The following is a 115343-nucleotide window of genomic DNA, read 5'->3' on the forward strand; positions in this document are numbered from 1 at the left end:
CAGAACGCATTGTAGGTCAAAAACCACATATCGACTATAATTTAATCCCTGGTGTTGTTTACACTTGGCCTGAAGTTGCCTCAGTTGGTAAAACTGAAGAGCAATTAAAGGAAGCGGGTGTTAAATACAAAACTGGTTCATTCTCATTTAAAGCTTCTGGTCGTGCCAAAGCTTCAATGGATACAGATGGTTTTGTAAAAATATTAGCCGATGCCGAAACTGATGAAGTTATTGGAGTACATATGATTGGTCCAAGAGCTGCAGACATGATAGCAGAAGCAGTAGTCGCTATGGAATACCGTGCATCAGCAGAAGATATAGGCCGCATATGCCACGCACATCCGACCTACACTGAAGCAATAAAAGAAGCTGCTTTAGCGGCAACCGCAAATAGAGCAATTCACGCTTAAAAAATATAAAAGGGGGAAATTAACATTTTCCTCTTTTTTAAGTTCTTACATCGCTTAAAAAAACACATGAACTTCTATACAAGAAAATGGGTAAAACCAGAAGATTTAAATCCTAATGGTTCGCTATTTGGAGGAACACTGCTGAGATGGATCGACGAAGAAGCTGTTATTTATGCTATCGTACAACTTTCAAATTCATATGTAGTCACAAAATACATCTCTGAAATCAATTTTGTAAGCTCCGCACAACAAGGTGATATCATAGAACTAGGAATAGAAGCAATTAATTTTGGAACAACATCGATCACTATGCGTTGTGAGGTCCGAAATAAAATTACACGAAAAACGATACTCTCCATTGACAAATTAGTATTCGTCAATCTCAATAAGGAGGGAGTACCGACCCCACACGGACGGACAGAAATTACTTATGCTTACGTAGGTATTGATAAAATAAAAAAGGATGACAGTTAAATCATCCTTTTTTTATGATTTATTTCTTTTGACCTGTTATTATCTTTTTTACATCCAGCTCCACCCAAAAACCTACTATGGGGATCAGGGAAGCTAATAAATAAACCAATGGACGTCTCCAATTCCATTTATACTCCACGGTACACATAATCAACATAATGACAAAAATAACCACAAAAAATCCATGAATTGAACCAGCGATCTTTACCGCTTCAGGAGTTTCAAAAAAGTATTTCAGTGGCATAGCCAAAAAAAACAAACAAATAGTTGAAATCGCTTCCCAAAGTGCAATTTGTCTAAAAATACGGAGCATAAAAACTTGATTTAAAAATGTCTAATCTCAAAAATAGAATTATTTAATGAGATGAATATTTTATAATTAATGGTTTGACCCTCCTTTGACATAATTAAAATTTTTATCGCATTTGTTTATTAGAATCTGCCAATTTAATGTCGATGTAATTTATAACATTCAGAAAAAATGCGTACTTTTGAAACAAGCTTTGCTATTTTGAATATCTTGAAATTCAAAATAGATTGAGCATTCAACTACACAATAATTATTTTATGAATTACGACATCATTGTAATTGGTAGTGGTCCTGGTGGATATGTTGCTGCCATTAGAGCCTCACAATTAGGTTTCAAAACTGCTATCATCGAGCGCGAATCTTTAGGAGGTATTTGTCTAAATTGGGGCTGTATACCAACTAAAGCTCTATTAAAAAGTGCACAAGTTTTTGAATATTTAAATCATGCTGCTGAATATGGTATCAATGTACAAGGCGGTGAGCCTGACTTTGATGCAATTATTAAAAGAAGTCGTGGCGTAGCTGATGGAATGAGCAAAGGTATTCAATTCTTAATGAAGAAGAATAAAATTGACGTCATCAATGGTACTGCAAAGATCAAAAAAGGTGGTAAAATCGATGTAAAAGCTGCAGATGGTTCATCAAAAGAATACACAGCCAAACACACGATTTTAGCGACTGGAGCACGTTCACGTGAATTACCTAACCTGCCTCAGGATGGTAAAAAAATTATCGGATATAGACAAGCACTAGTTCTTCCAAAACAACCAAAATCTCTTGTTATCGTTGGCTCTGGAGCTATCGGAATCGAATTTGCATATTTCTATAATGCCATTGGCACGAAAGTAACAGTTGTAGAATTCATGGACAGAATTGTTCCAGTTGAAGATGAAGAAATATCAAAGCAATTAGAAAAAAGCTTAAAGAAACAAGGCATTAACATTTTAACTTCATCCGAAGTACAGTCTGTTGATACATCAGGTACTTTAAGCAAAGTAAATATCAAGTCTGCAAAAGGTATGGAAGTGATCGAAGCTGAAGTAGTCCTATCAGCAGTAGGTATCATGCCAAATATTGAAAATTTAGGTCTTGAAGAAGTTGGAGTAAATACAGATCGTGGTCGCGTTGTGGTTGACGATTATTATAAAACAAACATTGATGGTGTCTATGCTATCGGTGATATTGTAAAAGGACAAGCGTTGGCGCACGTAGCATCAGCAGAAGGAATTTTATGTATAGAAGCGATCAAAGGTCTTCATGTAGAACCAATCGATTATAACAACATCCCAGGATGTACTTACTGTTCTCCTGAAATTGCCTCTGTAGGCTATACAGAGAAAGCAGCAAAAGAAGCTGGTTACGATATTAAAGTTGGTAAATTCCCTTTCTCAGCCTCTGGCAAAGCGTCAGCTTCTGGAGCGAAAGATGGTTTTGTAAAAGTTATATTTGATGCAAAATACGGTGAATTCTTAGGAGCCCATATGATTGGTGCAAATGTTACTGAAATGATTGCCGAAATTGTGGTAGCAAGAAAATTAGAAACAACTGGTCATGAAATGATTAAAGCGATCCATCCTCACCCTACAATGAGTGAAGCGATCATGGAAGCTTGTGCTGATGCTTATGATGAAGTGATTCATTTATAACATCAACACGATTAATATAAAATAGAAAGAGCTTATCATGTGATAAGCTCTTTCTATTTTATATTAAAAAAGAAGGATTACATAATCAATCTTGATTTGAAAACAATCTGTTGTGGAGCCAAGCCTGCATTATTTATTTTCTCAAATAAAATCTCTGCAGCCTTTTTGGCTTGATTTCCTGGAAATTGTTCGATACAACCCATTGGAGGATTTTCCATATATTTCCATAAAGGATAATTAGCATAGCTAATAAAATGAATATCATGATTTAAAACCAGTCCCCTGTTTCGAGCTGCCTTCATAACATCCAAGGTCACAAAATCATTGAAAGAAACAACAGCAGTTGGCCTTTCCGGTAGAGCATACAGTTTTTCCATAGCTGCCTCATTCCCTTCAGTAGTCAGATCTGTATTTACAATATATTTTTCATCATAATCCAAACCATTACGCTTTAATGCAGACAAGAAAGAATTTTTGCGCTCTTCACTTGCAGGAAGCAATTGGGGGCCATTGATAAGTGCTATTTTAACATGACCTCGAGCAACAAAAGCATCAATTGCCTCATTCATACCAGTTGCAAGATCACTCTCCACTTTATTGATTTTAGGAATATCAGGAACGCAGTCAAAAAATACAATAGGAGTTCCAGAGTTTTCTAATTTCTCTAGAAACTCTAAGTTTGTTGTATTCTTTCCTACTGACATCAAAACCCCGTCAACACGATGACTCTTAAATGTTTTCAATATCCTTTCTTCCCTTTCAGCATCATCCAATGATTGGCCCATGATTACGGTATACTTACGATCATTAGACACATTTTCAATTTCACTAATTGCAGAAGAAAAGAATGGTTCAGAAAGGCTTGGTAATAAAACACCGATCGTAAACGTTTTTCGTTGCTTAAAAAATATAGCCGTTTGATTTGGCTCGTAATTCAATTCCTCAGCCACTTTTTTCACACGCATGGTCGTCACTAACCCAATACTTGGATGATCATTCAATGCTCGAGATACAGTAGATGGCGAAATTTTTAGCTTCTTAGCTATTTCTTTGATTGTGGTTGGTTTATCCCCTTGCATACTCATAGTCGAATCTCACTAAATTTACATTCCGATAAATATAACATTTTTTAGCATATTTTTAGAATAAGAGTTTTATTTAAGAAAAGACAGATTTAAATGCAAATTATAAACAATTGACTATCAATAGCTAAATCGAAAAACTACCGATCAATATGTACAAATTCACTTTTAGCTATTTGAAGTTCTTCAGCGATAAAATCCAAGGGTTCCAGATTACGAAACTGCAACTCATCGACAAAATATACCCTTAATTTAGAAGCCAATGCACCCCATTCAATATGCTTTATTTTATTCAATTGCATTAACGGATTACCTTTTGTCAAAATACAAATCTGTTTACCATCAGTAACAATAGCGTTCAACAATTCTATGATACCATCCTTCATCAATAATTTAACTGGTAGTACCGCGTTGACAAATAGTCGCTCAAAATGCTCTTTATACTTCAGATCAAAATGAAAATTATCTGCCGCATGCTCAAAAATTAGCTCTTCACCCTGATGCTCCAAATGATCTTTAAAGAAAGAAACCAAATCAGCTTGAGGCGGAAAAGTCTCCGTAAACTCCAAAAAGTTAGCAAAGAGATAATACACCTGTAATACATAATCTCGCTTTGGATAAATAACGTCATCCAATTCAAAAATAAAAACTTTTTTATCTGAAGGAAAGTCCTGATATTTTAACATAAAAATTAATCTTTTGCCACAGCACACAGAGCGAAATCATCGCCCGAGTCAGAAATTATAAACAAACCGTCCATGGATGAATCAACCGTTTCAAAATCATTAAGTAAAGATTTACCAGCAATTAATAAAACCAAAGCCAATTCTTTGCTCGGATTCTCAATTACAAAGTAGTCTTGCAATACATCATGCGAGGGTACAATTACTTTAATATCATATTCTTCAAATAAAACTTTAGCCTCAGATAAAGGTTCAAATTCATAACTCCCCAAAGGCAAAACGTAATCAATATGTTGGTCTAAACTTATTTTTAGTACTTCATGCGCATATGTCGGCATTAGCCCAGCTGGAATTTTAAAATATTTTCCAGAATTTAATAACAGCGATGGAATTTCTTCCGAACTCGCAAAAAAAACATCAAATTCATGCTCTAATAGCTTAGCAATACGCTGTCCTAACCCTCTAGTACCAAAGGTTATCAGTATTCTTTTCTTCATCAGAATAATTATTTAATTAATGAGTGTTAGCTATGTAGATATTATTGAGCCCGTTTCACTCGATTTTAAAAACGTTGAAGCTATCATAAACACGAGATACCACGTAAAAGTATGCCAACAGTATTCATGATGTTCAACATATATTATAATGCAATCACATTCCCGTCGCGCATATGAATGGTGCGATCAGAGATACGAGCCAACTCCTCATTATGAGTAACGATAACAAAAGTTTGTTGAAATTTATCTCTAAGATCAAAAAACAATTGATGTAGTGCCGTAGCATTCTCCGAATCCAAATTACCAGAAGGTTCATCAGCAAGGATAATAAATGGATTATTAATCAGCGCACGCGCAACCGACACCCGCTGTTGTTCTCCTCCGGACATATGTGTAGGTTTATGGCTGGCACGATGTGCTACACCAAGCAAATCCAATATCTCCATGGCACGAATCTCTGCCTCTTTACGTCCTACACCTTTGATAAAAGCAGGTATACATACATTCTCTAATGCCGTAAATTCAGGTAGTAAATGATGAAACTGAAACACAAAACCGATGTGTTCATTGCGAAATGCACTGAGTTTTTTTGCGCTCAAACCACTAATATTAGTCCCATTAATATACAATTCACCTTTATCAGCCAAATCCAAAGTCCCGATAATGTGAAGAAGCGTACTTTTTCCAGCCCCAGAGGCGCCAACAATACTCACGATTTCACCTTTTGCAACTTCGATATCCACACCTTTTAAAATAGGCAAAGGACCATATGATTTGAAAATACTTTTGGCTTGTAACATCATATGACAAAGTTAAATATTTTTTACGAACAAACCCTTTGAATAAATCAAGACCTTTTAACTCCATATCCGCCAATTAGTATATAATAAAAGTCAATTTAAGCTAAATTTATGCTCCAGAACTTGACCATTCACTTAAAAAATAATACTTTTACAACACAAACATTTTTGCAATGAACATTCACGAATATCAAGGAAAAGAAATACTTAAAAGTTTTGGCGTAAGAGTACAAGAAGGTATTGTTGCTGAAACTCCAGAGCAAGCTGTAGAAGCTGCTAAAAAATTGAAAGAAGAATACAATTCGGACTGGGTTGTAATCAAGGCTCAAATTCATGCTGGTGGTCGCGGTAAAGGTGGTGGCGTTAAATTAGCTAAAAACCTAGAAGAAGTATCACAACGTGCTACAGATATCATCGGTATGCAATTAGTAACTCCTCAAACTGGTGCTGAAGGTAAAAAAGTAAATAAAGTATTAGTTGCTCAAGATGTTTACTATCCTGGTGAAAGTGAAACTAAAGAATTTTATGTATCTGTGTTATTAGACCGTACAAAAGGTCGTAATATCATTATGTATTCTACAGAAGGTGGAATGGATATTGAAGAAGTAGCAGAGAAAACTCCAAACTTAATCTTCAAAGAAGAAATCGACCCTAAAGTTGGTTTACAAGGTTTCCAAGCACGTAAAATTGCTTTCAACTTAGGTTTAACAGGTGCTGCACACAAAGAAATGGTGAAGTTCGTTGCTGCTTTATACAAAGCATACGATTCAACAGATTCTTCGATGTTCGAAATCAACCCTGTATTAAAAACATCTGACGATAAAATTTTAGCTGTAGATGCGAAAGTAGATTTAGATGAAAACGCATTATACCGTCACCCAGATTATGCAGCATTACGCGATGTAACTGAAGAAGATCCTACAGAAGTCGAAGCTGGTAAATCTAACTTAAACTACGTAAAACTTGATGGTAACGTAGGTTGTATGGTAAATGGTGCCGGTCTTGCAATGGCAACCATGGACATCATCAAAATTGCTGGTGGTGAGCCTGCAAACTTCTTAGATGTAGGTGGTACTGCAAATGCTGAAACTGTAAAAGCTGGTTTTAATATTATTTTATCAGATCCAAATGTAAAAGCAATCTTAATTAACATTTTCGGTGGTATCGTTCGTTGTGACCGTGTAGCACAAGGTGTAATTGATGCTTACAATGAAATCGGTAATATCCCTGTACCAATTATCGTACGTCTTCAAGGTACTAATGCTGCTGAAGCAAAAAAACTAATTGATGATTCAGGCTTACAAGTTTATTCTGCAATTCAATTACATGAAGCTGCTGAATTAGTAACAAAAGTATTAAAAGGTTAATTTCCCTTTAAAAACAATATCAAAAGCCTCTGGAAATTTTCAGAGGCTTTTTTAATTGAATAAATATATACAATTTCTAAATAAATCACTGATTTTTATAAATTATACGCTATTTTTGAATCTCGTATAAAAAAATAAGATCCTGATCTGATATTTAGACCTTATTTGAAATGCTACAATAAAAATGGAACATACTCGTATAAAAGAATTATTAAATGCCACTGATTTTGGGCATGAAGTTATTGTTAAAGGTTGGGTTAAAACTTTCCGTAACAATCAATTTATAGCAATTAATGATGGATCTTCCGTTCACAATATCCAAGCAGTAGTTGATTTTGAAAACACACCAGAAGCTTTGTTAAAAAGAATCACAACTGGTGCTGCATTACGTGTAAAGGGAAATTTAGTTGAATCACAAGGTAAAGGTCAAAAAGTTGAGATCAAAGTAAACGAATTGACGATTTTAGGTGATTCAGATGCTGAAAAATATCCTTTACAACCCAAAAAGCACAGTTTAGAGTTTTTACGTGAAATCGCTCATTTACGTTTTCGCACAACAACTTTTAATGCCGTATTTAAAGTTCGTAACGCCCTGGCATTTGCAGTACACAAGTTTTTCAATGATAAAGATTTTGTATATATGCATACTCCAATTATCACAGGATCTGATGCCGAAGGTGCAGGAGAAATGTTCCGTGTGACAGCACTAGATCTCAATAATCTTCCACGTACAGAAAGTGGTGACATTGACTTTAAAGAAGATTTTTTCGGCAAATCAACAAACTTAACAGTTTCTGGACAATTAGAAGGTGAACTAGCTGCAATGGCATTTGGCAACATCTATACATTTGGACCAACATTTCGTGCTGAAAATTCAAATACGACACGTCACTTAGCAGAATTCTGGATGATTGAACCAGAGATGGCGTTTTACGAATTAGAAGATAACATGGATCTTGCAGAAGATTTGCTCAAATATGTGATCAAATATGCACTGGATACATGCCCCGAAGAAATTGAATTCTTAAAAACACGTTTATTAGAAGAAGAAAAAAATAAACCTGCTGCAGAAAGAGCAGAGCTAAATCTAATCGACAAATTAACATTTGTACTCAACAATGATTTCGAACGTGTAACCTATACAGAAGCCATTGATATATTAAAACGTAGCAAACCAAATCAAAAGAAGCAATTCAAATACTTAATTGACGAATGGGGAGCTGATTTACAATCCGAGCACGAACGTTATTTAGTTGAGAAACACTATAAAAAACCAGTCATACTCATTGATTATCCAGCGGAGATCAAATCATTTTATATGAAGCAAAATGATATTGATGCCAACGGGCACAAAACAGTACGTGCTATGGATATACTTTTCCCTGGTATCGGTGAGATGGTAGGCGGATCCCAACGCGAAGAAAATCTGGACAAGTTATTAACCAGAATGGCTGAAGTTAATATCCCAGCAGAAGAAATGGAATGGTTTTTAGATACACGTCGTTATGGTTCGGCACCTCACTCAGGATTTGGATTAGGATTTGAGCGTTTAGTATTATTCGTAACAGGTATGACCAATATTAGAGATGTCATCCCATTTCCGCGCACGCCAAACAACGCAGAATTTTAATCAATAGCAAACACATAAAAAGCGGTCAAAACCCATTCAGTTTTGGCCGCTTTTCTTTTATATACAAATAATTTGTAATTTAGCAATATATCAAAGTCTTATGTTAGTCCGAATATACGATAATAATCCAAATGAGAAATCAATACAACAAGTAGTTGATATTCTAAAAAAAGGTGGAGTTATCATCTACCCCACCGATACGGTTTACGGTATCGGATGCGACATTACGAATCAGAAAGCTATTGAAAAAGTTTGTGAAATTCGAGGGTTAAAAGCCGACAAGGCCAATCTATCCTTTATTTGCTATGACCTGACAGATATATCACTATATACCAAACCTTTCGATACAACAGTCTTTAGGGTATTAAAAAAAGCTCTACCTGGACCATTCACTTTTATATTCAATGCCAGTAGCCAAGTTCCAAAATTATTAAGTTCAAAAAAGAAAACTGTAGGTATTCGGGTTCCTGATAATAATATCGTACGTGAAATAGTTCGTGTACTGGGCAACCCCATTGTCACAGCCTCCATTCGTGATGAAGACGACATTTTAGAATATTCGACAGATCCTGAACTCATTCACGAAAAATATGAAAACTTGGTCGATTTAGTTATTGATGGCGGTTACGGTGATAATGTTGCCTCAACAGTTGTAGATCTGACAGAAGGTGAATTTGAAATCATCAGAGCTGGTAAAGGAAATTTAGAGGAATATCTATAAGATATTCCTATTCTCCACCTGTTCTTTTAAAGCCACATTAAAAGACTTAAAATCATTGTAGGTTACACCATAGATCATCTTTCGAAAAAAATAAATCAACACTCCCGAAAAGTATTCTCCTTGAGTCAAAACTGTTTCATGATCAGATTTTTTCTCGAGTATAAAATAATGTTCACCATCAAACAATCCTGGTACAATAAGACTACCCTTCCAACGAAGTTCCTTCAAAGGAGTAATGTTTAGAAACAGAGGATTCATATTCATACTGGGCCCCTTAGACTGTTCTAATCTAACCTTAGATCTTTGTCCAACACTTGGAATAGAAAAAAACTGCTTTATTGTAGGACTCCAGTCCGGATATTTATTAAAATCAGACAATACGATCCAAACCGATTCGATTGAAGCTTTAATAGTGATTGAATTTTCGATATGTGCTTTCATATACCAAAACTAGTATATTCAAACAACCATGCCCTTGACTTTTATCAAGAATTTATCTTCGCTCTAATACGGCTCAAAGTTTCAGGAGACATACCCAATACAGAAGCTATATATTGAAGAGGAACACGATTAAACAGCGCTTTATTCTGTTCAAAATACAAATGGTAACGTTCCTCAGCCGTATGAGCTATAAAATTATAAATACGATCTTCTAATTGTAAAAAACACTTGGCAATAAATCGCTTCTCTAAACGATTCCAGTCAGGTATATGTGTTTCAAATTGAAGATAATCCTTTTTAGAAATGGAAAGCAATTTAGTATCTGTCAACATCTGGATGCTCCAACGCGCAGGTTGATCAAAAAGAAATGAAGATAGATCCGTAACAAAGTACCCCTCCTGTCCTATCCATTGTGTAACCTCGCCTGAGGCCGTTTCTTTAAAAACCCTTACGATCCCAGATTGAATAAAACTCAATCGCTCACAACGATTATACTGTTCTAAAAAATAGGTGCCTTTTGACAGATTTTCTTCCAAGAAAGAAGATAATATAGGTGTTAGGTTCTTTGGAGAAATATCAAAAAGTTGAATGATTTGGGATTCAAAAAATGTATTCATCTATTGAAGATAATCATTTCAAATTAAATTATAGGACCACTAGCTCCTCGACAATAACACGGCCCACATGCTCATTGACACGCCCGAGTATCTGTTTACGCATTAAAACCAGTTCATTTTTAATAACTGCAGATTCGACTTTCACAAATAGCTTTTTATCTTTGATATAAATTTGCTTTGTACGGTTAGCAATAGCTTTACCAATCAATGTCGGCCACACTGCCAAAATAGAAGTTTCCTCAAATTTACGTTTTAATTTGTATGCATCAAGAAGACGTTCAATAGCTTCCTTTATGGTGATATCATCACTAGAACGAATATATTCCAATGCACCTTTATACTTCTTATCATACATAAACTTCACCTCCTGCTATGTCAAAGATACGTACTGGACTAGCAATCGCATCAAAAATTCGCTTAATTCTTTTTGCATCTGTATCTGTCAGAAAAATTTGACCAAATTCATCATCCGAAACCATCTGCATCAACTTGTGGGTACGCTTATCATCCAATTTATCAAAGATATCATCCAAAAGCAAAAGAGGTTTAAACCCTTTCTTTTGTTGAAAGAAAGAATATTGGGCTAGTTTTAATGCGATTAAAAAAGATTTTTGTTGTCCCTGAGACCCAAATTTTTTCAAAGGCATGCCTCCGTGAATCGTAAAAATCAAATCATCTTTATGGATACCAACCGAAGTTCTCTCCAACGCGCGATCCCGATCAAGATTTTTCTCTAAAATATTCAAAAACGAATCCTCCATTAAAGGAGACTCATAGACAAGCTGAACAGTCTCAGCATTCTCAGTAAGATATAGATAATGACGATCAAACTCCGGCTGAAATTCAGTCATAAAAGCAACACGTTTACCATATATTACTGTACCAACTTCTTCAAGTTGCATATTTAAAACCTCAACAAGCCCCAAATCCAATACACCACTTTGCTTAGCCTGCTTCAACAGCATATTACGTTGGGCAATGATCTTATTATAAATGATAAGTGTATCCAGGTATTTATTATCAGTCTGAGAAATGACATTATCAATAAATTTACGGCGTTCTTCACTACCATCCGTAATAATCATACTGTCATTAGGAGAAATCATCACTAAAGGAAATTGACCGATATGATCAGCCAATCTAGGATAATCTTTTTTATTCTTCTTGAACTGTTTCTTTTGATTACGTTTGATGCTACAGGATATCACATCATGAAGCTGATCCTTTTCAAAAGACCCCTGCAACATAAACCAATCTTGGCCCTGTTTGATATGTTGCGAGTCAATGGGATTAAAATAACTTTTACACAAAGAAAGATAGTGGATAGCATCCAACAGATTTGTCTTACCAACACCATTATCCCCGGCAAAAGCATTTACCTCTGGCAAGAATTCTAAAGAAGATTCTGAATAATTTTTAAAATTTAAAACTGAAAGCTGACGCAACCACATAGCACAAAGATACGCTATTTTGAACAGGAAGTCATTTATTTTATTTCCTCAAAATCTACAAATTCACCAGCATCGTCAGCCACTTTTCTTTTATGTTCCTGTTTAGGTGGAACATAATCTACCGAAATACGTCCATCGTTTTTTGGTGCCGATTGTGAGCGGTTATCACCTTGACCAAATGTCTCATAATGGAAAGAACCCCCTCCATTGGTATAAGTAGAGCCACCTTGCTGCTGCGCTTTTTTCATAAGCTTTTCCGCAGCCTTACGCATCGCAAATGGTAATAATAATCGTATTAAGAATTTAACTAAATACCATACAGCGAAAGCAATCAATAAAAATTTTAATAATCCTGCCATAACTTTATATTCGTTGTCATTTTATCAAAAATAATGAAACTCTTTTAAATCACTTGTCTTACAAATGTCAGTATATTTTGATTTAACAATTTTTAAGTATTTCTAAGTACAAGACTTTGCTTGTTCAATAGCGCGAAATAGTTCATCTTGACGTTGTGTACCGATCACATATACCAGACCATCCTTGTCCGTAAGCCAAACAGCATCTTTACCACCTGCATAAAATTTGATCTTCCCATTGATATGAAGATTATATACCGGATTATTAAAGAAAAATTTACTAAATGGCTTCTTTTCAATCTTGACAATCGAACTTAATTCGATTTTAACCAAGCGAGTTGTCCATAATCCGCTTAACATGACCTTACCCTCAAATACCTCAATACGGTACAATAAAAGATACATCATAACCACAGATGTAATGATGATCGCGATACCAACAAGCATAAATAATTGGCTAGAAAGTAATTGATCAATATTTAGATACACTGCTGTAAAACAAAACAAAGCAAGAACCAAACGCACACTTATCCACACGCGGTCTCGTCCCAAATATTGGTTCTCAGTATATAGAAGTCCCTCTTTCATCATACTATTTACAAATTAAAACAAACACTTTTTTAGTATTTCCACTTATTTTATATCGATTATCGAGTTGATAAGTCGCTACCCAGATGATGTCCCCGTTACCATTTACTAAAATCGGAATATTTTCCTTCTCAAAAACATTCACCTTATAATTTGTAAAAAGATCACTCAACTTCTTTCTTCCCGTCATTCCCAAAGGATAGAAAAAATCACCAGTTTTCCAAGCACGCAACGTCAATGGAAAAACCAACAATTCGGCATCTATTTTTGCCATCTGCTTATCTGGTACTATAGACAAATCAAAACTATAATCACATGTGACATTATAATTCCTCCAAGATACAGATTTAGTTTCTGAAGTAATAACAGTTTCATTATCCTGCTTATACTCCTTTTCACGAATGATCAAAAAATCGCGATCTAATAATAAATCATAGCACTCCGACTGAAAAAGTCGACCAGATTCTTTATCAAAACAAGTTTGAAGATCTGCCAATACATTTTTACTAAAACAAAATGGGGAAAACAGTTCATATAGCAGAGGCAAATCCGTTATATGTTTGCGAAGCACTTCTTTTTCGATAATCCACTCATCATGCTCTTTAGAAAAAATAGAATCCCGAAGAGGAGCAATAAACTGCTGCAGTAACGTATAGCTTTCCTTAAAATGAGCGATGTTCTGCTCAAATACCCGCTCAAAATCAGGCTGTATTTTCTTAAATTGAGGAATAATATCGATACGTACTTTGTTACGAGCATATTTCGTTGAAAAATTTGATTGATCATCACGATATGGGATTTGGTATTCCTGAACATAATGCAATACCTCCTCAGCTTTAAGAAACAGTAAAGGACGAATCAACCGGTCACGTTTTGCCTGAATTCCCTGCAGACCTTGAAGACCTGTTCCACGGGAGAGGTTTAGGAGTACTGTTTCTATATGATCATTCAAGTGCTGTGCAACAGCTATCTTGTCAAAACTTAAAGCTTCTCTTAATTCCTCAAACCAAGAATAACGCAGTTCACGGGCAGCCATCTGTATAGAGATTCCTCTCTTTGAAGCCACCTGTTCTGTATCGAAATGCTTAACATAAAAAGGAATACCATGTGCTTCAGCAAAATCCCGAACCAGGCACTCATCCAGATCAGATTCTGCACCACGTAATCCAAAATTACAATGAGCAATAGCTATCTGATAACCGGCCTTTGCCAATAAAAAGGTCAAAAGCATCGAATCGCGTCCACCGCTCACTGTTAACAAGATCTTATCATGAGCCTCAAAAAGACTGTTATCCTTGATAAAAAATGTTAATCTTTCCAGCAAATTCATATATCAAAGATAATGTATATTTATTGAGCATATATTTGTTTAAATGAAAAATTACCATTAATCAACAAGTTCAATTAAAATACATATTTTTGTCTCTGTGAAACAATACTTTCTGTCCTTTATATTTATGGCCCTCGGCCTCATGCTAGCATCTGCACAACAGCAAGATGAACTCCGTTTATTGTCGTCCTCAAACATGATCACTGGTATGTCTAATAATGCAATGTTTTATCGACCAGTATTTGAGCATAAAGGATCGACACTCTCAGCCGATAGTGGATACTTACATAAAGACGAAATTGGTAGACAATTTTTTGAAGCCTATAGCAATGTCATCATAACACAACCAACCGGAACGCAAATATTTGCCGATAAACTTCACTATGATGCAGCATCACAAAATGCAACACTAACGCAAAACGTCCGTATGGTCAGTCGATCTTCCATCTTGACTACCAATCATTTGCAGTATAATATGAGGAGTAGTGTGGGTAATTATTACGGAGGCGGACGTATTACAAGCGGTACCGATACCATCACAAGTACCAATGCCACTTATTTCGAAAATACGCAAGATGCCTTTTTTAATAAAAAAGTGGTGGTGCGAACACCCAATGTCAAAATATATACCGATTCCATGAAGTATAATTCGCCTAGCAGTATGACTTACTTCTATACCCCGACCAATATCAAAGGGAATAAAGGCGAAAATCTATACACAGAAAAAGGAGATTATAATACAAACACCGGTGTTGCCAATTTCACCAAGAAAAACCTATATACCGAAGGTAGTAAAATGCTTAAAGGTGATACTTTACACTATGACAGACGTACAGGGGAAGGACAAGCGATTCGCAACGTTGTTTTTATTGATACCACAGACAAATTTTACGCATACGGGAACAAAGGATTATACCGCCAATCCGACGAATCCATTACCATGACCGACAAACCTTTGATCATCTCTGTCGTAAAAAAAGATAGTACTCAGCGAGATTCAACAGATAGACCTACATCCAAAAACACATCTAACAAAGAAATCAAGAAAAAAGATAAAAACGAGAAAAAAGAAGAAGTTGTTGCCAAAGAAGAAAATCAATCAAATGGCAATAAACCTATTAAAATAGACGCAGTAACATTGCCAAAAGACTCTGTTCAGATGGATTCTATTTTTATGACCGCAGATACACTCTTCTCGAAAATGATTCTACGTAGCGCATACATACCAAAAAATTTCAAACTAAGTCGTGATGGAGGAGAGTTAGATGTAGAAGTCGATGAAGACTATGGTGACGATGAAGATAGCACAAGTACCAATTTTACAGAAGGTCTAGATTCACTTCAGTTGAAAGGTGATACCTTAGCAAAAAAAGAAGTAAAATTACAGGTAAACCCCAAAAATACAAAAGACAAATCCACCATTCTGAAAGAATCGACGAAACAAAATACTAAAAAAGAAAATTCAACATCCAGTAAGGCACCTGCAAAACCTGTTATTAAAGATTTAAATCGATTTGAGTTAGAAAAAAACAGCAAAGCAGATAGTCTACTAAGAAAAAATGCAGTCGTCCCAAAAGCAGATTTTAGTGATCAAATCTTTAATAAAGCCCTACGATCTGCAAAAAATAATACGGGGCAGTCCGCAAGTCCACCCGACACGGCAAAAACCCGTATTGTAAAAGCATATCATAATGTACGGATGTTTAAATCAGATTTTCAAGCTGTTGCGGATTCAGTTTATTATGGCATGGCAGATTCCATGTTCAGATTAATGGGAAAACCAATGATTTGGGCCGAAAAATCACAAATATCCGGAGATACAATTTTTTTACAATTTGTCAATCAAAAATTGGACAACACCTTGATTGTAGGCAATGCCTTCATGGTAAATGCTACATTAGATTCTGTCAAATATAACCAATTAAAAGGACGTAAAATAACAGGATTCTTTGATAAAAATAGTTTAGAGCGCATGTTTGTTGATGGAAATGCCGAAAATATCATCTATGTCGTTAATGAAGAAACCAATGTCGCCACAGAGTTATTCCACGACAGAAGTAGTCGTATTAAGATTTACATGGAAAATAATAAATTAAAAGAATATGTTTCCATACGAAAGGTAGATGGCAAAGTTTACCCAATTGCCCAGTTGACACAAGAAAAAGAATTCCTTCCAGGATTTATTTGGAAACCAGAAGACAGACCAAAGTCAAAACAAGACTTACTCAATCGAAAACGATCAGTTGCCAAAGAAGAAATAAAAGCACCGCAAGCTGAAAGCAAAGAAGGAAAACCGAAAGAAAAAATATTAAAAAATATAGACAAAGAGATTGAAGATAACGTTCCAGAAACGATGAAAAAACAAATTGAAGTAAAGGAACAAATCAAACAAGTTGAACCGAGACCCGTCTCCCCAACTCAGACACCGATCAAAAGATAATTAAAATCTGATTTAAACAGAATTTACAAAATTCATCTCCTGATTGAAGTTATTACATAAAAAAGGTCTGATTACTCTTATCAGACCTTTTTTATGTAATAGGAATAGTCTTCCTCATCAGTAAGTAAACACCACACCAGCTCCCAAACCCATATCACTATCATAGTGAGCTCCCAATGAAATGTATTTTGTCCATACATAACGAGAACCAACAGTATATTCTTTATCCGTATTAACCATCCAATTCATTCGTAGACGTGGAGTTAACGGAATATCTTCCCTTCCCAATTGAAAACGTAGTTTACCATTAGTATCCACGCGCATATCAGCTATCACCAACCAAGGTAAAGTATAAGCAACACCGAATACAGGAACTTTACGATTACTTTTGTTCGCCTTCTGACCAAACATATTACGTTCAGGATCCCCAAACAAGTTTTTTTCATGACCAGTTAGTTTTTTATAATGATAATCAAAACCAACATAAGGCATCACATACTGCATTTTATCAATGAACCGTCCCACCGTTGTTTCGCTCTCGTATCCCTGGGAAGCTTTATAACCCACATTCCACATTTGAGAAATCTGCCAACGTGTGTTTGAATAAGTAACCAATCCCTCAGTACCATTACTCTGTACACTAGCTTCACCAGATAAAGTAAACATACGATCATCCATTTGCACCATCTTATAGGCTTTTACTGGATCATGAATTTCTGGATTTGGTTCAGAATTTTCATACGTAAATATCCTCCCCATACCACTCATCATATGGTAAAGAATGTGGCAATGAAAAAACCAATCTCCGTCCTCAGTTGCTGCAAACTCCAGTGTCAATGTTTCCATAGGCATAATATCCACCACATTTTTAAGAGGCGAACGCTCACCATATTGATTGACCAATCGAAAATCATGTCCATGGAGATGCATAGGGTGTCGCATCATAGAATTATTATAGAGTTTAATTCGAACATTTTCTCCACGTTTGATCAAAATTTTATCTGATTCCGAAACCGTCTTATTATTCAAAGTCCATACGTAACGGTTCATATTACCAGTCAACTCAAAACTTAGATCTTTCCAGGGTCCATTAGGAAGCGTTGTGACCTCTACCGATTGCAACATGTTATAGTTTAAGGTTAGTAAATCGCCCTTCCCTGTATGATTGTGGTCATGCTCTAATTGTTTTCCCTCAATGCCTTTCGTCAACTCCAGATCCATTCCACATTTGGGACAGGTACCTGGCTTATCAGAAACAACATCAGGATGCATGGGACATACATACACTTTTTTGTTAGTTGAATGATCAGCAACATTTGAACTCGACTTCTTCAACTCAGGATACATAACAGCATTCATATCGACCTGCTGTAAACTCATTTCATGCCCCATGGGTTTCATATCACCGTTCATCTTCATCATACCATTCATCATCTTCATTCCCGCAAAATAATCCAGTTTAGGCAATTTATCAGCAGGCATATCCATACCCGACCCAAGCCATAATGAAGCATGGTTAGTACGATCTTCAGCAGTAGCTAAAAATTCATACTTCATATTCTCAGGAATAGTAACCACCACATCATAAGTTTCTGAAGGAGCGATGAGCATACGATCCACCTCTACAGGCCTTACATCATTAGCATCATTGGCGATAACTTTGAGTTTACCACCAGCAAAACTAAGCCAAAAATAAGTAGATGCACTACCATTAACAATTCTTAATCGAACTTGATCACCCGCCTTGAATTGTGATAAATGTTGTGTTGGAGCACCATTCAATAAAAATTTTTCATAGTACACATCACTCACATCCATCGCGGTCATTCGCTTCCATTCATTAGTCAATTTAACGCCCAATCGCCCCGCTTTAATAGCTTCACTATAACTTTGTGTTGTTTTCTTTTTAATAGCGAACCAATCATTACCCGCGTGCAACCGTCGATTGATTTCGTGCGGATTCATATCACTCCAATCACTTAACACAACTGGTATTGTAGGGATATCAGGTTCAGTCCTTTTGTTAAAAATCAACGCACCATACAGCCCGATTTGTTCTTGAAGAGAAAAATGACTATGATACCAAAAAGTGCCATCTTGCAGCACCGGAAATTTATAGACATAAGTCTTGTGAGGAGGTATAGGATGTTGTGTCAAATGTGCTACACCATCCATGCGATTAGGTAAAAATATACCATGCCAATGCACACTAGTCGGTTCATCACTTTGATTGTGTACATAAATAAGTGCCGTATCACCAACTGTAAAAACTAAGGTAGGAGCAGGAAGACTGCCATTTACAGCAATAGCTTGACGCTTTTTACCAGTAAAATTCACAATTGAATCAGTAACGAATAAATCATAACGAATAGTTTTAACATCAGCAGATCCTTGAGGTAGGTGCAAACCTGCACGAGCCCCCGAGATGGCTTTCGTTTCAATATCTTTTTCAAGATTCGATATAGTGAATCCAGGGATTTTAGATGGATCTGTAGTAGGATGTGCTATTGGAACAGCAAAATTTTTAAAAGGGGTGTAACGATCATTAGTTCCCAAATATGGATTAACAGCAACAGCATGATGAGGATTCGAATCTTGCTGGTCGATATTCTTTTTGACTAGTTCCATTCCACATTTTGGACATTTTCCCGCTTTCGAAGAGGTCACTTCAGGGTGCATCGGACATACATACGAAACAGTCGATTTACTAACTTGTTCGTGATGATGTTGAGCATAAGAATGAGAAAAGAAAACAAATAAACCAACGAAGAGAGTTATGTATTTTAAAATCATAGCGCATTTTTTAATGATAAGTTCAACATATCTGAAAAATTGCTAGACTTCAAAAAGAGAAGCAATTGATTAAATCTGCATGACAAAAATAACACTTTATTGACACCTTAGAATTATAACATTTCAGGTTAAATTTACACAATTTAAGCAGAATATCAACGACTTACAGATAGCATGATTCTTCTTGCACTATCTGCTACAAAGATAAGTCCAGAACCTAACATAATAATATCCTTAATAACCAATCGTCCAGATGCTGATAAATAAGGAAACCCGAAATAAGGTGTTGGAAAATCACCACCTAGATTTGACACAAATGTTTCTGGGGTGGTTATCAAAAATGATAACGTCACCAAGGACATCCCAAATGTCAAAATACCACTAAGCAATCCTATTTTCGGGAACCATATACCCAATAAAACACAAAGTCCAATACCTACAATAACAGCTCCTAAACCATAGGAAAATAAATAAGTGCCATTTACATGGTGCCAATCTACATTTGTTTGAATTGTTTTGCCTTCCGGATTTTTATACTGTTGATATTCTGGCGCCTTCTTGCTGTAAAAAAAAGACATAACCGGACTATTGGCTACAAAAGGAACAATACCATCAGCTTCGTACTGAAATGCCTTTAAACCTCCTATCCAAACCATCACAAGAAAGACGGTAAAACGCAAAAAATTAATAAACTGATTTTGTAATCCTGCTAAAAAAGAAATAAGTCGGTACATAGTTGTCTATATTTGATATATGTACAAATTTCCAATTAATAAAGCAGCTATAGCATGGACAAATCCGTAAATTTAATAGATTATTTAGCCACAATGGAGATACCCACACGCTCTCGAAATGAAGAAGGAGAAATCCCGACATTCTTCTTGAAATATCGACTAAAATAAAACTCATCTTCAAACCCAAGTTTTGCAGCAATCTCTTTAATCGATAAATAGGTTAAGTGCAGCAGTTTTTTTGCTTCTAACACCACACGGTCTTGAATAAATTGCGAAGGAGATTTTCCCAACTCTCTCTTAATTTTTTTACTAAATGAATCCAATCCCAAAGCAAGTTCATGAGCATAAAATTGTACGGATCGCTCTATCAAAAAAAATGCTTCCAGCAATTTTTGAAATTTTAACCCAACCGTTAATTCATCCTGATAAACATGCGTATTAATCAATTGTGGAGACTTCACTTTACTGCACAAAGCCAATATCAATTGTAAGTATGACTTGAGTACAGATTCAGAAAAAGGACTAACATCGGCCTTTTCGATGCATATTTTACAAAAAATTGATTCTATTTCCTCAAATAAAGCAGGCGTAACTGTCACAAAAGGGGACAAATAAATATTATTAAATAATAGACCGTTACAGGCAACCTCTTTCTTGTGATATTCTATACAATAAAAATCACCATGAAACTCTAGCTTCTTGATCAATCTTGAATCTAGATCGTACAAGTCAAAATGTTGATAAGGCGACAAAAAAACTAAAGAATAATGCGGACAAATATAATTTGTAAAATCAACAGCAAAATTACGCTGCTCTTTAAGCATAATAATTTGGTAAAAAGGAGATTGAAAATCGTCCTCAAAAGCACTAGAATTAAGATATTGAATATCAATTAACATGGAGCAATGGTTTTGATCACCTATTAAATATCGCTAAAACTAATTCCCTAATAATACGATCGCTTTGAGCAACATCGAAAACTAGAATAGTAATTAAAGTAAAGATCGTTGACCAGTCTGCTCAAAAAACTTATCAAGGACCATGATAGAAATTAGATCTTCCCTGTGTTTATTTTTAAACTGTTGAACAAATTTCTGTGCAGACACAATAATTTCCTCAGCTTTTTCAGGATGCGAAATATAATAATTTAGTTTTTCCTCCAAATCGCTATAGTCATCCCTAATATGTATGTAATGTACATCAGGTAGTAATAAACCTTCCATAAACCAAGTTTCAAATTTTGGCGTCGGCATCACTGCGATTGAATTAGAAGACATGATCCATTTTAAATTTGTCGCAACATCATTACCCTCCAATGCCAATATAAATTTATAATGCAAATGCTCAGATATCGACATCGTTGGCTTAAACCAGCGCATATCCCTATTCCTTTTGGCGACATCTCCAAGATCACACATAGGGTGATCAAAATAAAGATTAAAAAAAGCTTTTCTATGCTCCTGATAAACTGTAGCACGTCCGAGTAACATATTCTTTTTATCCCGAAATGCAATTTCATCGTTGATAAAATTAAAATGCCTCACTTTATCCAAATTCAGAAGAACAGCATTGTTATTACCGCTTCTAATAGGTCTACTCTTAACAATTGCAGGAGTTTCAGGCACATGAACAACATCTCCTGGAATCACATCAATCATCAGGTCACCTTTAAAATACCTTAGATATTGCTTCAAATCAAAGTAATAAACAGAACCACGATCTGGGCGTTTCAGATCTTTCAGTCTACACCCAGCAGATCCTATTATTTGTTCATGATCCAATTGATTATAATAATTTAAACGAGCACAAAAATTTTGATCAGATAATATCAAATCACGGTTGAGCACTTTTCTTTTATACCGGTACCAGGGTAGAAAAGAAAATTCACGAAAAAATGCTCTTAAATAATACCCGAATTTAAAGTTCTTATTTTTAAAAAATACACGCTTGGTATTCATCATTATTTGCTCAAAAATTCAACCATTTTTTCAATAGCAATAGCACGATGACTAATTTTATTTTTCTCATCCGCTGTCATTTCAGCAAATGTATGAGCATAACCATGAGGTACAAAAATAGGATCGTAACCAAATCCATCAATACCTTTGCGTTTATCGATAATATGACCTTCAACGCTACCCTCAAAAAAGTATTGCTCTCCATTTAAATATAAAGAAATCACTGTTTTAAAACGAGCATTACGGTCATCCGCGTCTTGTAATTTTTCCAGCACCAAATTGATGTTTTGCTCCATATCCCGTGTACCCGAATAACGTGCAGAATACACTCCAGGTTCACCATCTAAAGCATCAATCTCTAAACCAGAATCATCTCCAAAGCAATTTAGTTTATATTTATTGACCAGATAGTCCGTTTTTTGTTTCGCATTTTCATAAAAAGTAACTCCAGTCTCTGGAATATCGTCATGACAATTGATATCAGCCAAAGACTTAAGTAAAAATTGCTCTCCCACCATAGCTTGCACCTCTTCCAATTTGTGGGCATTATTAGTAGCAAAAATAAGTTCAATCATTTGAATAGGATTTTATTTAAATGTAGAAATATAAAAGGAAAATAGCTAATGATAGACGAGAAAGACTATCCTTGATGCTGAATTAAAGATTTAAACTCCACCCAAAAAGACTTTTTCTTAACCATATCAGCAAACATCTCTTCAAAACTATAAGTATTAAATACAGTAGCTATGCGCCCATGCATATAAGAATTATGTGCGATTTCAGGCAATTTCAAAGATTTAGGATCAACACCCAATAGAATAATCTTTTTAGGCGCGAAAAAAGTCATGATTCTTTTAAAGTCATTTGGATTATGAGTATTAGCCAAATTCACAACAGCAACATCATCAGATGTCAATTTTAAGGCTCCAATTGTTTTGATAAAAGCATCCTCAGCCTCAGGTGAAAAATAAGGAAAACTTGGATATCTTAAAATAAACAAGATTCCTTTCGTTTTAGAACCTTGATAGATAAATTCCTCCACAGCTTCCTGATGAGCAGGAACCTGCGAAGGAATTAAAGAAGAAGATACAGACTCCGTTTCTACCGAAAGATTACCGATAGCATCAGCTGTCGCGAAAATAGTCTCGGACATAAATGCCTGTAAAGCAATCGGATCTGAAGTCAATAAATTCGACATATTTTATTATTTACCCAAAATGTAAGAAAAAATCAGGGGAGCAACAATAGTCGCATCGGATTCAACCACAAATTTTGGAGTATCAATATCTAATTTACCCCAAGTGATCTTTTCATTCGGAACAGCGCCCGAGTAAGAACCATAAGAAGTTGTTGAATCAGAGATTTGACAGAAGTAAGACCAAAAAGGAACATCTTCCCACTCTAAATCTTGATACATCATCGGAACAACACAAATTGGGAAGTCACCAGAGATACCACCACCTATTTGGAAGAAACCAACACCCTTACCAGAAGAGTTAGCACGGTACCACTCTGTCAAGTAAATCATATATTCAATACCTGATTTCACAGTATGAACATTCAATTTACCTTTGATTACATTAGAAGTAAAGATATTACCAGTTGTTGAATCCTCCCATCCTGGGCAAACAATAGGTAAATTCTTCTCTGCTGCTGCAACAATCCAAGAGTTTTTAGGATCAATCTCATAATATTGCTCCAATACACCAGAGTTTACAACTTGATATAAAAATTCATGTGGCAAATAACGCTCGCCCTTTGCCTCAGCAGCATGCCATACATCTTCCAAGTGTTTTTGCAGACGGCGGAAAGCTTCTTCTTCAGGAATACAAGTATCTGTAACACGATTATAATGTTGATCTAATAATTCTCTTTCTTGCTCTGGAGTCAAGTCACGATAGTTAGGTACACGTTTATAATGTGAGTGTGCCACTAAATTCATCACATCCTCTTCCAGGTTAGCACCCGTACATGAAATGATATGTACTTTATCTTGACGGATCATTTCAGCCAAAGAAATTCCCAATTCAGCAGTACTCATTGCACCACCCAAAGAAATTAACATTTTACCACCTTCCAATAGATGAGCCTCATAACCTTTAGCTGCATCCACCAATGCCGCAGCATTGAAGTGAAGGTAATTTTCCTCAATAAACTGAGAAATAGGACCTTTTTGTGTACTCATAATATTTCGCTACTTTTAATACAATAATAAGTGCTACAAAGGTACTGAATATTATTTATTTTAAGCCCAGAGGACTGGCAAACAGCAAACTCTTCCATCATTTTTTAACAAATGTTAAAAATTTAAGATCATCAAATCACCCAACGTTCACAACGATCTAAAAATTCTTGTTTAATATCCGCACCAATCCCTATATGATCAGAAATATGGATATGATAACCGTTGTATTGAATCCCACCACTAACAGGATCTTCCAAATGTCCGACCATAAAAGTGTCCAAATCATAAAACTTCACATTCGGCGCTGCATAAGCAAAATGAACTTTCGCGGCTAAAGCCAATCGACTTTCAAGCATCCCCCCTATCATACAGGGAATATTAAACTCAGCAGCCACCGCAGCAATTTTTAATGCCTCATGAATACCACCAGATTTTGAAAATTTGATGTTGATATAATCACAAGCGTCAGCACGGCAAAGGCGCTCAGCATCATGATGGCTATAAACAGATTCATCAGCCATAATTAAAACAGTAGTTTCAGTACGAAGTGCAGGTAGCAAATGATCCAGATAAGTGCGCATGGGCTGTTCACAAAACTGAATCTTAAATGGTTCAAGCCCTTGCAGAGCCTCCAACGCTCCCTCGTAAGACCATCCCTGATTGGCATCAATCCGAATAGGAATATCAAAACCAACAGCTTTACGTATTTCTCGAATACGTGCGACATCCGTTTTAGGATCCTTTCCTAATTTTATTTTTAACATAGCAGCCCCAGCATTGTAAAGTTCTTTTGCCTTAGCTGCCATTTCTTCTGGACTCGCAATACCTAACGTAATATCAGTTACGATTTCCCTTGGACTTCCTTTCAGAAATTGATAAAGAGGAACGCCAGCATTTTTAGAAGCAATATCATACAATGCCATGTCAAAAGCCGATTTAATGGTTGTATTATTGGCGATATACAAATTTAACTCAGCAAGACGAGCTTCAAGCTCCAAAGGATCTTTCCCCTTCCAGATTTTAGCAAAATCACGAGCTATGACTAAACAAGTATCTTGTGTTTCGCCAACAATCATTGGAAAAGCAGAACATTCTCCAACACCAAATATCCCAGTATCAGTATGAACACGAATAAAAGTATTCTGGGCAAAATCCATTGTACCCGTTGCAATGACAAAAGGTTCCATAGGAATACTTAATCTATAAATTTCTATTTCAGTGATCTTCATGGCTAAAAATATCTTATATGATCACCTCACAAGGTGATCATAATAAAGCTAAGATAGATAAAGTATATCAAAAAATAGAGACACTAAAAACTAGATTAAGGCTAACTCCACATACAAATACAAAGAGTAACCCTGACAGGTGACCCAAAAAACGAACTACAGCGTATCAAAAACTTGAATACAAATCACATAAAAATGCAATATCAGCAACAAAAACAGTTAAATTTATAAATAACATAATCTATTTTAAAATAATTTATAAATTCTATAAAATTTTAATGATTTTGTTCATATATTAGCAAAGTAATAATTGAATAAGGAAGATGATTGAAAGTAACACAAATCAGCAAGGGCTATACGACCCGAGTTTTGAGCACGATGCATGTGGGGTTGGTTTTGTCGCACACATAAAAGGAATAAAATCACATGCACAGGTAAGAGATGCCTTGACCATGTTAGAAAATATGGAGCATCGTGGTGCTTGTGGCTGTGATCCAGAGAGTGGAGATGGCGCAGGTATCATGATTCAATTACCACATGAGTTTCTTTGGGAAGAATGTATCAACCTCGGTATACAACTTAAAGAACCAGGATATTATGGAGTAGGAATGGTTTTCCTTCCCAAAGAACCTGAAATGAACAAAATTTGCAGAACAGTTATACAAGAAGCAGCAACCGAAAGGGATATGAAATTCCTTGGATTTCGGGATGTGCCAGTAAGTAGAGCAGGTATAGGCCCGACAGCATTAAGCGCTGAACCAGAAATAGTTCAATTCTTTATCGACAGACCCGAGACAGTACATAACACGGAAGAATTTGAACGCAAATTATTTGTCCTAAGACGTTTGATTATCCAAAAAATCAAACAGTATCAAGAATACCCACTACCGCTTTACTTCGCTTCCCTATCTTGCAAAACAATTATTTATAAAGGTCAGCTCACCACCTACCAAGTTGGCACATATTTCAAAGACCTACGCGATCCAAGAGTTGTTTCTGCATTTGGATTAGTACACTCACGATTTTCAACCAATACCTTCCCTTCCTGGTCATTAGCACAGCCCTTCCGTATGTTAGCGCATAATGGTGAGATCAACACATTAACAGGAAATCTCAACTGGTTTTACGCAGGCATGCGTGCCCTTTCCTCTCCTTATTTTACAGAAGAAGAGATGGAGATACTCCTACCTGTTGTCGATCGTGGTCAATCTGACTCAGCATGTTTAGACAATGTAGCAGAACTTTTATTACACAGTGGCCGTAGCCTTTCCCATGTCATGCTCATGCTAGTACCCGAGGCTTGGGATGGCAACACACAAATGGACCCATTAAAGCGAGCATTTTACGAATACCACGCCACATTAATGGAACCTTGGGATGGTCCAGCAGCACTTTGTTTTACCGATGGAAAATCTATAGGAGCCACCTTAGACCGTAACGGGTTACGTCCATTACGATATGCAATTACTTCAGATCATCGTGTTATCGTTGCTTCAGAGGCAGGAGCACTTCCAATCGATGAATCAACAATTATCAAAAAAGGAAGACAGCAAGCTGGTAAAATTTTCTTAGTCGATATGGAACAGGGTAAAATTTTATCCGACGAAGAAGTAAAAGGCGACCTAGTACGTCAACAACCTTATGGCGATTGGTTAGACAGTTATAAAATCAAATTAACAGAATTAGCTGAGCCACGTGTTACATACACATATCTATCCAAAGAATCAGTCTTTAAGTATCAACAAACTTTCGGATATTCGAGAGAAGACTTAGAAACAATCTTAACGCCAATGGCGCTGACCGGCTATGAGCCAACAGGATCAATGGGCTCTGATGTACCATTAGCTATACTGTCCGATCAGCCACAACATCTATCCAGTTACTTTAAGCAGTTTTTTGCGCAAGTAACCAACCCTCCTATTGATCCAATAAGAGAGCGCCTAGTCATGAGTCTGGCAACATTCATTGGAAATGCAGGCAACATACTTATTGAAGACAAAAAATTCTGTCACTGCGTAACCCTAGAACATCCCATCTTAACATCAAAAGAATTAGAAAAACTAAGATCAATAGACACAGGTGTATTTCAGGCAAAAACCCTACAATCATATTTCAGAGCAGATGGACAAAGTGGATCCCTTGAAGCCGGATTAGAACGTCTTTGTCGCTATGCAGATGATGCTGTCCGTGATGGATTCGAGGTATTAATACTTTCAGATCGCGCTATTGACTCACAACATGCACCTATTCCATCCATACTAGCTGTATCCGCAGTACATCACCATTTAATCAAAACAGGAAACCGAGGCGCAGTTGGTCTTGTTGTAGAAGCTGGAGATGCTTGGGAAGTTCATCATTTTGCCTGTTTACTTGCATTCGGAGCAACAGCCATTAATCCATATATGGCCTTAGCAAGTATCCGGACGATGAAAGAACAAAGTAAAATCGAAACCGAATTAACTTGGCCCGAACTTTCTAAAAACTATGTAAAAGCAGTAAATGCAGGATTATTAAAGATATTTTCAAAAATGGGAATATCGACACTACAGTCCTACCATGGTGCACAGATCTTTGAAGTATTGGGTTTAGACAAAACTGTCGTAGACAAATATTTTTGCGGTGCTGTATCCCGTATCGGCGGCTTAAATCTTGACGATATAGCACAAGAAGTACTGACAAAGCACTGGGTGAATTTCAAAGAAAGCCGTACTCCACAAACGTTACTTCCAGAAGGTGGTCTATACCAATGGAAACGAAGAGGAGAAGGACACCTTTGGAACCCAGATACCGTACATCTTCTACAACAAGCTTGTCGAAATGACGATTATGCAACTTATAAAAGATATGCAGAAAAAATAAACAACCAAAAAGAACAGATGTTCACCTTACGTGGTTTATTAGATTTTGCAAGACACAGAACCGCAATCCCTTTAGAAGAAGTAGAACCAGCTAGTGATATTTTAAAACGCTTTGCCACAGGTGCGATGTCATTTGGTTCCATTTCACATGAAGCACACAGCACATTAGCAATTGCAATGAACCGCATCGGTGCAAAATCAAATACAGGCGAAGGAGGTGAAGATGAACTTCGTTATCTACCCCTTCCAAATGGTGATTCCATGCGTTCCGCAATTAAGCAAGTTGCATCAGCACGTTTTGGTGTAACATCCAACTATCTAACACAGGCAGATGAAATACAAATCAAAATGGCTCAAGGTGCCAAACCTGGAGAAGGCGGTCAGCTTCCAGGATCTAAGGTTAATGAGTGGATCGCCAAAACAAGACATTCAACACCAGGTGTAGGCCTAATTTCGCCCCCTCCACATCATGACATCTATTCCATTGAAGATTTGGCACAATTGATCTTTGATCTAAAAAATGCAAACCGCGCTGCACGTATCAATGTAAAACTAGTCTCAAAAGCCGGTGTAGGAACCATTGCTGCCGGTGTTGCAAAAGCACATGCAGACGTTATTCTTATTGCAGGATTTGACGGAGGAACAGGAGCTTCACCAATCAGTTCTACAAAGCATGCTGGTCTACCTTGGGAATTGGGATTAGCAGAAGCACACCAAACTTTAGTAAAAAACAAACTGAGAAGCCGTATTGTACTACAAGCAGATGGTCAGGTAAAAACTGGACGCGACATAGTCGTAGCAACCTTATTAGGAGCTGAAGAATGGGGCGTATCAACAGCTGCACTTATTGCTGGCGGATGTATTATGATGCGGAAGTGTCACTTGAATACCTGTCCGGTAGGTGTAGCTACGCAAGATCCAGAATTAAGAAAGCTATTCACAGGCAAACCTGAAGATATTGTTAACCTATTCCGCTTCATGGCCGAAGAAATCAGAGAGACCATGGCAGAATTAGGCTTCCGTACCATCAATGAAATGGTAGGAAAAGCACAGTTCCTTAAAAAACGTGAGAACATAGATCATTGGAAAGCTTCTAAAATTGATTTCTCAGGTATATTATATGTGGAGCCCAACGACCCTGATCAGTCACTTTACAATACCGAAGAGCAAGATCACGGCATGGGTATGATCTTAGACTGGGGATTATTAAAGCAAGCAAAACAGGCTCTAGAAAACAAAACTCCTGTATTTGGAACCTTTATTGTCAAAAATACAGATCGAACTATCGGAACTTTACTATCCAATGAAATCTCTAAACTCTATGGATCCGAAGGCTTACCTGACAATACCATCAATTACAAATTTGAAGGTTCAGCAGGACAAAGCTTTGGTGCATTCTCAACAAAAGGACTATCATTTGAATTAGAAGGTGAAGCAAATGATTATGTTGGTAAAGGTTTATCTGGCGCACAATTAGCGATCTATCCAAAAGCAGAAAGTAAATTGATTCCACATGAAAATATCATCATCGGTAATGTTGCCCTATTTGGTGCCACATCGGGGCATCTCTTTATCAATGGACAAGCTGGCGAACGTTTTGCAGTTCGTAACTCAGGCGCAACAGCAGTAGTAGAAGGCCTTGGTGACCACGGATGTGAATACATGACCGGGGGGCGTGCGCTTATCTTAGGACCTACAGGAAGAAATTTCGGAGCAGGTATGAGCGGTGGTATTGCCTGGATTTACGATAAACAAGGAACATTTAGAGACAATTGCAATACCGAAATGGTGGATCTTGATCCATTGGAGCAAGAAGATGAAACAGCAATTATTGCATTGCTAAAAAGACATATTTTACTCACAAACAGCAAAATTGCACAACATATCCTCGAAAACTGGACTGCTGAGAAAAACAGCTTTATCAAAGTATTCCCTAAAGAATACAAACAGGTATTACGTACAAAATTAGTTGAGGCATAATCAGGAGGAAAAATCATGGGAAAAATAACAGGATTTAAAGAATACGATCGTGAGCTTCCGCAAAAAGAACCGGTAGCTTACAGAATACAGAATTTTCAGGAATTCAATAAAGGATACACAGATAGTCAACTCAATACACAGGCAGCACGTTGTATGGACTGCGGTATTCCATTTTGTCACTCAGGATGTCCTCTGGGCAATGTAATACCTGAATTTAATGATGCCGTTTACGATGGAAAATGGGAAGATGCATACAACATATTGACCTCAACCAACAACTTTCCAGAATTTACAGGAAGAATTTGTCCGGCACCATGTGAATCAGCATGCGTACTAGGCATACACAGTTCTCCTATTACCATAGAAGAAATTGAAAAACATATTATTGAAATTGCTTTCAATAAAGGCTACGTAAAACCTAACAAAAGTTATATCAAAACAGATAAACGAATTGCTATTGTTGGATCAGGACCTGCGGGTTTAGCTGCAGCCGCACAACTCAATAAAGCTGGACATGAAGTTGTCGTTTTTGAACGTGATGATCAACTTGGAGGTTTACTCCGTTATGGCATACCAGATTTTAAATTAGATAAAAAAATAATTGATCGTCGTATTGCCATTATGCAAGAATCTGGCATCAAATTCAACGTAAATGCAGAAGTCGGAAAAAATATTTCAACCCATGAGCTATTAGCTTTTGACGCAGTTATACTTGCAACAGGATCAACAGTACCATGGTATCTCGACATTCCTGGGAAAGACCTAAAAGGTGTTCATTACGCTATGGACTTTTTAAAACAACAGAACAAAAAAGTAAGTGGCATAGATTATACAGATGAACCTATCATAGCACAAGGCAAACATGTTGTTATTATAGGAGATGGCGATACAGGATCCGATTGTATCGGAACTTCCAATCGTCAGCTAGCACAAAGCATCACACAAATCGCACGCAAACCAATTCCAGCCAAACAAAGATTAAAAAATAATCCGTGGCCACTGGATCAAGTTACATTTAGCACGTCATCTTCTCAAGAAGAAGGATGTGAGCGCCTTTGGGCAACCGAAACCAAAGCATTCCTCAGTGATGAGCACGGGAATGTCAAAGCTGTTCAAATCATAGAAGTCGAGTATCAAGTCGATGATTATGGAAGAAGAACACAATTGGGCCAATCAGAACCAAAAGAGATTCCCGCAGACCTCGTATTACTTGCAGTCGGTTATCAACATACAGAACAGCAGTTGCCACAACAATTAGGCGTCAAAGTCGATGCCAGAGGCAATATAGTAGCGACTGAAAAAGATTATCAAACTTCCGTCGATCATATCTTCACTGCTGGAGATTGCAGAAAAGGACAGTCCTTAGTTGTGTGGGCAATATCAGAAGGTCGAGAATGCGCCAGAAAAGTAGACGAGTTCCTAATGGGACAGTCAGAACTTGAAAACAAGGAAGCTATTCATACTTACGCTTAATACCAATCCTAAATAGAAAAGAATGAGCCCTGTAAATTTATTTACGGGGTTTATTCTTTCATCATATTTCTACACATCACGTCCCTAAATGCGATTATTTAAGCAGAGTCTCTCAAAAAAATAATGATCAAAAAACAAGATTGATAAGCACAGATGATCACGTTAGTATAACTATCCATCAAGTATAGCTGGACACAAAAATCACTATCGCATGATGACAAGAAATTCCTATTAATAAATCTTTCTGATCACCAGATCCTGCTTCCGTTTCTCGATCTTTGTTTTTAAGTAAGGATAAAAGAAGACTGCACCTAAAACAATAGCAGCACCTCCATAAAAACCTAAACTCATCGTCTCTTTTTGACCAAAAATCAGCATGGCCAATAAAATACCATATACAGGCTCCAGATTAGTCGTCAATGCTACTGTAAACGCACTCAATTCTTTCATCACGGCGACACCAAGTACATAAGCAACAGCAGTACAGAGCACACCTAAAATCAATAAATAAATCAGATCAGATTGATTCAATACCATATGCTCATTGAAATCCCCACTAAAAGCCATAAAAATCGAAACCCAAAAGAAAGCCCCCAACATTTCATAAAAAGTGATTAATGTAGCACTCGATTTTTTTACCATTCTTGCATTTGCAATAGAAAAAATACTCGCACAAAATGCACAAGCCAAACCCGCAACAATACCCTCAATATAATTAGATTCAAATTGAAATATCATATATATACCCATGATAATCACTACTCCAACGATCATATCCATCATGGCTATCTTTTTCCTATTGATCAGAGGCTCCAAAATAGAAGTATACAATGTCAAAGAAGATAAAGTAACCAAAGCAACCGACACTGTAGACACCTTAATAGCATAAAAAAACAGAACCCAGTGTAATCCCACTATACCTCCCACCATCATGAAAGAAATAAAATCTTTTCGCGATACAAGAATCTGTTGCTTACTAACGATAAGATAGATAAACAAAGAAATAGCAGCGATGAGAACGCGATACCACACAAGATGTATCGCAGAAATAGAGATCAAATTTCCTAGAATACCAGTAAAACCCCATATTAGGATCGTTAAATGCAGAATGAGAACATTCTGATTAATTTTTATTTTAGACATATAGGGACTTGTTTATTTTGGCGCTCTTATGGCCAGATAGATTGCAATAATTAAAAACGTTACATTGGGGATCAATACCGCAATCAATGGTGGAAGCCCACCTTTTAACGAGAACATATTGGCAAATTGAATAAATACAATATAAGTAAAACTCAATCCGATACCCACACCCAGACTCAATCCAATACCTCCTCTTACTTTCTTTGACGACAGGGCAACACCCATTAAGGTCAATACAAATGCTGAAAATGGATATACATAACGCTTATACTTTTCCAGTTTAAGATCCGTCATCATACCAGTCCCCCTAATTTCTTCTTTATAGATACGCTCATTAAGCTCCTTGGTATCCATAGCAGTGAAAATATTGTCATAAAGTTCAAAATCACTAGGTTTCATATCCAAGGTCGTATCTTTGACCGTACCTTTATCCATGCGTTCATGCAGACCATTAATGATACGATTCGAATAATCATGTATTTTCCATTTCGTCGTCACCGAATCCCATGTAATACGTTCAGCAATTAACTTTTCCAATAAAGTATCACCCTTAAATTTCTCTAAGACAAATTTATAGCCAACCTTAGCATTATTATCAAAGTTATCGATATAAACATAACTGTTTTTATCAATTTGCATATGAGTCGATACCTTTGTATTATCCTTCAAGGGCTTGACATACACATTTTCAAACCCGATCTTGATCTTATTCGTTCGAGGAATAATATATAAGTTGAATATAAATGAGACAGCAAATATCAGCGTAGCAGAAAAAGCATAAGGTCTTAAAAGGCGGTTGAAACTATATCCAGCACTTAATATTGGGACAATTTCTGTTTGATCTGCCATCTTTGAAGTAAAAAAGATGACAGCAATAAAGTTGATCAAAGGACATAAGAAATTCAAATAAAACGGAATAAATCCAGCATAATATTCAAATATAATTTTGTCCATAGGAGCATTATATTTCAAGAAATCATCCAACCGCTCAGAAATATCAAAAATAACCATGACGACCGTAAAGATAGCCATCGTGAACACAAAGGTGCTCAGGTACTTTTTAATAATATAACGATCGATTATAGAAAACATAATACTACTAAGATGCAAAAATTACAAACGTTGACCCAATACTTTAACCATTTTATTTTTCCAATCGTAGAATGTACCGTCTACAATTTTCTCACGAGCCTCATTGACCAACCATAAATAAAAGTGTAAGTTATGTAGAGAAGCAATCTGTGCACCTAAAAGTTCTTGTGAACGGATCAAATGACGTAAATATGCTTTTGTATATACTTGATCGGAGTACAGATCACTATCAGGATCAATTGGCGAAAAATCGTCCTTCCATTTTTCATTCTTGATATTGATCGTTCCGTGACGTGTAAAAAGCATACCATTACGTGCATTACGCGTTGGCATGACACAGTCAAACATATCAATACCCAAAGCGATATTTTCAAGTAGATTGATTGGCGTACCCACACCCATCAAGTAACGAGGTTTATCTTCGGGAAGAATATGACACACAACTTCGGTCATAGCATACATTTCCTCAGCAGGTTCTCCTACCGATAAACCTCCGATTGCATTTCCTTCACGATTGAAAGAAGCAATTTTCTCAGCAGACCTTTCGCGTAAGTCTTTATACACAGATCCTTGAACAATTGGGAACAAAGTCTGGTCATATCCATATAAGGGTTCTGTACTGTCAAAACGATCACAACATCTTTTTAACCAACGGTGAGTCATTTCAATAGAACGACGCGCATAGCCATAGTCGCAAGGATAAGGTGTACACTCATCAAAAGCCATAATAATATCTGCACCGATCACCCGCTGCGTATCCATTACATTTTCCGGAGTGAATAAATGCTTTGAACCATCAATATGTGACCGGAACGTTACACCTTCTTCTCGTATCTTACGGTTGTCTGACAAAGAGTAAACTTGATAACCTCCAGAATCTGTTAAAATTGGGCGATCCCAACCATTAAATTTATGAAGACCACCAGCCTTATTCAAAACATCCAGTCCCGGTCGTAAATATAAATGATAAGTATTTCCCAAAATGATTTGAGCTTTAATATCATTTCTCAGCTCATGCTGATGAACACCTTTGACCGTACCTGCTGTACCAACAGGCATGAAAATAGGAGTTTGAATTTTTCCGTGAGCTGTCTCAACAACACCTGCACGCGCTTTAGAAAATTTATCTTGTACTTGAAGGGTGAATTTCATTAATATTTAATTTTTGGGGACTCTAATTTGATGATTTTTACTATTTCAGAAAACAAATTCCCCAGCTTGTTTTTTTAAAAATCTTTGCAAAAATACTATAAAAACCAATGCAATGACTGTCCTTTTACAAGATTTTAACATTTACACTAGAAAAAACATTATTAAAGCAAATATCCTTCTAACATACTATCTTTGCAAACTATGTCCATCATACAACAATACGCCATCTATTACCCCTATATCGCCTTTGGCGTCATCTGTTTATTACTGCTCATCCAGCTGTACTATATTATATTTGTGTACGGAAAACTAAGTCTTCATAAAGTGCGCTCTTATCAAGAACAAGATCAATTTGATCCCATCTCTGTTATCATCTGTGCACATAACGAACAGAAAAACCTCCAACAATTTTTAACATCCATTTTAGAGCAAGACTATCCTCAATTTGAAGTCATTGTTGTCAATGATTATTCGACTGATGAAACCAAATGGGTTTTAAAAGATTTTCAAGAAAAATATGAAAACCTTAAAATTGTTGATATAAAAGAACATATTCGTCTTAAACACGGAAAGAAATTCGCTGTTACACTCGGTATCAAATCAGCCATTTACGAAAAACTGGTCTTCACCGATGCCGATTGTAGTCCAAACTCCAACAATTGGTTAAAAGAAACAGCAGGAGCGCTAAGCCAGCCCAACAAAGAAATTGTCATCGGGTATTCGCCATATTTCAAATATAAAGGCTTCTTAAATAAACTCATCCGCTTTGAGACAACCCATACAGCAATGAGTTATCTATCCTATGCCTTAAAGAAAGACGCATACATGGCCGTTGGTAGAAATATGGGATACACAAAAAAACTATTTTTCAGTAAAAAAGGATTTGCTTCCCACATGCATATCAAATCTGGAGATGATGATCTTTTCGTCAATGAAAATGCAACCAAAAAAAATGTAGCCCTATCCATACATCCTGATGCCATAGTGTATTCTGAACCTAAAACAACTTGGAAAACCTATTACAAACAAAAAGCGAGGCACTCAGGAGCATCCGTCATTTACAAAAAAAGACATCAGCGCATGTTGGGCACGCAGCTCATCACGTCCTTTTTATTCTACTGTGCACTAATTCTTACGGCAATTATTTTTCCACACTATTGGTATATACCACTAGCCGCATACCTCATCAGATTAATAACACAGATTTTAGTTTTCAGATCAATATATCGAAAATTAGCAGTTTTTGATCTCATTTGGTGGTTGCCATTATTAGACATCATCTACTATTTCTATATTTGCATCAACGGTTTATTCAACCGAAAAAAGAAATCCATCAGCTGGAAATAATATTCATTTTTAAAACAATCACATTGAATCCTACAGTAGACATTATATATCAGTATTTTCCAAACTTAACAGAAGTTCAGAAAACACAATTTGCACAACTAGCAGAACTTTACCCGTTTTGGAATAATCAGATCAACGTTATTTCACGTAAAGATGTTGAAAGCCTTTACTTACACCACGTGTTACATTCCTTAGGTATCGCAAAATACGCCATGACCTTTGCACCAGGCACACGTATCCTTGATGTAGGCACTGGTGGAGGTTTCCCAGGAATACCATTAGCTATATTATTCCCCGAAGTAAAATTTCACTTAGTAGACTCTATCGGCAAAAAAATTAAAGTAGTTCGCGAAGTAGCAGCAGCACTAGGACTTCAAAATGTAGAAGCAGATCATATTCGTGCCGAGCAATTGGATGACAAATACGATTTTATTGTGTCACGAGCGGTAACACGATTAGCAGATTTTGCTCCTTGGATTCGCAATAAGTTCTTGAAACAAGATAAAAATGGAATTCCAAACGGTATTTTATACCTTAAAGGTGGAGATTTAGCAGAAGAAATTAAAGAATCTCGCTTAAAGGCCGAGCTGCACCCACTATCTAATTATTTCAAAGAAGATTTTTTTGAAACAAAATTTGTGGTTTACGTACCGATGTAATTTAGGGATTTAAAATCTCTAATTTAGGGAGACTCAGACGTTGATGAATAATTTCGACAGAATCAAGGTAGTTCTTTAAACTGTGTTGCACATAAGCAATCTGGTCGTAATGATCTGCCTTGCGCAACCATCTAGAGGAAGGTTCATAATAAGCACGAAACTTAACCAAAGAGTCTCCCGTTAGAGCAGTGTATGCTTGAGTTAAAGCAGCCCATTTTGCTAAGACCTTGTCCTGTTCAAACTCACGTTCAAACTGCTTCTGAAGCCGTCGAGAAGCACGACCTTGCCTGCTCAAAAGATTATAAAACTTATTGAGATTAACTGCCAAACCACCCTGATGGGGTAAGGTCACCATGTTTTTCGTATCTCCCCAAAAGTATATCGACCTATACGTAACCAGCTTTTCGGCCATTTTCTCTTCCGCTGATGATTTTTCCCCGACTATTTGTGCAGTATCCAATATGGTGGTATCCTGCTTAATTATTTTTGTACTCCGAACACTGGTATCTTGAAAGGAAAAGACAAAACAAGCAGATGAAGGCAACGCACCGCTAACAGATAAAAGTAGACAGATAGACAGCAAAAAAAATAAGCGACCTGTATTCATTTCTTTATAATGAGTTATTTAAAAATAATAACAAAAGAAAGATAATTGGCGATTTTAACTTTGTTTAACTGTCTATCAATCTTTAATGACTAACCCAATTCCTCAATAATTTTCTTACCGATCGCATTGATCTCTTCGTCCATACCAAACATCGGTAAGCCCGTCTCAGGATTAGTTTTCAACCACACATTCTCTGTATCTTTAATAATCTGCACATACTCTACCCCCTCTTTAAAAATAACATAAGTATCTTCTTCTTCCGGGAATACCGAGTAAACAACATTTTCAATTTCTATATCAAAAGGCTCTTTCATTTCCATATTGCAAAAATTTAATGGACAAAGTTATTGGTTTTCTTGAGTAATTCAATACCTCTCTCCATTTCCTCTTTCAGAGGACCATGTTCAGCCATAATATAATCAAGTAGTACAATAAATCAATAATGCCATCAGCTGAAATATACTAGAATATATCAATTTTTAGTTTTAAATCACAGAACTAAAGCCTATCTTTAAAATACCAACTATGAACTTTTACCATCAAATAGCACTTACCAAAATTAAGGGGGTAGGACCTAAAACTGCGCGCATTTTACTCGCTCACTGTGGTTCTGTGCAAGAGATTTTGGAGACTAAAGCAAGCACATTAGCAAAAATCCCGGGAGTAAGCAGTAGAACAGCAAACGAAATAGCAGCAAAAAACTATCAAGAAGCAACCGAAAAAGAACTTGCATTTGTTGAAAAACATCATATACAAGTGCTGTGGATCGACAATTCAGATTATCCACAGAAATTAAAAAACTGCGAAGATGCACCTCTTGTTCTATATTACAAAGGCAATACTCATCTCAATAAACAACGGATCGTTAGTATCGTTGGTACAAGAAACGCTACAAATTATGGTCGTAAAATTTGTGACAAGCTTATTGAACAAATGCAACCATTGAATACAACAATTGTCAGCGGGCTCGCCTATGGCATTGATATCATGGCCCATCGAGCTGCACTTCATCATCAGATACCTACAATAGCCGTATTAGGTCATGGGCTAGACCGCATATATCCTGCTAGTCATAGAGAAACGGCAACAGCCATGCTGCAGCACGGAGGTCTACTGACCGAATTCCCTTCCGACAGCAATCTCGACCGCCAAAACTTTCCTATGCGTAATCGTATTATTGCAGGAATGTCCGACGTAACAATCGTGATCGAAGCCGCTATAAAAGGAGGTGCCCTCATCACTGCTGAAATAGCCAATAGCTACAACCGAGATGTATGCGCCTTTCCAGGTGCTATAGATCAAGCCTACTCAGCTGGATGCAATTATTTGATCAAGACAAACCGTGCTCATCTAATTCGAGATGCCAAAGACCTCTGTTATCTCATGAATTGGGAACCTCAGCAAGAACAAATCGGTGTACAATTACCACTGATACCCACCGATTTAAACCGTGATCAACTTTATCTCTATACTTTCTTACAAGATAAACAGCAAGCTGGAATTGATGAGATCACGCATTACTGCAATTGGCCTCAAAGTAAGCTCGCGATGATCCTACTCGAAATGGAGATGAATGGTCATATCACCTCTTTACCTGGCAAAATATATAAAATTTAAACCTAAACAACCTTATAAAACTAAATGAAAGAAAATACAAACACCAAAACAATTTGGAAGGTAATTGGAGCCTCTTCCATGGGAACCCTCATCGAATGGTATGACTTCTTTATTTTCGGAAGTCTCTCCATCGTTATTTCAACCAAATTTTTTCCAGCAGACAATCCCACTGCTGCATTCCTTTCCACCCTAGCCACATTTGCAGCAGGCTTTGTCGTACGACCATTTGGCGCACTCTTTTTCGGCCGATTAGGAGACCTGATTGGGAGAAAATACACATTTATGGTTACATTATTATTAATGGGAGGTGCGACATTCCTCATCGGCTGCATCCCAAGTTATGAAAGCATAGGTTTTTTCGCACCCTTATTAGTACTGATTTTACGTTTATTACAAGGGCTTGCGCTTGGAGGTGAATATGGTGGAGCAGCAACATATGTTGCCGAGCATGCACCAGAAGGCCAACGTGGCTACTGGACATCCTGGATACAAACAACAGCAACTTTCGGTTTATTTATCTCTTTAGTTGTTATACTGGTAACAAAATACATCTTAACCGAACAACAATTTGACGCATGGGGATGGCGTGTTCCATTTATTCTATCCATACTCATGGTCTATGTATCTTATCTCATCCGTAAAAACATGAGCGAATCACCCGAGTTCGCCAAAGCCAAACAAGAAGGTACAACCAGTAAAAATCCCTTAAAAGAAAGCTTCGGTAATCGTTACAATCTTAAATTTGTACTACTAGCTTTATTTGGCGCCGCAATGGGACAGGGAGTAGTATGGTACACCGGGCAATTCTACTCCATGAGTTACATGAAAACCGTTATGCATCTCAATTCTGACGAAGCAGATATGATCTTAGGAACAGCATTGCTGGTCGGAACACCATTTTTCATCCTTTTTGGTTGGTTAAGTGATAAAGTCGGAAGAAAGTGGATTATGCTTTTAGGGATGCTATTCGCACTTTGTACCTACCGACCTATTTACAAAGCGATGTACCAACTAGCAGATACCACAACAAAAGAAATAAGTTTCAGTAAAATCCAAAAATTAAATAATAATCAACAACTTACCATAAAGGAATACACAGATGGAACTCAAATGCAAGAAACAAGTGAACTAACAAACACAAAACAAACCATTATCAAGAAGAATATCACAGTACATGGCCAAAACCGCATATGGTTAACCGCATTAATATTCATCCAGATTATTTACATAACCATGGTCTATGGTCCAATTGCAGCTTTTTTAGTCGAAATGTTTCCAGTCAAGATACGTTACACATCGATGTCACTTCCCTACCATGTCGGAAATGGTATTTTCGGAGGCCTATTACCCGCGATTTCGACTTACCTGACCACCAATGCACAAGTCGCACAAGATCCTGAATTTTATCTAGCAGGACTATGGTATCCCATCATTATTGCAGCCGTATGCTTCATAATCGGATCACTATATATAAAAAATAAACCTAATCATCTCAACAATGGATAATCTAAAAAAAATATTAGGCATTCTATGGATTGCCCTAGCCCTTTTCACCGCATACTTTTGCCTTTTTGAGCTCGCAATTCCCAAAATAAAGATCGGTCACCAAGAAGATTTAGTATTCGGAATCATCATTATGTTTATTTTGACCCCGATTATATCACTAGGATTAGGGCTTTTTGGCTATTATTCCCTTTGTGGAGAGTATGCAAAAGACAAAACTTAAAATTATTGTAGCTGACTATCAATACAGTAAGCACAAATAGCAAAAAATCTTTCTTTAGAAGGATTTTTTTTCTACTTTTGTGACGGGTAAGTCTTTTACGACCAGCTCCCATTGACTCCCCCAGGTTGGGAACAAAGCAAGGGTATTTGGTTGAGCGGTGCGATAAAAGGAGCTTACCCATTTTTTATGCCCAAAATTTCGGGTAGCTTCCTTTCACAAATCGTAAATACACAGCAATTTTAAGGAATACTTCTACTAAACAAAATAATTTTGTTTATTTGTAACTGAATTAGAACTATCGTATGAGTTGGTTTAAAAGAGATAAAGCCGGAATAAACACGGCAACAGAAAATAAAAAAGAGGCGCCAGACGGATTGTGGAACAAATGTCCTTCATGTAAAAAACCGTTGTTGAACCTTGAACAAATCGAAAACAATTACGTTTGTCAATACTGTGGATACCACCTTAGAATTGGTTCTGCAGCTTATTTTTCAATCATTTTTGATAATAATGAGTTTACTGAATTATTCCCTACACTAAGCTCAGGAGATCCAATAAATTTCTTCGATTCAAAGCCCTACACAGAACGTTTAAAAGAAAGCCAAGCAAAAACTGGTTTGGTAGATGCTATTCGATCTGGTCATGGTAAGATTGATGGTCAAGAATTAGTGATTGCCTGTATGGACTTTACCTTCATCGGAGGATCAATGGGATCTGTAGTAGGTGAAAAGATTGCACGCTCCATAGATTATTGTATCGAACATAAACTTCCTTTTATGTTGATCTCAAAATCAGGTGGTGCACGTATGATGGAAGCTGCATTTTCATTGATGCAGATGGCAAAAACTGCCGCAAAATTAGCATTGTTAGCTAAAGCAGGCTTACCATATGTATGTTTACTTACAGATCCAACAACAGGAGGAGTAACTGCTTCTTACGCAATGTTAGGTGATATTAATATCGCTGAACCTGGAGCTCTAATTGGCTTCGCAGGACCTCGCGTGATCAAAGAAACGATTAAAAAAGATCTTCCAAAAGGATTCCAAACATCAGAATTTATTCTAGAACATGGTTTCTTGGATTTTATCGTGGATAGAAGACAATTGAAAGATAAAGTATCGACCTATTTAAGATTGGTAAAGTAATCCAAATCTATTCAATAAAAAATATACCTGGCAGACATGCTAGCTTTAAAATAAGAGCGCTATCGGTAGCGCTCTTATTTTTTGTAATATTGTCCAAAAGCCCAAAACTTTCGCTGCGACAAGTAATCAAAATTAGCCTCATTAGCATAAGCTTCACGCTCGTAAGAAATATTTAAATAAGCAGTATGAAAATCACGGTATTGTACATATCGAAATAAAAATTCAAGTAGATAGCTCATATAAAAAAATATAATCAACAACTCAGCAGCCTGCCTGATATGAATCCGCTCATGATTGATCAATTGTTTATTCTCTTTAAACATACGCTTTTTCAGAAAAATAAAAGGATAAATAGTAATGGCATCAGCCTTCCCAAATGAAAATATTTTTGTCCAAAAACGACTAACCAAAATCATAACTCTTCAAATTTAAAAATTCAATTTTACTAAAATGCGATAGATCAATATCGCCCCCCACTAAGACAGATCTGCAACAAACAGTTCAACAGAGAGTATAAAAATAACAAAGCATGACATAAAAAATATGAATAGATATGAAAACGAATAAATTTGTCTTAGATACACAATACAATTGCTTATCTAAGTAAATTTATCTAAGTTTGTTATATAAAACTTAGTAAATCAGTATGCCTTACAAAGAGCGCGAAATTAATAAATTGTATTATACGATGGGTGAAGTGACAGCAATGTTTAATGTCAATGCATCCCAAATTCGTTTTTATGAGCGTGAATTTGATATTATTCAACCCAAAAAGAATAAAAAAGGAAATCGTCTGTTTACACAAGATGATATTGCTAATTTGAAAATTATTTTCAACTTAGTCAAAGATAAAGGATATACACTCCAAGGTGCTCGAGAGTATCTACGCACCAATAAATCAGAAGCAAAAGAAAATCAACGAGTTGTTGATTCCTTAGAAAAATTAAAAAGCTTTTTATTGGAAGTGCGCGATAGCTTATAAATTTTAGCCTTATCTTCCAGCGAGCTCAATAATTTCTAAATGCTCGATTTTACTCCCATTAATTTCAAATCGCATCAGTGTTCTCACCTTATGCCATCCCTGTTTACCAGCAGCACCAGGATTCAGATGTAGACATTTTAATTTCTGATCATACATCACCTTCAAAATATGTGAATGACCTGTAATAAATAATTGAGGCGGATCTTCGGATATCTTTTTCTTAATTCTCGGAGCATATTTACCAGGGTACCCTCCAATATGCGTCAACCACACATCAACCCCCTCACAGGAAAATCTCAAATCTTCAGGAAACCGAAGCCGTAACGCTTGATCGTCGATATTACCGTAGACACCACGCAGAGGTTTAAAGCCCTCCAGCTGATCAGCAACATTGCTATTACCAAAATCACCAATATGCCATATCTCATCACAATGCTCGAAATGTTTAAATACAGCTTCATCTAAATAAGAATGCGTGTCAGAAATCAATCCAATCTTTGTCATACTAAAAAGCTAAAAAATAAGGTTTCAAAGCAGTTTTATACATATCCGAATAAACACCCTTTGCTTGATAAATAATAAAATCAGAGACTACAGCCTCACCACAATAACCCTTCTGATAAATAACAATTTTACGAATGACCACATCATTTTCAAAAGATCGGATCAAGATCTCCCGTTCTAATCTCAAATCCAATTTTTCGGCTATTACTTTCAAGTCATCCGCCAATAACGTAGGTAAGATCAAAGCCAAGCACCCATTTGGAGATAGAGATTGAGCCGAAAATTGCAATAATTCATTAAAAAATTCTAAATTGGTATGTCTAGCCAATTTCTTTCTTGCATCTGGATTATGCAAAGAATCCGTGTAAAAAGGTGGATTAGAAATAATAAAATCAAACGGCTTAGTATCATCCAAATCTTGAAATGAACAAGCATGCACCACCATACGATCACTAAAGATAGAATTTCTAAAATTTAATACCGCCCGGTGAGCGGCCTCTGGATCAATCTCTACAGCGACCACCTCACTTTTAACATAGCGCTGTGCCAACATCAAAGCGATTACCCCGGTTCCTGTACCAATATCCAATATACGGGATGAAGAATCAATCTGAACCAATGCAGCCAGTAATACACCATCTGTATTAATTTTCATCGCACAATCCGACTGATCCACCGCAAACTCTTTAAATTGAAATATAGAAGCCATCCCCACAAAGATAATTGTTTTAGAGCCGTTGTGTTGGTCAGATCAATATAAAAATTAAATAAATTTTCGTTACTTTATACGATCAACTAAAGTCCATATGAATCGTTATATATTTGTCATACTCTTCAGTATCATTTCATTAATCAGTAATTTCACATACTGTGCAGCACAAGAAACATGTGAATCTACCATAAAAAATTCTCTTGAGGCAATAACCAAATTATTAAATACAAATCAATATGCTCAATTAACACCAATAGTGGCACAAATCGAGCAAAGCTGTGGTCCCACCGAATTAGGCCAACGGATCAAAATTATAAATTTAATTATAGCACAGCAGCAAAGTAGCAATTCGATAGAAAAATATATAGAAAATGGTTTTGATGAACAATTAATCATTCGATTTCGGGATGCCGAAAGAGAAGATTACATTTACCAATATGAGTCCAATAAACAGCAATATAATTATTTCCCATTAAGGCACCCCATTGACCTATTGATCAAAACACGGTCAAAAGCATTATTGCAATCACAATCCTATGTCCTGTCAGAAGCCGAAGTCGATATCTTAAACCTTTTTTCTAACAACGAATTATTAAAAAACCAACAAGGAGCAATCCAGGATACTGGGCAAAACAATAGCCAGACAATCATAAAAGATCATACCGAAAACACGATCAAAGAAGAACAAGAAGACCCAATAGCCATAGCAGATTACTACAACAAGTCAAGAATCGGTTTTCTACCTTATATAGGAGTATATGGACCACTAGGAGGTTCAAATACAACATTTGGTCCAAACATGTCACTCGGATTTTCCATCATGAGTTCTTTAGCCAAATCATTTATTTTTGAAGGAGGATTTAAAGTGCGGATCAATAGCAATGATAAAAATTTTGATTACAATTATTACGGTACGACAGAATCTGTAAATGCTGACTTTGGTCTTTTTTTCGGAGGTGCTCTTGGATATAAAATCTACGATAACACCAAATTTATTGTCATCCCGAAACTTAATTTAGGAATAGACATGGTAGATACTGGAATATCCGAAGACATTTATACCGATGGATACTACGATTCTTTTGGGGATTATATATACGGAGGAAATTCAAAAAAATTGTACACCGTTAATACCATGCATCTTGGACTAAGTATAGCCGGCATGCGACAATTAAAAGGAAAAAATTATATTGGATTAGAAGCTGGATATCACTATACACCATACCAATGGGATAGTAAACTCATGAGCAACATCTATAATCACTACGGAAGCGTAGAATTATTTTTTCGCTTTTAATTCTTTAGTAGACGTTGGATCTCGTCCAACTTCATAAGAGCCTCGACAGGAGTCAACGTATTTACATCCAAATTATTCAGCATATCACGGATTTTCTCAAGCACTGGATCATCAATTGAGAACATCTGCAATTGATAAGCCTGCTTTTGAATTTTCCGCATACTATCCTTGATCTGTTCCCCACCTGTTCGCTCCTGTTCCAATCGTTTCAATATTTCATTGGCCCGAGAAAGCAATTTCGGAGGCATACCAGCCAATTTAGCAACATGAATACCAAAACTATGCTCTGACCCGCCAGGAACTAACTTACGCAAGAATATCACCTTATTATTGACCTCCTTAACCGTCACATTATAATTTTTAATACGCGGCATAGAATTCGTCAATTCGTTTAATTCATGATAGTGAGTCGCAAATAAAGTTTTGGCTTTAGCAGTAGGATGATTATGTAAAAACTCAGCAATAGCCCAAGCAATAGAAATACCATCATAAGTACTTGTACCACGACCGATCTCATCCAGTAAAATTAAACTACGGTCCGAAAGGTTGTTCATGATACTCGCAGTCTCATTCATCTCAACCATAAAAGTCGATTCACCAGAAGACAAATTATCCGAAGCACCTACACGCGTAAAAATCTTATCAACAAGACCAATTTTAGCTTCCTTTACAGGTACAAAAGAACCAATCTGAGCCATCAGCACAATCAGAGCAGTCTGACGTAAAAGCGCAGACTTACCCGCCATATTCGGCCCTGTAATGATGATAACCTGTTGCGTGTCGTTATCCAAATAGACATCATTCGTGATATAATCCTCACCAATAGCCATTTTCTTTTCAATAACTGGGTGTCGCCCCCCTTTAATATCCAAGACCTTACTTTCAGAAATCTCCGGTTGAACATAATAATTCTTTTCTGCAATAACAGAAAAGTTCAAGAGTACATCCAATTTTGCAAGCAGTTGGGCATTCAACTGAATTGGTTTGATATAAGCAGCAATAGCGACCAGCAATTCAGCATAAAGACGATTTTCGATAACCTGAATCTTTTCTTCCGCTCCTAAGATTTGATCCTCATATTCCTTAAGCTCCTCCGTAATATAACGTTCAGCATTGACAAGCGTCTGTTTACGAATCCATGCAGAAGGCACCTTATCGCGATGCGTATTGGTCACCTCCAAATAATACCCAAATACATTATTAAAAGCGATCTTTAGGGAAGGAATACCAGTAGCCTCCGCTTCTCTTTTTTGGATTTCAATTAAATAATCTTTACCACCAAAAGCTATTTTACGCAGACGATCCAATTCATCATCAACCCCATCAGCAATGACATTACCCTTATTGAGAGCCACCGGAGGTTCAGCAAAAACTTCTTTCTCGATCTTATCACGGATGATCCCACATACATTCAACTGTTCAGCAATGACGCGCAATGCCTCCGAATTTTCCTGATTGGTCAACTCCTTTAATTTCTCAATAGCATACAAAGCACGTTTCAACTGCACAATCTCTCTAGGCGAAGCTTTCTGAAGACCAATTTTAGAAATTAACCTTTCCAGATCGCCCACATATTTGATCTCTTGAATCAAAGCATCACGCAATTCTTTATGCTCCGTGAAATACGCAACAACATCCAACCTTTCCTGAATAGACTTACGATCTTTCAACGGCATCACAATCCATCTTTTCAATAAACGAGCACCCATCGGAGAAGCCGTTTGATCCAATACATCTGACAACGTCGTTGCATTTTCGTTAGCAGACCCGATCAATTCCAAATTTCGCACCGTAAAACGGTCTAACCACATATGGCGATCTTCTTCGATACGTGCAATATTTGAAATATGCTGTAAGTTGCGATGTTCAGTTTCATTTAGATAATGCAAGGCAACACCAGCAGCAACAATTCCAACAGGCATCCGATCAATACCAAAGCCTTTCATCGAATTAACTTCGAAGTGCTTCAATAAACTCTCCGATGCGTAATCACCAGTATATGGCCATTCATCAAGTGTATAAGTATAATATTGGTTACCAAAAAGATCTAAAAACTCTTTAGACTGCTTGCGTGACATAATAACTTCAGTAGGTTTAAAACCCTGCAAAAGCTTATCAATATAAGATTGAGTACCTTGCGCCACCAAAAATTCTCCTGTAGAAATATCCAAGAAAGAAATTCCAATTTGCGTTTTATCAATAAAAATCGATGCCAGATAATTATTCGATTTCTGCTGAACAATATTATCATTATAAGACACACCAGGTGTCACCAATTCCGTTACGCCACGTTTAACAATAGTTTTAGTTTGCTTAGGATCCTCCAATTGATCACAGATTGCCACACGTTGACCCGCACGAACAAGTTTTGGAAGATAAGTTTCCAAAGAATGATGCGGAAAACCTGCCAATGCAGTTTCAGATTCCGTTCCATTTCCCCTTTTGGTTTGTACAATACCTAATATACTGGCGGCCTTAATAGCATCTTCACCAAATGTTTCATAAAAATCACCTACACGGAACAACAACAAAGCACCAGGATATTTAACCTTGATTGCATTATATTGTTGCATTAATGGAGTTACCTTTTTTTCTGCCTTTGCCAATTGGATTTCGTTTATGATAATAAGCCGTAAAAATAACATAATCTACCTGATTAGACAAACGATCAAAGAGAATATGAAAACTTAATCCACTTTTTTAATTTCTAACACATCTTTCATCGCTCCTATCCTCAACTAAACGATCATACCATACACCTAAGCCTAGACGAAAAAACATGTTATTGAAAAAAAGCAGCGTACAAACCAGATCTACCAAAACAATTAGACAAAATATTTCGTTCCTTTGCATAGTTTTTCAAAAGATATGGCAATTAAGAGAACGAATCAGGTTAAGAAAAAAAAGATTCAAACAAGCTGGAAAAAAAAGTTAAAAATTTGGTCATTACGTATCATTGGAGGTTTTTTTGCAATAACAATATTTTGGGTATTGGCACTTAAATTTATCAATCCACCCATCACGTGGCTCATGATTCAACGAGGTTTTGAGCTTCAGGTCGCAGACAAAGGATTTAAGCTAGAGAAAGACTGGTTAAATTACGAAAAGCTTTCAGACAACTTAAAACATGCTGCAATAGCTGGAGAAGATGCACACTTTATGACGCATTGGGGATTTGATACCGATGCCATTCAAAAAGCAATAGAAAAGAACAAAGATGGAAAAAACCTCCGTGGAGGAAGTACCATCAGTCAGCAGGTCGCAAAAAATGTGTTCCTATGGCCAAAAAGATCATGGCTTAGAAAAGGTTTAGAAACCTATTTTACAGTTTTGATCGAAACATTCTGGAGTAAAAAACGAATTTTGGAAGTCTATCTCAATGTCATCGAAATGGGACAGGGAGTATATGGAGCAGAGGCAGCATCTCAATACTATTACAAAAAATCAGGATCAACATTATCAAAAAAGCAAGCTGCGCTGATCATTGCCATTTTGCCTAATCCAAGACAGTGGGATGCCCGAAATCCATCTACATATGTCAACCGTAGAGCAAATAGCATAGTTCGGTATATGGATCATTATCAAATACCCGAGTAATCCAAACAGCCACTTAATCTAAGGAAATGATCATAATGAGATAAAAAAAGCGATGATCAATTCATCGCTTTTTTTATCTCATTATCCAAATACACGCTTATGCCAACTTTGACCAAAAGGTATTTCCCATTTATCATCAAGAGAAGCCAAAGAAGTAATGGTATTATCATATACCACCGTATCATCATTAATATGCCCCATCTTAACTAACTCCTCAAATTCACTTCTAGAAGCAGCATAAAGTTGATCACCGACTTTGTAAGCAACACGCATACGATCAAATAACTGAATATTAAAATCCTGTTCCAAAGTTTTTAAAAAACGTACAGAACTATCGATCGAACAACCAGAAGCGGCAGCAATTTGCTCATCAACCGAAAGAACAATAAATAAGTTAGACTTAACCTCGGCCTGAGCTGACAAAGGTTCGCCATGAACTTTCCATCCCGCAGCAAAATCAGCCAATCTTTTTTGAATCAAGATCGCTTCTTCATCTGTAAAAAAACGATTAGATTGATACACCCATGCACTAGTCATACTCATAAAATTAATTAGTGAACATAATAAGGTGAAATCATCAAATAAACGATCACACCCGTTACCGCTACATACAACCACATTGGATAGGTAATACGCGCAATTTTTTTATGCCTTTCATACGATCCAGCAATACCTCTTACATAAGTAATCAATACAAAAGGGATAATAATCACAGACAAAACAATATGGGTTATTAAAATAAAAAAGTAAATAGGACGTAAAATACCTTCCCCACCATAAGATGTCGAGTTAGAAGTCATATGATAAGCAACGTACATGCCTAGAAAAGCTACAGAGCAACAAACACAAACTTTGATTAATCGCTCGTGCAATTTTTTATTTCCCTTTTTTATCGCAGCCACAGCCCAAAATAACAAAATAGCAGTGATACCATTTATAGTCGCATAAATTGGAGGTAAAAACCCTAACGGTTCAACATCATAGCCCAATTTACGCAAATTAACACCAAACAAAGCGGCCACCAAAAGTGGGATAACTACCGATAAAACGATAATCCACTTGTTATATTTTTTTTCTTCTGCAGTCTGTCCCATTTTATTTCGTTTCAATCTTAGGTGGATTATTTCTGATCTCCTCCACCGCCAACAATTTAATCTCATCACTCAGGCGTTCCACTTCCTTCTTCATCGTGATATCGTAGAATCCCCTTATTCTTCTTTTTGAATCAATTAAGATATAAGAAGAACCAATTACAAAAGGTTTATTCGGATCACCCGTAGCCAAAGCATCCTGCAACAAACCAGTTTGAGCAAATTTAAAAATATCCGAAGAAGGATGAGTCACAAAGTACCAACTTTTATCAGACGGATCGATATTCTTAATGTAATTTTTTAAAACCTCTGGAGTATCATATAGTGTATCCACAGTAATAGAATAAAACTTAATTCTTCTATTATTTCTAAAATCACCAGAAACTTTATTTAGGCTATTAATAAGAGTTGTTGAAAATGACTTATCTTTCGAATAGAAAAGATGTACAATAGATATTGCACTGTCATTTTCAAAAAGGTGGACCGGTTTACCATCGTAGTTCTTAAAAGAAATTTTTGGTACTTCATGATATAACGTATCCATGATATCCCTTCCCCACTTACGATGTGTCGTACCCGGCACTACTTTATCGCCAAAGATAGGTAGCGTAGCGTACGAATTGGCCATACCACTTTTATTTAGTACTACATACAAAAAACCTGGCAATAATAAAATTATTGCCAGGATCATGATCGTTTGAATACCTTTATTTTTTCCAGTATTTTTGCTCATTTATGTTATTTATTTTCCCACAATTGGTGAGGGTGCAAGTCATTCAACAAGAAGTTACCTTCTGTAAGCATTAAAATGATAAAATAAATAATGAAAATAAATACAATACTTACAGTAACGATGAAACTAGATTTCTCAAATTTCAAGTGCATGAAGTAAGCAACGATATAATAAGCTTTTACTAATGTTAATACAATATAGATTGTATTAACCAAAGCACCTTTTGCTAAGATTTGCCAGTGATGAACAAATCCCAATGCGATTAAGAACTCTAGAGCAGTTAATGCTAAAAGGACGAAGAAAATTCTCCAGATACCTTTTTTATCCATTCCTTCTGCGTGTCCATGCTCATCGTGAGCAATATTATCGTGATGTTGTGACATAGCTTTTCTAAAATTAAAAACTTATAATTATACTAAATAGAAGAATGTAAATACAAACACCCAAACTAAATCCACAAAGTGCCAGTATAAACCTACTTTTTCAATCATTAAATACGATCCACGATTCTGGAAAGTATTATTTAAAGTCATGCACAATACAATAATATTTAAGATAATACCTACTGTAACGTGAAAACCGTGGAAACCCGTGATTGTAAAGAACAAATTAGCAAATTGTAGTGCTGACGTATACGAGATATCATGTGTAAAGTAAGGCTGTAAAGCATCCTTTATGGCATCACCTTCTAAGCCAGTACCTGGATTCTGACCAAACCAAAAACCAGCGTGGTGTAAGTGAGTCCATTCGATAGCTTGACATCCTACGAAACAGATACCACCCAATATAGTCCAAAGCATCCACTTAACAACTTCATTTTTTGAATTACGATGACCTGCCTCTACAGCTAATACCATAGTAACAGAAGACATAATTAAAATAAAAGTCATGATACCCACGAAAACTAAAGGTTGTCCGTGTTCAGCAATACCTGGTATAGATTGGAAGATCTTATCCGCATCTGGCCATGTACTATGTGCAAATCGTTGCGTTCCGTAATAAACCAAAAACGCAGAAAATGTAAAGGCATCCCCAACCAAGAAAAACCACATCATGATTTTTCCGTATTCCAAATTCCAAGGTGACTTTCCACCATTCCATGGACCGGTTTTTACCTTATCCAATTGTGATACAGTTGTACTCATTGTTTACTATTATTGATTCAAAAGTAAGAAAACATATATATAAATCCATAAAAGATCGAGAAAATGCCAAAAAATACTGGCTAGATTCATGCGGAATTGATTGCCGTCTGCAGGAAGTGGTTTATACACTCCTACCAAAGCGGTAATCAATACGATCACTCCCGCAATAATGTGCGCTAGGTGCATTCCAGTAAAGATATAGACAAACGACTGCGATGCATTATTATTTACAAAATAAACACCTCGTCCGGCCAATACTTCCCACGAATGAACTTGAAGCACGAAAAATAAAATACCCAAAATTAGGGTTACAAAAAGTAAAACTTTCTGTCTTGATAAATTACCCACTTGCGCCGCTTTATAAGCCAAATGGATAGTAATACTACTCAAGACAATAACTAGCGTACTATAGATAAAAGTATCGGGTAGCAATGTTTTGAGCCCCTTATCAACGCCACTCGCCGTATAGACGATAAAGCCACTTGACAGTGCAGCAAACATCATAAACATACCCAACATCCCTAACCACAAGCTAAATTTTTGAGCTTTACGTGATACTAACTTCTCGTCAGTCGGTTGTTCTCCTTGATTTAACATTATTTCAAAGGTATAAAGTCAAATAATAAAATCAGTTGTGTAATTGGCAGATAAAAAAATGAAGTAAACATCACCTTTCTAGCAGATGGTATGTCCTGATTCTTAAAAAGCATAAAGCCATAATAAGCAAACACAATACCTCCAATTACGGAAACAGTTGTAAAGATCCACCCTCCAAAACCATAATACATCGGCAGAAATGCTGCAGGTATCATCAGCAATGCTGAAAAGAAAACCATAAATGCAGAAATCTTATCACGCTTTGTCGTTGGCAGTAATCTAAAACCAGCCTGTTTATAATCATCATCAATCACCCAGGCCAAAGACCAAAAATGTGGAAATTGCCACAAAAACTGAATACCAAATAAGATAAATGGAATCATCACGATTGCACTCTCATTTGTTTGGCTATAGATGGCTAAATCATCCTGGCTAAACGCTGCAAAATAACCAATTAATGGCGGTAATGCACCAGGGAAAGCTCCTACAAATACAGCTATTGGTGATTTTCTTTTTAATGGTGTATACAGAAAAGCGTATAACAAAATGGAAAATACTGATAATAACCCAGCCACAAAATTCAAACGTACTAGTACCAAAGTACCTAAGATTCCCATAAATAAACTGAGAATCAAGGCCTGACCTGTCGTCATCCTTCCAGAAGGTAGGGGACGGTCGGCAGTACGGGTCATTAATTTGTCCAAATCCTTTTCAATAATCTCATTGAATCCATTTGCTGCACCAGTCACCAAGAATCCTCCCAATGTCAGTAACAACCAATTCATCCATAGAATATCTCCACCAAGCTGCTTAGCACCAATCAAAAAAGAGATAGATGCCGAAAAAACAACCGTTAATGTCAGTCTTAACTTAACTAATTTCTTGAAATCAGAAATAAATTCTTTCATAGCGACAAATGTCCTCTTTTTATTTGAGTGTACAAAGTAAAACTACCTTACCAGTACATTCATTTCATTCATTCAATTAACGTTGTGATTTTCCTAGTAACAACATCAGATAATATTGACATCCAAATAAGAGGCTACCAATAACTAAGTGAGTTGTCTGTGCGAAAGCCGGAAGAGCAAATCGTGCCAAAATAATTCCTGACAACATTTGAATACCAACTAAAATAAAAAGTATAGTAGCATATTTTGCTTGGACTGTACTCCCACTAAATTTTGTACGCACTAAAAAGAACAATACAATTACTAAAATCAAAGAACTATATGCAAGCCAACGATGTATTTCAAAATGTTGGCCAATACGTTGTATAAAATCTTCTCGAGCAACACCCGAAGCTGTCAATGAATCAACAATTTCACGTACTTCCGTTCCGAAGACAACTTGCACCACCATTAAAACTAAAGAAATGGCTGCAAGCAATTTTAATCCCTTAGAATCACGATTTATTAATATACCCTTATCGCGTAATGTCGTCGCCTTAAAATAAGTATAGATGGAAATAGCCACAATGACCAATGCTAAAAGCATATGCACAGTGATTACCCAAGGAGTTAAATTAGTCGAAACGACAATAGAACCCAACCAAGCCTGAACAACAACAACAAATACGTTAATCACAGACCAAATAAAAATTGATCGCTTAGATTTAATATAAGTAAAAGAATAAACGGCAGTAAACAGTAAACAAAAACCAGCAACAACACCTACCAAACGATTGATGTACTCTGTCCAAGTCTTTGCTACATTAAATTCCTCATGTTCAAGGATACTTTTGTCATGACGAATTTTATTTGCTAAATCACGATAACCGAAAAAATCGATCATATTAGCAAATCGCTCATTTTTCTTAGCTCTACCTGTGATGTAATGCTCTTCATAACCAACCGGTAACTGCGCAATATCTGTAGGAGGTATAATTCGATTAAAACACTTTGGCCAATCGGGACATCCCATTCCAGAACCAGTACTACGCACCACACCTCCAGCAACGATCACTAAAAACAAAACAATAATGGTAATGAAATTAGATCTAATATAACGCTTTTCAGCAGCTGGAAACATATTTTTACCGTTTTATGTTACAAATAATATTTGGAATAAATCATTTCGCACAACTTACTCCAAATACCATATTTAATTATTTTTTATTTTGAGCATCCCATTCTGTCTGGATACGCTCAGCTTCTTCATTACCTTCAAAATCATGAAGGAAGTTAGAATTCATAGTTTCAGAGAAAGGAACATTCTGAGGAATAAAATCTTCATGATGTCCTGGCTTACTGTAGTCATATGGCCAACGGTGTACTGTTGGGATCTCTCCTGGCCAGTTACCGTGGATATGTTCCACAGGAGTAGTCCACTCTAAAGTATTTGAATTCCATGGGTTTTGCGGTGCTCTTTCTCCAAAGAAAATCGAATAGAAGAAGTTGAATAAGAAAGCCACTTGACCCAAACCAGCTACGATAGCAGCCCAAGTAATCAACATGTTTACAGAAACCCATTTCTCCATGAAAGCAAATTCTGTAAAAGCATAATAACGACGAGGAACACCATCTATACCCATAAAGTGCATTGGAAAGAATACCAAATAAGCACCAATGAAAGTCATCCAGAAATGTAAGTAACCTAATTTCGTGTTCATCATACGACCAAACATTTTCGGATACCAGTGATAAACACCACATAACATACCGAAAATAGAAGCAGATCCCATTACCAAGTGGAAGTGGGCTACAACAAAGTACGTATCATGTAAGTTGATATCTAAAGCAGCATTACCTAAAAACAATCCGGTAAGACCACCAGAGATGAAGAATGACACTAAACCAATCGCAAACATCATAGCTGGAGTGAAACGAATATTACCTCTCCATAATGTCGCCATATAGTTAAATGCTTTTACCGCAGAAGGGACTGCGATAATCAATGTTGTGATCATAAATACTCCACCTAAGAAAGGATTCATACCTGTCACAAACATATGGTGACCCCAAACGATAAATGATAAAACTGTAATACCAATTAGCGAGTAAACCATCGCATGGTAACCAAAGATTGGTTTACGAGAGTTTGTTGAGATAACCTCCGAAGTAAGACCTAACGCAGGCATAACAACGATATATACCTCAGGGTGACCTAAGAACCAGAATAAGTGTTGGAACAAGATTGGAGAACCACCTTCATTCGGTAAGATCTGACCTTGAACAACTAAATCTGACAAATAAAATGACGTACCGAATGAACGGTCAAAAATCAATAGAACAACAGCAGATACTAAAACTGGGAAGGATAACATACCTACGATAGCAGTTAAGAAGAATGCCCAGATTGTTAAAGGCATTTTCCAAAGATCCATACCTTTAGTACGCATATTCAAAATTGTACTCACGTAGTTGATACCACCGATTAATTGCGACGCTACAAATAACACCATACTGACCAACCACAAAGTCATACCTGTAGCCGAACCAGCAATCGCCGTTGGCACTGCAGATAATGGAGGATAGATCGTCCATCCGGCAGAAGCAGGTCCACTTTCAACAAAGAAAGAAGCAATCATAATAACTGAAGCTACAAAGAACATCCAGTATGACAACATATTCATGAAAGGAGACGCCATATCGCGTGCACCAATTTGATAAGGAATCAATAGATTACTAAAAGTACCCGATAGACCCGCTGTTAAAACGAAGAATACCATGATGGTACCGTGAATGGTGACCAAAGAAAGGAAAAATTCAGGAGCAATACGACCACCTGCAGCCCATTTACCTAAGAATACTTCCAAAATTGGAAATTCTTTATCCGGCCAAGCAAGTTGGATACGGAATAAGATGGATAAGATCATAGCAAATACCGCCATGAAAATACCTGTGATCAAAAATTGCTTAGCAATCATCTTGTGGTCACCACTGAAGATATACTTCGAGATGAATGACTCTTGATGATGATGTCCGTGCGAATCGTGATGCTCAGCGCTATGAGAAATAACTGTACTTGACATATTCGTTTTTAAAATTCAATTATTCTAATTAATTTAATGAAGCCGTAACGTTTACGCTATCTTTTAACTGCGGAGTTTTAGCATCTTTAGCGGCAAACTCTTTCTGTAAATCCTCAGTAAAATATTTGTTTTGCGTTGCTAACCACTCTTTATATTCAGCTTCAGTAACAACGACAACCTTTTTCTGCATATTATAGTGACCTGAACCACAGATTTTGTTACATAACATAACATAATCATATTTGTAGTCATTCATACGCTCACGCATTTCTTCTGTAGTTACCGTAGGAGTAAATTGGAAGTAATTTGTCATTCCCGGTACAGCATTGATTTGAACGCGGAAGTCAGGAATATAGAACGAGTGAATAATATCCTTTGAAACGATATGAAAACGAACAGACTTATTAACTGGAATTACAATGTCCGAACCTTGAATATCATCCCAAGAGTTTTTATCATTGAAATCAATACCATAAGGATTAGTCGGAGTTGTCATTTTATAATTACGTTTACCGATCACACCATCAGCTCCTGGATAACGTACACTCCAAGCAAATTGCTCACCTAATACTTCAATCTGAAGAGCAGATTTCTGTAAATCTTCCGGAACATTGGTAATTGATCTCCAAGTAAAGAAACCGAATAATACCAATACAGTCAAAACAACAGCAGGAACGATCGTCCAGATTTTTTCAATAGTATTGTTATGCGGCAAATAGTATGCTTTACCATTTTTCTTCATTCTATAGATGAACGTGAACGTCAATAATAAAATGTGAGTAATCACCAATACAAAAGTTGTGATAACAGTAGTAATGATAAACATGGTATCAATTTTAGCCCCATGCTCAGTCACAGCATCCCTCCACGCCATGCCACCATGGTGCGAGTAAGAATAATAAACACCTCCTAAGAAAACAAATAAGAAGATGAATAATAACGATGCTTGAAACGTATTTGAAGCTAAAGGATTATGTCTTTTATTCATCTTATTTGTTAACTCATAGATCGAGATAACTTTACCAATAACAGCAACTACTGTACAGATAACTAAAAATAATAAAACATAATAAATGAAGTTTTTATAAACCTGAGGGTCTATTTTTTTCTCTTCCTTAGCAGCGTCAACCTTTGTTGTAGACGCATCTGCGGACGCAGCTACTTCTGTCTTCGCAGTCGTTGCCGAATCAACAACATTTGCTCCAGTAGCTGTTGCATCAACTGCAACAGCTTCCGTAGCTTTAGTCGTATCTACCACTACAGTATCTTGACTTGCGAATGATGGGACTGCAAAGAACAATCCGATTGCAAGTACAAAACCCGAGATGGATTTGAATCTATTATTTAATTTAAAGCTCATTTCTTTATAACGATTTTACGTAATATCCCTTTAAAAGCGAAACTATATTTGGTGATGTAAACTCTCATCCAAGAAAGGATGATTTTTAGCAACTAAACCTTGTTTACTCAATTTATTCATTACTAAGAATGTAAACAAACCAACAAAGCCAAGAGCTGTACCAATTTCTACAATACCAAATCCGCGGTGTGATTCAACTGTACCAGGCATGATCATGATATAATAATCCAACCAGTGACCCGCCAATAATAAGATGGCAACAAACAACATAGCATTTTGCTTACGTTTGGCATCACGATCTACCAATAATAATAAAGGAGCAAGGAAATTGATGATAATATTTAACCAAAACCATGGTTTATATTCTGGCTCCCAACGTTTATAGAAATATACAGTCTCCTCAGGCATGTTAGCATACCAGATTAAGATAAACTGTGCAAACCAAACATATGTCCAGAAGATAGAGAAACCAAAGATCAATTTACCTAAATCATGTAAATGATTTTCGTTTACCCAACTCATATAACCAGCTTTCTTTAATACAATTAAGATGATTGTAATAACACAAAGACCACTTACCCACATTGCTGCGAAGTTGTACCAACCAAACATAGTCGAGAACCAGTGTGCCTCTAATGACATGATGGTATCAAATGACCAAATTGGAGTTGTAAAACCAAATATAACTAAAAATATAGCCGACAATTTGAAACTCTTTTTATAAGAATTCAAACCACCCTCTAAATCTTCTTTGTATGATAATTTTGCCAAGATAATAGCAAAAATACTATAAAGTCCCATGAAAATTACTTGGCGACTTAAAAAACCTGAAAAATTCAAATACCAAGACTTACCAGCGATGATACTATCATAATTAGGACTATTAGGATCTGTAAGACCCTCTGCATACCAATGATGGTATAAATTGTGAGTGCTTAATCCTAATCCAACAATCACTAGTAAAATGATTGATGCAATAGGCAAAATACCTGCCATTGCCTGTGGTATACGAACGAGACCAGCTGACCAAGCAGATTGTGTTACATATTGTAAGGCTACGAAAAAAGCTCCGGCAGCACATACACATGTAAAATAATAACCCATCAATAATAAGTTAGCATAAGTACGCTCTACTAGAATATGATCGCCCATAAGCATTCCGTAGGCTACTGCAGCTATACCAACAACGATTGCGATAATACTGAATGTTTTTGCTTTACCAGCAAACTCGTATCGCTCGTTGAAATTATAATCGTGATGATGATTGTGAGTTCCCATTTATTTGTCTGATGTTAGATTATTTCTTTTGTAATTCATGAACGTACATAACGACTTCCCAACGTTCTTCAGGAGACAACTGCGATGCATGCGATCCCATTGAGTTGTGACCGTAATAAATCGTATGGTAAATCTTACCATCTGTCAAATCAGCCATCATACCACCACGTGAAGAGCTCGCGCCATCAGTTTTGTGATAAGATGGTGGATTAGGAAAATTCTCCAGCTTACGAGTGCCTTTAGAATCTGTAATTTCACGGTCTTTCGTAATAGAACCATCACCTTTACCTTCAGGACCGTGACAAACAGCACAGTAAGTAGTAAATAAAGCTTGACCTTTTTCAAGTCTTGCTTGTGATAACTCTAACGGATTAGTAAACTCACGACCCGCACGTTCATAATCTTCTAAAGTATTGGCATATTCAAATCTGGTAAAACCAATTGGATCTGTACCCTTTGGTGGTGTTTGCGCAGTTTGTTTATTTTTAAAATTCTCGTTTGGTTGATCAGGATTGTACGCAATCGGATCATACATGTTGCGAGAAAACTCCCAACCTGTACTACGAGTAGTCTTGTCACCACAAGAAGAAACGACTGCTGTCAACGACAGAGCTGCACATACTGTAACTAGTAAATTCTTCTTATTCATAACTAACATATTTTCTATCATTGTACTTAACTTCTACAGCACCTGTTTCCTTCAATATAGTATCGATCAAAGCATGGTCTGTGTTTTCACGAGCATCTATAGCGATGATAAAACGATCATCAGTAGCTCTTAAATCCATAACACGAGGAGTACGTCCCGGGAATAAGTGATTGCGATAAAAGAAAGTCGCCACCATACCCAAGGCACAAATTAAAATAGTAACCTCAAATGTCACAGGAACAAAGTTCGGAATTGCGAATGAAGGTTTACCACCAATATTCATTGGCCAGTCATGTACCATTGTATAATACAATAAACTAAATCCCAATAAGGTTCCTAACGCTCCAAAGCAAAATGCTGCAATTGGCAAACGCGAAGGTTTAACGCCCAATTTAGCTTCAATACCGTGAATTGGCATTGGAGTAAAGCAATCATAGATGCTTACATTATTTTTCTGCAATTTGTCGATCCCATGCATCATATCATCTGGATCAGCAAAACTACCTAATATATATTTTGTATTGCCCATTGCTATTATTTTAACTCTTTAATTTCTTGTTCTGTTACCGAATCATATTTACCTAAAGAATCTCTAAAGTATTCCACTTGTTCTGCTGGGAATGCACCTTCTTTAACCAATTTAGTTTTATGTTGTAAACTTGAGCTTTTCAACAATAACTTCACTTCCGCGATTGCGATACCCGGTAAGAAGCGTAAGAACAATAAGAACAACGTAAAGAATAAACCGATAGATCCAACGAAGATACCAACGTCTGTCCATGTTGGGTAAAACATCGCCCAAGATGATGGTAAATAATCACGGTGTAATGAAGTCACGATAATTACGAAACGCTCGAACCACATACCAATATTTACCACAATAGATAATATCCAGGAAATGGGAATACTTGTACGAATTTTCTTAAACCAGAATAACTGTGGTGAGATTACGTTACACGTCATCATCGACCAGTAAGCCCAAGCATAAGGACCAAACATACGGTTTTCAAAAGCGTACATCTCGTATTCAGATTGAGAGTACATCGCAATGAACAACTCCGTTAAGTAAGCAATACCAACGATAGAACCTGTCGTCATGATAATTTTGTTCATGGCTTCAATATGGAACATCGTGATGTAGTTCTCAAAATTCATGACTTTACGTAAGATCAACAATAAAGTTTGCACCATCGCAAAACCAGAGAAGATCGCACCAGCAACGAAATATGGAGGGAAGATTGTTGTATGCCATCCTGGGATAACAGAAGTTGCAAAGTCAAAAGATACAATCGTGTGTACCGAAAGTACCAATGGCGTAGAGATACCTGCCAAAATTAATGACACAATCTCAAAACGTTGCCAAGTCTTTACAGATCCATTCCATCCAAAAGATAGCACAGAGTAAATTTTTTGTCTAAGGCCAGTAGCACGGTCACGGATAGTCGCGATATCAGGTAATAAACCACAGTACCAGAATACCAAGGATACCGTGAAATAAGTAGAGATCGCAAATGCATCCCATACTAATGGCGAGTTAAAGTTAACCCATAGAGATCCAAATTGATTTGGCAATGGAAAAATCCAATAAGCCAACCAAGGACGACCCATGTGGGCAACGACATATGTTGCAGCACAGATAACGGCGAAGATCGTCATGGCCTCTGCTGAACGGTTAATGGAGTTACGCCAGTTTTGACGGAAAATTAATAATACGGCCGAAATTAAAGTACCAGCGTGACCGATACCAACCCACCATACAAAGTCGGTGATATCCCAAGCCCAGCCTACAGTTTTATTTAGACCCCAAGCGCCGATACCTGTCCAGAAGGTATAACTAACGCTGACTACCCATAATAAAGCACCTAATACGGCTACAGTGAAACCGATCCACCATGCTTTATTCGGTTTATTTTCAACCGGTAGTAAGATATCATCCGTAATTTTAGCATACGTAATGTCCTTACCGGTCATTAATGGTTCTCTTAATATTGATTCGTTATGCGATGACATAGTATTTTTATTTCAAATAATGAACAAGATTACGCCTCAAAAGTGTTTCTAACTTTTGTCATATAACCGATACCCGGTTGTACATTGATTTCCTCAAGTACGTAATAAACACGCTCATTGCGTAATGCTTTAGATACTTCCGATTCTGGATCATTAGCATCACCAAAGATAATTGCATTTGCAGAACATGCTTGTTGACATGCCATTTGGATATCACCGTCTTTTACTTTACGGTTCTCCATTTTCGCATGTAACTTACCAGCTTGAATACGTTGGATACACATTGAACATTTTTCCATAACCCCACGTGAACGTGTTGTTACATCTGGGTTCAATACCAATTGCGTAAACTCATTATTCAAGTAGTTATCAAAACGTGAATCATTCCAATAGTTGAACCAGTTAAAACGACGTACTTTATATGGACAGTTATTCGCACAGTAACGTGTTCCGAAACATCTGTTGTAAGCCATATGGTTTAGACCCTCTGATGAGTGTACAGTAGCTAATACTGGACATACAGTCTCACAAGGTGCATGAGCACAATGTTGACATAACATCGGTTGGTGAACAACAGTTACATTTTCGAAATCATTGATATGTTGAATTTCTTTTTCCTTAGTATACTCTTTACCATCCTCTTCAATAGTGTAGTAACGGTCAATACGTAACCAGTGCATCTCACGACGACGACGAACCTCATCACGACCTACAACAGGAATATTATTCTCTACGTTACAAGCAACAATACAAGAGCCACAACCAGTACAAGCATTCAAATCGATTGCCATTACCCATTTATGACCTGGTTGCTCATACTTGTTCCACAAATCGTATGTTTTGTGTTTATCCGTAAAGCGACCTGACTCAGAGTTAGGATCTTTTAAATATTTAGCGAAAGTAGTTTCACGCACAATGTTACGACCTTCAATAGTATGATGCGTCTGAGTTTGTGCTAATTGGTATATCGTATTCGATTTTGCAAGAGTTGCTTTCGCTACAAATTGAATAGTACCATTTACTAAGCTTGCAAAAGGGTAAGCATTTTTACCTACATGATTACCAGCCTTACCAACTTTAGTACGTCCGTAACCAACAGCTACTGAAACAGTACCCAAAGCTTGTCCCGGTTGTTGAACAACTGGTAACTCAACTTTGTAACCATTTGCTTCAACAGTAATTGTTGCATCTTCACCCAATCCCAATTTCTCAGCATCTTTAGGATTTAAAGCAGCATAGTTATCCCAAGTTACTTTAGAAACTGGATCTGGAACCTCTTGTAAGTAAGCATTGTTTGCATATCGACCATCACGCAAAGCACTTGGTTCATATAATTTCAATTCGAAATCACCGACTACTGTTTTTGCAGCAGCGATAGCAGCACTAGCGGCAGCCTCTACATTACCAGAGAATGAATAAGCAGCTGCTGTTTTAGCACCCTTATATTCAAAACCAGTTTGTAAAACGCTATTCCAGTTCTTCGTACTACCAACTAAAATTGTAGAAGTCCAAAGATTTTTAACAAATGTATAGATATCAGTCGTATCACCAGCCCAAACCAATAAAGATTGATCTGCCTGACGAGTGTTGAATACCGGATTGATTGCTGGCTGAACTATAGAGAATAGACCTTCTTTTGGAGAAGCATCACCCCATGACTCTAGGAATGTATTCGTTGGAGCGATAGCCGTCAATTCCGAAGCTGTTTCATCAGCACGTTGAGAGAAAGATAATGTAAAATCAACTTTCTTCAATGCAGCTTTCACATCTTCAGATTTGAAATAATCATAAACAGGGTTACTGTTTAAGAACATCGCAACACCAACTTGACCAGCCTTAGCGTTTGTCAGGAATTGTGCAAATGCCGCATCAGAACCTTGATGTTGTTTAGAGAAATTATCTAAATCAATTGTAGATCCATATGAAGCCAAAGCACTGTTAATTGCATTTGCTAAAGTTTGAATGTTAATATCATTCGAACCAGCCACTACAACTGCAGCACCTTTATTATTTAACAATTCTTTTGCTGCTAGCGTAACAGCAGTTTGTGCTCTTTTAGCAGTAATACCACCAGCTAAAGAAGAACCTGTAACCGCATTATATAAAGAGATTAATACAGCAGCTTCTTCCGAAGGTTTAATGGCAATACGCACATCCGCATTTGAACCCGTCATACTAAGACCAGACTCAAATTGAATATGACGTGACATCTTACCATTTTTCAATGATTTATAGTCACGATTTTTAACATATTGTTGTGTATGTTCTTCTCCCGCTAACCAAGTTCCTAAGAAATCAGCAGCTACAGAGACAACAACATTTGCTTTATCAAAATTATAAGAAGGAACGACCGCTTTACCAAAAGCATTTTTGTTCGCTTCAATAATTGCGCTGTAAGAAACAGCATCTACTTGAACTAAATTAGTTGTAGGATACTTAGCCGTTAATTTGGCAATAGCAGCTAACGTAGTAGGACTATTTACTGTACTAGAAACAATAGTAATTTGTTTACCAGCAGTAGCAGCTGCGTTTAATGCAGCGATAACAGTGCTATCCAATTTAGACCATTCAACATCCTGCCCTTTTAATTGAGCAGTTTTTAATTTAGACTCATCATATAAATCTAAAACTGATGCTGCAGTTCCTGAATCTGTACCTTGATTTAAACCAATTGCATTCGGGTTAGCCTCTACATTAATAGGACGACCTTCACGTGTTCTCACTAAGATACTCTGACCATTAAAAGTCGAAGTATAAAAGTTAGGAATACCAGGAGTAATCTCCTCAGGTTTAATTAAATAAGGAACTGCTTTATGCACAGGTGTGCTGTTACATGCTGCCAAAGTAACAGCCCCAACACCAAAACCTAATGCTTTTAAGAAGTCACGGCGTGGAGTTTTTGTACTCAACCCTGCTTCATTTAAGACATCTTCTACAGGAATAGATTCGGCAAACTCACCCTTACTCTTTTCAACAAAAGCAGGTGTTTGTTTCAATTCTTCCAAACCTTTCCAATATTTTTTATTGCTATCCATTTAAGCTGTATATAAGATTGCGTATTTCTGAATAATTATTAATAGTGACATTTACCACACTCAAGACCACCGATCATCGCCGCTGTCATTTTTTCACCTTTTTTGATGCTTTCATGCGCCTTGATCAAGTCTTCGTAGTATTTGTTATCTGATTTCACATCTGTTGCCTTATGACAATCCACACACCATTTCATCGTCAAAGGAGAGTATTGGTATACTTCTTCCATGGTTTCAATTGGACCGTGACAAGTCTGACACTCCACTCCTGCCACTGTAACGTGCTGTGAGTGATTAAAGTAAGCAAAATCTGGCAAGTTATGAATGCGAACCCACTGAATCGGCTTAGGGTTGTTACCATAAGTACGAGTCTCTGGATTCCAATCCAATGCACGATAGATTTTAGCAATCTCTGGCGAAGTCTCACCATCATAATGCTCAGAACCTGTGATCGTATTGTGACAGTTCATACAAACATTCGCTGAAGGAATAGATGCATTTTTAGATTTAAAAGCACCACCATGACAATACTGACATTCAATCTTGTTGACACCAGCGTGCAATTGGTGAGAGAATTTAATCGGTTGAACGGGCTGATAACCTGTATGAACACCAACATTCCACATGGTTTTCCAACCACCAACAGCCAACAACGCAACCAACATCAACACAGCAAATCCGACCAATTTCTTGTTCTTAACAAAACCCTGTGCAAATGCCAAGAATTTCTTGTTAGTCTTAGGCTCTTCCTCCGCTTCAACAGCAGCCTGATTAGTTGCGATCACCCTTTCCAGAGTACGGATTACACGGTTTAAAACAACGATAACAACAATGGCCAAAACAACTATACCTAATAACCCGAAGATCATAAATAAATTAGCATTGTCATCTTTCGCAGTTTCACCAGGACTAGTCGCATCTTTAGGTTTCTCAGCAGATTCAGCTTTAATGTAAGCCAATACAGACTTAATCTGATCATCAGATAAATCTGTAAAAGAAGTCATCACGGATTTATTATACTCCTCAAAAATGGCAATTGCATCTTTATCACCAGAAGCAATTAGCGCTTGAGAGTTTTTGATCCATTTAATCAACCACTCCTCAGACTTTGTCTCAGTAATACCCTTTAGGGCAGGACCGACGACCTTTCTATCAACTTTGTGACAGCTCGTACATTTAGCTTTGAAGATTTTTTCACCTTCCTTGACATCTTGCGCATGCAGCGTCGCAACGGCAAACAACAGCACCAAACTCATTGATACTACCCTCGCAAGTTTTCCCAAAACGGATGAGATATTTCTCATATTTAACACTTTATACTATTTATTTGTGAATATAAAAATTTAAACACCATTCTAGACAAAGCACACTCTGCCTAGTAATGCCACAAAAGTATAACTTATTAATAAATCCCTGACAATTTTGTGACGTTATTTATCAATTTATAATCGTTCTAAATTATTTCAAAACGACTATTTAAGGCAGATTTAAACCACCTCTTGTACTTCGAGGCGGAAATCGATAAACTTCAAATATAAGACTTCAATATGACATAAAAAAAGCTCCACTACTTTAAATTTATTGGGATCCAAATTCTTCCTAACAGTACATTGACAAAGAATTGATTAGAGAATTGTAACTTTACAGATAGGAATATAAGATGAGAAAATCCTTAATTTTATATAGCATAATGGTTTTGATGACCTCATGCAACAAACACCAAACTCCAGCTCAAAAACAAACAGCAATTTTTAAAATAATGGAAGAGTCAGCAAAATATAACCAGTTAAGTCCCGAAGAAGAATATGTCATTCTTCATAAAGGCACAGAACGTCCCTATACGGGCACCTTATTAGATAATAAGGCAATGGGGACATACATTTGTAAAAGATGCGAAGCCCCCTTATATCGATCCGAAGACAAATTCGATTCGCATTGTGGATGGCCAAGCTTTGACGATGAGATTTCAGGCGCCGTTCGTAAAGAAACAGACGCCGACGGAAGAAGAACTGAAATTCTATGCAATGCTTGCGGAGCACACTTAGGACATGTTTTTATCGGAGAAAGATTAACCGATAAAAACATACGCCACTGTGTTAATTCAATTTCTATGAAATTTGTCGCAGATACTACGCCTTTAAAATAGAAGATTCGCGCACTTTTAGCTCGCAGGGTAATGTCAAGTGTTTAATCGCTTTGGCCTTACCCTGCAATTTTAGCAGTAAAATATTAATAATATGATCCGCGATTTCTTCGATAGGTTGCGAAACTACCGTGATAGCAGGTTCATGCAATTTAAAGACAGTATGGTCATCAAACGCAATCAATGCAGGAAGTTTGTAATTATGCTTCTTACCAGATTTAAGGCCCGTAATCGCTAGATAATTGGTCGCAAACAAAACAGCATCCAATCTATTGTCAACAACAAACTCATGCAATTCATCTATCGCCTCTGATTCTGATGCATCCAATTGTATTTTTTTAATATAAGCCTGCTTTTTAAACTGATCCATTGCTTTCATATAACCTCCCAAACGATCACGCATCTGTGTTTGATCGGAATAAAGAGAAACTAGACCGATCCGCTTATACCCCTGCTCATTGAAATGGACAGTCGCATCAAAAGCCCCTTGAAAATTATCAGCAATAACATAATCCGTCTCCACATCAGGCAGGTATCGATCAAACAAAACAACAGGTACATTTGATTGGATCAAATTAGAAATCGTATCCTCAATTCCCTCTGAAGGCGTAATGATAAAGCCGTCCACCTGTCGATCGTTAAACATCCCGATTAATTCCTTAGTCTTTTCACTATCATTGTTCGTACTACAGTAAATAATACGATACCCCTGTTCATAGACTTTTGTTTCAATAAGGCGTGCAATATTTCCAAAAAAAGGATTTGAGATATCTTCGATAATCAAACCTATAATTTTGGTTTTACCAGTACGTAAACTCTTAGCAAGTTCATTAGGCTTATAGCCTACCTTTTTCACATAATCAAGAACACGCTTGGTCAACGACTCACTGATGCGCTTTTCTTTGGCTTTGTCATTCAATATAAAAGATACTGTAGTAACCGAAACCCCTAAAGCTTTTGCGATGTCACTGATCAAAATTCTCTTCTTCATTAAGTCGTATATGTTTATAAATTTGAGTTACTAATCTAAAAAAAAATAAAGTAATAAAGCTATTTATTGTAAAAATATTTAAGCTAAAAGGATTTATTAAGCAAAAAAAATACTATATTTCGCCCCTAAATAAGACCAAACTAATTACTTATGATTCGATTGAATTACAATAAAATTTTACTAAGTATTCTTGCATTCACACCATTAGGTTTAGCAGCACAACAAAATTTGACATCATTTGTCAATCCTTTCATCGGTTCCGAAGATCATGGACATGTCTTTGTAGGCGCTAATGTACCGCTAGGAGCAGTACAATTAGGTCCCTCGCAAATAGCACAGACATGGGATCAATTTAATGGCTGGGACTGGTGCAGTGGTTATAATTACAAAAGCAAAGAAATATTAGGCTTTACCCATACCCACCTTAGCGGAACTGGAATTGGAGATCTCAATGACATTATGATTGTACCCGCTACAGGCAAGGTACAATTGCAGCAAGCCGAATTCAACAAAATGAATACAGGCTACGGTTCGAGCTTCAAAAAAGAAAATGAAATTGCGCAACCTGGATTTTACAGTGTGCTATTAGACGATTACCAAGTACAAGCAAATTTGACAGCTACAGAGCGTGTAGGTTATCATCAATACGTATACAATAAATCGGACAATGCCCACTTATTCATTGATCTTTCTTTTAGGATGAACTGGGACAAAACAACCGATTCTTATATCAAGCAGATCAATGATAGTACGTTTGTTGGTTATCGATTTTCTTCAGGATGGGCAAGTGATCAAAAAGTTTATTTTGCTTTAAAAACATCTGTACCTATTCAAAAAGTACAATTTTACGACGATAAAGATCAAAAATTTGGTACTTCAACAGTAAAAGGTCAAGCAATAAAAGCTGCCCTATTTTTTGATGCAATCAAAAATAAAACCATTGAAATTAAAGTTGGTATCTCAGCTGTCAGTACGACAAACGCTTTAGAAAACATACAGGTTGAAACCCCAACATGGGATTTCGCCCAAGTAAAAAAACAAGCAAACGACAAATGGAACAGCACTCTGAATAAAATTCAATTTGAAGGAGATGCGGACACAAAGACCATTTTTTATACCGCCTTGTACCATACTTATTTTGCACCAACAATCTTTAACGACGTCAATGGTGATTATTTAGGGACAGACAAACAAGTTTACGAAAAACAAGACTTTACCAACCATACCGTATTTTCATTATGGGATACCTACCGTGCATTACATCCATTGATGAACTTGCTAGAAGACCGTAAAATCAATCAAGATTTTATCAAAACGATGCTTGCCATCTATCAGCAACAAGGGAAATTACCGGTTTGGCATTTACAAGGTAATGAAACAAACACCATGGTAGGTCTACCAGCGATACCAGTAGTAGCAGATGCAGTCATAAAAGGTATCTTGGATGAAAAAGACTATGAATTGGCTTGGGAAGCAGTAAAAACAACAGCCATGGGCTATGAAAATGGCTTAAAGTATGTACGCGATCTCAAATACATTCCCATCGACAGCATGGATCATGAGTCAGTAGCTTGGGCATTAGAATATGCAATTGCAGATTATAGTGCATTCAAAATGGCAGAAAAATTAGGAAAAAAAGAAGATGCCATTTACTTTGAGAAAAGATATAAACTTTATGAACAATACTTCGATAAAGAAGTCGGACACTTTGTAGGTAGAAAAGTAAACGGTGAATTTAGACGACCATTCAATCCATTAATGGCAAAGCATCGTGAAAATGACTACTGTGAAGGAAATGCATGGCAATATACTTGGTTGGTACCGCAAGATGTTAAAGGATTGATCAATCTTTTTGGAGGAGATAAAAACTTTTTAAAGAAATTAGACGAATTTACAACGATGTCATCTGAGTTAGGTGAAGAAGCATCCAATGATATTACAGGTTTGATTGGTCAATATGCACAAGGTAACGAACCGAATCACCATGTACCATATCTATATGCATATGCAGGAGAAGCATGGAAAGGCTCAGCACTTGTGCGCAAAGCAATGATGGAGTTCTACACAAGCAAACCGAATGGTTTATGTGGAAATGACGACGCCGGACAGATGAGTGCATGGTATGTATTTTCAGCAATGGGAATGTATCCTTTAAATCCGATCAGTGGAGTTTATGTGTTCGGTTCTCCAATGATGGAAAAAGCGACCATTACACTTCCTAATGCAAAACAATTAACCATAAAAGTTAAAAATCAAGCCAAGAAAAATAGCTATATCAAAAGTATCAAACGTGATGGGGTAGCATACTCAAAATCGTTTATTACATATGATGAAATATTAAAAGGCGGAAACATTGAAATTGAAATGAGTAGTACTCCAAATAAAAATTGGGGAAAAGCACCACAAGATAGACCCATTGCCGTAGACAATTAGACTGCAAGTCTGTCAGGCAACTATTTATGGAATAGCTTTTGATAATAATCAACAAAAGGAGATTAAAAATGTCAGAATTAAACAACAACATCAATATCCAAGATATTGAAGACGGAAATAATCAGCAAGATTTCTATACAAATTTCAAAGAAAAATTGATTGCTGTAGAACAGTTTCCATCCTTGTACAAATTCAAATTCATTGTTAAAGCCGATTTGGAGAAAATAGAGCAGGTAAAACAGGTATTTACACATGCGAGCACCAAATACGCTGAAAAAGAATCATCAGGTGGTAAATATAAATCCATCACTGTAGAGACTTTTGTGAATAATGCCGATGAAGTAATTGATTATTACAAAGAAGTATCAAAAATAGAATCCGTTATCATGTTATAACAAAACGAAAACAGGCTGTCAATTAGACAGCCTGTTTTTGTTAAAAACAAAAAAGCTCACTGAAAAGTGAGCTTTTGTATATGATTAAGTTTTCTTAAAAACTTATGCTTGTGGTGCATCAGTTTTTGGTGCATCTGTAGCAGGTTTATCTTCACGAGGAGGACGAGGCAACAAAGCTTTACGAGAAAGTTTCAATTTACCTTGTTTGTCGATATCCAACAATTTAACCGTTACTTGATCACCTTCTTTGAATATACCATCCATGGTCTCAAAACGTTTCCAATCAATCTCAGAGATGTGTAATAAACCATCTTTTCCTGGCATGATTTCAACGAAAGCACCAAAAGGCATAATAGACTTCACCTTACCTTCGTAAGTAGCACCAACTTCAGGTTTAGCCGCAATATTCTTAATACGTGTACTTGCATCATCAATCGCAGCTTTATTATCCGCAAAAATCTGCACGATACCTTTACCATCCACCTCTTCTATGGAAATAGTCGCACCAGTTTCACGTTGCATTTCTTGGATAATTTTACCTCCAGGGCCGATGATAGCACCAATAAATTCTTTATCAATGATAATCTGAACGATACGAGGAGCATGAGGTTTGTAATCTTCACGAGGTTCAGCAATCGTTTTCTTCATCTCACCTAAGATATGAAGACGAGCCTCTTTCGCTTGATCCAAAGCCTGCGTTAACACTTCCCATTTCAAACCGTTGATCTTTAAGTCCATTTGACAAGCCACGATACCTTTTTCAGTACCTGTTACCTTAAAGTCCATATCTCCTAAGTGATCTTCATCACCTAAAATATCCGAAAGAATAGCATACTTACCTGTTTTCTCATCCGAGATTAATCCCATAGCAATACCAGAAACCGGTGCTTTCAATTTAACACCTGCGTCTAACAAAGCCAAAGTACCAGCACAAACAGTTGCCATAGAAGAAGAACCATTAGATTCTAAGATATCAGAAACAACGCGGATCGTATAAGGGTTTTCAGCTACGGGAGGCAGTACCTGTCTCAATGAACGTAATGCTAAATTACCGTGACCTACTTCACGACGACCAGGACCTCTATTAGGTCTAGCCTCACCTGTAGAGAATGCCGGGAAATTGTAGTGAAGGATAAATTTGTTATAACCGTTGATGAATGCACCATCGATCATTTGCTCTGCATCTTTAGCACCTAAAGTAACAGAAGTCAATGATTGCGTTTCACCACGTGTAAATACAGCAGAACCGTGAGCTGCAGGTAAATAATTTACTTCTGACCAGATAGGACGTACAGTACGTACATCCCGACCATCAAGACGTTTTCCTTCATCCAATACTAAATTACGAACAGCATCGTATTGTACATCGTGAAAATATTTTTTGAATAAAAATTTCGTATCCTCATCCAATTCTTCAGGAAGTGTCGCTCTAAATTCTTCAGCAATCTTTGCGAAAGCTTCAGTACGATCATGTTTAGCAGATGCCGAAGCAGCAACAGCATAAACCTTATCGTAAGTAGCACTGAAAATTTCAGCTCTCAATGTTTCATTTGTCGGTTCGTGGTTGTACTCACGTTTTACATGCTTACCGACCAAGTTTGCTAATTCAACTTGAGCAGCAACTTGTTTTTTTATTGCCTCATGAGCAAAAGCAATAGCTTCTACCATTTCAGCCTCAGAGATTTCACTACATTCACCTTCAACCATACCAATATCTTGAGCAGAACCAGCAACGATAAATTCTAAAGTTGCTCTTTCTAATTCAGACATTTTTGGATTGATCACCAATTGACCATCGATTTTCGCAACGCGAACTTCAGAAATAGGACCATTGAAAGGAATATCAGAAACTGCAATCGCAGCAGAGGCAGCTAAACCAGCCAATGCATCTGGCATAATATCTTTATCAGCAGAGATCAAAGAGATCATTACTTGCGTATCTGCGTGATAGTTTTCAGGGAATAATGGACGCAAAGCTCTGTCGACTAAACGAGAGATTAAGATCTCGTAATCTGACAAACGTGCCTCACGACGTAAAAAGCCACCAGGAATACGACCTGTAGCCGCGTATTTCTCTTGGTAGTCAACAGATAAAGGCAAAAAGTCAACCCCAGATTTCGCTTCCTTAGCAGAAACTACTGTCGCAAGAAGCATCGTGTCACCTTGTTTTAATACTACTGCACCATCAGCCTGTTTAGCCAATTTACCAGTAGAAAGCTCGATCTGGGAGCCATTGCCCATATCAATTACTGTTTTGATTTCGTTATAACTCATTCGTTGTTATTTGCGATACGCTTTTCATCTTTTGGCAGCGTACCTAATATATAAAAATATTTAATTTCTCCGCAAAGATAAGGTAAAATATTCATAATCAAACTCAGATCAGTTGCTTTTCTATGCAATTATAATTGATCAATAACAGCAAAGATCTCCTGTTATCCTAGTGTAGAAAATCTACATTAAAAAAACAAATATATCAAAAATCGGAATTTAGAAAAAAAAGAGCAAAAAAAAGCCGTCTCCAAAGAAGACGGCTTTTCTAAAGTTTTATACTAAAAGCTTATTTGATGATATCACGTAGACCTAGACCTTTGATGATCGCACGGTAACGGTTGATGTCAGTTTTGTACAGGTAAGCTAATAATGAACGACGTTTACCTACTAACATTTGTAGTGCACGTTGTGTGTTAAAATCTTTTCTGTTTTTTTTCAAATGCTCAGTTAGGTGAGCAATTCTCTTAGTGAATAAAGCTACTTGTCCTTCTGTAGAACCTGTGTTCGTTGCCGAACCTGCAAATTCTGCGAAGATATCTGCTTTGTACTCTTTACTTAAATACATCTCTGAAATAATATTAAAGCGTTAAAAATTTTTGTTAATTGACTGCAAAGGTAGTACTTAAACTTTACTTTGCAAATTAAATGCAGATTAAAAATCAAGTAGCCCTTCAGAATAGATGACGCAGATTTGCTAAATTTAGCTCAAAGTATCCTTAAATCCTATGATTCAAAGGCAATCATAAACCGCAGTATAACCATTAAACCTTAACGTATATTTTCTTTTTGTCCAAATAGTAACAGATCACCCACATAAAAGCAAGAAAACATAAAGAATAAAAAAATGACCCCACTTCAGGAGGTCCTGGAAATGGTTTACAAATATGAGTATAAAACCATGTAAAACCACTCGTATATACCTGCGTTCCATCCTCACCAACGCCATTTGGAATGCGGATGAGTCCAACCAAACGAGGTAGCACACCACTCAAAACAAATATGAAGAGTGGATTTTTACCAAAAACATCAAAAAACTTGGTTAAACCATTTTTCACTCCTTGCACCTCAATAAACCAAATCATCCCTCCGATCGTCATGATACCTAGCCCTGTAGTATATAGTACATACGAGCTTGTCCATATTTTTTTATTGATCGGAAATCCTAATGACCAGATCCACGCCAAGACAACCAATATAAAACCAGTAACAAATAAACCCGAAAGCAATTTAAAATGAGGCTCATTACTCGTAGGAACTTTAGACCATAACCAATCCACCTGTCCCTGCTTTTTAATAAATGTACCAGCCAAATAACCAAATACCACTTGCACAATCGCTGGCAAAGTACTCATCAGACCCTCCGGATCAAAAGGCACACCCTCCCCTTTATAGATATGTGCGATTCCCAATAATTTGATATCAATAGAAGTTCCAAACCAGCCCGCTAAACTATAAGGATCACCAGGCTGTCCTGCAAAAGCACAGATAGCCCAATAAGCCAATAAGATAATTGTTGAAATCCAGATCAACGCTTTCTCTTTAAAATAATAAGCTAATATAGAAGCAAAACAATACGCCAAAGCAATGCGTTGCAAAACCCCAAAAATTCGAATTCCTTTTTCTGGATTCTCCGGATTGACCCAATGCTTAAACCCCAGTGTATCCCCACTCCATTGAATAAAAGGAGCCCAGTTCAAAAATAAACCAATGGCAAATATTAAAATAGTTCTTTTGATTACCTTTTTCCAAAACATAGCATCACCAGCCTCCTGAAGACGAGGGATGACAAAAGACATCGCATTACCGACAGCAAATAAGAAAAAAGGAAAAACCAAATCAGTAGGTGTACAACCGTGCCAGCTGGCATGTTGTAAAGGAGCGAACATATGTGCCCATGTTCCGGGATTGTTGACCATAATCATCAGAGCAACTGTCGCTCCTCGAAATACATCAAGTGAATAATAACGTTGTTTCATAATCTAGATTGTTTAAGCCAAAGATATTCTTTTTAGAACAGAAAAAAAGCCTCGTTTTCGTTTGGCAACGCCAAAAAAGCAACAATCTGCAAAACAAAAAACCATATAGTTAGCAAAACACTTAAAAAATAACATTAAATATTTTTTTTAAGCATGCTATATTCAGTATAAAACTTTTGAAAATTATAAAGTATAAACATCAAAAATATTGGTAAAAAATAAATAAGAGTGCCATACTTATTAAAAAACATTATAAAGTTCTTGTAATTATAAAAGAATTTACATTTCTTTACCCCCTATAAAGCGATAACCTGAGTATAATCAATATAATGAATATCCAAATTTTAAAAGCACTATACTTTCAAGAATCACAATCAATTGCACAGTTAAGTAAAACTTTTAACAAAAGCATCCCCATTGTTACAAAAGCAATAAATTCTTTATTAGAACAAAAGCTTATTGAGGAAAGCGGATTTGCTGTTTCAACTGGAGGACGCCGGGCTATTCAATTTAAAGTAAACAACAATCTTTCACACCATATGCTTGTGATCGTACTTGACCAATTTTATACATCTATCCATATATTTAATATTGAAAATAAAGTTATTGCACAAATTACAGATCAATACAATCCTCTTGCATGCAGCTCCAGTGCATTAAAAAACATCATTCATTATACCGAACAATTAGTCGTTCAATCTCAAATTCCATTAGCAAATTTTATGGCCGTCGGTATCAGTATGCCTGGATTTGTAGATAATGAGAAAGGAGTCAATGATTCATATGATAAAAATTGTAATCTTCATCATATAAAAAGACATATTGAAGATCATTTTAAAATTCCTACCATCATTGAAAATGATTCCACCTGCATTGCTTTTGCTGAACAAAAATTTGGTCTTGCCATAAATACCAATAGCGCATTGGTGGTTAATTTAAATTGGGGAGTAGGTTTAGGTATGATCGTGAATGGCCAGATATTTAAAGGATCAAGCGGTTATGCGGGAGAGTTCAGTCATATTCCATTGAGCACGAGCAATCTACTATGTTCATGTGGGAAAAATGGTTGTTTAGAAGTTGAAGCATCCTTAAGCGCTGCTGTAAAAAATGTAGAGCTCGCCTTAAGCTCAGGAGAAAAATCAAGTTTAGAATCCGAGAAATATCAAGATTTATTAGCACAAGGTGATGCATTATTGGAAAATGCGCTCCAAGGTGATCAATTGGCAATAGCCAGTCTTGGAAAGATTGGTTACATGCTAGGTAAAGGAATTGCCACCTTGATTCATATCCTAAATCCAGAAGTCATTATTATCAGCGGAAGAGGTGCTAAAGCAGGCACCGTCTTAATGCCCCAGATTCAAACGGCTGTCAATGAATTTTGCATACCGAGATTGGCAAGTGCCACGCAATTAAAAATATCAGAAATGAACAAACATGCGCAGAGCCTTGGAACTGCAGCCTTTATTATAGAAAACACATTGCAAAACCTTATAAAAACAGACTAAATTAAAATTTTCAACCAATTCGTATGAGTTATTTTTACAAAAAAAGTGCGGGATTAGCATTATGCACTTTATTTAGTGCATCGTCCTTATTCGCACAGCAATCTATTACAGGAAAGGTAGTAGATGCCAAAGGACCTGTATCAGGTGTAACCGTTTCTGTAAAAGGAACATCGCGCGCTGCACAGACAAGTGCAAACGGCACCTTTACTATTCAAGCCGCACAAGGTGAAACGCTACGCTTCACGAACGTAGGGTACAAATCTTCCGAAATTATTGTTGGATCAACTAAAACGATTAATGTAACCCTTAATGAAGATGCTTCAGCTTTAGAAGAAGTTGTAGTGACAGCCATGGGCATTAAACGTGACGCCAAAGCATTGGGATACGCGGTAAGCAATATCAAGTCAGAAGAAATTACAAAAGCTGGAAATACAAACTTTGGATCTGCTTTATATGGAAAAGCACCTGGCGTAAAGATTACCACTGCCCCTGGAGGATCTGCTAGTGCTGTGAATGTACAAATACGTGGAATCAATTCGTTGAATTACCAACGTCAACCATTATATGTTGTCGACGGAATCATCATTCGTAATGATCAACAGAATGGTGCTGGTGGTGCGAATAATAACAATTTCAACAATGACCAGCGGATCCGAGGAAATGGCATGTTAGATATCAACCCATCAGACATCGATAATATATCCATCTTAAAAGGTGCAGCTGCAAGTGCACTATATGGTTCTGACGCAGCAAGTGGCGTTATTGTTATTACAACAAAAAAAGGAACAAAAGGTCGAGGTCTTGGTGTAGATTTCAATTACAATGGCTCATTAGAGAGAGCTGCTTTTCTTCCAAAATTTCAAAACGAGTACGGCCCAGGTTATGACGCGACCATCAACACAACAAATGGTGCAACTGCCGAAGGTTGGATTGCAGATCCCAAATCTCCATCAGGAAGAAGACCTTATTTCAGATCGTATGGTAGTTTTGGACCTAAATTTACCGGAGAAGATGTTTTATGGTGGGATGGTCAAGTGAGACCTTATGTCGCTCGTGAAAACAACTATTATGACGTATTTGACAAAGGTTACAATTCAACAGCAAATGTTGGGATATCCAATCAAACTGAAAAACTAAATTACCGCTTAAGCGCAACCCGTATGGACTATAAAAGTACAAGTCCAGGTAGCAAGCAAAATAAAAACACATTTAATTTAAATAGCTCCCTTAAGCTGAGCGATAAAATATCAACAGATATCGTTGCCAACTACATCAATACCAACACACATAACCGTACTTATTTACTCGGAAATGTGTTGGGAAGTTTTGATGGATTTTTCAGTAGAACAGAAGATATGGCAGCAATGAAAAATGCCTATCAAACCTCAGATGGATATAAATATTCAAAGTACGGAACAGGACGTCCAGAAGACTTTATTTATACTATGAGAGCATCAAATCTTTTAGATTATTTTTGGAATCAATACAAAAATAGTTACGATGAGATTGAAAACCGTCTCTTGACTAGTGCTACATTAAATTGGGATATTGTCAATCATTTAAAATTTCGTGGAAGAATTGGTAATGACTTTACATCAGCAACTAGCACTAACAAGCAGTATAATGAGAATGCCACCATCTATAATGCCTCAGACAGAAGTACAGGTGGATATGCTACAACAAAAGGTGCTTATTCTATATTGTATGGAGATTTAATGATGACTTATAGCAACAAAATCAATCAGGATTTTGACTATTCAGCAAGTGTTGGTTTCCAGTCACGTTCAGAAAATTATGACGATCAATATTCCAGTACAGAAGCCGGTTTAGTTACAGAAAACTGGTTTAGTATCAGTAACAGTTTAGCACAACCATTAACAACAAACAATCGCAAGGAAATGCTTAAATATGCGTACTTTGGATCACTAAATGTGGGATATAAAGGTTATGCTTATCTTGATGGTACTTATCGCTCAGAATATTCTTCTACGCTTCCTTCACAAAACAATAATTATCAATATGGTTCCGTTAGCGGAAGTTTTATCTTCAGTGACGCATTCAACTTAAAATCAGATAAATTCTCCTACGGTAAGCTACGCGCTTCATACGGTATTGTTGGAAATGATGCCGCAATTTATGAAGCCAACATCGCTTATACACAAGCACCTTTATTAACGGTAAATGGAGCCATACCGTCATTAACATATAAAAACAGATATGGTAATTTAGACCTTAAACCAGAGCGAAAATATGAGATGGAATTTGGGTTAGAATTAAAATTCTTAAAGAACAGATTAGGACTAGATGTAAGTTATTATAATAATTACATCGAAAATCAAATCCTAGGCTTAACAACTCCATCATCTACCGGAGCGACTTCCCAAATCCTAAACATTGGAAAAATAGCTAATAATGGGTTAGAATTATCTTTAAATGGTACACCAATCCAAAATGATAATTTTACATGGACTTCAAGACTAAACTATTCATTCAATAATTCTCGGGTAAAAGAATTAATGGCTGGTGTTAACGAACTTGTTTTTTATAGTGCCGATGCCAATTCATTAAAAATAACGGCAAAAGCTGGTGAAAAACTAGGTAATATCTATGTTTATGACATTGCAAAAGATAATAATGGCAATAATTTAATTTCAGATGAAGGCTATTATGTAATAGACAAAACCAAATACAAAATGGTCGGTAACATTATGCCTAAAGCGATTGGCGGATGGACAAATACATTCACCTACAAAAATTTCATGTTAGACTTTACCGCTGATTACCGATTTGGAGGTAAGATGGTTTCTGAAAATTTAAAATATGGAATGGCTTCTGGTCTATATGAAAACACGCTTCCATATAGAGAAACGGGAGTAACATTGCCCGGAGTTAATGCCAATACAGGTAAAACAAATGATGTGCATTTAAGCGGTGCAGAATATTATTTCAATACATTTAACTGGGGAGATGATTCGTGGTCTGAGAAGGGTGCCGTTTACGACAATGACTTTATTAAATTGAGAGAATTATCCATTGGTTACCGTATTCCAGATAGCTTTACAAAGAAAATAAAAATGAACAATCTAAGATTTTCATTAATTGGTAGAAACCTTTTTTACATCTATAGAACTTTAGAAAATCTAGATCCAGAGGCACCAGTTGGAAACGCGTGGTGGTCACAAGGAGTGGATGTTGGTTCATCAGCCGCGACAAGAAGTTTTGGTTTTTCATTAAATGCAAACTTTTAATCATTAATCTAAGGAAATCATGAAAAAAATATTCATTGCTATAATTACATTAGTTACAGTCTTTTCGACATTGGTCAGCTGTAAAAAACAATTGGAAGACAAGTTCCAAAATCCCGATGCGACAGAAAAGGCTAGTGTATCGGCCTTCTTCGCAGAGCTTCTCAATAACGATCGTGTAAGACCATCATACTGGCATTACCGTACATTTATATTGTCCAATCAAGCAATTTATACACAGACGGCATCTTTTACACCGTCAAACTCCATGTATCAGCCAAGCGATAGTTATTCCTATCAATATTGGACTGATTTTTATGCCCCTGGTGTGTTGGGCATATATCGCTCTATGGAAAAAGCTTATGACGCGCTTCCAGAAGCACAACAATCTAGTGCTAAAGTAATCCTTCAGGCAGCCAAAGTTGTCATGTACGATGAAGCATCCAAATTAATTGACAATTTTGGAGATATACCATTTAGTGAAGCTGGGAGTTTACCCGCTACAAATGAGATTAAATTACCAAAATTTGATGAACAAAAGGAATTGTACTATCAGTTTATAGCAGATTTAAAAGAAATCAATACGTATTTTACAACGGCACAATCTTCCGCTGAATTTAGTAAATATGATATCCTTAATAAGGGAAATATTACTAAATGGAGAAAATATACAAACTCATTGAGACTACGATTATTAATGAGAATTTCCAACGTTGATGAAGCAAAAGCAAGAACTGAAATTTTGGAAATATTAAACAATCCTGGTCAATACCCACTTACAGACGGTGATAATGATGCTAATTACAAACCCGATCAATCCGATATCTTATTAGCCCCTTTGACTAACAACACCTCAACATTAAGACAAGCTTTGATTGAAGGCACCAATCATTACGCAACAGACTATATGTTAAATAAAGTGATGTTACCTTCAAAAGATCCGCGTATTCCAGTATTTTACGATAAATTTGGAAAAACAGTTGATGGAAAATTTGTGGCAAACAAAGAATATAAAGCGATGCCAATTACTTTTACTTCAGTTGAAGTAGAGCAAAACTTTGCACTTTATTCGATTTTAGATTCTACCACTTTTGCTGATAACAAGAGATTACCGGGGATCGTTTTTTCTGCAAGTGAAACAAATTTTATAAAAGCAGAAGCACAATTGAGATGGGGTTCAGCAGCTTTGGCAAAAGAAGCTTACAACACGGCAGTAAAACAATCAATATCATTTTATTATTATTTAAATAGTATAAATGATGTAGAACTGAAAAAGGAAACCAAACCTACTGAAAGTATGATTGCCGATTTTGTTGATAACTCATCAATCAAATTTACTGGAAATACAAATAAAGATCTAGAATTGATCTTAACTCAAAAATGGTTACACTACGGATTTCTTCAGGCTCAACAAGCTTGGGCCGAATTGAGAAGAACAGGATATCCTGTATTAACATTCCCGGTTGCTGGATTAGTCAATTTTGCAAATCCACCGATGCGCTTAAACTATCCTTCTGAAGAAACTGCGAACAATAGTAAAAATTATGAAGCAGTAAAAGCAAAAGATACCAGAACAACAAAAATATTCTGGGACGTCAATTAATTTTTAATACCTTTAAATACCAGAAAGCCACTCGCGTGGCTTTCTTTTTATAATCATACATTATAACCATATGAAATTAAAAAATATACTTACTATTGTATCCCTTATCTGTATGGGACAGTATAGCTTTGGTCAAGCGCACAATGTATCTTCAGGTTATCAAAAGCCAACCGATCCCATGGTCGTCGAAAATCTGGAACAATGGCAAGACATGAAATTCGGCCTTTTCATGCATTGGGGCACATATAGTCAATGGGGTATTGTCGAAAGCTGGAGCTTATGTCCCGAAGACGAAGGCTGGACACAGCGCAAACCTGAACATGGAAAAAACTATTTCGATTATGTGAAGAATTACGAAAATCTACAAAAAACATTTAATCCAACAGATTTCAATCCTCAAAAATGGGCCGATGCAGCCAAAGCAGCAGGAATGAAATATGTAGTATTCACGACTAAACATCACGATGGATTTGCCATGTTCGATACAAAAGAATCTGATTACAAAGTCACATCTCCCAATACACCATTTTCAACAAATCCAAAAGCAAATATCACCAAAGAAATATTCAGCACATTCAGAAATGATGGTTTTAAAATAGGGGCTTATTTTTCCAAACCAGATTGGCATACCGATTTTTATTGGTGGAATTATTTCCCGCCTAAAGATCGTAACGTAAATTACGACCCCGCAAAACACCCAGAAAGATGGGAGAAATTTAAAAACTATACATACAATCAACTTAATGAACTTACTTCAGAATACGGAAAAGTAGATATCCTATGGTTAGATGGCGGATGGGTACGACCATTTAAAACCATTGACCCATCTGTCGAATGGCAGCGTACCATTAAAGTGGAGCAGGATATTGATATGGATCGCATAGGTACTATGGCTCGTAAAAATCAACCTGGTATTATTGTCGTTGATCGCACTGTACCCGGCAAATGGGAAAATTATGTTACGCCAGAGCAGGCAATACCTGAACACACCTTAGATATACCTTGGGAAAGTTGTATCACCATGGGAGATTCTTTTAGCTATGTCCCCAATGATCAATATAAACCCACCAAAAAAATTGTGGAAACGTTGATCAAAATTATTGCAAGAGGAGGTAACTATCTTCTGAACATTGCTCCAGGACCAAATGGTGATTATGATCAAGCAGCTTATGATCGATTAAAAGAATTAGCGGCATGGATACAGATTAATCAAGGAGCCGTATATGCTACCCGTCCTGTTGCTCCTTTCCATGAAGGAGATTATTACTATACCAGAAGTAAAGACAGTAAAACACTTAATATATTTCATATTGTAGAAGGTGAAAGCTACCAGCAACCCACACAATATGTCTTTAATCTGCCCGATCAATTCAAAATTAAAGATCTATCCATACTTGGTCATAAAGGAAAATTAAAATGGTCACAAAAAAACAATCAAGTGACCGTTACAAATCCAAATACAAAATTAAATTATGCAACAGTAATTCAAATCAAGAGTAAATAAAATATATTTTTCCAAATCATTTTCAAAGCCTACTGTGATGCATCACAGTAGGCTTTTTATATATACTGCCCTAGTATACTATTTTTTATAACGTATTTCTAAAAAAATAACATCAAAATAATATTTTGAAAAAGCCGGTTCAGACCTCTCTTCGTGCATAAAATAAAGACAAATCTTAAGTTAAATATTCCAAAAATATTTAAATCATATTAATTCCCATGTATAAGAAAATTAACTTCTTAAAAAAAAGTAAAAAGTTCTTGTATCTTTTAATAATATTGTTGTAACTTTACTATTACGGAAAACCAATCCAAATTATGAATGATCAAATTATAAAAGCCATTTACTTTCAAAAGCTGCAATCGATTGCACAGCTTAGTAAAGCTTTTAACAAAAGTATACCTCTTATTACCAAGTCCGTAAACTCATTATTAGAGATGAATTTAATTGAGGGCAATGATCTTGCAGCTTCTACTGGGGGCAGAAGAGCTATTCAATTTAAGATCAATAATAATTTATTAAAGTATACTTTAGTTATAGCCTTAGATCAATATTACACGTCCATTTACATCTTTGATTTAGAGAACAATATCATAGCAGAAAACGTCGACATTTACAACCCTCTAAAAAATAAAGACAAAGCCCTAGATATCATTATCGGTCTAACAGAAGAATTGATCACTTTGTCTAACATACCTACAGCAAACTTCTTAGGCATCGGCATTAGTATGCCCGGTTTTGTAGATACGGAAAAGGGAATCAATGATTCTTTTGATAAACAATCAAAATTACACCACATTAAGAAACATATCAGCGAGCATTTCAATATGCCGACCATTATTGAAAACGACTCTACATGTATCGCTTTTGCAGAACAAAAATTTGGCGCAGCGAAAAATGTAAAAAGTTCATTAGTCATCAATCTAAATTGGGGTGTTGGACTGGGCATGATCGTAAATGGACAAATATTCAAAGGGTCAAGCGGTTACGCTGGTGAATTTAGTCATATACCACTTAGTGATAGTAACGAATTATGTTCCTGTGGAAAAAAAGGTTGTTTAGAGGTCGAAGCATCATTAACTGCAGCTGTAAAAAATGTGCAGGCAGCAATAAATGCCGGAGAAAAATCCAGTCTAGAATCCGAACAACAAAACAATCTTTTGGCGCAGGGAGACGCATTATTAGAAAGTGCCATCAATGGGGATCAACTTGCTGTTGCCAACTTAGGTAAAATTGGTTATATGCTGGGAAAAGGAATAGCTACATTAATCCATATTCTCAATCCAGAAGTTATTATCATTAGCGGAAGAGGCGCCAAAGCAGGAACCATTCTGATGCCTCAGATTCAAACAGCGATCAATGAATTTTGCATACCACGATTGGCACAAGCAACGCAAATCAGAATATCGGAGACGAATAAACAAGCTCAAAGCGTAGGAACAGCAGCCTTTATTATCGAAAACTTAATACAAACACTAATAAAAACCAACTAATTAAATTATTCAACCAATTCGTATGAGTTATTTTTACACAAAAAGTGCGGGATTAGCATTATGCACCTTATTTAGTGCCTCTACCCTATTCGCACAGCAATCTGTTACAGGAAAGGTAACAGATGCTACAGGACCTGTTTCCGGCGTAACGGTTTCCGTAAAAGGGACTTCACGCGGAACACAAACAGCAGCAGATGGTAGTTTTACCATTCAGGCTGCGCAAGGAGAAACACTACGTTTTTCTAACATTGGATACAAAGCAACAGAAATTATTGTTGGCTCAACTAAAACGATTAACGTTACTTTGACAGACGATGCATCAGCATTAGATGAGGTAGTCGTAACAGCGATGGGGATTAAAAGAGCTCCAAAAGAATTAGGGTATGCAATGAGTACCGTAGGCGCAGAAGAACTAACCAAAACAGGTAGCCCTAACTTTGCTGGTGCATTATACGGTAAAGCACCAGGGGTAAGGATTTCAGCAGCTCCGGGAGGAGCAACTTCGGGTATCAATATCAATATCCGTGGTACAAATTCCATTACAGGAAACTCACAACCTCTGGTCATTATTGATGGAGTTCCTATGCGTCAAACAACATTTAACAACTCTGATTATTGGGGTGATCAAAGAGCTAGAGGTAATGGTTTAGAAGATTTAAATCCGGAGGATATTGAAAATATTACGATTCTGAAAGGGGCTTCTGCTGCTGCGCTTTATGGATCCGAGGCCATGAATGGTGTCGTATTGGTTACTACAAAATCTGGAAAAGGGAGTAAAGGATTCTCAGTCGATTTCAATGCAACTTACACACATGATCAAATCGCCTATTTACCAAGATTTCAAGATGTTAGAGGCCCCGGATACTCATTAGCCTACGCCAATGGTGGACAAGCAGAAGACAAATTCTTCTATTATAGTCAAGACAGGGCAATAAACGGTGTGACAAGAGGAGTTTTACCAGCAACTATTAATTTTGGACCAAAATTCGATGGACAGCCTACAATTGCATGGGACGGAACAGTTAGACCATATGAGGCACAAAATTCTTACAATAAATTCTTTAATAATCCGAATAATACAACATTCAATTTAGCTTTAGGGCATACAACAGAAAATTCAAACACCCGTTTTTCAATTACGCGTCAAGATAATCAAATGACATCTCTTGACTCTTATAATAAGAAAAACATTGCCAACTTAAATTCTTCTTTCAAACTGTGGAACAATTTCACAACTGATGTTGTCGTAAATTATATCAATCAACATACGCACAATAGACCATTCTTGACCGATCGTTTAATAAACAATTTTACAGGAATGATTTCAACTTGGGATAATCCAGAATGGTATTTAGATCGTTATAAAACAAGTCAAGGTTACAAATTCGTAACTGGAACAAATCCGAGTCTGACACCAGAAGAAAATTTAACATACAATGGTTATAAAACAGATGTATTAGATTATATCTGGAATACAAAAGCAAGACAGTATGATGAAAATTCAAATCGCCTAATTGGGTCATTAACAAACACGTGGCAAATTACTAAAGATTTTTCTGTCAGAGGACGTTTTTCAGCGGATATGACGAATAATAAAATCGATGATAAACAACCAAATGAAAGACCAATTTCATTAGAAAACACAGGTTACTATTCACTACAAAATCAGTCAGCTAATATTTATTATACTGATTTATTGGCTTCTTATAGTAAAAGTGTTACTCCTGACATCAAGTTGGGAGCTATGGCAGGCTATACAGCAACGAAATCGCAAACAACAAATATGAACAGCTATACCGATGGTGGTTTAAGTGTACGTGATTGGTTTGATATAAACGCTTCTGTAAATCAAGCTAGAACTACGAATCAAAAACTAAATTCATTAAGAGATGCCGTTTTTGGAACATTAAACTTTAACTTCAAGGATTACTGGTTTGTTGAAGGAACATTAAGACGCGAGCGTATTTCTCAAATGCATCCCGATAATAATGTTCTTTATTATCCATCTGTAAACTCGAGCTTAATTCTTTCTGAAGCTTTTGATTTACCATCAGCATTTAACTATGCAAAACTAAGAGGATCATGGGGTATCGTTGGTAATTATCCTACAATTTATCAAAGTGCTTTAAGTTATACTCAGGCGACCTTAGGTAATCAAGGTTCTGGAACTGCGGTATTATATACCAACATACCTACTTCAAGTTTTGGAAATGAGAAAATTTTACCAGAGACAAAACATGAAATAGAATTCGGATTAGAAACTCGCCTTTTTAATAATCGTTTAGGTTTCGATATTACCTACTATAACGGTAAAATCGTTGATCAAATTTTAAATTACACGCTTCCTATATCAACAGGTTCAACTTCTATTCTTGCTAACGTAGGTACTTTAAGAAATAAAGGTTGGGAATTTGCAATAACTGGAACTCCAATTCAAAATGGAAACTTCCGTTGGAATACCGTATTAAACTTCTCAATGAACAAAAACGTGGTGGAAGAACTTCCTGGAGGTGCTACGGAATTATTACATAGAGACTATGACGGAGCGGCTGCACAATTAATCTCCAAAGTTGGTCAACCTATGGGAGATATCATGACACACCCAATTGCATTAGATGACAGTGGAAACAAAATTGTACAAGCAAATGGGTTATATAAAATTGATGCGGATAAATGGGAGAAGAAAGGTAACGCTATGCCAAAAGCAGTTGGAGGATTTATAAATACATTTACGTACAAAAGCTTCACACTTGACGCCCTAATTGACTTTCGTTTAGGCGGACATGTTATGCCAACAGGTATTAATTGGATGAAAAGCCGTGGTTTATTAGAAGAAACCTTAACAAATATGGATGCTGAACATGGTGGATTAAGCTATTATCTTGATGGAAATGGAAAAGGTGTTGCCTATAATGGTACATCAGGACCTAACGGGCAAAAAGTTTACGATGATGGTATGTTAACACAAGGTGTCTTAGCAGATGGCTCGACCAATACAAACATTATTTCGCAGGCATATTATTATGCACAAACGTATAACTGGGGAGGCCCTCAATACTCAAACTCAAACTACGGTTTGTATGTACAAAAAAACAATTATTTTAAAATGCGCGAAATATCTTTAGGCTACAAATTACCTTCTGCAGTAGCTGCAAAATTAAGAGCTAAAAATGTTCAGATCTCAGCTTTTGGTAGAAATCTTTTCTTCCTTTACAGATCAATTAAAGACTTAGATCCTGAGCAAATGACAGGAGGATCTAACTGGATTAATAATGTTTCGAATGCCGGTACTTCTCCAGCAACTAGAACATATGGTTTAATGGTACGTGCAAGTTTCTAATAATATGAAAATAAATAACTTTTTTGTGATCGCAGGACTATGTACTGCATCACTAACCACAATAACTTCTTGTAAAAAAGAATCTTTCGATGATGTTTATCGTGACCCATCAAAAGTAACATCAACCTCTGTAGAAAAACAATTTTCTGGTTTACAATATACTTTTAGAGAACTCACTATTCCAACATATAGAAATTATTTTGTCACTTTAGCGCCAACTATTCATCGCTATACACAAATTATAGGTTGGGCAAATTCGGAAAATCAATTAAATCCTGGTGCAGCAGCAATAACTGATCGTTGGGAAAAATATTATCAAGGTTTAGCGCAATTCAGAGAATTAGAAAAAATTTATAATGCAGCTCCAGAATTGGAAAAAGCTGACAAAAAAATATTCTTTTTAGCGGCCAAAATATTCTTTTACGACCAAACACAACAACAAGTAGATTTACATGGTGATATTCCATGGTCAGAGGCAGGGAGATTAAGTACAAATGGTGGTGATTATACAGTTTCCTACCCTAAATATGATGCTGCAGAAGATATTTACAAAACAATGTTAGATGATCTAAAGGCAATCAGTGCTGATTTAAATTCATTAACGATTCCTACTGCTGTAGTAAATTCATTCAAAACGCAAGATTTGATTAATTCAGGTTCATTAGATTTGTGGAAGAAATATTGTAATTCACTTCGCTTAAGAATGTTAACTCGCGTCAACAAATCTTCCTCTTTTGCAAGCAGATCTAATCAAGAAATTGCAGAAATTATTAATAATCCAACAACAAATCCTATCGTATTGAAAAATGATGATAATATTCAAGTTGATATCTTTAATAACGCTTCTGATATTCATTCAAGAGATTTCTTAGATGCTTTAGAAAGCTGGAATAATAATATTGCAAGTAAAAAAATGATTGATCATATGGTTTCAAATGGAGATCCAAGATTACCATTTATGTTTGAACCTGGTGCTGGTGCAAACGGCGTTTTCATAGGATTAGACCAGTCATTACCTTCAGCAAATCAGACTACATTGATATCCGGAACACCTGCTAATCCAAGCACCATAGCTATTTATAACAGATCCACATATTCGAGAAATCAAAATTTTCCAGGAATTCTATTTACCGCATCAGAAGTTCAATATTTAATAGCTGAATTCAAAAATAATTCAGGAAATACTGCAGGAGCAAAGGAAAATTTCGAAACCGGAATAAAAGAATCAATTGATTTACAAAAACGCCTTCGAGCGATTTCAAACAATAGCTTAGTGGCTGCAGCACCTGCACCGTCTGATTTAGAAATTCAAAATTATATCACAAAAATAGGATGGGGAACGAATAATATTCAACTTATTGCAACTCAAAAATGGTTGCATTTCAATATTATTCAATCAACTCAAAACTGGGCTGAAGTAAGAAGACTAGATTATCCAACCTTCACATTTAGAGTTGAAAGTTCAGATCTCCAAAAAACAGTACCTGTGAAATGGTTTTTGCCACAATCTGAGCAAGCATACAACTTGGCTAACTACAATACTGTAAAAGACAAAGATAACGTTAATACCAAAATTTTCTGGGACGTTAATTAGAAAGACAAACCACTAGAAGAAAGCCACTCACGTGGCTTTCTTTGTTTTAGACTTTTTTATCAAGATGACTATTTTACAAGAATCACAAAAACTAATAAATAATCCTTCATTCTCTAAATCCAAAAATAACCATCGAAAGATAGAGAAGCAATCAACTTGATAAACGATAAAAATAAATAGAACAAAAAGCATAGATAAATTTGGATATAAGACTCAAATTGCAAAGCTTTAAAATTTGAATACATCAAATGCCAACATACATTAACTTTTTATGAATAAACTAGCCCTAACGATTGTCATCCTACTTATACTCTCTTCATGTCGCAGCTATCAACCCGTATTATTAACATCATCACAAATTTTCAAAGAAGGTCAGGTTTCTTTCAAACAATGCCATGCTTCGACAATTCAATCGATAGGTAAAGATAGCGTAATTGCCTCCTGGTTTGGCGGAACACACGAGTCCAATCCAGATGTCGTCATATGGACATCGCGCTATACAAATGGAAAATGGAAAACACCAGTTCAGGTTGCAGATGGTCATCTTAATGAAAAAAGGTATCCAACATGGAATCCAGTGTTATATCAGCATCCACAATCTGACACGCTATATCTCTATTATAAAATAGGACCAAACCCAAGAGAATGGAAAGGATATGTTAAATATTCGCTCGACAAAGGAAATACTTGGTCAACAGCAAAAGCCCTACCAGCAGGAGTTCTTGGGCCAATCAAAAATAAACCAATCACTTTAGACAACGGAATAATATTATCACCGTCAAGCACCGAGTCAAAAGATGAAATTTGGAAAGCACATATAGAGATCAGCAAAGATCGTGGAACCACTTGGTCGATCGTTGAAATTAATCATGAAAGTCCAGTTCAAGTCATACAACCCAGTATTTTACAACATAAGGATCGAAAAATTCAAGTATTATGCCGTAGTAAAGAAAACAAAGTCATGAGTTCCTTTTCCAATGATCATGGAAAAACATGGCAACCTTGGCAAGCTACAAATTTGCTTAATCCAAATGCTGCAACAGATGCCATACGTTTAAAAAATGGTCAGTTTATGATCGTTTATAATCCAGATCTTGCCGGAAAAGATTGGTGGGAGGGGCGTACTAAGCTTCGAGTAGCATTATCAAAAGATGGTCTCAAGTGGAACGACGCATTGATATTAGAAGACGGCCAAACTGGCGATGAATACTCCTATCCGACCATCATACAAGACCCACAAGGTTTGATACACATCACCTATACTTGGAACAGAAAAAGTATAAAGCACATCGTTTTAAAATAAAAAAGTAAGTGTGGCCAAAAGTGCCACACTTACTTTATCGAAAAGAAGCAAAGTATTTAGGCAGTTCTTTAAAATACCCTTGCCATTTCGAAACATCTTCTTTTTTTATTACAAATAATCTTTCTTCAATTCAAGAACCCCTTCAAGGCGCACATCATCCGATGCAGACCCGATCAGTAATTTAAATTTTCCCTTCTCCGTTTTCCACCTGTTATCCACAGCCCATAATTTTAGATCCTCTTTCGTGAGCTGAAAAGAAATTTGCTCACGCTTTCCCGCTCCAATATTCTTACGCTCAAAACGTTTCAATTGCTTTACAGCAGTAACAACAGAACTAACTTCGTCAACCACATACAATTGAGCCACCTCATCACCCTTCAGTAGCCCTTTGTTTTCCACATCAAAAGAAACCGTGCACACAAAATCACTAGCTCCCTCTTTCACATCAACCAAAAGGTTAGAATATTCAAATTTACTGTAGCTCAATCCATAGCCAAAAGCATATAAAGGTTTAGCCGTCATCTCGACATAATCATGATGTTTAGGTTTATTATGATTATAATGAACCGGTAACTGTCCTACAGAACGAGGAATAGACACGGGTAGGCGCCCTGCTGGATTGTAATCTCCAAAGAGCACATCAGCAATCGCCAATCCGCCTTCTTGCCCAGGATACCAAGCATTCACAATAGCAGGCACATGAGCCGAAGCCCAATTGAGATTCAAAGGTCTACCCATGATCGTAACCAAAACCACAGGTTTACCTAATTTTTCTAATTCTTGGATCAATCGCAATTGATCACCCATCATATCCAATGATACGCGATCAAAACCTTCACCACTTTCCATATCACTCACCGCATTGATATCCACATTAGCAGCACCAGTCGCCTGATAAGAAGTTTTAAAATCCCGAGCACTAGAACCACCTAGCACAACGACCACAACATCAGACAATTTAGCTGCTGCAACTGCCTCCTGAATATGACTATTCGAAGTGTCCCGAATAGCGCATCCTTTCACATAATCAATCTGAGTACCTTTTCCCACCGCAGCACGAATACCATCCAATACGGTCTTGACCTTCCCATCCGCTTGAGGCGCAGTATAATCCCCCAACTGATTATAGACATTATCGGCATTAGGCCCTACAACAGCGATACGCTTAATTGTTTTTTTAAGCGGCAAAAGATTACCTTCATTCTTAAGCAGTACAATAGATTCTTGCGCAACTTTTCGAGCCATAGCGCGATTCACTTCCGTTCCCACCTTCTTAACAACCAATTTTTCATCCACAAAAGGACGATCAAATAAGCCTAAATTAAATTTCATTCGCAGTACCCGAGCTACGGCAGTATCGAGCACAGCACCCTCAACAAGTCCATCCTTTATTGCCTGCTGCAGGTTAGCACCATACCCAGTACCACTCAAATCAACATCTAAACCAGCATGTAAACTCTGTGAAGCAGCTTCAGCACCATTAGAGGCAGTAGCATGTCCACCATTCAATCCCGAAATACTCAATAAATCCGAAACAACAAATCCATTAAATCCCCATTCCTCACGTAATATATCTTTCAGAAGCCAAGGATTTGACGAACAAGGAATACCATCAATACTATTATAAGCAGTCATGACCGAACCAGCACCAGATTTTACAGCCTGTTCAAAAGGATATAAATAATGTTGTCTTAAGGCCCTTTCCCCAATAGAAACAGCCTCACCATTATGCCCTCCCTCAGGAACAGCATAGGCCACAAAATGCTTAAGTGTCCCAATGATCTTATCCTCTTGACCAAGCATATCACCCTGAAATCCTTTTATCATTGACTTTCCCATCTGACCAATCAGGTAAGCATCCTCACCATACGTTTCCTCGGTACGTGACCAGCGCGGATCGCGAGCGAGATCCAAGACAGGACCATAGCCATTTTTACCACCCACCGCATAGGTTTCCTGTGCGATAGTAGCCGCCATCTGTTGAATCAAATTCGGATTCCAAGTACTTGCCTGTCCAATAGCTGTTGGAAAAACAGTAGCACCTATAGCCATATGACCATGTGGAGCCTCCTCCGATAACAACAAAGGAATACCCAAACGTGTGCTGTCCAACATATAACGTTGAATCGCATTCGTAGCACGAGCAGCTTCAACTGGACTCAATCCATTTGAAAGAGTCTTCTGTGTCCAAGGGTCAGCACGAAATGTTGCCCATAGCATACCAATATGTTGATCCTTTACCGCTTTTTTTAATTTAGCACTTACCGATATACCATCAGTTCCCTTATCATACATTTCCCAGCCCAATAATTTAGACAACTGACCAACTTTTTCATCAGTTGTCATTCTGCCCAAAAGATCTTGAACCCGTTTCTCAACAGGGATTTTACTATTTTTATAAGGGATTTGCTGTGCCTGTAGATTAGGAATGGTCAAAAATATCATTCCACTAAAAAAAATGCTGCTAAGTTTCATTCTAAATGTATAAAAACAATAAGTAGTCGGTTTGTAAACTACTAAAATAACGTTTTAGCTTTAAAAAAAAGCAGTCTTGTGAAATAATATCAACAAAAATACAAGACATAAAAAAGATGATAGTTCTACACGACCTTCAAACAATTTCTAACTTTTTAGAGCAGTTTACACAAAATCCTTTTTATGCCATATTATATGGCTAAGCCAGTATTTCTTATACAATACGGTCCTAATCGATTCAACTACTTTTTTACACCTTTAAAATAATATTTTACAGGAACAACAAACGCAGCCGGATTATTATTTTGAGAGGTAATGATCAATCGATTTCCCTCAAACGCTACGAGATAAGAAGAATACGGATCGCTATCAGAAAATTTGATGGTAGCTTTCTCTTTGTTGAAAGTAAAACCATTTGTATTTTTTCCTTTAAAAATACCTAGTTCAAACATACCCTCTTGCGCCGTACAACTTTTAGCGCCTTTATCCAACCGCATTTCATTGGATTCGTCCTGAAATAAAAAGAGATAGCTATTGTCCATTTCACAGTCATCCGGATTATAGTTGACCAGTTGATTTTCAGACCCCTCATTGACATGTATGGGTTGCCAGATATAGGTAGATAATATTTTTTGAAAGTCTTTCGGATCATCATAAATTGGCGTACCCTTATCTTTTGCACAATTTGTCAATAAAGAGAAGAGAACAATCGCATAGATCATTTTTTTTATCATAGTTTATCGTGTTAGTCCTATGATAACGTCACTCTTGCACAAATTGCTACAAAAAAGATGGCTAAGCACAAAAGTACCTGCTTATGAAGCTACAATAGCACGACGCAGAATTTCATTGATCATCATCCAACTCACCATTCATAATCTTGTTAATACGATCCTCCAAAACAGATTGATGCCAATCCTCTAAAAGTTTTTTAGTATGCGCAACGACATCACTACCTCCAGCTTCCATTATCCTCACCCACTTTTCACCAAATTCACCGTATGCTCTCAACGTATCTTCCGAATCTGTATACTTCAGAAGATATTCCATCATAAATAGATTAGCCCATCGATCAGGATCCAAGGGAAAACACATATACTGTGCAATATCCACCTGATCGATAAATGCCTGAAGCACCTCTTGCGGAGTAAAATTAAAAATATCGCAAAATTGCTTAAACTCTTGTGTAAGCTTAATAGTTTCTAAGTTTTTCATAAGAATAAATTTTAAAAGAGGTTCTAATTTGAACGATATACTACAAAATTCGTATAGTCCAGCGGCAAACAAATGGAGACTTATCAACCATTAAAGGCTAGTAAACTGAAGCATTAATTTTCATATAGTGATCTAACCATTCTTGATAAAAAACAGTTCGTTGCTGTAAATCACGACAAAAGAAATAACGCTTATCCAATTCCTGAATTTCCATAATAAGTAATCGACATTTCGGAGACTTTTGATATAGTTGATCACAGATATGACCATAACCGTCATAAACACGCATATACACTCCTAAAACTGGATTATATACAGCTTTATTTAGATGTAATCTTGCCAAATGCTCAGGTATAGCCACACATTCCATGATTCGGTTCAAAAACTGCGTCACTGAAATGCCGGTAAGAATAGATTTAAACAGTAAATCTTTATTCAACGTAATCGTATTCTCCTCATCAAGATAAATAACTTCCTTTAATTCAAGACCTTTCGAAAAGATATCATAAAGTCGATGAGTCAACAACTTACCTTTGCTTCTCTTTTGCGCATTGCTGTAATTTTTGTTTATGGACAATTTGATTTGACTTTGAATGAGCTTCACACCCTTATCTTGATCTTCTTTATTCAGTTTAATCTGTAGGACTTGATTTTGACCTTCATCTTCCTGACGCACATATTCAAAAGATTTAGTAACCAAATTATAAACCGAATGATCATGGAAATTTTGATCCATATAAGAAAAATGATTCACATATAGTTGCAAAAAATCCGGTACCGCAATACCAAAAAGTTCACAAGCATATCTAAAACTTGTTGGTATTACGATAGTTTCCGAATCCGTATTTTTCATCATGCTTTGATTTTATGTAATAAGAATTTTAGTGATACAGGATCTACCAATAAACAAAAACTCCTTGCGCTACTACGTCTTAATGAAACAGCTCCTAAGCATGTCAAATACTTTTGAGATATATAATAGATACAAAGCAACTATGCATCGATCCCGGATATACGTATTTACGCCAACAGGCTTTGGTTTCTTCAAATAACAAGTTTCCATTTATCCTTATATAATAAGGTTCCTCAAAACGCTTTTTCCCTAGCGAAAATCTTCAAAAAATTTAAATTAATATTCTCGAAAAATTTTCGCAGTCCCTAACTTGCTTCCACAATTCGTTGTTCAATAGATAAAACGACACCTTTAAGCAGTCTTTCGTACAGCTCAACAATAGCACGGGCCTGATTTATGATCAAAGTTTTGTGCTTTTCATCCATATCCATAGCAGGACTTTTCCACCATATATCTTTAGGTTTTAAAATAATTGACAGAATCAGCTTATTCAGATCATGAGTATTCATAATGCCATCTATAACATCTGTACTTGCAACAGCAGACCAGTCCATAAGATCCGAGAGATCCATATTTTTAGGAATATATCCAATGGCGCACTGCACATAAGTTTGTATACCGATAATATAAAGTTCACGTAGCAATAGCAAAGCCGTGTCAGGCATCAATTGAGGCGCATCTGTCATCGTCATCAACAAATTACGCATAACAGAACCAGCATTTTCAGAACAGCTTTTAATGTGCTCCAGTTGATCGCTCCAATCTATCTGTTGAGCTTTCAAATGCGTATGGAAAGTAGACTTTTGCCTTAAAATCCAAGATTTTTCCCAAACGATATTCACAAACCGACTTCCGAGTGCCAGATGCTTTTCCACATGAGGTAAATCCAAAAACACCATAGAAGCTCCAACATCACCAAAATTTCGCTGTCGAAAAGAAAATGGCAAGTTCTTCTTAGTCAGGACGACCAGATAAAGCTGAATTTTGACACCATCAGATTGATGAACTTCCTCGTTTTGAAAAGGGTTGCCTTTTGATAATCCAGCACTTTGATAGTTAACCAATAAAATTTGTTCGGGCCGATAGCTCGAAAAGATCTTATCGATAATGATATGAGCATCATCTTTGTACTTTTGCGGCCAAGGAAAACCAGAAAAATCTTTTAAAATAGGAGAATCTACAGCTATATTGTTATTCTGCTTGCGATCTACAACAGAGATTTTATCAACACTACCCCCCAACTGAGTAACCTGTGCGATGCGATCACTTTGCTTTTTACGATAGGCAGCTACACCATCATTCATAAAATCAACCATGTCATCCATAGCTTTTCCTAAAGCCTGACATTGTACCAATAAAAACTCAAATTCCTCTTCCAAAATATCGATACGATCCTTTTTTTTCGAATATAGATAACTGCTATCCAGCAGTCTGAGCAGACGTGTACTATGGACATCATAAGTAAAAATTTCGAAAAGTCCGGGCACTGCTCCGCGCATCACTTTCAGCAGATGTTCCAGATTTTGCGACTTCCCAATAGCCCCTCCTACCATGCTTTGAAACCCCTTTAACCGCAACATAACAAACTGATGCAACATGACAGTCGCCTGAAAAAAGTCCATCTTTGATCTAAAAGAATAACAAGCAACCATAAACTCGTCGGCCACCTTTTTTCCTTGAGCATAGTCCAACACAAACATCTCCATTAAACTATTTACAAGCTTATTGGATACCGTTGGATAACCTTTCTTTCCCGATTGATAAAGCTGATGCGAAGGCAGCGAAGCATAAGTATAATATAAACTTCCCTTTTTCAATTGACTGACCCAATCACTAGTCCAAATAACAGTAAAAGGAATCTCTGGCATATCCGCCATACAAAGATGAATAATAGGTGAAACGCTTCTGACAGAAACACCTTTGATAGGGTTGACAACTAACAGTAGATGGGGGCTTTTACGGCCCTCATCTAAAAATTGAAACAAAAAAATGCGATCGACGTCCATCCGCTGAACCAATCGATCAACTAAAAACTGAGTGTTAAGTTCCATAATCAAGTTTTATAAAAATTATTAAAATGTACAGATATTCTATACAAATGTAAAAATAATATTGAAAATAAAAAATAAATAATATAGATTTAACATACATTTGTTCATTTATTAAACCAAAATAAACATCAATTATTTACATAAACCGATTTAAACTATATCACATCCGTGTCTTATGCACATATTCAGTACATGTTTATCATAAGACCAATGATAGTATATGTCCTCTTGGTATGTAACAGTAGGTATTTGAATCTTGACAGAATGATGTAAACATATTATTTCCATGTTTAACTCGGACTTACCACGGATCTAACACGCATATACAACGGAGGGACCTTGCGTATCTAATGATTAGATCGTACTTTTCCCTAGTACCATGATCATATTACCTCGACATACGATACCGATATGCAGCAATATTGGCCTATAGGGATATCCGCTAATTGCATTTGCTCTAACTAACAATAAAAAGGAGCTCCATTAACAATTTTATAATGGACAGAACTCTCTATTTATAAATTTAAAAATGATTAATACTTCATCATTTCAATTTTTATAAAAATAATTAAAAGTCTGATTTTTAATTATTTATTTCATTAACTTCATCGATATGAATCATTTTATTAGCTATAATTATGGGATATATTGACGACGGCTATCTACGTGGGTCACTTGGAGGACTCGTACATCGCAAAGTAAATAACAAAAATATCGTCCAAACTAAGAGCAGCTCCAAAACCAGGCAAAGCAGGTGGACAGTAGCAGCTTCCATTGACTTTGGAAAAGCCAGCAAAGCGGGTTCATTAATAAGACGCACATTTAATGGCCTCCATCTGGGATTCCATGACAGTACGATGCATAATCGCCTCATCACTTATCTTAAACGTGTCATGCGTGCAAATGGGCAATACCTGGGGCAAAAAACTATACATCTTGGAAAACTAGACCGTTTGCTGAACTTCCAATTTAATGAAAAGTGCCATATGCATGATTTTCTCTACTTTGATCCCACCTTGAATATGCAAGTTGATCAACAGCTACAGATACAATTTCCGAGCTTTAATATAAAAAATGATCTATATAGGCCTCCTTACACCCATTCCATTCGTATCAAAATAGGAGTAGGGATCTATAATTTCGATACCCATACGGTCTTTAATATCGTAGAAAAGCATTTGGATCTTGATCTTGTTAACGGACCAAAAGTACAGGACAAACATCAATTTTTAATTGACTGCACTGCAAGACAAGCCCAGTCAGCTATTGTAGCGATGAGTATTGAATATTATGGAGTGATCGCGGACAGATTTATACTGCTAAATCATAAAGAATTACATCCAACGGCCATCATAGGCGCATTTGCAGTCTAAAATTTGGACTAGCAACTAAACATATAACATGATAATGGATTTGTATCAGCATGAAAGTCAGCATCGACCAGACACCATGAGCGATGATCGCTAAAGCACAGCTATCATCGCTAAATTTAAGGAGCAGATCAATCCCTAGTAGGTATCCCTTAGATGATGATGTAGACATACAAATTGAGATCTTAATCTAATATAAATTTCGTATCTCGCCCCAATCTCACATCAAAATTTATGCTGACACTTAATTCATTCGCCTATTATGATATAAAATAACTTAAAAACTGTTTTGCGCTACATGGAATATTTTTACTATCTTACGTCTATCTTAAGACCGTAACCGCTATGATGAAGTCCTTGAAAAGAATTCTATTTGCTTTTTGTCTATTTTTCATATTTACGACTGCACTTTTTGCACAGCAGAATTCAAAAACACAATGGTTTAGCCACGACCGTTTTGGCATGTTTATTCATTGGGGACTTTATAGTGCAGCCGAAGGATTGTGGAAAGGTGAAAAACTGCGCTATGCAAACAATTATGCAGAATGGCTACGCTATCGTAATCGGGTCTCCAAAGAGGAATATGGTGAACTGGCAAAGCGATTTGTATGGGATCAGATCAATCCAGAAGAATGGGTACTACTCGCCAAAAAAGCTGGAATGAAGTACATCATCATGACGGCCAAACATCATGATGGAGTAGCGATATGGGATACTAAGATCGGTGATTACAGCCTAAGTAGATTAAGCGGCACCAATCGAGATATCATCAAAGAATTAGCTATAGCATGCAAGAAGCATGATATGAAACTTGGATTTTACTATTCACATTGGATCGATTGGGAACATCCGTATGCATGGAATCATAACCAAGAATTGACAGGACATGTTACCGACCAACAATATAATCAATACTGGCAGGAAAAAGTAATCCCACAATTGCGCGAGCTGTTAACAAACTATGGCGATATCGCACTGATGTGGTTTGATATGTGGATTCCATATAAAAAATCAATTATTAAAAAGCAACAGCTGCAACAAGTCGTTCAACTCATTCATACCCTGCAACCGAAGTGCTTGATCAATTCCAGACTAGGTTTACCAACAGACGAAAAAAATATAGATTTTGAAACATTCGGTGACAATCAGTTTGGAACTACCTATGTTGACCATCCATGGGAAACTCCCGGTACAATCGCTCACTCTTGGGGATACAATGGACAAGAGAACGAGTGGAAATCGACAAGCCAGATCTTCAATTCATTGATATCAAATGTCAGTCTCAACGGTGGCTATACTTTAAATATCGGACCACGTGCAGATGGAACACTACCCTATGAGAGCATCTCCAGACTTGAAGATATAGGCAAGTGGCTCCAACGACAAGGAGAGAGCATTTATGGTGCCACTGGATTGGATTTAAGAGTCAATCAGCACGATTGGGGCTACCTCACAACAAAAACACATGGCAAGCAAACACAGGTGTATGCACAGATTTTTAATTGGCCCCTTGATCGGATATTGCGGATATCTGGAATAAAATCAAAACCTTCACAAGTCTCCGTTCGAATTGGTGCATCTGAAACCTCTTTAAAGTTTAAACAGAAGAGTGGATTATTACATATACAATTGCCAGCAAAACAACCTGATCCTTTTGTATCGACTATTTCGCTGACCTACAATGAACCCTTACAGCTCGATAAAGAGATCGTAGCGGAATCTACATTTGGAGGCTTTGCTTTAAATAGTACAAATGCACTTCATCAAGATAAATTACAAATAACCAAATATGACGGCAAGAGGCCACAGCATATTCAGACTAACAATGAGACGATCGAATGGATGATTGATTTTCCTGAAGTAGGTGTTTATAAAGTGGATATATCTGCACATAATCCGAATAAAATCTTCTCGACTATTTCAATTCAAATAGGGACACAATCCATAACTGAAAAACTAGAGTCAAATGGAAAAATGGTCGTTGAACCCAATGAAAACAACTACACAGACGAGTTTGTCAATACCAGTTTAGGGTCTATTAAAATCGATCATACGGGCCCGCAAAAGATATCATTCAAGAAAGAAGGAAGTGAACATCTTTGGCTGAATAGCATCTGGATAGAAAAGAAAAATTAAAAAAAATCAATACAACATCTAAATATAATACCGAAATGCTCAATTTTAATCATTAAATTGAATAAAATGTGCACTTTTGCATGCTTCAATATTAAAAGGCTTTCTAACTTGATCCACGAATGGAACCTGACTACCACGCATTGAACGAACAGTACTCCTACCCGATAACTTTAGGGATTGAGGGCTTATTAGCGCTTGATAAAGATGGTTATATGCTATCCTACAATGAGCAAGTCAAGCTTTTATTACCTATAGACAAAATTGGCAATAAAAAATTTCAAGAGGCCTTGATTTTTTATGCTGTAGAAGATCAGCGTATCATCCCTACTGAAGAACTCTCTTTTTATAATACATTACAAACCGGTGAAAAACAGATTGATCATAATTATGGCATAATGACAGAAGAAGGACATCTTAAATGGCTCTCTTTTAGCTCTAAAATAGTACCCGAAAGATCTGACATGCATATGATTATCGCCATTTGCGATGTGACCAGATTAATAACAGAAAATAAAGACCTGCTCGAGAAAAAAAAGCATCTTCAGCTTCTTGTCGCTTCGCTCGACGATCTTGTATTTGAAGTAACGAAAGAAGGTGTTTTTACAAACTATTGGACGAGTAATTCAGATCTATTATTTTACAAACCCGATGAATTTTTAAACAAAAACCTAAAGGATTTATTTCCACTACCGATTTCTAAGAGAGCCTTAGAATTGATTGACAAAGCACTTACCTTAAATAAGGTTTGCAAAATGGAGTTCATATCCAACTTCGACACCCATAAGGGGAAGTGGTACAAAATGAAAGTAATGCCTATTCATTTAACCAAAGACCGTGTTGCCATTGTGGTATCCGACATTTCTGAAAAAGTAGAATCACTAGAAAAAATAAGATTTAACCAGCATAAATTTAATCAAGCATTTCATTTCTCCGGCCTAGGCATTTCTCTGACCAATTTACAAGGCAATTGCATTGAAGCAAATAAAACCCTAAGCAAAATCTTGGGATTTTCACAAGAGGAATTGTCTACCATTAATTTTTTAGATTATACACACCCCGACGATCTTGAATTTGACTATAAACAAAGACAAAGACTTGCCAGAGGAGAAATTGATAGCTTTACTTTAGAAAAACGCTATCAACACAAGCTAGGGCATTACATTTGGTGTTCTGTTACAATTTCAGCGGTTCACAATCAATTTAACGAGCTCTCTTTTTTTATCGTTCAGCTACAGGATATATCCGATGCTAAAAAGAACCGCGAGATTCTCGAACGACAAAAACATGAACTTGAGCTGGTAAAAATTGAATTGGAAACAAAAGTTAAACAGCTGGAAGATTTCAATCAGATTGTTGCCCATAACTTAAGAGGACCTGTTAGCAATATACATATGCTCCTTAGCGAATTGAAAGATGAAAGTAACATTGATGTTAAAAATGAATATTTAGATCTTTTAAAAACCAGCAATGATAGCTTGACCGATACATTAGAAGAATTATCGGAGATATTGGAATTACGAGAAAATACAAATATTTTAAAAGATAACTGTAATTTTTCTTTGATTTACACAAAGATCTACAGTCAATTTATCGGCGAGATCCAAAGTAAAAACGCCCAACTAACAGCCGATTTCCAAGTTGAAAACATCCACTATCCTACAAAGTATTTGGAAAGTATTTTCAATAATTTACTCAGTAATGCTTTAAAATTTACAGATCCAAATATATCACCTCAGATTCATATCAGAACCTACATTGAAGATAACACCCCCATTTTCAGCATAGAAGACAATGGCATAGGAATTGACTTACCTAAGTATAAGTCACAACTTTTCATGTTTCGAAAAGTATTTCATCGTGGTTTTGATAGTAAAGGTATCGGTCTATTTATCACAAGGTATCAAGTTGAAGCCCTAGGTGGTAAAATAGACATTAAAAGCGCTCCAGGTAAAGGCACTACTTTTTTAGTGAGATTTCTAAAAACAACAACATGAAAACTTCTAATTCCACAAAAAAGAGCATGATAACGGTAGTGGACGATAATGCCATTCTACGTGTTATTTTTAACAACATGATTAAAAGCTTTCCAGATTTCCCACTTGAGATCAACCTATTTGAAAATGCACTCGATGCATTGGATTATTTTGAAAATAAAAAACAACAGCAAGATATGACTCCAGAAATCATATTCGTCGATATCAACATGCCATTTATGACAGGTTGGGAAATGATGGATAAATTAGAACATTATGGTTCGGATTTTTTAAGTCAAATGAACATATATATTATCAGTTCATCAACCAGTAGAAGCGATCAGGAACAGATAGCACATTATCCTTTTATCGACGGGTATTTATTGAAGCCGATAGATAAATCGAAACTGTACGAATTGATTCGTCAACTAAATTCCGAAGTATAGGAAAACGTTACTCATCAGAATCAGCTGCCTCCAAAAAAAATGCATCACAAAATAGTTTTTGTTGATGTTAGATTGATATATCCACCAGCTTAATAATCTCAAAAAAGACCAGAAAAATTATTTTTCTGGTCTCTTTTTTAACTAGCTGACGCTTGACTTGGTATCAGTGTTATACCAACTTACACGCTTCAGTACCAACTGATGCGCACAAAACGTACATTAATAAACCGACAATTCATCAACAAATAACCAAGCTGCAGATCCCGCACCTGTTGATCCTGATGGGATTTGATTCAAATGCTGAACTTCAATCTTTACATATTTTGCCGTCTGCTGATCAAACTGTAATTTGATGGTTCCTTTCGATTCGGAAATCAACTCTTTTCCCACCTCTTTTACAAGCGTAAAATTTTGATTGTCGTTGGATACATAAACTTTTACCGACTGCGGATAATAAATCCAGCTCGCATTTTGATCTACGACATTCAGTTCAACATTTGAAAATGTCGTTGCTGTACCAAGATCAATCGTTGCTACTAAATCTTTGGCATTAAAACCTAGCCAATTTTTTTTGAAATATTGCTTGTTTCCATAAACACCATCGACCAAGGTCGCACCACCGCTTCCATAATACGCTTCACTTGGTTCATGCAGCAATTGGATCGATTTTCCAGTCGATTTACTGATAACAAAATCCTGTTTCAATACCGATCCAATCATCCGATCAACAGCAAAGTTTGCCGCATTGATGGTTACTGTTTTATCGACTAAAATTGGACTTATGTAAATTGGACTTTGGATATTCGGCTCAGTTCCATCTGTTGTATAACGTATCGTTCCATCGTTCTTTATTGTCGACAATTCGTAGTACATCTTTCCCTCCTTAGAAACAATGCTGCCATTTAGTTCAAAAATAGCCTTACTATAATTGATGCTCTTACGATCAAGATAATTAAACTCATGGATGACTCTTTTCTCAAAAGACTTATATTGGTCAGGATTGGATGTACCCCAAGCCACTTCGGATAAAGCTAGCAATCGAGGAAAAAGCATGTACTCGACGTGCTTAAAATTTGTAATATATTCGGTCCACATATTCGCCTGTGGCCCCAAAATATGTTTCGCTTCTTGCGCACTCAATTCTTTAGGAACTGGATTAAAAGAATATACTTTATCCAAACGCAGTTCTGCATTAAAAGCTAACGGTTCAGATTGTGGATTTCCTTGATAATAGTCCAAATACATATGACTTACAGGAGTCATTATCGCATCATGTCCCGTCTTAGCAGCATGAATACCACCTTCGATACCTGTCCAACTCATCACCGTAGCATTGGGAGCCAAGCCGCCTTCTAAAATTTCATCCCAACCGATGATACTTTTACCTTTTGCATTGATATATTTCTCCATCCGTTTGATGAAGTACGATTGCAATTCAAATTCATCTTTCAATCCCTCCTTCTTAATAAGATCTTGACAGTGTGCACAGGCCTTCCATCGTGTTTTCGGAGCCTCATCACCACCGATATGGATATAATGACTCGGGAACAAAGTAACGACTTCATCGATTACATCTTCCAATAAGGAAAAGGTTTCTTCCTTTGGACAGTAGATATCATCCATGACACCCCAAGATGTTCCTACTTTAAACGGTCCACCGGTACAAGAAAGTTCAGGATAGGCCGCCAAAGCTGCTAGCGCATGACCTGGCATCTCGATTTCAGGAATGACTTCGATATGCAGCTTTTTTGCATAGGCTACCACATCTTTTACCTGTTCCTGTGTATAAAATCCGCCATAGCGACCATCTTTTGTCAATTTGGAATCTTTCACATCTTGTGTTACCGCTCGAAAAGCACCAATTTCTGTTAGCTTTGGATGACTTTTAATTTCGATACGCCATCCCTGATCATCGGTTAGGTGCCAATGAAATTTATTCATTTTATAGCGCGATAAATAATCCAAGAATGATTTGACCTCATTGGCAGTAAAGAAGTGTCTGCTCACATCAAGATGAACCCCTCTATATGTAAATTTAGCATAATCCTTGATTTCCAATGCCGGTATACTACCTTTTGTCCGATGCTCCTCTACAAGCTGTAATAAGGACTGCACAGCATAAAAAGCTGCATCTTCTGTAGATGCAGAAATGACAATACCTTTAGCATCGATTTTTAATTCATAATAATCGTGCTGACCTGCCACCTGATGATTTATTTTCTGAAAACGTATCGTTCCCGATTTTTTAAGATTAACTTTTGATCGCAATACACCTTCCAGTTGATTAGCTAAATATTTAGCCTGTGTTTCAAATGAGCCCGTTCCGATCACAAGATTACCTTGCAAAGAAAATGAAGGCTGTTTTAGTACTTCCACATGTTGCGGCATCGGAATGATATATTGCTGTCCGAATGAAGATAAAGAACAGAAGAAGATAAAACTTAAAAATAGGATTTTACGCATGATATGATTTGGTCTTTCAACAAAAATAGGATTATTTTCAAACAATTAAAACGTTATAGCACATCTATTTTATAACAAAAAAGGAGATCATATAATCTCCTTTTTTATGCTAGTAGTTATGCCGACCTATTAAATCGCTGCCGTTTTATCTTTTAACCATGCTTGCTCTTCCTCATTTAATCGACTCTTCAGTTTATCGAAAACCCATTGATTATACTGGTTCAACCAGTTGATATGATGTTGGTCTAATAAGGTTTTATCAACTAGATCTGTAGCGATATAACAGATAGTCAGCGTCTCAAAATCCATAAAATCACCAAATATAGAAGACTCCGCATTTCGCGATAAAACCAAATTTTCGATACGGATACCATGCTTTCCTTCGCGGTATAAACCAGGTTCAATAGAGCTGATCATCCCCGATTCTATAGCAACATCAATATTTGCAGAGTTGAAAGTTTGCGGTCCTTCGTGCACATTCAAGAAAAATCCTACACCATGTCCAGTTCCATGTCCATAATTGCGAAGTGTGGCCCAAATCGGGCGACGGGTGATCGCATCAATCTGATAACCTTTAGATCCTTGCGGAAATATGGCCTGACTACCTTCTATAGTTCCTTTTAATACGATGGTATAATCTTCTTTTTCTTCCTGCGTGATCTCACCCAACGACACGACACGTGTGATATCTGTGGTACCCGTTTGGTATTGGCCTCCAGAGTCCACGAGTAACAATCCTTTTGATTTTAACGTATAGTTGCTCTCAATAGTTGCAGAATAATGTGGCAATGCACCATGGTCTAAATAACCAGCGATGGTATTGAAACTAATATCATTAAAACCAGGTTGTTCCTCTCTAAACTCCTGTAATCTTGCTGCAATAGATATTTCAGATTGATCACCTTGTGGTACCGCCGTTTCCAACCATTTAAAAAATTTGGTCAGCGCAACGCCATCATTGATCATGGTTTCACGCGTATGTGCAATTTCCACTTCATTCTTCACTGCTTTTAAAGACGTCGAAGGATTGATTTTTTCAATAATATTAACCGCAGCAGGTATAGCGTCGTAGATCGCAAAACAGGTTCTCTTCGGATCGATCAATATGGAATCGACCGCTAAATGGCTAACCTGAGTATATACGTCTTCATAAGGTTTCACCTGCACCCCCGAAGATTGTAAACTTATTCTTGTATCCTCATCCAATTTAACAGGCTCAATGTATAAGATAGCTTCATCAGCTGTTACATAAACAAAACCTAAAACAACTGGATTACAAGGAACATCACGACCACGGATATTGAGCAGCCAAGCGAGATCATCTAGAGAAGATATAAGATGCGCCTGCGCTCTATTCTTGACCATGACAGCACGTACTGCAGCTAATTTAGATGTTGTTGATTGTCCTGTTGTTGTATCCGCCAATAAATATGCTTTTGCAGTAGGTAAAGAAGGTCTTCCCTCCCAAAGCGATGATAATAAATCAACGTGACCGTCAACAATAATATCAATAGGTTTTAATATATCTTTTACCGATTGTGCGACTAATAAAGAAGCTAAATTTCCATCAAATGCAACCTTTGCTCCTTTCGCTAATTTCTCGCCCAACCATTCTGCATATTCGGCATTGCCCTGAACTTTTAATTTTACCAATTCAAATCCAGTCCCAGCCAATTGTTCATTTGCTTGAACAAAATAACGGGCATCCGTCCATAAACCTGCAAAATCTTGTGTGATCACTAATGTTCCTGCTGAACCCGTAAAACCCGAAGTCCACGCAATACATTTATAACGATCTGGTAAATATTCACTTATATGCGGATCAGAAGAAGGGATAATGTAACCATCAACACCTTGATCTTTCATCAGACTTCTTATTGCCGCTAGTTTTTCTGAATGCGTCATTGTTTCTCTAATTTGATCATGCAAGTTAGGAAAATTTGAAGAAGTAAACCACTAATCGATATTTTTACGTCTATGGTTATTTTGTCAAAATAAGCTATTATATCCCGCATCACCGTACCAAGCTAGCGTCCTGTAAAAGGGAAAAAGATAACTTTCTTCGGGGGCAGGTATATAGCTTGACAGCCCTGAAAAATTAGTAATGGGTTTACCTAAGAAAGTGGGGGTATTCGCTTTAAATATAATGGCCTTGTCGATCGCAGACTTAAAAGACAATAACTGGTCCGATGGAAGATGTTTCTCAAATAGATCTAAAAAATCATATGCTTTGACAGGAGTATTAGGATCTAGATCTAAGCGCTGTACATTATTTCTGTTTATCGCCGACAAGAACTGTGGATTTTGCGACAACAATTGCGCGGTCTTGTGTGCGAGCCGGGGCAATTGCTTAGTATCTACCAGCGAAAAGGTAGCAGACTGCTCCAAACCTATTTTTTGTTGATAATACCCGACATATGCTTTTGCGATTGCGGTCAATCCATGTTTAACATCACGATCAAATAATAAGGAGTTGATCTGATGGTATGGCATGCCGACACTCAATACTTCAGTTGGCGATGCGAGGATATAGGGTGCAGCCTCACGAAGTTCATATAACACTTCTACAGATGCCATAGAACAAGCATCAAAAATAAGAAAATCCAACCCTTGAGGTAAAGCTGATTGAAGCTGCTGTACATCCATACGGCTAAAATGATCATCGCCAAAAGACCTAGTACCCAATTTACCAAGATTCGCAGGAACCCAGTTGGTTGCATGAGACCATAAAATAGCTCCATACGAATGCGACGGAGAGAGACCCTTCATATCCGCAAATATGATTTTCATCATCTCTGGATCGGAAGAATCATGATCACTATATGTTTTAAGAACCTTACTTTTAATCTCTGGACTAGTATCGTACTGAATTTCATATATTTTGGGCTGCTGACCAAATAATCTGGCATAGACCAACAATTTACCGTCGATACCCACAAATCCTTCTTCCATCTGATTGAGATTTTGATATGCTTCAGATGATAAGCTATTGTTTGCAGCCATATAGACCATCACCGTACGAGAAGCTATCGGAGCAATGGTATCATCCTCTCTCTTTGCGCAGCTCGTGACATAAAGTAAAACAAAACAACTATATAAATAAATTAAACTACGCATGTGTAACGTTAAAATAAAATCTAATATAAATCTTAAAAAAATAGACCGAGGTAGGAAAAATATTGAGAATACCTAAATTACGGATAAACAATAAACAAGAAGAGAAAGGGATCCTCTTCTTGTTTACAACTTCATGTATTAATCAACCCTATTATTTTGTACCGACAAGTTTGATGTCATCAATACGGTAACCATTTGTATTGTCTGTTTCTTCGCTAGAGAATTCGAGTGTGATGCTGTTACTATTTGCAATGCCTGAGATATCAATAGTTGAAAATGTATTTGCTTCAGCACCCAGTACTCCTGTAGGGACAGCGAGTTCTACACCATTAACACGAACTTTTACCCCTGTCATTGGCAAGCTCACTGCGTTACCAGCTAATTTATAAGATAACTTCAGATTGGTAACGCCGGCAGCATTAATTCCTTCGATTTTAAACCCGGTATCTTTGTTTGCTGGTAGCCACACATGTCCATTTATTGTTGAAGTAGCACGCACATCTGCATATGTAGCTGTGTAGAGATCCGAATATGTCACGCCTGTTGCAGTATAACCTGCATAGGTACCAATTCTATCCTTTTTTGATGCTTTAGGATCAGGATCACCAAAAGTTTCCAAGAAAAGTGTTTCTTCTTTTCCTGGATCAGTAGGAGTCTGACTGCCATCGATGTCTACATTTACAGATCCCCCAGGTACAGTTGTCCAGTCTGTAATAGTACCATTGCCGGTTACTGCGACTTGGTTACCTCCATCATTTTTCAACAAAACAATATCGTAAGTATATTTCTTACCTGCTTCAAAGGTCGTATTAGCTGGCAAAGTCCATTTAAAGGTGCCTGATGCTAATGTAAAAACCAACTCTTTAGCAGAAAAATCACCAGGAAGCAGGATTGCTTCCACCAACTGTGCATCCGTTTGTGCTGTAGTTTTTGCTGTAACATTCTGCACAGCAGCAGCTCCGCTCAATATACCGGTCGCTAGATCTAATGCTGCTGTAGTATTGACATTACGGTAGACCACCTGTAGTCCATTTACATCTGTCAAACCATTTCCTGGTTTAACAGCTAATGCGACTTTAGTCAGTTTATGATTAAAAGTAAGATTAGCAGCTCCACTAGCTTTTGTCAAGCCTGTTGCATTGTTGGAGTAGAGCACATCAATAGCAGCTGGAGCACTCTGATCTGCGACGGTGACAGGCAATATCGCTCCTTCAAGATTTGTTGTATATGGATAGTATGCAATAAAATCTACTGATCCTGTCTGTGGATAGTTGATGATATCTGCTCCTTGTCCAGAGAAATTACCATTACCGCCAGTACTATATTTTTTATTGGCGGCTAATGGATTAGACAATCCATCACCTTGTTTCATAAATACACCTACAGCATCGTCAGCATCCCAAGCATTACCTGTGACACGTGTAGCTACGCTACCCGCAATCGAAGAAGTAAATTGCACCTGTGCGTTATCATTTGTTCCCAAATCGCGATAGTCATCGTTCTTACAAGAATGTCCTACAACAATCAGTGCCAGTGCAGCACCTAGAAATTGGTTCTTTTTCATGTTTTTTATATCTGAATAATTGATTTAATAATGTATGATCATATCGCTATTTACGCCATATCTGTGTATTGATAGTCGATTTAGTTTCCTGATCTAATGCAGGGAAAAATGTAAATCCAGTTTCTTTCTCCAGAGATTCAACCGTCACCGTATAGCTCATGTAATCTGTATTAGTCGGCGTCACATTGTTCATACGAAATCCTATAGTATAATAATCGGAACCTTTTTTCATAGCCAATACTTTGTAATAATATTTGGGTTTTGCGACATCTTTCCCAGAATTATCCTTCACATAATCGACGACCTTGTCTGTTGCGGTCGTGACCATCGCACCCGTCACTACATACATGGTATCTACTCCCGACTGGGTAGTCCAGGTACGGACTTTATTTTCAAGATCAGCCCATAAACCTTGATTTAAGGATCTATTCTGCGGCGTCATATTTGTATAATAGAACGTGGATGCATTTTCAGCGAAATCGTATGTCCGGTCTCCGCTCGGTAGCTGATGACCACGGTCGAGCAATAACGTCGCATTATTGGGATATCCCTTTTCGAGATTTGCTTGAAAATTTGATGAAAATGCGGGATCGTAGGCCCACACATCTGTCCGTTTCTGACTTCCGAGATAATCCTTGCTTAATGGATAAGCTACCCAATAAGCCACCTTATATTCGGTATCATACAACATGGAGTAATTTCTCTTTGTAGAAGACGACATTTTGAGATTGTACTTGACCGTGCCACTTTCTGATATTACCGGCAGCTCCATATAGGCTGCTGTAGGTTGCGGAGTAACAGTTCCGTCCTTCCCCAGTGTGATGTCATACTGATATCGGTAACCCTTTTCATAGCTTTTACCTTCACCTATGCTCCAAGTGTAAGATTTCCCATCGGCCTTTGTAAATACGATTTTATTTTCTGCCGTAAGTGTACCTGGGTAAATTGTCCATTCGACGATCATTTCATTCGTCGAATTCTGTGACACCCGAGCAGCAATATCTGTGTTTGTATTACCTTTTATCCATTGTCCCGAAGAAAGATTGAAACTCGCTCTCGATGGCAGGGCTATAAAATCAGCTTTTAAACCCTGTAGATCCGCTCCCTTAATTTTAAGTTCCAGTTTACTCATTTGTCTGTCAAACGATAAGGCTACCGGACCTTGCCCCGAAGTCAATCCTGTTGTATTTCGTGCTACCATGAAATCAAGTTGAGCTTGATTTTCCTGATTCTTGATGTCTAGTGAAGGTGTTAATGTACCATGCTCTTGATAAGGATAATATGCAACAAAACTCACTTTACTTCCTCGTGGAAATTCTAGCGAAGCCTGTGCATTTTGAGGTGAAAAATTACCATTACCAGGAGTTGTGTATGGTTGGTTAAAGCCATTGTTTACAATAGAAGCTTCGTTTAAAGCCATACCATTTTGGAACATAAAAATTCCAATGGCATCATGGGCACTCCATTGAGTTCCTTGAACTCTTGTTTGCGGAAGACCCGCAATTTTACTTGAAAAATATACCTGATTGGAGGTATACTTTGAAATTAGGTCAGTTTCCTTACGGCATGAAGAAAACATTAAAGCCACGCAGCCTAGCACATAAAGCCAGTTCTTTCTCATCTACTTAAATTAATATAATACCCAATAGGAGGTCGATTACGATGAATCAACACTCAAAATTAACGTTCCAAAAATAACATAAGGTTAATGCATTTTTAATATTTTATTAAGTTTTTTATCAAAAGATTTAATAAAATCAAGCACTGAACATCTGCAATTATCACCTAAATACGAGATCAATCATTAGTAATCAACTTATTAGAATCTATCATTCATCACAATTAATGACACGAACATAACTTAGAGCCATTTTTTTAGATGAAACATATTGATAATAGCGCGGAGCACAGAGCGGAAGATTATGGATTTTTATATTTAGCTAGCAAGAAAAAGAAAAGCATGACAACAACAGTCAAAACTTAACTTATTATTAATTTAAATCCATGATTTACAACGAAATATTATCCGCTTGGGTAAACATTCCAATATGTCATATTGCTTTTAAAAACATAAGGACACGACCGATAAGCCGTTTTTGAGCATGTCGGATCATATTCAATATAACAATTCTAAATCAAGGAGCACTTCCATTTTTATGAAAATAGGCATAGATCCTAGTTAGGTTTACAGACAGGCATAGAGAGGGGTATTAAAGTATTACTTTTTGACTTTCATATTAAACATTTCTGAGCAAACAATAGTATCTTTATGAAAACAGAAAAGATTATCATTAATGAAAACCAGTACAACCTTAACCCTTGTTAGTATTTGCTTATTCCCGTTACTCCATACATCCGCATTCTCACAATCCGCATCAAAATCCAAAATTGAAGCAGCCTATCGACAATTTGAAAATGATCCCTCATTAAAAAATGCAACAGCTTCTTTGACCGTATTAGATGCAAGTACTGGAGCACCTATTTTTGAACACAATCAAGATGTGGGCTTGGCTACTGCGTCAACGATGAAAGTCATTACTTCAGCTACCGCATTTGACATTTTGGGAAAGGATTATAAATTCAAAACACTTTTAACGTACACAGGAACTATTCAGGCAGATGGTGTACTAGAAGGCGATATTATTATTGAAGGATCTGGAGATCCTACTTTAGGAAGTAGCCGCTATCCCGAGTCAACGGAAGAACAGATCATCAACAAATGGATATACGTCATTCAAAATGCAGGTATTAAAGAAATAAAAGGCCGTATCATAGGTGACGACACACGTTATCAAGGGTACAAAGTGCCTGGAGGTTGGATCTGGTCTGATATTGGAAATTATTATGGTGCCGGTGTCTCTTCACTTAACTGGAGAGAGAATGCAGTAGGTGTGGTCTTCTCTCCCAATGATGCGATCGGCAAGCCCGCTCCTATTAAAAATTTGACCGCAGATCTTTCTTATCTCAAAATTATAAATGAGGTGACAACAGGTAAAAACGGATCTGGTGATCAGGTATATGCCTATTCGGGCCCCTATGCTTCTACCATCTACATCCGCGGAACTTATGGCTTAGACCTTAAAAAGACTATTGAGATTTCCGTTCCCGATCCCGCATATGATGTAGCCTTTCAATTAGAAAAAGCACTGGATCACGTCGGGATCAAAACAGCAACATCAGCAAGTAACGGTCAAGTTCTTGCCGGAACAACGATCGTAAAACATCACTTAGACACGCATGAGTCACCTGATCTTGCTGCCATTGTTTATTGGTTCAATCAAAAGAGCATCAATCTTTATGGCGAAGCACTCTTAAAGGCAATTGCTTATCAAACTGCACAAAAGACAGAAACAAGCGAAGGTGCATCTTTGATACAGAAATATTGGGAAACTAAATTAAAGATTAACAATAGCGAACTTAACAATCAAGATGGATCAGGTCTTTCTCCTCAAAATAGAGTTACGACAGCAGCAATGACCAAAATCATGCAGTACGCTCAATCGCAATCCTGGTTCCCCGAATTCTATAAAAGTTTACCAGAATATAATAATATGAAGATGAAAAGTGGCACCATCGGAGGTGCATTGGGCTATACTGGCATCCAAAATAACAGTTCAGGAGAGAAATATACCTTTACTCTTTTAGTCAACAATTATTCCGGATCAGCCACCGCCATGCGCAAACGAATGTTCACCCTTCTTGATGTATTAAAATAAATTGACCCTTCAGAATAAATTTTTGACTATTTATCATTTCTTTCTCAAAAAAAGAATGATACATTTGTAACCTTAGTTTAACAAACTAGCACTATATAAAAGAATTAAAATGAGTAATGTAAATCGTAAACAAGCGGCATTAGACTACCACTCCATGGGTAGACCTGGTAAAATAGCTGTTGTGCCAACAAAGCCAACAAATTCTCAAAGAGATTTATCGCTAGCTTATTCACCAGGTGTTGCTGAGCCTTGTTTAGCTATCGCTGCAAATAATGAAGACGCTTACAAATATACCGCAAAAGGTAATTTAGTTGCGGTAATTAGTAATGGTACAGCCGTATTAGGTCTTGGTGATATCGGTGCTGTAGCTGGTAAACCAGTTATGGAAGGTAAAGGTTTATTATTTAAAATCTTCGCTGATATTGATGTTTTTGACATTGAACTTGACACTAAAAATGTAGATGAGTTTGTCAACATTGTGAAAGCAATGGAACCTACATTTGGTGGTATTAATTTAGAAGATATTAAAGCTCCAGAGTGTTTTGAAATTGAAAGACGCTTGAAAGCTGAAATGAATATCCCAGTGATGCACGATGATCAACATGGTACAGCTATTATCTCTTGTGCTGCTCTGATCAACGCTTGTGAACTAATCAATAAAAAA

At 36.8% G+C, this 115343-nt stretch carries 94 protein-coding genes and 1 other RNA gene (2 of these 95 running past the window's edge); 36 read left to right on the forward strand and 59 right to left on the reverse strand.

What is annotated here, in order from left to right; all coding sequences use genetic code 11:
* Positions 1 to 410, forward strand: partial view of a dihydrolipoyl dehydrogenase gene (lpdA, locus tag MUB18_RS01625; protein ID WP_248754796.1) — the 3' portion only. Its footprint begins 997 nt before the window's first position; 410 of the gene's 1407 nt are visible here — the last part of the coding sequence; the start codon falls outside the window, past its left edge; the stop codon is at positions 408 to 410.
* A 66-nt stretch (positions 411 to 476) separates the two neighbouring features.
* A complete protein-coding gene (locus MUB18_RS01630) occupies positions 477 to 884 on the forward strand; it encodes an acyl-CoA thioesterase (protein WP_045753588.1) in 408 nt (135 codons plus the stop codon).
* Between the two features lie 19 nt (positions 885 to 903).
* Here MUB18_RS01630 and MUB18_RS01635 read toward each other — a convergent pair whose 3' ends face one another.
* Positions 904 to 1197 carry a DUF3817 domain-containing protein gene (locus tag MUB18_RS01635; protein ID WP_045753587.1) on the reverse strand — a complete coding sequence of 98 codons (294 nt, stop codon included), beginning with the start codon at positions 1195 to 1197 and terminating at the stop codon, positions 904 to 906.
* A 254-nt stretch (positions 1198 to 1451) separates the two neighbouring features.
* Between MUB18_RS01635 and lpdA (MUB18_RS01640) the strand changes: the two genes are divergently transcribed.
* Positions 1452 to 2840 (forward strand): dihydrolipoyl dehydrogenase, encoded by a 1389-nt coding sequence (gene lpdA, locus MUB18_RS01640; protein WP_045753586.1) that lies wholly within the window; start codon positions 1452 to 1454, stop codon positions 2838 to 2840.
* Positions 2841 to 2917: 77 nt separating this feature from the next.
* Here lpdA (MUB18_RS01640) and MUB18_RS01645 read toward each other — a convergent pair whose 3' ends face one another.
* The 4 genes from MUB18_RS01645 to MUB18_RS01660 all read right to left on the reverse strand — a co-directional run bounded on the left by MUB18_RS01645 (position 2918) and on the right by MUB18_RS01660 (position 5902).
* Positions 2918 to 3925, reverse strand: a complete 1008-nt coding sequence (locus tag MUB18_RS01645) for a LacI family DNA-binding transcriptional regulator (RefSeq protein ID WP_248754797.1) — start codon at positions 3923 to 3925, stop codon at positions 2918 to 2920.
* Positions 3926 to 4062: 137 nt separating this feature from the next.
* Positions 4063 to 4608 carry an HAD family hydrolase gene (locus tag MUB18_RS01650; protein ID WP_248754798.1) on the reverse strand — a complete coding sequence of 182 codons (546 nt, stop codon included), beginning with the start codon at positions 4606 to 4608 and terminating at the stop codon, positions 4063 to 4065.
* A gap of 5 nt (positions 4609 to 4613) precedes the next feature.
* Positions 4614 to 5102 (reverse strand): hypothetical protein, encoded by a 489-nt coding sequence (locus MUB18_RS01655; RefSeq protein WP_248754799.1) that lies wholly within the window; start codon positions 5100 to 5102, stop codon positions 4614 to 4616.
* Positions 5103 to 5245: 143 nt separating this feature from the next.
* Entirely contained in the window at positions 5246 to 5902 is a 657-nt protein-coding gene (locus MUB18_RS01660) for an ABC transporter ATP-binding protein (protein ID WP_248755916.1), read from the reverse strand.
* A gap of 173 nt (positions 5903 to 6075) precedes the next feature.
* Here MUB18_RS01660 and sucC point away from each other — a divergent pair, with 173 nt between their 5' ends.
* The 3 genes from sucC to MUB18_RS01675 all read left to right on the forward strand — a co-directional run bounded on the left by sucC (position 6076) and on the right by MUB18_RS01675 (position 9620).
* Entirely contained in the window at positions 6076 to 7269 is a 1194-nt protein-coding gene (sucC, locus tag MUB18_RS01665) for an ADP-forming succinate--CoA ligase subunit beta (RefSeq protein WP_045752524.1), read from the forward strand.
* Positions 7270 to 7453: 184 nt separating this feature from the next.
* Positions 7454 to 8899 (forward strand): asparagine--tRNA ligase, encoded by a 1446-nt coding sequence (asnS, locus tag MUB18_RS01670; protein WP_045752523.1) that lies wholly within the window; start codon positions 7454 to 7456, stop codon positions 8897 to 8899.
* Positions 8900 to 8999: 100 nt separating this feature from the next.
* The gene (locus tag MUB18_RS01675) at positions 9000 to 9620 is read left to right on the forward strand and encodes an L-threonylcarbamoyladenylate synthase (RefSeq protein ID WP_045752522.1); all 621 of its coding nucleotides are present in this window, start codon (positions 9000 to 9002) and stop codon (positions 9618 to 9620) included.
* Here the strand turns inward: MUB18_RS01675 and MUB18_RS01680 are convergent.
* From MUB18_RS01680 to tilS, 7 genes are all read right to left on the reverse strand, one after another.
* The gene (locus tag MUB18_RS01680) at positions 9615 to 10061 is read right to left on the reverse strand and encodes an SRPBCC domain-containing protein (protein WP_248754800.1); all 447 of its coding nucleotides are present in this window, start codon (positions 10059 to 10061) and stop codon (positions 9615 to 9617) included. The genes MUB18_RS01675 and MUB18_RS01680 overlap by 6 nt on opposite strands.
* A 44-nt stretch (positions 10062 to 10105) precedes the next feature.
* Positions 10106 to 10678: a Crp/Fnr family transcriptional regulator gene (locus tag MUB18_RS01685; protein ID WP_094771776.1), complete on the reverse strand. Its 573-nt coding sequence runs from the start codon at positions 10676 to 10678 to the stop codon at positions 10106 to 10108.
* Positions 10679 to 10706: 28 nt separating this feature from the next.
* Positions 10707 to 11033 carry a DUF721 domain-containing protein gene (locus MUB18_RS01690; RefSeq protein WP_084405271.1) on the reverse strand — a complete coding sequence of 109 codons (327 nt, stop codon included), beginning with the start codon at positions 11031 to 11033 and terminating at the stop codon, positions 10707 to 10709.
* Positions 11026 to 12129 (reverse strand): DNA replication/repair protein RecF, encoded by a 1104-nt coding sequence (gene recF, locus MUB18_RS01695; protein WP_045752519.1) that lies wholly within the window; start codon positions 12127 to 12129, stop codon positions 11026 to 11028. Before recF ends, MUB18_RS01690 begins: the two co-directional genes overlap by 8 nt.
* Positions 12130 to 12164: 35 nt before the next feature.
* Complete coding sequence (locus MUB18_RS01700; protein ID WP_045752518.1) at positions 12165 to 12488, reverse strand: DUF4834 family protein; 324 nt, start codon at positions 12486 to 12488, stop codon at positions 12165 to 12167.
* Between the two features lie 102 nt (positions 12489 to 12590).
* Positions 12591 to 13079, reverse strand: a complete 489-nt coding sequence (locus MUB18_RS01705) for a hypothetical protein (protein ID WP_084405270.1) — start codon at positions 13077 to 13079, stop codon at positions 12591 to 12593.
* 1 nt (position 13080) lies between these two features.
* Entirely contained in the window at positions 13081 to 14406 is a 1326-nt protein-coding gene (gene tilS, locus MUB18_RS01710) for a tRNA lysidine(34) synthetase TilS (RefSeq protein ID WP_094771775.1), read from the reverse strand.
* Between the two features lie 97 nt (positions 14407 to 14503).
* Here tilS and MUB18_RS01715 point away from each other — a divergent pair, with 97 nt between their 5' ends.
* Complete coding sequence (locus MUB18_RS01715; RefSeq protein WP_045752516.1) at positions 14504 to 16846, forward strand: OstA-like protein; 2343 nt, start codon at positions 14504 to 14506, stop codon at positions 16844 to 16846.
* A gap of 117 nt (positions 16847 to 16963) precedes the next feature.
* Here the strand turns inward: MUB18_RS01715 and MUB18_RS01720 are convergent, their stop codons facing one another.
* The 8 genes from MUB18_RS01720 to MUB18_RS01755 form a co-directional block, all read right to left on the reverse strand.
* A complete protein-coding gene (locus tag MUB18_RS01720; RefSeq protein WP_248754801.1) occupies positions 16964 to 19639 on the reverse strand; it encodes a multicopper oxidase domain-containing protein in 2676 nt (891 codons plus the stop codon).
* Positions 19640 to 19794: 155 nt separating this feature from the next.
* Positions 19795 to 20373 (reverse strand): DUF417 family protein, encoded by a 579-nt coding sequence (locus tag MUB18_RS01725; RefSeq protein ID WP_248754802.1) that lies wholly within the window; start codon positions 20371 to 20373, stop codon positions 19795 to 19797.
* 80 nt (positions 20374 to 20453) lie between these two features.
* The gene (locus tag MUB18_RS01730; protein WP_248754803.1) at positions 20454 to 21272 is read right to left on the reverse strand and encodes a helix-turn-helix domain-containing protein; all 819 of its coding nucleotides are present in this window, start codon (positions 21270 to 21272) and stop codon (positions 20454 to 20456) included.
* A 93-nt stretch (positions 21273 to 21365) separates the two neighbouring features.
* A complete protein-coding gene (locus MUB18_RS01735; protein WP_248754804.1) occupies positions 21366 to 22334 on the reverse strand; it encodes a glycosyl transferase family 90 in 969 nt (322 codons plus the stop codon).
* Positions 22334 to 22906: an RdgB/HAM1 family non-canonical purine NTP pyrophosphatase gene (rdgB, locus tag MUB18_RS01740; protein WP_248754805.1), complete on the reverse strand. Its 573-nt coding sequence runs from the start codon at positions 22904 to 22906 to the stop codon at positions 22334 to 22336. The genes MUB18_RS01735 and rdgB overlap by 1 nt, the downstream gene beginning before the upstream one ends.
* 65 nt (positions 22907 to 22971) lie before the next feature.
* Positions 22972 to 23529, reverse strand: coding sequence for a hypothetical protein (locus tag MUB18_RS01745; RefSeq protein ID WP_045752511.1), 558 nt, complete (start codon positions 23527 to 23529; stop codon positions 22972 to 22974).
* A gap of 6 nt (positions 23530 to 23535) precedes the next feature.
* Complete coding sequence (locus MUB18_RS01750) at positions 23536 to 24516, reverse strand: deoxyhypusine synthase family protein (RefSeq protein ID WP_021188785.1); 981 nt, start codon at positions 24514 to 24516, stop codon at positions 23536 to 23538.
* Positions 24517 to 24647: 131 nt separating this feature from the next.
* Positions 24648 to 25745, reverse strand: coding sequence for a mandelate racemase/muconate lactonizing enzyme family protein (locus MUB18_RS01755; RefSeq protein WP_248754806.1), 1098 nt, complete (start codon positions 25743 to 25745; stop codon positions 24648 to 24650).
* Between the two features lie 323 nt (positions 25746 to 26068).
* Between MUB18_RS01755 and gltB the strand changes: the two genes are divergently transcribed.
* Together gltB and MUB18_RS01765 are read left to right on the forward strand one after the other, a co-directional pair.
* Positions 26069 to 30583: a glutamate synthase large subunit gene (gltB, locus tag MUB18_RS01760; RefSeq protein ID WP_248754807.1), complete on the forward strand. Its 4515-nt coding sequence runs from the start codon at positions 26069 to 26071 to the stop codon at positions 30581 to 30583.
* Between the two features lie 15 nt (positions 30584 to 30598).
* On the forward strand, positions 30599 to 32056 hold the full coding sequence (locus tag MUB18_RS01765) for a glutamate synthase subunit beta (RefSeq protein ID WP_248754808.1): 1458 nt from the start codon (positions 30599 to 30601) through the stop codon (positions 32054 to 32056).
* Positions 32057 to 32287: 231 nt separating this feature from the next.
* Here the strand turns inward: MUB18_RS01765 and MUB18_RS01770 are convergent, their stop codons facing one another.
* From MUB18_RS01770 to tgt, 3 genes are read right to left on the reverse strand one after another with little or no spacing between them, the layout of a single operon-like run.
* On the reverse strand, positions 32288 to 33199 hold the full coding sequence (locus tag MUB18_RS01770) for a DMT family transporter (RefSeq protein ID WP_248754809.1): 912 nt from the start codon (positions 33197 to 33199) through the stop codon (positions 32288 to 32290).
* Between the two features lie 12 nt (positions 33200 to 33211).
* Positions 33212 to 34291 (reverse strand): LptF/LptG family permease, encoded by a 1080-nt coding sequence (locus tag MUB18_RS01775; RefSeq protein ID WP_248754810.1) that lies wholly within the window; start codon positions 34289 to 34291, stop codon positions 33212 to 33214.
* Positions 34292 to 34312: 21 nt separating this feature from the next.
* A complete protein-coding gene (tgt, locus tag MUB18_RS01780; protein WP_094771771.1) occupies positions 34313 to 35443 on the reverse strand; it encodes a tRNA guanosine(34) transglycosylase Tgt in 1131 nt (376 codons plus the stop codon).
* A 201-nt stretch (positions 35444 to 35644) separates the two neighbouring features.
* Here tgt and MUB18_RS01785 point away from each other — a divergent pair, with 201 nt between their 5' ends.
* Positions 35645 to 36790, forward strand: coding sequence for a glycosyltransferase (locus MUB18_RS01785; RefSeq protein ID WP_094771770.1), 1146 nt, complete (start codon positions 35645 to 35647; stop codon positions 36788 to 36790).
* A gap of 23 nt (positions 36791 to 36813) precedes the next feature.
* A complete protein-coding gene (rsmG, locus tag MUB18_RS01790; RefSeq protein WP_045752503.1) occupies positions 36814 to 37449 on the forward strand; it encodes a 16S rRNA (guanine(527)-N(7))-methyltransferase RsmG in 636 nt (211 codons plus the stop codon).
* Between the two features lies 1 nt (position 37450).
* Here rsmG and MUB18_RS01795 read toward each other — a convergent pair whose 3' ends face one another.
* Positions 37451 to 38056 carry a hypothetical protein gene (locus MUB18_RS01795; RefSeq protein ID WP_248754811.1) on the reverse strand — a complete coding sequence of 202 codons (606 nt, stop codon included), beginning with the start codon at positions 38054 to 38056 and terminating at the stop codon, positions 37451 to 37453.
* A gap of 89 nt (positions 38057 to 38145) precedes the next feature.
* Positions 38146 to 38376 (reverse strand): hypothetical protein, encoded by a 231-nt coding sequence (locus MUB18_RS01800; RefSeq protein ID WP_045752501.1) that lies wholly within the window; start codon positions 38374 to 38376, stop codon positions 38146 to 38148.
* Positions 38377 to 38581: 205 nt separating this feature from the next.
* Between MUB18_RS01800 and dprA the strand changes: the two genes are divergently transcribed.
* The 5 genes from dprA (at position 38582) to accD (ending at position 42544) form a co-directional block, all read left to right on the forward strand.
* Positions 38582 to 39673 carry a DNA-processing protein DprA gene (dprA, locus tag MUB18_RS01805; RefSeq protein ID WP_248754812.1) on the forward strand — a complete coding sequence of 364 codons (1092 nt, stop codon included), beginning with the start codon at positions 38582 to 38584 and terminating at the stop codon, positions 39671 to 39673.
* Positions 39674 to 39697: 24 nt separating this feature from the next.
* A complete protein-coding gene (locus tag MUB18_RS01810) occupies positions 39698 to 41179 on the forward strand; it encodes an MFS transporter (protein ID WP_248754813.1) in 1482 nt (493 codons plus the stop codon).
* The gene (locus MUB18_RS01815) at positions 41172 to 41399 is read left to right on the forward strand and encodes a DUF6814 family protein (protein ID WP_045752498.1); all 228 of its coding nucleotides are present in this window, start codon (positions 41172 to 41174) and stop codon (positions 41397 to 41399) included. Before MUB18_RS01810 ends, MUB18_RS01815 begins: the two co-directional genes overlap by 8 nt.
* Before the next feature lie 84 nt (positions 41400 to 41483).
* Positions 41484 to 41581, forward strand: an RNA gene (ffs, locus tag MUB18_RS01820) — signal recognition particle sRNA small type.
* A 120-nt stretch (positions 41582 to 41701) separates the two neighbouring features.
* Positions 41702 to 42544 carry an acetyl-CoA carboxylase, carboxyltransferase subunit beta gene (accD, locus tag MUB18_RS01825; RefSeq protein ID WP_045752497.1) on the forward strand — a complete coding sequence of 281 codons (843 nt, stop codon included), beginning with the start codon at positions 41702 to 41704 and terminating at the stop codon, positions 42542 to 42544.
* Between the two features lie 74 nt (positions 42545 to 42618).
* Here the strand turns inward: accD and MUB18_RS01830 are convergent, their stop codons facing one another.
* Complete coding sequence (locus tag MUB18_RS01830) at positions 42619 to 42960, reverse strand: hypothetical protein (RefSeq protein WP_045752496.1); 342 nt, start codon at positions 42958 to 42960, stop codon at positions 42619 to 42621.
* A 230-nt stretch (positions 42961 to 43190) separates the two neighbouring features.
* Here MUB18_RS01830 and MUB18_RS01835 point away from each other — a divergent pair, with 230 nt between their 5' ends.
* A complete protein-coding gene (locus MUB18_RS01835) occupies positions 43191 to 43526 on the forward strand; it encodes a MerR family transcriptional regulator (protein WP_045752495.1) in 336 nt (111 codons plus the stop codon).
* Between the two features lie 9 nt (positions 43527 to 43535).
* Here the strand turns inward: MUB18_RS01835 and MUB18_RS01840 are convergent, their stop codons facing one another.
* Entirely contained in the window at positions 43536 to 44030 is a 495-nt protein-coding gene (locus MUB18_RS01840; RefSeq protein ID WP_248754814.1) for a metallophosphoesterase family protein, read from the reverse strand.
* Position 44031: 1 nt separating this feature from the next.
* Positions 44032 to 44739: a tRNA1(Val) (adenine(37)-N6)-methyltransferase gene (locus MUB18_RS01845; RefSeq protein WP_045752493.1), complete on the reverse strand. Its 708-nt coding sequence runs from the start codon at positions 44737 to 44739 to the stop codon at positions 44032 to 44034.
* 97 nt (positions 44740 to 44836) lie between these two features.
* Here MUB18_RS01845 and MUB18_RS01850 point away from each other — a divergent pair, with 97 nt between their 5' ends.
* On the forward strand, positions 44837 to 46039 hold the full coding sequence (locus MUB18_RS01850) for a hypothetical protein (RefSeq protein WP_248754815.1): 1203 nt from the start codon (positions 44837 to 44839) through the stop codon (positions 46037 to 46039).
* Here MUB18_RS01850 and mutS read toward each other — a convergent pair.
* Positions 46036 to 48645 carry a DNA mismatch repair protein MutS gene (mutS, locus tag MUB18_RS01855; protein WP_094771795.1) on the reverse strand — a complete coding sequence of 870 codons (2610 nt, stop codon included), beginning with the start codon at positions 48643 to 48645 and terminating at the stop codon, positions 46036 to 46038. The two genes, MUB18_RS01850 and mutS, sit on opposite strands and share 4 nt — an antisense overlap.
* Positions 48646 to 48907: 262 nt before the next feature.
* Here mutS and mtgA point away from each other — a divergent pair, with 262 nt between their 5' ends.
* Entirely contained in the window at positions 48908 to 49636 is a 729-nt protein-coding gene (mtgA, locus tag MUB18_RS01860) for a monofunctional biosynthetic peptidoglycan transglycosylase (protein ID WP_248754816.1), read from the forward strand.
* Between the two features lie 81 nt (positions 49637 to 49717).
* Here mtgA and MUB18_RS01865 read toward each other — a convergent pair whose 3' ends face one another.
* The 16 genes from MUB18_RS01865 to MUB18_RS01940 all read right to left on the reverse strand — a co-directional run bounded on the left by MUB18_RS01865 (position 49718) and on the right by MUB18_RS01940 (position 66805).
* Positions 49718 to 50179, reverse strand: a complete 462-nt coding sequence (locus MUB18_RS01865; RefSeq protein ID WP_052627703.1) for a hypothetical protein — start codon at positions 50177 to 50179, stop codon at positions 49718 to 49720.
* Between the two features lie 8 nt (positions 50180 to 50187).
* Complete coding sequence (locus tag MUB18_RS01870; protein WP_248754817.1) at positions 50188 to 50745, reverse strand: DUF420 domain-containing protein; 558 nt, start codon at positions 50743 to 50745, stop codon at positions 50188 to 50190.
* On the reverse strand, positions 50732 to 51460 hold the full coding sequence (locus MUB18_RS01875; protein ID WP_045754994.1) for an SCO family protein: 729 nt from the start codon (positions 51458 to 51460) through the stop codon (positions 50732 to 50734). Before MUB18_RS01875 ends, MUB18_RS01870 begins: the two co-directional genes overlap by 14 nt.
* A 5-nt stretch (positions 51461 to 51465) precedes the next feature.
* Positions 51466 to 51843, reverse strand: a complete 378-nt coding sequence (locus MUB18_RS01880) for a cytochrome C oxidase subunit IV family protein (protein ID WP_045754995.1) — start codon at positions 51841 to 51843, stop codon at positions 51466 to 51468.
* Between the two features lie 27 nt (positions 51844 to 51870).
* Positions 51871 to 52605, reverse strand: a complete 735-nt coding sequence (locus MUB18_RS01885) for a cytochrome c oxidase subunit 3 (protein WP_045754996.1) — start codon at positions 52603 to 52605, stop codon at positions 51871 to 51873.
* Between the two features lie 9 nt (positions 52606 to 52614).
* Positions 52615 to 53202 carry a heme-copper oxidase subunit III gene (locus MUB18_RS01890; protein WP_045754997.1) on the reverse strand — a complete coding sequence of 196 codons (588 nt, stop codon included), beginning with the start codon at positions 53200 to 53202 and terminating at the stop codon, positions 52615 to 52617.
* On the reverse strand, positions 53202 to 54110 hold the full coding sequence (gene cyoE, locus MUB18_RS01895; protein ID WP_094771764.1) for a heme o synthase: 909 nt from the start codon (positions 54108 to 54110) through the stop codon (positions 53202 to 53204). Before cyoE ends, MUB18_RS01890 begins: the two co-directional genes overlap by 1 nt.
* Before the next feature lie 76 nt (positions 54111 to 54186).
* Positions 54187 to 55230 (reverse strand): COX15/CtaA family protein, encoded by a 1044-nt coding sequence (locus tag MUB18_RS01900; RefSeq protein WP_045754999.1) that lies wholly within the window; start codon positions 55228 to 55230, stop codon positions 54187 to 54189.
* A gap of 76 nt (positions 55231 to 55306) precedes the next feature.
* A complete protein-coding gene (locus MUB18_RS01905) occupies positions 55307 to 57172 on the reverse strand; it encodes a cbb3-type cytochrome c oxidase subunit I (protein ID WP_248754818.1) in 1866 nt (621 codons plus the stop codon).
* A 28-nt stretch (positions 57173 to 57200) separates the two neighbouring features.
* Complete coding sequence (locus MUB18_RS01910; RefSeq protein WP_248754819.1) at positions 57201 to 58532, reverse strand: cytochrome c oxidase subunit II; 1332 nt, start codon at positions 58530 to 58532, stop codon at positions 57201 to 57203.
* A 42-nt stretch (positions 58533 to 58574) separates the two neighbouring features.
* Positions 58575 to 59810, reverse strand: a complete 1236-nt coding sequence (locus tag MUB18_RS01915; protein ID WP_045755001.1) for a hypothetical protein — start codon at positions 59808 to 59810, stop codon at positions 58575 to 58577.
* Positions 59811 to 59829: 19 nt separating this feature from the next.
* Positions 59830 to 60468 (reverse strand): c-type cytochrome, encoded by a 639-nt coding sequence (locus MUB18_RS01920; protein WP_411028115.1) that lies wholly within the window; start codon positions 60466 to 60468, stop codon positions 59830 to 59832.
* Positions 60452 to 60988, reverse strand: a complete 537-nt coding sequence (locus MUB18_RS01925; protein WP_045755003.1) for a DUF3341 domain-containing protein — start codon at positions 60986 to 60988, stop codon at positions 60452 to 60454. Before MUB18_RS01925 ends, MUB18_RS01920 begins: the two co-directional genes overlap by 17 nt.
* Before the next feature lie 5 nt (positions 60989 to 60993).
* Positions 60994 to 62469: an NrfD/PsrC family molybdoenzyme membrane anchor subunit gene (gene nrfD / locus MUB18_RS01930; protein WP_045755004.1), complete on the reverse strand. Its 1476-nt coding sequence runs from the start codon at positions 62467 to 62469 to the stop codon at positions 60994 to 60996.
* Positions 62470 to 62498: 29 nt separating this feature from the next.
* The gene (locus tag MUB18_RS01935; protein ID WP_248754820.1) at positions 62499 to 65504 is read right to left on the reverse strand and encodes a TAT-variant-translocated molybdopterin oxidoreductase; all 3006 of its coding nucleotides are present in this window, start codon (positions 65502 to 65504) and stop codon (positions 62499 to 62501) included.
* Between the two features lie 38 nt (positions 65505 to 65542).
* Complete coding sequence (locus MUB18_RS01940; protein WP_248754821.1) at positions 65543 to 66805, reverse strand: c-type cytochrome; 1263 nt, start codon at positions 66803 to 66805, stop codon at positions 65543 to 65545.
* A 395-nt stretch (positions 66806 to 67200) separates the two neighbouring features.
* Here MUB18_RS01940 and MUB18_RS01945 point away from each other — a divergent pair, with 395 nt between their 5' ends.
* The gene (locus tag MUB18_RS01945) at positions 67201 to 67647 is read left to right on the forward strand and encodes a methionine-R-sulfoxide reductase (protein WP_248754822.1); all 447 of its coding nucleotides are present in this window, start codon (positions 67201 to 67203) and stop codon (positions 67645 to 67647) included.
* Here the strand turns inward: MUB18_RS01945 and MUB18_RS01950 are convergent.
* Positions 67631 to 68635: a LacI family DNA-binding transcriptional regulator gene (locus MUB18_RS01950; RefSeq protein ID WP_045755008.1), complete on the reverse strand. Its 1005-nt coding sequence runs from the start codon at positions 68633 to 68635 to the stop codon at positions 67631 to 67633. The genes MUB18_RS01945 and MUB18_RS01950 overlap by 17 nt on opposite strands.
* Before the next feature lie 150 nt (positions 68636 to 68785).
* On the opposite strand from MUB18_RS01950, the gene MUB18_RS01955 reads away from it, so the two are divergent.
* Together MUB18_RS01955 and MUB18_RS01960 are read left to right on the forward strand one after the other, a co-directional pair.
* Positions 68786 to 71068, forward strand: coding sequence for a GH92 family glycosyl hydrolase (locus tag MUB18_RS01955; RefSeq protein WP_248754823.1), 2283 nt, complete (start codon positions 68786 to 68788; stop codon positions 71066 to 71068).
* 68 nt (positions 71069 to 71136) lie between these two features.
* Positions 71137 to 71463, forward strand: coding sequence for a DUF493 domain-containing protein (locus MUB18_RS01960; RefSeq protein ID WP_021190954.1), 327 nt, complete (start codon positions 71137 to 71139; stop codon positions 71461 to 71463).
* Between the two features lie 102 nt (positions 71464 to 71565).
* Here the strand turns inward: MUB18_RS01960 and pnp are convergent, their stop codons facing one another.
* The 3 genes from pnp to MUB18_RS01975 all read right to left on the reverse strand — a co-directional run bounded on the left by pnp (position 71566) and on the right by MUB18_RS01975 (position 75713).
* Complete coding sequence (gene pnp / locus MUB18_RS01965) at positions 71566 to 73737, reverse strand: polyribonucleotide nucleotidyltransferase (RefSeq protein ID WP_045755169.1); 2172 nt, start codon at positions 73735 to 73737, stop codon at positions 71566 to 71568.
* A 286-nt stretch (positions 73738 to 74023) separates the two neighbouring features.
* The gene (gene rpsO / locus MUB18_RS01970; protein WP_021191167.1) at positions 74024 to 74302 is read right to left on the reverse strand and encodes a 30S ribosomal protein S15; all 279 of its coding nucleotides are present in this window, start codon (positions 74300 to 74302) and stop codon (positions 74024 to 74026) included.
* Between the two features lie 196 nt (positions 74303 to 74498).
* Positions 74499 to 75713 carry an acyltransferase family protein gene (locus tag MUB18_RS01975; RefSeq protein WP_248754824.1) on the reverse strand — a complete coding sequence of 405 codons (1215 nt, stop codon included), beginning with the start codon at positions 75711 to 75713 and terminating at the stop codon, positions 74499 to 74501.
* Positions 75714 to 76042: 329 nt separating this feature from the next.
* Here MUB18_RS01975 and MUB18_RS01980 point away from each other — a divergent pair, with 329 nt between their 5' ends.
* The 8 genes from MUB18_RS01980 to MUB18_RS02015 all read left to right on the forward strand — a co-directional run bounded on the left by MUB18_RS01980 (position 76043) and on the right by MUB18_RS02015 (position 91300).
* The gene (locus MUB18_RS01980; protein WP_248754825.1) at positions 76043 to 77218 is read left to right on the forward strand and encodes an ROK family protein; all 1176 of its coding nucleotides are present in this window, start codon (positions 76043 to 76045) and stop codon (positions 77216 to 77218) included.
* Between the two features lie 23 nt (positions 77219 to 77241).
* Entirely contained in the window at positions 77242 to 80466 is a 3225-nt protein-coding gene (locus MUB18_RS01985; RefSeq protein WP_248754826.1) for a SusC/RagA family TonB-linked outer membrane protein, read from the forward strand.
* Between the two features lie 19 nt (positions 80467 to 80485).
* A complete protein-coding gene (locus tag MUB18_RS01990; protein WP_248754827.1) occupies positions 80486 to 82066 on the forward strand; it encodes a SusD/RagB family nutrient-binding outer membrane lipoprotein in 1581 nt (526 codons plus the stop codon).
* 70 nt (positions 82067 to 82136) lie between these two features.
* Positions 82137 to 83570: an alpha-L-fucosidase gene (locus MUB18_RS01995; RefSeq protein WP_248754828.1), complete on the forward strand. Its 1434-nt coding sequence runs from the start codon at positions 82137 to 82139 to the stop codon at positions 83568 to 83570.
* Positions 83571 to 83887: 317 nt separating this feature from the next.
* Positions 83888 to 85063 (forward strand): ROK family protein, encoded by a 1176-nt coding sequence (locus MUB18_RS02000; RefSeq protein ID WP_248754829.1) that lies wholly within the window; start codon positions 83888 to 83890, stop codon positions 85061 to 85063.
* Between the two features lie 22 nt (positions 85064 to 85085).
* On the forward strand, positions 85086 to 88403 hold the full coding sequence (locus MUB18_RS02005) for a SusC/RagA family TonB-linked outer membrane protein (RefSeq protein ID WP_094771754.1): 3318 nt from the start codon (positions 85086 to 85088) through the stop codon (positions 88401 to 88403).
* Between the two features lie 4 nt (positions 88404 to 88407).
* The gene (locus MUB18_RS02010) at positions 88408 to 89997 is read left to right on the forward strand and encodes a SusD/RagB family nutrient-binding outer membrane lipoprotein (RefSeq protein WP_248754830.1); all 1590 of its coding nucleotides are present in this window, start codon (positions 88408 to 88410) and stop codon (positions 89995 to 89997) included.
* A 271-nt stretch (positions 89998 to 90268) separates the two neighbouring features.
* On the forward strand, positions 90269 to 91300 hold the full coding sequence (locus tag MUB18_RS02015; protein WP_248754831.1) for a sialidase family protein: 1032 nt from the start codon (positions 90269 to 90271) through the stop codon (positions 91298 to 91300).
* A 108-nt stretch (positions 91301 to 91408) separates the two neighbouring features.
* On the opposite strand, the gene MUB18_RS02020 is transcribed toward MUB18_RS02015, so the two are convergent.
* The 5 genes from MUB18_RS02020 to MUB18_RS02040 all read right to left on the reverse strand — a co-directional run bounded on the left by MUB18_RS02020 (position 91409) and on the right by MUB18_RS02040 (position 97894).
* The gene (locus tag MUB18_RS02020) at positions 91409 to 93775 is read right to left on the reverse strand and encodes a glycoside hydrolase family 3 N-terminal domain-containing protein (protein ID WP_248754832.1); all 2367 of its coding nucleotides are present in this window, start codon (positions 93773 to 93775) and stop codon (positions 91409 to 91411) included.
* A 242-nt stretch (positions 93776 to 94017) separates the two neighbouring features.
* Positions 94018 to 94509, reverse strand: coding sequence for a hypothetical protein (locus MUB18_RS02025; RefSeq protein WP_248754833.1), 492 nt, complete (start codon positions 94507 to 94509; stop codon positions 94018 to 94020).
* Between the two features lie 112 nt (positions 94510 to 94621).
* A complete protein-coding gene (locus MUB18_RS02030; RefSeq protein ID WP_248754834.1) occupies positions 94622 to 94990 on the reverse strand; it encodes a hypothetical protein in 369 nt (122 codons plus the stop codon).
* Between the two features lie 97 nt (positions 94991 to 95087).
* Positions 95088 to 95846 (reverse strand): hypothetical protein, encoded by a 759-nt coding sequence (locus MUB18_RS02035; RefSeq protein ID WP_248754835.1) that lies wholly within the window; start codon positions 95844 to 95846, stop codon positions 95088 to 95090.
* Between the two features lie 302 nt (positions 95847 to 96148).
* Positions 96149 to 97894, reverse strand: a complete 1746-nt coding sequence (locus MUB18_RS02040) for a hypothetical protein (protein ID WP_248754836.1) — start codon at positions 97892 to 97894, stop codon at positions 96149 to 96151.
* 638 nt (positions 97895 to 98532) lie between these two features.
* Here MUB18_RS02040 and MUB18_RS02045 point away from each other — a divergent pair.
* From MUB18_RS02045 to MUB18_RS02060, 4 genes are all read left to right on the forward strand, one after another.
* Complete coding sequence (locus MUB18_RS02045; protein WP_248754837.1) at positions 98533 to 99267, forward strand: hypothetical protein; 735 nt, start codon at positions 98533 to 98535, stop codon at positions 99265 to 99267.
* Positions 99268 to 99609: 342 nt separating this feature from the next.
* The gene (locus tag MUB18_RS02050) at positions 99610 to 101400 is read left to right on the forward strand and encodes an alpha-L-fucosidase (protein ID WP_248754838.1); all 1791 of its coding nucleotides are present in this window, start codon (positions 99610 to 99612) and stop codon (positions 101398 to 101400) included.
* A 119-nt stretch (positions 101401 to 101519) separates the two neighbouring features.
* Positions 101520 to 103394, forward strand: coding sequence for a PAS domain S-box protein (locus tag MUB18_RS02055; protein WP_248754839.1), 1875 nt, complete (start codon positions 101520 to 101522; stop codon positions 103392 to 103394).
* The gene (locus MUB18_RS02060) at positions 103391 to 103819 is read left to right on the forward strand and encodes a response regulator (RefSeq protein ID WP_052627472.1); all 429 of its coding nucleotides are present in this window, start codon (positions 103391 to 103393) and stop codon (positions 103817 to 103819) included. Before MUB18_RS02055 ends, MUB18_RS02060 begins: the two co-directional genes overlap by 4 nt.
* A 219-nt stretch (positions 103820 to 104038) precedes the next feature.
* Here the strand turns inward: MUB18_RS02060 and MUB18_RS02065 are convergent, their stop codons facing one another.
* The 5 genes from MUB18_RS02065 to MUB18_RS02085 form a co-directional block, all read right to left on the reverse strand.
* Entirely contained in the window at positions 104039 to 106282 is a 2244-nt protein-coding gene (locus tag MUB18_RS02065) for a family 20 glycosylhydrolase (protein WP_248754840.1), read from the reverse strand.
* 129 nt (positions 106283 to 106411) lie between these two features.
* Positions 106412 to 108187 carry an aminopeptidase P family protein gene (locus tag MUB18_RS02070; RefSeq protein WP_248754841.1) on the reverse strand — a complete coding sequence of 592 codons (1776 nt, stop codon included), beginning with the start codon at positions 108185 to 108187 and terminating at the stop codon, positions 106412 to 106414.
* Between the two features lie 84 nt (positions 108188 to 108271).
* Positions 108272 to 109399: a clostripain-related cysteine peptidase gene (locus MUB18_RS02075; RefSeq protein WP_248754842.1), complete on the reverse strand. Its 1128-nt coding sequence runs from the start codon at positions 109397 to 109399 to the stop codon at positions 108272 to 108274.
* Positions 109400 to 109550: 151 nt separating this feature from the next.
* Positions 109551 to 110963: a fimbrillin family protein gene (locus tag MUB18_RS02080; protein WP_248754843.1), complete on the reverse strand. Its 1413-nt coding sequence runs from the start codon at positions 110961 to 110963 to the stop codon at positions 109551 to 109553.
* A gap of 46 nt (positions 110964 to 111009) precedes the next feature.
* Positions 111010 to 112584, reverse strand: coding sequence for a DNA/RNA non-specific endonuclease (locus MUB18_RS02085; RefSeq protein WP_248754844.1), 1575 nt, complete (start codon positions 112582 to 112584; stop codon positions 111010 to 111012).
* Between the two features lie 673 nt (positions 112585 to 113257).
* Here MUB18_RS02085 and dacB point away from each other — a divergent pair.
* Together dacB and MUB18_RS02095 are read left to right on the forward strand one after the other, a co-directional pair.
* Positions 113258 to 114679 (forward strand): D-alanyl-D-alanine carboxypeptidase/D-alanyl-D-alanine-endopeptidase, encoded by a 1422-nt coding sequence (gene dacB, locus MUB18_RS02090; RefSeq protein WP_084405273.1) that lies wholly within the window; start codon positions 113258 to 113260, stop codon positions 114677 to 114679.
* 109 nt (positions 114680 to 114788) lie between these two features.
* On the forward strand, positions 114789 to 115343 hold the 5' portion of the coding sequence (locus MUB18_RS02095; RefSeq protein ID WP_248754845.1) for an NADP-dependent malic enzyme. 1725 nt of this gene lie beyond the right edge of the window; the window shows 555 of its 2280 coding nt (coding positions 1-555); its start codon is at positions 114789 to 114791; its stop codon lies beyond the right edge, outside the window.

Source organism: Sphingobacterium sp. PCS056 (assembly GCF_023273895.1).
Taxonomy (GTDB): Bacteria; Bacteroidota; Bacteroidia; order Sphingobacteriales; family Sphingobacteriaceae; genus Sphingobacterium.

Coding starts and splice junctions, on each gene's coding strand:
- MUB18_RS02045 (WP_248754837.1), top strand. CDS start 98,533: ATGGGATATATTGACGACGGCTATCTACGTGGGTCACTTGGAGGACTC.
- MUB18_RS02075 (WP_248754842.1), bottom strand. CDS start 109,399: ATGCGTAGTTTAATTTATTTATATAGTTGTTTTGTTTTACTTTATGTC.
- nrfD (WP_045755004.1), bottom strand. CDS start 62,469: ATGTCATCGCATAACGAATCAATATTAAGAGAACCATTAATGACCGGT.
- MUB18_RS01900 (WP_045754999.1), bottom strand. CDS start 55,230: ATGTTTCCAGCTGCTGAAAAGCGTTATATTAGATCTAATTTCATTACC.
- MUB18_RS01700 (WP_045752518.1), bottom strand. CDS start 12,488: ATGGCAGGATTATTAAAATTTTTATTGATTGCTTTCGCTGTATGGTAT.
- MUB18_RS01810 (WP_248754813.1), top strand. CDS start 39,698: ATGAAAGAAAATACAAACACCAAAACAATTTGGAAGGTAATTGGAGCC.
- recF (WP_045752519.1), bottom strand. CDS start 12,129: ATGTGGTTGCGTCAGCTTTCAGTTTTAAATTTTAAAAATTATTCAGAA.
- rdgB (WP_248754805.1), bottom strand. CDS start 22,906: ATGATTGAACTTATTTTTGCTACTAATAATGCCCACAAATTGGAAGAG.
- MUB18_RS01635 (WP_045753587.1), bottom strand. CDS start 1,197: ATGCTCCGTATTTTTAGACAAATTGCACTTTGGGAAGCGATTTCAACT.
- MUB18_RS02060 (WP_052627472.1), top strand. CDS start 103,391: ATGAAAACTTCTAATTCCACAAAAAAGAGCATGATAACGGTAGTGGAC.
- MUB18_RS01905 (WP_248754818.1), bottom strand. CDS start 57,172: ATGTCAAGTACAGTTATTTCTCATAGCGCTGAGCATCACGATTCGCAC.
- MUB18_RS01650 (WP_248754798.1), bottom strand. CDS start 4,608: ATGTTAAAATATCAGGACTTTCCTTCAGATAAAAAAGTTTTTATTTTT.
- MUB18_RS01765 (WP_248754808.1), top strand. CDS start 30,599: ATGGGAAAAATAACAGGATTTAAAGAATACGATCGTGAGCTTCCGCAA.
- MUB18_RS01940 (WP_248754821.1), bottom strand. CDS start 66,805: ATGAGAAATATCTCATCCGTTTTGGGAAAACTTGCGAGGGTAGTATCA.
- MUB18_RS01745 (WP_045752511.1), bottom strand. CDS start 23,529: ATGTCGAATTTATTGACTTCAGATCCGATTGCTTTACAGGCATTTATG.
- lpdA (WP_045753586.1), top strand. CDS start 1,452: ATGAATTACGACATCATTGTAATTGGTAGTGGTCCTGGTGGATATGTT.
- MUB18_RS01680 (WP_248754800.1), bottom strand. CDS start 10,061: ATGAAAGCACATATCGAAAATTCAATCACTATTAAAGCTTCAATCGAA.
- MUB18_RS01990 (WP_248754827.1), top strand. CDS start 80,486: ATGAAAAAAATATTCATTGCTATAATTACATTAGTTACAGTCTTTTCG.
- MUB18_RS01770 (WP_248754809.1), bottom strand. CDS start 33,199: ATGTCTAAAATAAAAATTAATCAGAATGTTCTCATTCTGCATTTAACG.
- MUB18_RS01730 (WP_248754803.1), bottom strand. CDS start 21,272: ATGTTAATTGATATTCAATATCTTAATTCTAGTGCTTTTGAGGACGAT.
- accD (WP_045752497.1), top strand. CDS start 41,702: ATGAGTTGGTTTAAAAGAGATAAAGCCGGAATAAACACGGCAACAGAA.
- MUB18_RS01975 (WP_248754824.1), bottom strand. CDS start 75,713: ATGAAACAACGTTATTATTCACTTGATGTATTTCGAGGAGCGACAGTT.
- MUB18_RS01775 (WP_248754810.1), bottom strand. CDS start 34,291: ATGTTTTCTATAATCGATCGTTATATTATTAAAAAGTACCTGAGCACC.
- MUB18_RS01645 (WP_248754797.1), bottom strand. CDS start 3,925: ATGAGTATGCAAGGGGATAAACCAACCACAATCAAAGAAATAGCTAAG.
- MUB18_RS01720 (WP_248754801.1), bottom strand. CDS start 19,639: ATGATTTTAAAATACATAACTCTCTTCGTTGGTTTATTTGTTTTCTTT.
- MUB18_RS01910 (WP_248754819.1), bottom strand. CDS start 58,532: ATGAGCTTTAAATTAAATAATAGATTCAAATCCATCTCGGGTTTTGTA.
- MUB18_RS01885 (WP_045754996.1), bottom strand. CDS start 52,605: ATGAGTACAACTGTATCACAATTGGATAAGGTAAAAACCGGTCCATGG.
- MUB18_RS01845 (WP_045752493.1), bottom strand. CDS start 44,739: ATGGCTTCTATATTTCAATTTAAAGAGTTTGCGGTGGATCAGTCGGAT.
- asnS (WP_045752523.1), top strand. CDS start 7,454: ATGGAACATACTCGTATAAAAGAATTATTAAATGCCACTGATTTTGGG.
- MUB18_RS01950 (WP_045755008.1), bottom strand. CDS start 68,635: ATGAAGAAGAGAATTTTGATCAGTGACATCGCAAAAGCTTTAGGGGTT.
- MUB18_RS01750 (WP_021188785.1), bottom strand. CDS start 24,516: ATGAGTACACAAAAAGGTCCTATTTCTCAGTTTATTGAGGAAAATTAC.
- dacB (WP_084405273.1), top strand. CDS start 113,258: ATGAAAACCAGTACAACCTTAACCCTTGTTAGTATTTGCTTATTCCCG.
- MUB18_RS01675 (WP_045752522.1), top strand. CDS start 9,000: ATGTTAGTCCGAATATACGATAATAATCCAAATGAGAAATCAATACAA.
- rpsO (WP_021191167.1), bottom strand. CDS start 74,302: ATGTATTTAAGTAAAGAGTACAAAGCAGATATCTTCGCAGAATTTGCA.
- MUB18_RS01915 (WP_045755001.1), bottom strand. CDS start 59,810: ATGGGAACTCACAATCATCATCACGATTATAATTTCAACGAGCGATAC.
- MUB18_RS02020 (WP_248754832.1), bottom strand. CDS start 93,775: ATGAAACTTAGCAGCATTTTTTTTAGTGGAATGATATTTTTGACCATT.
- gltB (WP_248754807.1), top strand. CDS start 26,069: ATGATTGAAAGTAACACAAATCAGCAAGGGCTATACGACCCGAGTTTT.
- MUB18_RS01925 (WP_045755003.1), bottom strand. CDS start 60,988: ATGGGCAATACAAAATATATATTAGGTAGTTTTGCTGATCCAGATGAT.
- MUB18_RS01660 (WP_248755916.1), bottom strand. CDS start 5,902: ATGTTACAAGCCAAAAGTATTTTCAAATCATATGGTCCTTTGCCTATT.
- MUB18_RS01785 (WP_094771770.1), top strand. CDS start 35,645: ATGTCCATCATACAACAATACGCCATCTATTACCCCTATATCGCCTTT.
- MUB18_RS01815 (WP_045752498.1), top strand. CDS start 41,172: ATGGATAATCTAAAAAAAATATTAGGCATTCTATGGATTGCCCTAGCC.
- MUB18_RS01875 (WP_045754994.1), bottom strand. CDS start 51,460: ATGAGCAAAAATACTGGAAAAAATAAAGGTATTCAAACGATCATGATC.
- MUB18_RS01685 (WP_094771776.1), bottom strand. CDS start 10,678: ATGAATACATTTTTTGAATCCCAAATCATTCAACTTTTTGATATTTCT.
- MUB18_RS02025 (WP_248754833.1), bottom strand. CDS start 94,509: ATGATAAAAAAAATGATCTATGCGATTGTTCTCTTCTCTTTATTGACA.
- MUB18_RS02080 (WP_248754843.1), bottom strand. CDS start 110,963: ATGAAAAAGAACCAATTTCTAGGTGCTGCACTGGCACTGATTGTTGTA.
- MUB18_RS01955 (WP_248754823.1), top strand. CDS start 68,786: ATGATTCGATTGAATTACAATAAAATTTTACTAAGTATTCTTGCATTC.
- MUB18_RS02005 (WP_094771754.1), top strand. CDS start 85,086: ATGAGTTATTTTTACACAAAAAGTGCGGGATTAGCATTATGCACCTTA.
- MUB18_RS02010 (WP_248754830.1), top strand. CDS start 88,408: ATGAAAATAAATAACTTTTTTGTGATCGCAGGACTATGTACTGCATCA.
- MUB18_RS01960 (WP_021190954.1), top strand. CDS start 71,137: ATGTCAGAATTAAACAACAACATCAATATCCAAGATATTGAAGACGGA.
- MUB18_RS02050 (WP_248754838.1), top strand. CDS start 99,610: ATGATGAAGTCCTTGAAAAGAATTCTATTTGCTTTTTGTCTATTTTTC.
- MUB18_RS01630 (WP_045753588.1), top strand. CDS start 477: ATGAACTTCTATACAAGAAAATGGGTAAAACCAGAAGATTTAAATCCT.
- MUB18_RS01735 (WP_248754804.1), bottom strand. CDS start 22,334: ATGATGAATACCAAGCGTGTATTTTTTAAAAATAAGAACTTTAAATTC.
- MUB18_RS01880 (WP_045754995.1), bottom strand. CDS start 51,843: ATGTCACAACATCACGATAATATTGCTCACGATGAGCATGGACACGCA.
- mtgA (WP_248754816.1), top strand. CDS start 48,908: ATGGCAATTAAGAGAACGAATCAGGTTAAGAAAAAAAAGATTCAAACA.
- tgt (WP_094771771.1), bottom strand. CDS start 35,443: ATGAAATTCACCCTTCAAGTACAAGATAAATTTTCTAAAGCGCGTGCA.
- MUB18_RS01850 (WP_248754815.1), top strand. CDS start 44,837: ATGAATCGTTATATATTTGTCATACTCTTCAGTATCATTTCATTAATC.
- MUB18_RS01920 (WP_411028115.1), bottom strand. CDS start 60,468: ATGTTAGTTATGAATAAGAAGAATTTACTAGTTACAGTATGTGCAGCT.
- MUB18_RS01985 (WP_248754826.1), top strand. CDS start 77,242: ATGAGTTATTTTTACAAAAAAAGTGCGGGATTAGCATTATGCACTTTA.
- MUB18_RS01945 (WP_248754822.1), top strand. CDS start 67,201: ATGACCTCATGCAACAAACACCAAACTCCAGCTCAAAAACAAACAGCA.
- MUB18_RS01830 (WP_045752496.1), bottom strand. CDS start 42,960: ATGATTTTGGTTAGTCGTTTTTGGACAAAAATATTTTCATTTGGGAAG.
- MUB18_RS02035 (WP_248754835.1), bottom strand. CDS start 95,846: ATGATGAAAAATACGGATTCGGAAACTATCGTAATACCAACAAGTTTT.
- MUB18_RS01840 (WP_248754814.1), bottom strand. CDS start 44,030: ATGACAAAGATTGGATTGATTTCTGACACGCATTCTTATTTAGATGAA.
- MUB18_RS01795 (WP_248754811.1), bottom strand. CDS start 38,056: ATGAATACAGGTCGCTTATTTTTTTTGCTGTCTATCTGTCTACTTTTA.
- MUB18_RS01995 (WP_248754828.1), top strand. CDS start 82,137: ATGAAATTAAAAAATATACTTACTATTGTATCCCTTATCTGTATGGGA.
- MUB18_RS02070 (WP_248754841.1), bottom strand. CDS start 108,187: ATGACGCATTCAGAAAAACTAGCGGCAATAAGAAGTCTGATGAAAGAT.
- MUB18_RS01725 (WP_248754802.1), bottom strand. CDS start 20,373: ATGTACCGACTTATTTCTTTTTTAGCAGGATTACAAAATCAGTTTATT.
- MUB18_RS01655 (WP_248754799.1), bottom strand. CDS start 5,102: ATGAAGAAAAGAATACTGATAACCTTTGGTACTAGAGGGTTAGGACAG.
- MUB18_RS02015 (WP_248754831.1), top strand. CDS start 90,269: ATGAATAAACTAGCCCTAACGATTGTCATCCTACTTATACTCTCTTCA.
- dprA (WP_248754812.1), top strand. CDS start 38,582: ATGAACTTTTACCATCAAATAGCACTTACCAAAATTAAGGGGGTAGGA.
- MUB18_RS01755 (WP_248754806.1), bottom strand. CDS start 25,745: ATGAAGATCACTGAAATAGAAATTTATAGATTAAGTATTCCTATGGAA.
- MUB18_RS01705 (WP_084405270.1), bottom strand. CDS start 13,079: ATGATGAAAGAGGGACTTCTATATACTGAGAACCAATATTTGGGACGA.
- MUB18_RS01890 (WP_045754997.1), bottom strand. CDS start 53,202: ATGTTAAATCAAGGAGAACAACCGACTGACGAGAAGTTAGTATCACGT.
- MUB18_RS02085 (WP_248754844.1), bottom strand. CDS start 112,584: ATGAGAAAGAACTGGCTTTATGTGCTAGGCTGCGTGGCTTTAATGTTT.
- pnp (WP_045755169.1), bottom strand. CDS start 73,737: ATGAGTTATAACGAAATCAAAACAGTAATTGATATGGGCAATGGCTCC.
- MUB18_RS02055 (WP_248754839.1), top strand. CDS start 101,520: ATGGAACCTGACTACCACGCATTGAACGAACAGTACTCCTACCCGATA.
- MUB18_RS01835 (WP_045752495.1), top strand. CDS start 43,191: ATGCCTTACAAAGAGCGCGAAATTAATAAATTGTATTATACGATGGGT.
- MUB18_RS02030 (WP_248754834.1), bottom strand. CDS start 94,990: ATGAAAAACTTAGAAACTATTAAGCTTACACAAGAGTTTAAGCAATTT.
- tilS (WP_094771775.1), bottom strand. CDS start 14,406: ATGAATTTGCTGGAAAGATTAACATTTTTTATCAAGGATAACAGTCTT.
- MUB18_RS01980 (WP_248754825.1), top strand. CDS start 76,043: ATGAATATCCAAATTTTAAAAGCACTATACTTTCAAGAATCACAATCA.
- cyoE (WP_094771764.1), bottom strand. CDS start 54,110: ATGAAAGAATTTATTTCTGATTTCAAGAAATTAGTTAAGTTAAGACTG.
- MUB18_RS02040 (WP_248754836.1), bottom strand. CDS start 97,894: ATGGAACTTAACACTCAGTTTTTAGTTGATCGATTGGTTCAGCGGATG.
- MUB18_RS02065 (WP_248754840.1), bottom strand. CDS start 106,282: ATGCGTAAAATCCTATTTTTAAGTTTTATCTTCTTCTGTTCTTTATCT.
- sucC (WP_045752524.1), top strand. CDS start 6,076: ATGAACATTCACGAATATCAAGGAAAAGAAATACTTAAAAGTTTTGGC.
- MUB18_RS01800 (WP_045752501.1), bottom strand. CDS start 38,376: ATGGAAATGAAAGAGCCTTTTGATATAGAAATTGAAAATGTTGTTTAC.
- MUB18_RS01935 (WP_248754820.1), bottom strand. CDS start 65,504: ATGGATAGCAATAAAAAATATTGGAAAGGTTTGGAAGAATTGAAACAA.
- MUB18_RS01690 (WP_084405271.1), bottom strand. CDS start 11,033: ATGTATGATAAGAAGTATAAAGGTGCATTGGAATATATTCGTTCTAGT.
- MUB18_RS02000 (WP_248754829.1), top strand. CDS start 83,888: ATGAATGATCAAATTATAAAAGCCATTTACTTTCAAAAGCTGCAATCG.
- MUB18_RS01865 (WP_052627703.1), bottom strand. CDS start 50,179: ATGAGTATGACTAGTGCATGGGTGTATCAATCTAATCGTTTTTTTACA.